The 93,047-nt window shown below is 70.7% G+C and carries 68 protein-coding genes and 1 pseudogene; 30 read left to right on the forward strand and 39 right to left on the reverse strand.

Annotated elements, in window-relative coordinates:
- Nucleotides 1-191 precede the first annotated feature (191 nt).
- The gene (locus tag ACWF79_RS10010; protein ID WP_453727572.1) at nucleotides 192-1,073 is read right to left on the reverse strand and encodes an ABC transporter permease; all 882 of its coding nucleotides are present in this window, start codon (nucleotides 1,071-1,073) and stop codon (nucleotides 192-194) included.
- Nucleotides 1,070-3,715 (reverse strand): alpha/beta fold hydrolase, encoded by a 2,646-nt coding sequence (locus ACWF79_RS10015; RefSeq protein WP_453727573.1) that lies wholly within the window; start codon nucleotides 3,713-3,715, stop codon nucleotides 1,070-1,072. The genes ACWF79_RS10010 and ACWF79_RS10015 overlap by 4 nt, the downstream gene beginning before the upstream one ends.
- Nucleotides 3,716-3,848: 133 nt before the next feature.
- On the opposite strand from ACWF79_RS10015, the gene ACWF79_RS10020 reads away from it, so the two are divergent.
- Together ACWF79_RS10020 and ACWF79_RS10025 are read left to right on the forward strand one after the other, a co-directional pair.
- Nucleotides 3,849-4,274, forward strand: coding sequence for a GNAT family N-acetyltransferase (locus ACWF79_RS10020; protein WP_453727574.1), 426 nt, complete (start codon nucleotides 3,849-3,851; stop codon nucleotides 4,272-4,274).
- 112 nt (nucleotides 4,275-4,386) lie between these two features.
- Nucleotides 4,387-5,568 carry a S8 family peptidase gene (locus ACWF79_RS10025; protein WP_453727575.1) on the forward strand — a complete coding sequence of 394 codons (1,182 nt, stop codon included), beginning with the start codon at nucleotides 4,387-4,389 and terminating at the stop codon, nucleotides 5,566-5,568.
- Here the strand turns inward: ACWF79_RS10025 and ACWF79_RS10030 are convergent.
- From ACWF79_RS10030 to iolC, 10 genes and pseudogenes are all read right to left on the reverse strand, one after another.
- Complete coding sequence (locus ACWF79_RS10030; protein WP_453727576.1) at nucleotides 5,565-6,164, reverse strand: DUF4291 domain-containing protein; 600 nt, start codon at nucleotides 6,162-6,164, stop codon at nucleotides 5,565-5,567. The two genes, ACWF79_RS10025 and ACWF79_RS10030, sit on opposite strands and share 4 nt — an antisense overlap.
- 52 nt (nucleotides 6,165-6,216) lie before the next feature.
- On the reverse strand, nucleotides 6,217-7,152 hold the full coding sequence (locus ACWF79_RS10035; RefSeq protein WP_453727577.1) for a DMT family transporter: 936 nt from the start codon (nucleotides 7,150-7,152) through the stop codon (nucleotides 6,217-6,219).
- On the reverse strand, nucleotides 7,136-8,134 hold the full coding sequence (locus tag ACWF79_RS10040) for a TauD/TfdA family dioxygenase (RefSeq protein ID WP_453727578.1): 999 nt from the start codon (nucleotides 8,132-8,134) through the stop codon (nucleotides 7,136-7,138). Before ACWF79_RS10040 ends, ACWF79_RS10035 begins: the two co-directional genes overlap by 17 nt.
- 17 nt (nucleotides 8,135-8,151) lie before the next feature.
- A pseudogene (locus tag ACWF79_RS10045) lies at nucleotides 8,152-8,892 on the reverse strand (SDR family NAD(P)-dependent oxidoreductase).
- Between the two features lie 29 nt (nucleotides 8,893-8,921).
- The gene (locus ACWF79_RS10050) at nucleotides 8,922-9,923 is read right to left on the reverse strand and encodes an isopenicillin N synthase family dioxygenase (protein WP_453727579.1); all 1,002 of its coding nucleotides are present in this window, start codon (nucleotides 9,921-9,923) and stop codon (nucleotides 8,922-8,924) included.
- Nucleotides 9,924-10,273: 350 nt separating this feature from the next.
- The gene (gene mmsA / locus ACWF79_RS10055; protein ID WP_453727580.1) at nucleotides 10,274-11,776 is read right to left on the reverse strand and encodes a CoA-acylating methylmalonate-semialdehyde dehydrogenase; all 1,503 of its coding nucleotides are present in this window, start codon (nucleotides 11,774-11,776) and stop codon (nucleotides 10,274-10,276) included.
- 11 nt (nucleotides 11,777-11,787) lie between these two features.
- Nucleotides 11,788-13,656, reverse strand: coding sequence for a 3D-(3,5/4)-trihydroxycyclohexane-1,2-dione acylhydrolase (decyclizing) (gene iolD / locus ACWF79_RS10060; RefSeq protein ID WP_453727581.1), 1,869 nt, complete (start codon nucleotides 13,654-13,656; stop codon nucleotides 11,788-11,790).
- 7 nt (nucleotides 13,657-13,663) lie between these two features.
- Complete coding sequence (iolB, locus tag ACWF79_RS10065; RefSeq protein ID WP_453727582.1) at nucleotides 13,664-14,470, reverse strand: 5-deoxy-glucuronate isomerase; 807 nt, start codon at nucleotides 14,468-14,470, stop codon at nucleotides 13,664-13,666.
- A complete protein-coding gene (locus ACWF79_RS10070; RefSeq protein ID WP_453727639.1) occupies nucleotides 14,467-15,408 on the reverse strand; it encodes a Cgl0159 family (beta/alpha)8-fold protein in 942 nt (313 codons plus the stop codon). Before ACWF79_RS10070 ends, iolB begins: the two co-directional genes overlap by 4 nt.
- A 302-nt stretch (nucleotides 15,409-15,710) precedes the next feature.
- Complete coding sequence (gene iolC / locus ACWF79_RS10075; RefSeq protein WP_453727640.1) at nucleotides 15,711-16,703, reverse strand: 5-dehydro-2-deoxygluconokinase; 993 nt, start codon at nucleotides 16,701-16,703, stop codon at nucleotides 15,711-15,713.
- 163 nt (nucleotides 16,704-16,866) lie between these two features.
- Between iolC and ACWF79_RS10080 the strand changes: the two genes are divergently transcribed.
- Nucleotides 16,867-17,775 carry a sugar phosphate isomerase/epimerase family protein gene (locus tag ACWF79_RS10080; RefSeq protein WP_453727583.1) on the forward strand — a complete coding sequence of 303 codons (909 nt, stop codon included), beginning with the start codon at nucleotides 16,867-16,869 and terminating at the stop codon, nucleotides 17,773-17,775.
- Nucleotides 17,776-18,108: 333 nt separating this feature from the next.
- A complete protein-coding gene (locus ACWF79_RS10085; RefSeq protein WP_453727584.1) occupies nucleotides 18,109-18,306 on the forward strand; it encodes a helix-turn-helix transcriptional regulator in 198 nt (65 codons plus the stop codon).
- Between the two features lie 5 nt (nucleotides 18,307-18,311).
- On the opposite strand, the gene ACWF79_RS10090 is transcribed toward ACWF79_RS10085, so the two are convergent.
- Complete coding sequence (locus ACWF79_RS10090; RefSeq protein ID WP_453727585.1) at nucleotides 18,312-20,561, reverse strand: MMPL family transporter; 2,250 nt, start codon at nucleotides 20,559-20,561, stop codon at nucleotides 18,312-18,314.
- A 162-nt stretch (nucleotides 20,562-20,723) separates the two neighbouring features.
- Here ACWF79_RS10090 and ACWF79_RS10095 point away from each other — a divergent pair, with 162 nt between their 5' ends.
- Nucleotides 20,724-21,389, forward strand: coding sequence for a TetR/AcrR family transcriptional regulator (locus ACWF79_RS10095; RefSeq protein WP_453727586.1), 666 nt, complete (start codon nucleotides 20,724-20,726; stop codon nucleotides 21,387-21,389).
- Here ACWF79_RS10095 and ACWF79_RS10100 read toward each other — a convergent pair.
- A complete protein-coding gene (locus tag ACWF79_RS10100; protein WP_453727587.1) occupies nucleotides 21,367-22,581 on the reverse strand; it encodes a cation:proton antiporter in 1,215 nt (404 codons plus the stop codon). The two genes, ACWF79_RS10095 and ACWF79_RS10100, sit on opposite strands and share 23 nt — an antisense overlap.
- A 148-nt stretch (nucleotides 22,582-22,729) precedes the next feature.
- On the opposite strand from ACWF79_RS10100, the gene ACWF79_RS10105 reads away from it, so the two are divergent.
- Entirely contained in the window at nucleotides 22,730-22,963 is a 234-nt protein-coding gene (locus tag ACWF79_RS10105; protein ID WP_453727588.1) for a heavy-metal-associated domain-containing protein, read from the forward strand.
- Nucleotides 22,964-23,037: 74 nt separating this feature from the next.
- A complete protein-coding gene (locus tag ACWF79_RS10110) occupies nucleotides 23,038-25,266 on the forward strand; it encodes a heavy metal translocating P-type ATPase (RefSeq protein WP_453727589.1) in 2,229 nt (742 codons plus the stop codon).
- 372 nt (nucleotides 25,267-25,638) lie between these two features.
- Here the strand turns inward: ACWF79_RS10110 and ACWF79_RS10115 are convergent, their stop codons facing one another.
- The 6 genes from ACWF79_RS10115 to ACWF79_RS10140 form a co-directional block, all read right to left on the reverse strand.
- A complete protein-coding gene (locus tag ACWF79_RS10115; RefSeq protein WP_453727590.1) occupies nucleotides 25,639-26,928 on the reverse strand; it encodes a citrate synthase in 1,290 nt (429 codons plus the stop codon).
- Nucleotides 26,929-27,119: 191 nt separating this feature from the next.
- Nucleotides 27,120-29,345 carry an SF1B family DNA helicase RecD2 gene (gene recD2, locus ACWF79_RS10120; RefSeq protein WP_453727591.1) on the reverse strand — a complete coding sequence of 742 codons (2,226 nt, stop codon included), beginning with the start codon at nucleotides 29,343-29,345 and terminating at the stop codon, nucleotides 27,120-27,122.
- Between the two features lie 69 nt (nucleotides 29,346-29,414).
- Complete coding sequence (locus tag ACWF79_RS10125) at nucleotides 29,415-30,878, reverse strand: membrane-associated oxidoreductase (RefSeq protein WP_453727592.1); 1,464 nt, start codon at nucleotides 30,876-30,878, stop codon at nucleotides 29,415-29,417.
- Between the two features lie 69 nt (nucleotides 30,879-30,947).
- Nucleotides 30,948-31,754: a sugar phosphate isomerase/epimerase family protein gene (locus ACWF79_RS10130; RefSeq protein ID WP_453727593.1), complete on the reverse strand. Its 807-nt coding sequence runs from the start codon at nucleotides 31,752-31,754 to the stop codon at nucleotides 30,948-30,950.
- On the reverse strand, nucleotides 31,751-32,914 hold the full coding sequence (locus tag ACWF79_RS10135) for a dihydrodipicolinate synthase family protein (protein ID WP_453727594.1): 1,164 nt from the start codon (nucleotides 32,912-32,914) through the stop codon (nucleotides 31,751-31,753). The genes ACWF79_RS10130 and ACWF79_RS10135 overlap by 4 nt, the downstream gene beginning before the upstream one ends.
- The gene (locus ACWF79_RS10140) at nucleotides 32,911-34,035 is read right to left on the reverse strand and encodes a Gfo/Idh/MocA family protein (protein ID WP_453727641.1); all 1,125 of its coding nucleotides are present in this window, start codon (nucleotides 34,033-34,035) and stop codon (nucleotides 32,911-32,913) included. Before ACWF79_RS10140 ends, ACWF79_RS10135 begins: the two co-directional genes overlap by 4 nt.
- 237 nt (nucleotides 34,036-34,272) lie before the next feature.
- On the opposite strand from ACWF79_RS10140, the gene ACWF79_RS10145 reads away from it, so the two are divergent.
- Nucleotides 34,273-35,319 carry a LacI family DNA-binding transcriptional regulator gene (locus tag ACWF79_RS10145; protein WP_453727595.1) on the forward strand — a complete coding sequence of 349 codons (1,047 nt, stop codon included), beginning with the start codon at nucleotides 34,273-34,275 and terminating at the stop codon, nucleotides 35,317-35,319.
- 30 nt (nucleotides 35,320-35,349) lie between these two features.
- On the opposite strand, the gene ACWF79_RS10150 is transcribed toward ACWF79_RS10145, so the two are convergent.
- Nucleotides 35,350-36,306: an EamA family transporter gene (locus tag ACWF79_RS10150; protein WP_453727596.1), complete on the reverse strand. Its 957-nt coding sequence runs from the start codon at nucleotides 36,304-36,306 to the stop codon at nucleotides 35,350-35,352.
- A gap of 113 nt (nucleotides 36,307-36,419) precedes the next feature.
- Here ACWF79_RS10150 and ACWF79_RS10155 point away from each other — a divergent pair, with 113 nt between their 5' ends.
- Entirely contained in the window at nucleotides 36,420-37,334 is a 915-nt protein-coding gene (locus tag ACWF79_RS10155; protein ID WP_453727597.1) for a LysR family transcriptional regulator, read from the forward strand.
- Between the two features lie 114 nt (nucleotides 37,335-37,448).
- Nucleotides 37,449-39,275, forward strand: a complete 1,827-nt coding sequence (locus ACWF79_RS10160; RefSeq protein ID WP_453727598.1) for a glycoside hydrolase family 3 protein — start codon at nucleotides 37,449-37,451, stop codon at nucleotides 39,273-39,275.
- Between the two features lie 56 nt (nucleotides 39,276-39,331).
- Here ACWF79_RS10160 and ACWF79_RS10165 read toward each other — a convergent pair whose 3' ends face one another.
- Nucleotides 39,332-40,783: an aminopeptidase gene (locus ACWF79_RS10165; RefSeq protein ID WP_453727599.1), complete on the reverse strand. Its 1,452-nt coding sequence runs from the start codon at nucleotides 40,781-40,783 to the stop codon at nucleotides 39,332-39,334.
- Nucleotides 40,784-40,929: 146 nt separating this feature from the next.
- On the opposite strand from ACWF79_RS10165, the gene ACWF79_RS10170 reads away from it, so the two are divergent.
- The gene (locus ACWF79_RS10170) at nucleotides 40,930-42,399 is read left to right on the forward strand and encodes a hypothetical protein (protein WP_453727600.1); all 1,470 of its coding nucleotides are present in this window, start codon (nucleotides 40,930-40,932) and stop codon (nucleotides 42,397-42,399) included.
- A 48-nt stretch (nucleotides 42,400-42,447) separates the two neighbouring features.
- Here the strand turns inward: ACWF79_RS10170 and ACWF79_RS10175 are convergent, their stop codons facing one another.
- Nucleotides 42,448-45,720 (reverse strand): VCBS repeat-containing protein, encoded by a 3,273-nt coding sequence (locus ACWF79_RS10175; RefSeq protein WP_453727601.1) that lies wholly within the window; start codon nucleotides 45,718-45,720, stop codon nucleotides 42,448-42,450.
- A gap of 559 nt (nucleotides 45,721-46,279) precedes the next feature.
- On the opposite strand from ACWF79_RS10175, the gene ACWF79_RS10180 reads away from it, so the two are divergent.
- Together ACWF79_RS10180 and ACWF79_RS10185 are read left to right on the forward strand one after the other, a co-directional pair.
- A complete protein-coding gene (locus tag ACWF79_RS10180) occupies nucleotides 46,280-53,758 on the forward strand; it encodes a ricin-type beta-trefoil lectin domain protein (RefSeq protein WP_453727602.1) in 7,479 nt (2,492 codons plus the stop codon).
- Nucleotides 53,706-54,125, forward strand: coding sequence for a hypothetical protein (locus ACWF79_RS10185; RefSeq protein WP_453727603.1), 420 nt, complete (start codon nucleotides 53,706-53,708; stop codon nucleotides 54,123-54,125). Before ACWF79_RS10180 ends, ACWF79_RS10185 begins: the two co-directional genes overlap by 53 nt.
- A 113-nt stretch (nucleotides 54,126-54,238) precedes the next feature.
- Here the strand turns inward: ACWF79_RS10185 and ACWF79_RS10190 are convergent, their stop codons facing one another.
- From ACWF79_RS10190 to ACWF79_RS10230, 9 genes are all read right to left on the reverse strand, one after another.
- Nucleotides 54,239-55,528, reverse strand: a complete 1,290-nt coding sequence (locus tag ACWF79_RS10190) for a tyrosine-type recombinase/integrase (RefSeq protein WP_453727604.1) — start codon at nucleotides 55,526-55,528, stop codon at nucleotides 54,239-54,241.
- Entirely contained in the window at nucleotides 55,528-55,710 is a 183-nt protein-coding gene (locus ACWF79_RS10195; RefSeq protein WP_453727605.1) for a helix-turn-helix domain-containing protein, read from the reverse strand. Before ACWF79_RS10195 ends, ACWF79_RS10190 begins: the two co-directional genes overlap by 1 nt.
- Nucleotides 55,703-56,035, reverse strand: coding sequence for a replication initiator (locus ACWF79_RS10200; protein ID WP_453727606.1), 333 nt, complete (start codon nucleotides 56,033-56,035; stop codon nucleotides 55,703-55,705). Before ACWF79_RS10200 ends, ACWF79_RS10195 begins: the two co-directional genes overlap by 8 nt.
- A 143-nt stretch (nucleotides 56,036-56,178) precedes the next feature.
- Nucleotides 56,179-56,376 carry a replication initiator gene (locus ACWF79_RS10205; protein ID WP_453727642.1) on the reverse strand — a complete coding sequence of 66 codons (198 nt, stop codon included), beginning with the start codon at nucleotides 56,374-56,376 and terminating at the stop codon, nucleotides 56,179-56,181.
- 284 nt (nucleotides 56,377-56,660) lie between these two features.
- Complete coding sequence (locus ACWF79_RS10210) at nucleotides 56,661-57,068, reverse strand: hypothetical protein (RefSeq protein ID WP_453727607.1); 408 nt, start codon at nucleotides 57,066-57,068, stop codon at nucleotides 56,661-56,663.
- Between the two features lie 67 nt (nucleotides 57,069-57,135).
- A complete protein-coding gene (locus ACWF79_RS10215) occupies nucleotides 57,136-60,861 on the reverse strand; it encodes an ABC transporter ATP-binding protein (protein ID WP_453727608.1) in 3,726 nt (1,241 codons plus the stop codon).
- A gap of 136 nt (nucleotides 60,862-60,997) precedes the next feature.
- Entirely contained in the window at nucleotides 60,998-62,680 is a 1,683-nt protein-coding gene (locus ACWF79_RS10220; protein WP_453727609.1) for a thiamine pyrophosphate-binding protein, read from the reverse strand.
- 159 nt (nucleotides 62,681-62,839) lie between these two features.
- Nucleotides 62,840-63,817: an agmatinase gene (gene speB, locus ACWF79_RS10225; RefSeq protein WP_453727610.1), complete on the reverse strand. Its 978-nt coding sequence runs from the start codon at nucleotides 63,815-63,817 to the stop codon at nucleotides 62,840-62,842.
- An 82-nt stretch (nucleotides 63,818-63,899) separates the two neighbouring features.
- Nucleotides 63,900-65,390, reverse strand: a complete 1,491-nt coding sequence (locus ACWF79_RS10230; protein ID WP_453727611.1) for a sodium:solute symporter — start codon at nucleotides 65,388-65,390, stop codon at nucleotides 63,900-63,902.
- A 185-nt stretch (nucleotides 65,391-65,575) separates the two neighbouring features.
- Between ACWF79_RS10230 and ACWF79_RS10235 the strand changes: the two genes are divergently transcribed.
- The gene (locus ACWF79_RS10235; RefSeq protein ID WP_453727612.1) at nucleotides 65,576-67,006 is read left to right on the forward strand and encodes a PucR family transcriptional regulator; all 1,431 of its coding nucleotides are present in this window, start codon (nucleotides 65,576-65,578) and stop codon (nucleotides 67,004-67,006) included.
- A 48-nt stretch (nucleotides 67,007-67,054) separates the two neighbouring features.
- Here ACWF79_RS10235 and ACWF79_RS10240 read toward each other — a convergent pair whose 3' ends face one another.
- A complete protein-coding gene (locus ACWF79_RS10240) occupies nucleotides 67,055-67,663 on the reverse strand; it encodes a hypothetical protein (RefSeq protein WP_453727613.1) in 609 nt (202 codons plus the stop codon).
- A gap of 164 nt (nucleotides 67,664-67,827) precedes the next feature.
- Between ACWF79_RS10240 and ACWF79_RS10245 the strand changes: the two genes are divergently transcribed.
- The 3 genes from ACWF79_RS10245 (at nucleotide 67,828) to ACWF79_RS10255 (ending at nucleotide 71,096) form a co-directional block, all read left to right on the forward strand.
- On the forward strand, nucleotides 67,828-68,961 hold the full coding sequence (locus ACWF79_RS10245) for a helix-turn-helix domain-containing protein (RefSeq protein ID WP_453727614.1): 1,134 nt from the start codon (nucleotides 67,828-67,830) through the stop codon (nucleotides 68,959-68,961).
- Nucleotides 68,962-69,077: 116 nt separating this feature from the next.
- Nucleotides 69,078-70,235, forward strand: a complete 1,158-nt coding sequence (locus ACWF79_RS10250) for an acyl-CoA dehydrogenase family protein (RefSeq protein ID WP_453727615.1) — start codon at nucleotides 69,078-69,080, stop codon at nucleotides 70,233-70,235.
- Nucleotides 70,236-71,096, forward strand: a complete 861-nt coding sequence (locus ACWF79_RS10255) for an acyl-CoA thioesterase (RefSeq protein WP_453727616.1) — start codon at nucleotides 70,236-70,238, stop codon at nucleotides 71,094-71,096.
- Between the two features lie 86 nt (nucleotides 71,097-71,182).
- Here the strand turns inward: ACWF79_RS10255 and ACWF79_RS10260 are convergent, their stop codons facing one another.
- A complete protein-coding gene (locus tag ACWF79_RS10260) occupies nucleotides 71,183-71,956 on the reverse strand; it encodes a phosphatase (RefSeq protein WP_453727617.1) in 774 nt (257 codons plus the stop codon).
- Between the two features lie 62 nt (nucleotides 71,957-72,018).
- Nucleotides 72,019-72,606 carry an SACE_7040 family transcriptional regulator gene (locus tag ACWF79_RS10265; protein WP_453727618.1) on the reverse strand — a complete coding sequence of 196 codons (588 nt, stop codon included), beginning with the start codon at nucleotides 72,604-72,606 and terminating at the stop codon, nucleotides 72,019-72,021.
- Between the two features lie 87 nt (nucleotides 72,607-72,693).
- Here ACWF79_RS10265 and ACWF79_RS10270 point away from each other — a divergent pair, with 87 nt between their 5' ends.
- The 4 genes from ACWF79_RS10270 to ACWF79_RS10285 are packed head-to-tail and all read left to right on the forward strand — an operon-like array spanning nucleotide 72,694 to nucleotide 78,453.
- Nucleotides 72,694-74,301: a carboxyl transferase domain-containing protein gene (locus ACWF79_RS10270; protein ID WP_453727619.1), complete on the forward strand. Its 1,608-nt coding sequence runs from the start codon at nucleotides 72,694-72,696 to the stop codon at nucleotides 74,299-74,301.
- An 8-nt stretch (nucleotides 74,302-74,309) separates the two neighbouring features.
- The gene (locus ACWF79_RS10275; RefSeq protein ID WP_453727620.1) at nucleotides 74,310-76,352 is read left to right on the forward strand and encodes an ATP-binding protein; all 2,043 of its coding nucleotides are present in this window, start codon (nucleotides 74,310-74,312) and stop codon (nucleotides 76,350-76,352) included.
- Nucleotides 76,349-77,284: a hydroxymethylglutaryl-CoA lyase gene (locus ACWF79_RS10280; RefSeq protein ID WP_453727621.1), complete on the forward strand. Its 936-nt coding sequence runs from the start codon at nucleotides 76,349-76,351 to the stop codon at nucleotides 77,282-77,284. The genes ACWF79_RS10275 and ACWF79_RS10280 overlap by 4 nt, the downstream gene beginning before the upstream one ends.
- Nucleotides 77,285-77,292: 8 nt before the next feature.
- The gene (locus tag ACWF79_RS10285) at nucleotides 77,293-78,453 is read left to right on the forward strand and encodes an acyl-CoA dehydrogenase family protein (RefSeq protein WP_453727622.1); all 1,161 of its coding nucleotides are present in this window, start codon (nucleotides 77,293-77,295) and stop codon (nucleotides 78,451-78,453) included.
- Here ACWF79_RS10285 and ACWF79_RS10290 read toward each other — a convergent pair.
- The 3 genes from ACWF79_RS10290 to ACWF79_RS10300 form a co-directional block, all read right to left on the reverse strand.
- Nucleotides 78,411-79,925, reverse strand: coding sequence for a hypothetical protein (locus ACWF79_RS10290; RefSeq protein ID WP_453727623.1), 1,515 nt, complete (start codon nucleotides 79,923-79,925; stop codon nucleotides 78,411-78,413). The genes ACWF79_RS10285 and ACWF79_RS10290 overlap by 43 nt on opposite strands.
- Before the next feature lie 109 nt (nucleotides 79,926-80,034).
- Complete coding sequence (locus tag ACWF79_RS10295) at nucleotides 80,035-80,313, reverse strand: DUF397 domain-containing protein (RefSeq protein WP_453727624.1); 279 nt, start codon at nucleotides 80,311-80,313, stop codon at nucleotides 80,035-80,037.
- Nucleotides 80,273-81,121 (reverse strand): helix-turn-helix domain-containing protein, encoded by an 849-nt coding sequence (locus ACWF79_RS10300; protein WP_453727625.1) that lies wholly within the window; start codon nucleotides 81,119-81,121, stop codon nucleotides 80,273-80,275. The genes ACWF79_RS10295 and ACWF79_RS10300 overlap by 41 nt, the downstream gene beginning before the upstream one ends.
- 84 nt (nucleotides 81,122-81,205) lie before the next feature.
- On the opposite strand from ACWF79_RS10300, the gene ACWF79_RS10305 reads away from it, so the two are divergent.
- The 7 genes from ACWF79_RS10305 (at nucleotide 81,206) to ACWF79_RS10335 (ending at nucleotide 88,849) form a co-directional block, all read left to right on the forward strand.
- The gene (locus ACWF79_RS10305) at nucleotides 81,206-81,646 is read left to right on the forward strand and encodes an ATP-binding protein (protein WP_453727626.1); all 441 of its coding nucleotides are present in this window, start codon (nucleotides 81,206-81,208) and stop codon (nucleotides 81,644-81,646) included.
- A gap of 68 nt (nucleotides 81,647-81,714) precedes the next feature.
- A complete protein-coding gene (locus ACWF79_RS10310) occupies nucleotides 81,715-82,773 on the forward strand; it encodes an ABC transporter substrate-binding protein (RefSeq protein ID WP_453727627.1) in 1,059 nt (352 codons plus the stop codon).
- A 3-nt stretch (nucleotides 82,774-82,776) separates the two neighbouring features.
- Nucleotides 82,777-83,640, forward strand: coding sequence for a siderophore-interacting protein (locus tag ACWF79_RS10315; protein ID WP_453727628.1), 864 nt, complete (start codon nucleotides 82,777-82,779; stop codon nucleotides 83,638-83,640).
- A gap of 152 nt (nucleotides 83,641-83,792) precedes the next feature.
- A complete protein-coding gene (locus ACWF79_RS10320; RefSeq protein WP_453727629.1) occupies nucleotides 83,793-85,262 on the forward strand; it encodes a pyridoxal phosphate-dependent decarboxylase family protein in 1,470 nt (489 codons plus the stop codon).
- Complete coding sequence (locus tag ACWF79_RS10325; RefSeq protein ID WP_453727630.1) at nucleotides 85,249-86,538, forward strand: lysine N(6)-hydroxylase/L-ornithine N(5)-oxygenase family protein; 1,290 nt, start codon at nucleotides 85,249-85,251, stop codon at nucleotides 86,536-86,538. The genes ACWF79_RS10320 and ACWF79_RS10325 overlap by 14 nt, the downstream gene beginning before the upstream one ends.
- A complete protein-coding gene (locus ACWF79_RS10330) occupies nucleotides 86,535-87,065 on the forward strand; it encodes a GNAT family N-acetyltransferase (RefSeq protein WP_453727631.1) in 531 nt (176 codons plus the stop codon). Before ACWF79_RS10325 ends, ACWF79_RS10330 begins: the two co-directional genes overlap by 4 nt.
- Nucleotides 87,062-88,849 (forward strand): IucA/IucC family protein, encoded by a 1,788-nt coding sequence (locus tag ACWF79_RS10335; protein WP_453727632.1) that lies wholly within the window; start codon nucleotides 87,062-87,064, stop codon nucleotides 88,847-88,849. The genes ACWF79_RS10330 and ACWF79_RS10335 overlap by 4 nt, the downstream gene beginning before the upstream one ends.
- 79 nt (nucleotides 88,850-88,928) lie before the next feature.
- Here ACWF79_RS10335 and ACWF79_RS10340 read toward each other — a convergent pair whose 3' ends face one another.
- Entirely contained in the window at nucleotides 88,929-90,557 is a 1,629-nt protein-coding gene (locus ACWF79_RS10340; protein ID WP_453727633.1) for a beta-N-acetylhexosaminidase, read from the reverse strand.
- A 192-nt stretch (nucleotides 90,558-90,749) separates the two neighbouring features.
- On the opposite strand from ACWF79_RS10340, the gene ACWF79_RS10345 reads away from it, so the two are divergent.
- Nucleotides 90,750-91,025 (forward strand): hypothetical protein, encoded by a 276-nt coding sequence (locus tag ACWF79_RS10345; protein ID WP_356599054.1) that lies wholly within the window; start codon nucleotides 90,750-90,752, stop codon nucleotides 91,023-91,025.
- Nucleotides 91,026-91,080: 55 nt separating this feature from the next.
- Entirely contained in the window at nucleotides 91,081-92,898 is a 1,818-nt protein-coding gene (gene glmS / locus ACWF79_RS10350) for a glutamine--fructose-6-phosphate transaminase (isomerizing) (RefSeq protein WP_453727634.1), read from the forward strand.
- Nucleotides 92,899-93,047: the final 149 nt, after the last annotated feature.

Raw genomic sequence — 93,047 nt, forward strand, 5'->3', positions numbered from 1 at the left:
GCCCCTCAACCCCCCCCGCGCGGCCCGGGCCCGCCCGGGCCTTGCGGGGGCCACCGACCCGCCCGGGCGGCGGCGTGGGTTGCCCCGCCGGGGCCCCCCGGGCCGGTTCCGGCGGGGGGGGCAAGGGGCCTCGAAGGGGGTGGCTGTGACGGATCCGCCGCGCGCGGCAGGGACGGAACCGCCGTGCGCGGCTACGACACGATGTCCTTGCGGGCGAAGCCCCGGAAGGCGAGCGCGAAGAGGACCACCGCGAAGGTCACCGAGATGGCGGTGCCCTTCACCATCCCGCCCCACTCCAGGTGCGGCTGGAGGGCGTCCACCCAGGCGTACTGCCAGTGCGCGGGCACGAAGTCGCGCCAGTCGCCGAGCGCCGTGACGGCGTCCAGGACGTTGCCGATGATCGTCAGACCGACCGCTCCACCGACGGCGCCGAGCGGGGCGTCGGTGCGCGTGGACAGCCAGAAAGCGAGGCCCGCCGTGACCAGTTGGGAGACGAAGATGAACGCGACGGCCAGCGCGAGCCGGGGCAGGGTCTCGTCGGCGGGCAGGGCGCCGCCGGTGGGCAGCTTCAGCGGCCCCCAGCCGTAGGCGAACGTGCCCGCGATCAGCGCCACCAGCGGCAGCAGCACCATCGCCGCCGCGCTGAAGCCGAGCGCCACCGCCAGCTTGGACCAGAGCAGCCGGCCCCGGGGCACAGGTGCCGCGAGGAGGTAGCGCAGTGAGGACCAGCTCGCCTCGGAGGCGACGGTGTCCCCGCAGAACAGAGCCACCGCCACCACGAGGAGGAAACCGGCCGAGACGAAGAGACAGGTCGCGGCGAAGTTCGCCGCCGACGCCGTCGCCGTGTCCATCAGCGTGATCCGGCCGTTGCCGCCGTCGCCGTCCTGCTCGCCGCCGATCGCGAAGGCGACGATCAGGATGAACGGCAGTGCGGCGAGCACCGCGCCCATGACCAGGGTGCGGCGCCGCTTCAGCTGCCGCACGGCCTCGACGCGCAGCGGCAGGGTGCGCCGCGCCCGGTAGCCGGGGGCGGTCTCCACGAGCTCCGCCGGTTCAGCGGTCGTCGTGCTCATGCGGATCCTCCTCCGATCAGGGTCAGGAACGCGTCCTCGAGGCGCCGGTGCGGTCCCACACCGGTCAGGGGCACGTCCAGGCGGACGAGTTCGCCGATCAGGGCCGTCGGGTCGGCGCCGTCGAGACGGACCAGGAGCCCGCCCTCGGTCCGTACCGCCGAGCCGATCCCGGGCAGCGCGCCGATCTTGTCCACGAGCGGGTCGGGGACGGGCTCCCCGAGCGTCACCAGCAGGGTGTCGCCCGCGCCGGTGATCTCGCCGACCGGCCCGGCCTGGACGAGCTGCCCGCGGTCCATCACCACGAGATGGGTGCAGGACTGCTCGACCTCCGAGAGGAGGTGGCTGGAGACCATGACGGTCCGGCCCTCGGCCGCGTACCGGATCATCACGTCCCGCATCTCGCGGATCTGTGGCGGGTCGAGGCCGTTGGTCGGCTCGTCCAGGATCAGCAGATCCGGCAGTCCGAGCATGGCCTGGGCGATGGCGAGCCGCTGCCGCATGCCCTGTGAGTACGTCCGTACGGCCCGGGCGAGGGCGTCGCCGAGGCCGGCGATCTGCAGGGCCTCCTCGATGTACGCGTCCTCGGCGGGGCGGCCGGTGGCCTTCCAGTACAGCTCCAGGTTGTCCCGCCCGGAGAGGTGCGGCAGGAAGCCCGCGCCCTCCACGAAGGCGCCCACCCGGGAGAGGACCGGGGCGCCCGGGCGGACGGCCTGCCCGAAGACCCGGATCTCCCCGTCGTCGGGCGTGATCAGGCCCATGAGCATGCGCAGGGTCGTGGTCTTTCCGGCGCCGTTCGGCCCGAGCAGGCCGAGGACCTGGCCCTGCTCGACCCGGAAGGAGAGATCCCGTACGGCATACCGGTCGGAGGACTTGGCGTACTTCTTCGTCAGGCCCGTGATCTGCAGGGGTACGACGGCGAGTTCGGGGTCCGGGGCGGGGGCCGCGGTCCGGCGCCGGGAGGTCAGCAGCAGCGCGGCGGCGATCAGCGCGCCCGCGAGCGGCAGGCCCCACACCCACCAGGGCAGCGCGGCCGCCTGGGTCGCCACGGCGGGCGCCGTCGGCACGGTCAGCGGGGACTCGACGGCGACGGTGTACGTGGCCGGGGCGGCCGGCGAGGCGTAGCCGAGGTCCGTGGCCGAGAGCACGAGCCGGAGCCGGTGACCGGCCTCGATCTCGTGGTCGATCGCGGGCAGCGTCAGCGCGACACTGCGGCCCTTGGCGGCGTCCTCGACACGGACCGGGGCGACGAGCTGCGCGGGCAGCACCTGTCGGCGCCCGTCCGGCCCGACGTCGTAGACCTTGGCGAAGAGGACGGCCGAGCCGTCCGGGCTGTCCGAGGTGACCTTGACGCGGACGGTCGGCGTGCCCGTGATCCGTACCGGCTCCGCCTGCGGCTTCGCGTCGAACCGCGCGTACTGGCCGGGGAAGTCGAGGGCGAGGCCGACGCCGAAGGAGGAGAGCTGGGAGAGCCCGCCGCCGATGCCGGGGACGGTGGAGATGGCGGGCGGGTTGGCCCCCGCGGGGTTGGCGAAGGACTGCGGACGGCCGCCGTCGAGGGCGACGGAGAGCGGGCCCCCCGCCAGCCCCGGGTAGCGGTCGGAGGTCGCCCCGCGCAGCTGCGCCTCGCCGTCGGAGGAGTTGACGCCGCCGGTGCGGGTGACGCGGAACGCGGGCCCGGTGTCGGCGTCCTTGTCCTGCTTCAGATGGCGGTCGAACCAGGCGCCGATCCGGGCCTCGACCCGGTCGGTCTCGCGGTCGCCGCCGTCGTGGCCGCCGGAGATCCAGTCGACGGCGACGGGCGCGCCGTTGGCGCCGATCGTCTTCGCCATGGCGTCGGCGTGCGTGAGCGGGAAGAGGGAGTCGCTCCGGCCCTGGACGATCAGGGTGGGGACCTTGATCCTGTCCCCGACGGCGGAGGGGCTGCGGGCTTCGAGGAGCGTACGGGCGGCGGCGTCGGGGGTCCCCGAGACGGCGACGCGCTCGTACATCCCGCACAGCTCGGCGGTGAAGCGCCCGCACCCGTCGGCGTTCCTGCCGCTGTCCGCTCCCGCGGAGAAGAAGATCCCGGCCCAGAGCTTCTTGAAGACGCCGTCGGGGAAGAGGGCGTCGGCGAGGTTCCAGTACGTGATCTGGGGGGCGATGGCGTCGACGCGGCTGTCGTACCCGGCGGCGAGGAGCGAGACCGCCCCGCCGTAGGAGGCGCCGGTGATGCCGACGCGCGGGTCTCCGGCCTTGTCGAGCTGGACCTCCGAGCGCTGGGCGAGCCAGTCGATGAGCCGCTGGACGTCCTTGACCTCGTGGGCGGGATCGTTGAGGCCGATCCGCCCGGTGGAGGCGCCGAAGCCGCGCGCCGACCAGGTCAGGACGGCGTAGCCGTCGCGGGCGAGTTGCTCGGCCTGGGCGCGGACGTCGTCCTTGGAGCCGCCGAAACCGTGCCCGAGCAGCACCGCGGGCCTGCGGTCGGAGGCGGCGCCGGAGGTGAAGTAGGAGGTGTCGATCCGCGCCCCGGGCATGTCGAGCAGCTGGTCCGCGCGGTGCACGGGCGGTGGTTCGTCGGAGGCGACGGCGGTCCAGGTACCGGCGCCCGCGAGCACGGCGAGGGCGGCCGTGACCGCGGCCCACCGGGGAAGTCGGAATGGCATGGTGTCGAGCGTAGGCGGGCCGTCCGTGCGTCTCGGCTGCCCGCGGGCGGAAATCGGCGGCCTCCTGGAGTCGTACGCCGTACCGTCCCGTACACCAGGCGCGGTATGCGCCGGCCGAGGCGAGGGGTCGTGGATGGAGATCAGGCGGGCGACGACGGTGTCCGAACTGCTGGCGGCGGAACACCTCTACGACGGTCCGCCGAGGGCCAGGTGGGCGGAGGCGTTCCTGGCGGCACCGGGGCACCTGATGCTGATCGCGTACGCGGAGGACGGGTTCCCGGCGGGGTTCGTGTCGGGGATCGAGATGCTCCACCCGGACAAGGGGGTGGAGCTGTGCCTGTACGAGCTGTCGGTGGACGAGGCGTACCGGCGGAGGGGCGTGGGGCGTGCGCTGACGGAGGCGCTGGTGGCTCAGGCGCGGGCGCGGGGCTGTTACGACGCGTGGGTCGGCGTGGATACGGACAACGAGGCCGCACTGCGGACGTACCGGTCGGCGGGGGCGCGGGACGAGGGTGAGTTCTCCATGCTGACCTGGGAGTTCGAGGTGAAGGACCGGTGAGGGGAGGCCCCACGCTCTTGTACGCCCCCTGCCGACACGAGACTCTGAGGCGCACCACCCGCCCGTACTTCCGGTAACACCCGGACAACGAGAGGTTCAGGTGCCCCACCACATGACCCGAATACCCCGCCGAGCCGTCGCGCTCGTGCCCGTCCTCGCGCTCGCCGCCGGCCTGCAGTTCGTGGCCTCCCCCACGGCCACCAGCGCGCCCGTCGTCGGAGATCTACGCCTCGCCCCGGCCTCCCTCGCCGTCGAGAACAGCTGGATCGTCGTCCTCAAGGACGGCACGACGCGCGCGTCGGACCTGGGCGTCACACCGAAGCACCAGTACAGCAAGGTCCTCCAGGGCTTCTCGACGAGCATGTCCCGGCAGAAGGCGGCCGAACTGGCGGCCGACCCGCGCGTGGCGTACGTCGAGCAGAACGCGACGGTACGCATGGCGGAGACGCAGCCGGGCGCGACCTGGGGCCTGGACCGCGTGGACCAGCGCAACCTGCCGCTGTCGACGACCTACACGTACAGCACGACCGCGTCGAACGTCACCTCGTACATCATCGACACCGGCATCCGCACCTCGCACAGCGAGTTCGGCGGCCGGGCGCGGGTCGGCACCGACACGGTGGGCGACGGCCAGAACGGCCAGGACTGCCAGGGTCACGGCACGCACGTCGCGGGTACGGTCGGCGGCGCGAAGTACGGCGTCGCCAAGGGCACGAAGCTGGTGGCGGTACGCGTGCTCAACTGCACCGGCTCCGGTACGACGGCCGGGGTCATCGCGGGCGTCGACTGGGTGACGGCCAACGCGGTCAAGCCGGCGGTCGCCAACATGAGCCTGGGCGGCGGCGTGAACACCTCGCTGGACAACGCGGTGAAGCGCTCGATCGCCTCGGGCGTCACGTACGCGGTCGCCGCCGGCAACGGCAACATCCTCGGCTGGCCCGCGAACGCCTGCAACTACTCCCCCGCGCGGGTCCCCGAGGCGATCACGGTCGGCGCGACGGACTCCGCCGACAAGCGGGCGTCGTTCTCCAACTACGGCACGTGCGTGGACCTCTTCGCGCCGGGCGTCTCGGTCACCTCGGCGTGGAAGGACAACGACACGGCGACGAGCACGATCTCGGGCACGTCGATGGCGACCCCGCACACGGCGGGCGTCGCGGCCCTCTACCTCGCGGCGAACCCGACGGCCACCCCGTCCCAGGTCAGCAAGGCCCTGACCGACAACGCCACCCCGAACAAGGTCCAGGACGCCCGCACCGGCTCCCCGAACCGGCTGCTGCACTCGCTCTTCTAGCCGACGAGATGCCCGAGGACGTCGGCCCCGGCCGGATACACCCGCTCCTCGGGCACCCTCTCCATCGCCCGGTCGATCAGCCCCTCGCGCACGAGCCCATGCACCTCGTGCGCGAGCGGCGTGACGTCCGTGATCCCCACGATCCACTCGTCGGCATACAACCGCGCCGCCTCCCCCGCGAGCCCGAGCTGCAGGGACCGGTACGGCAGCGCCTGGAGCCGCAGATCCCGCTCGGGATCCCACTGCACACGCGCGGGCGCCTGCCTCAACTCCCGCTTCCAGCCGGCCTGATCGGCATGGAACCCGGGCACGTAGTGCGACAGACACGCATTCCGCAGGGCCCACTCGAACCCCTCGCGCCGGATCTCCACGGCGAGCACGGTCTGCTGCCCCTCCTTCAGCCCCCACCCGCACCGGTACATCATCCAAAGAAACGACGGCTTGACCCACGTCATCCGCTCCCGCTTCCAGGCGGACGGAAACCGCCCCTCACGGACAGCCGGGAGGCCGATGGCGGGGTCGTAGGCCTGGTAGACGGTCACGGTCGTCTCGGTGTACAGGGCACGGATCTGGTACTTCGGCGGAACAACAGACATGGCCCCCAGGGTGCGCGAGCGCGCGCCCCGGGGGCCATCGAATTTCGCCGGCTCAGCCGGGCCGTTTCTCGTCGCGTGGCTTCTGGAACATCTTGCGCAGCATGTCCCGGGTGCTTTCGAGCATCGAGGCGAGGAAGATGACCGCGCCGCCGACGATCTGTGACAGGCTCAGGCCCTCGCGGTTGACGAGGCCGAACAGGCTCGCGAACACCAGGTCGAGATTGAAGATCACGGAGGTGCGCGCATTGCCGACGCGCCGCTGGAAGCGGGTCTGGAGATAGATCGCCAGGGCGGTCGACATGACGCCCATGAAGACGATCGCGATCCACACATTGGTGTGGGTCAGGGGCTCCAGGTCGCGCTGGAAGGGGAAGTAGAGCAGCGCGACGGTCCCGAAGAGGATCTGGTAGAAGCCCAGCGCCAGTCGGTCGACCTCTCCCGGACCCGAGGTCAGCTTCCCGATCAGGCAGATGGTCATGGCGATGGCGAAGGCGGCGGCCCCGCCCCACAGATAGCCGACGGACAGGTCGTCGAGATCCGGGCCGAGGACGATCAGCGCGCCGACGATACCGACGGCGACGGAGGCGAGATCCATCTTCGACGGCCGCCCCTGTCCGAGCAGCGGCATGACGAAGGGGATGAACGCGATGCTCATCGTCACGCAGAACGCGGTGCTCGCCGAGGAGAGGTAGTGCAGCGCGTAGCTCTGGCTGATGATGTTGAGCGCGCTGAACAGACCGATCACCAGGCCGCCGAGGACCGCCGTGCGGTTGGCCCGCAGGGCGACCGGAAGGGCGAACGGCAGGATCGCCACCGTGGCCACCAGCGAGCGTGCGAACGCGTACAGACCGGGGTCGACCACGGCCACGGCGTTGTGCGTCAGGGGGAAGCCGATACCCCAGATGAGCGGGATCGAGAAGATCGCCAGAAGGGCGACCCGATCGGTCTTCTTCTCGATGTCCGGCCCGCGTTCAGCGGTAGTCGACATACCCATAGAACATCCCCGGCTTGTAGTTCCAAGACACCGTTCGGTGCGTCTCCCCGAGCAGCATTTCCGCCCGACGCAGGTCGCGCGTCACCAGCAGCCGCTGCAGCCAGCGGTCGGTCCCGTCGTAGCGGGCCTTGAAGGCGGTCCTGCCGTGCACGGTCTTGAGGTTGTCGAGCAGCAGGATCTCTCCGGGACCGAGATCCACCTCGTACATCTGCTCGTGCAGGATCGCGCGGAGTCGGTCGAGCGCGGCCTGGGCCTCGGGATTGGTGCCGGCGATGTACTCGTCGTCGTACGCCATCATGGGCGACTCGGAGTTGCCGAACAGCACGCGGATCAGCGGGCCGTTGCCCCGCTCGGCGTCGCTGTTGCCGAAGTTGTAGTCCACGCTCGTGCGGAACTGGAACTCGCCGAGCGTGGCGATGTCCTCCGGCTCGAGCAGCGGCAGGATCTCGTCCACCCCGATCACGAGCGTCTTGGCGACGCCGGCCGGGTCTCTCCGTAGCCCGCTGAGCATCAGGTAGTCGGGCTGCAGCGGGTGGTAGATGTTCTCGTTGTGCAGATCGAGGACGACGGCCGAACTGTCCGAGGATATGTTCGCCTCGTTGTGCTTCGCCGGGCGCACGTTGTGGATCATCGCGCCGTTGCGTTCCTGGCTGTAGCTGAACGGCTCGCCCAGGAGCTTGCCGAGCATGATCAGCGTGAACTCGCTGTAGTAGGTGCCCTTGCCGTCCTCGATCTCCGACGTGGACTCCGTGGTGGGGATGAGATCGGGGTCGACCGGGGCGTTGCGTATGAGCAGTCGGCCGCCGGGAGCGCCGTTCCGCTTGAAGTCGAGCAGGGTGCGGATGTCCTCGTGGTCGAGTTCGGTGATCGCCTTCTCGGCGAACGTCGCCGTGCGCTCGAACTCGCGGTACGGGTTGCTCAGCTCCGCGTAGCGCCGGACCACGTCCGACCACGAGGAGATGTCGACGGTCGTCATGGGGGTGTCGGTACGTGTCACAGGGCTGCCCTCGCAGTCTCGCCGCCGTCGACGATGTAGTGCTGGCCGGTCATGAAACGCGCGTCGTCGGACGCCAGGAACGCCAGGAAGGCCGCGATCTCCGAGGGGTCGGCGTGCCGGCCCAGGGGGATGTTCGCGTTGACCTCGCGGAACATCTCCTCGGTGTACTCCGCCTCCTGCATCGGCGTCAGCACCGCGCCCGGGCAGAGCGCGAGGACGCGGATGTGCGGCGCGAGTTCGTCGGCCATCGTGCGGGAGAGCGCCAGGATCCCCGCCTTGGAGGCGTTGTAGTCCGCGTAGTGCGGGAAGGAGGCGAGCGCGTTGATCGAGGACATGTTCACGATCACGCCTTCGGTCATCCGCCGCACGGCCTCGCTCGCGACGTAGAAGACGCCGTTGAGGTTGGTGCCGATCACCTCGCGCCACTGGGCGGGCGTGATGGTGCGGAAACTCTCGTGCCGGACGCTGATGCCGGCGTTGTTGATCAGTACGTCGAGCCGGGGAAGGGTGCTGTCCAGTTCCCGGAAGGCTTCCGCCACCGCGACGTCGTCGGAGACGTCCACGGCGATCGCCGTCTCGATCCCGGGGATGACCGCCCGGGTCTTTTCGATCGCCTACTCATTGCGGTCGAAGATTGCGACGTGCGCGCCTTCTTCGACGAATCGTTGCACCGCGGCCTGGCCGATTCCGCTGGCTCCGCCGGTGACGAGGACGTTCTTTCCACGCAGTCCTTGCATGAAGGAGTTCTCCTGGGTGTCGAAGCCGGTCAGAGCTGCTCGAAGACGTTGCGGTCCGGGATCTCGAAGTCCACCGGCCACTGTCCGGAATCGACACGCTTCTTGATGTACGGAAAGTCTCGGTAGAGCTGGCCGAGCAGATGATGACCGACGACGATCCGTTCGTCGCTCTTTCCGAAGGCCGGCAGGACGCTCAGTTCGGTCTCGAAGTCGAGATTCATGAAGAACGGGAAGCTGTAGCGTTCCTCGCCGGTCGTGGCGACTCGGTGCAGAAGGGATTTCAGGCGTCCCCCGGTCAGGAATTCCAGCATGTCGCCGACCAGCACGAGCAGGGTGTTCTTGAAGACCGGCATGTCGCGCCACGAGCCGGTGGCGCGATCGTAGGCCAGGAGTCCGGGCGAGGTCTGGTGGATGAGCGTGAACAGCTCGTAGTCGGTGTGCGCGCCCATGGTGGTGTCGTCGCGCTGGACGAGGACGTCGTTGGCCAGGTAGTGGATCAGCCGCAGCTGCGAGGCCGGGCGCGTGATCCAGGGCTCGAAGTACTCCGTGTCCTGCTGGGCGGCGCGCGCCACCAGCTCCAGGATGTGACGGGAGATGCGGAAGTTGGCCTCGTAGTACGACTGGAGCGTCTTGGCCATGCCGTCGACGTCGTCGGGGTACCGGTTGGGCCCCACGAGCTCGAAGCCGAGGCTGCGGTCCGGCGGCAGCGGGTCGCAGTCGTAGCCGATGTCGAAGGCCTCGTACGCCCGGATGCTCTCGTCGCTGTACGCGCCCTTCTCGGTGACGGGGACGTAGCCGCGGTGGTTGTCCGAGTCGCCGATGTAGTGCCGCATCTTCGATTCCGTCGGAAGGTCGAAGAAATCGCGCGAGACGTGCTGAAGGTCCTTGAACAGCTGCGGCGATATGGCCTGGTCGAGATCGGTCAGATAGAAGTAGCTGTTCGCTGCCAGCGTTTCCAGGACCTGGTCGGGCCCTATGGCTCCGGAAAGGATGTCGTTGTAGCCGAGGACCGGAAATGAGTGAATCGCCATGCGTGGAATCCCCCTTGCTTCCGGACCGGTGCAGGCGGTTCCGGAAGCATCCGTGCTGATTCAGTGTGCGGTGGTCGATCTCTGAACGGTCGTTCATACGTGCACGGTCGTCGATCTTTCAGGTCGGTGCCGAGACCGTTTTGATGCGGCGACATTCTTGCCACGATCCCGAAGGCGCGTCAACGAGAATGGCCAAAAACGCGGAGAGCGATGTCCGATATCCGAACCGCGTGGCGCGATCATGTCCATGCCCGCGCGGGCCGCGCGCGGGGCCCGTTCGGATGCCGCCACACAGCAGGAAACCCCCGCCGGACAGAGCCGGCGGGGGTCGGGAGAGCGACGGGAGGGGGTCAGTGGTTGCGCGGGAAGCCCAGGTCCACGCCCGAGGGGGCCTCCGAGGGGTCGGGCCAGCGGGTGGTGACGACCTTGCCGCGGGTGTAGAAGTGGACGCCGTCGTTTCCGTAGATGTGGTGGTCGCCGAAGAGCGAGTCCTTCCAGCCACCGAAGGAGTGGTAGCCCACCGGCACCGGGATCGGCACGTTCACGCCAACCATGCCCGCCTGGATCTCCATCTGGAAGCGGCGGGCCGCGCCGCCGTCACGGGTGAAGATCGCGGTGCCGTTGCCGAACGGCGAGGCGTTGATGAGCGCCACCCCCTCCTCGTACGTCTCCGCGCGCAGCACGCACAGCACCGGGCCGAAGATCTCGTCCTGGTACGCCTTCGCCGTGGTCGGGACCTTGTCCAGCAGGGACAGGCCGATCCAGTGGCCGTCCTCGAAGCCGTCCACCGTGTAGCCGGTGCCGTCGAGGACGACCTCGCAGCCCTCGTCGGCCGCGCCCTTCACGTACGAGGCGACCTTGTCGCGGTGGACGGCCGTGATGAGCGGGCCCATCTCGGAGGTCGGGTCGTTGCCGGGACCGATCTTGATCTTCTCGGCGCGCTCGCGGATCTTCTCCACCAGCTCGTCGCCGATCGCGCCGACCGCGACGACCGCCGAGATCGCCATGCAGCGCTCACCGGCCGAGCCGTACGCCGCCGAGACGGCCGCGTCGGCCGCCGCGTCCAGGTCCGCGTCCGGCAGGACCAGCATGTGGTTCTTCGCGCCGCCCAGCGCCTGGACGCGCTTGCCGGCCGCCGAGGCCGTCGCGTGGATGTGACGCGCGATCGGGGTCGAGCCGACGAAGGAGATCGCCGAGACGTCCGGGTGCTCCAGGAGCCGGTCCACGGCCACCTTGTCGCCGTGGAGGACATTGAAGACGCCGTCCGGAAGGCCCGCCTCGGCGAGCAGTTCCGCGATCTTCAGCGACGGCGAGGGGTCCTTCTCGCTCGGCTTGAGGATGAAGGTGTTGCCGCACGCGATGGCGATCGGGAACATCCACATCGGCACCATGGCCGGGAAGTTGAACGGCGTGATGCCGGCGACGACGCCCACCGGCTGACGGATCGCGGCGACGTCGACCCGGTTCGAGACCTGCGTCGACAGCTCGCCCTTGAGCTGCGTGGTGATCCCGCACGCCAGGTCCACGATCTCCAGACCGCGGGCGACCTCGCCCAGCGCGTCCGAGTGCACCTTGCCGTGCTCGGCGGTGATCAGCTCGGCGATCGCGTCCCGGTTGGCGTCGAGCAGCGCGCGGAACTTGAAAAGGATCGTCGTGCGCTGCGCGAGGGACGCCGTGCCCCAGGTCTCGAACGCGGCCTTCGCGGCGGCCACCGCCGCGTCGACCTCCTCGACCGAGGCCAGCGCCACCTGCGTGGTCACGGCGCCGGTGGCCGGGTCGGTGACCGGGCCCCAGTTGCCCGACGTGCCCTCGACGGTCTTGCCACCGATCCAGTGGTGGACGGTCTTCGTCATTACGTGCTCCTTCAGAGATGGCGGCGTCGGGCGGTGACGTGCCGGTCGTACTCCTCCCGGGCCTTGACCGCCGACGGGCGGGTCGAGGTCTCGGCCACGGGCACATCCCACCATGCCTGGGCAGGGGGCGCGCCCGACACAGTGTCGGGCGTTTCGGTCTCCACATAGACACATGTGGGAACCGTCGACACCCGCGCGTCGGCGAGGGCTTCTCGCAGGTCACGTACGGTACGAGGGGTCAGGACCCGCATCCCGAGGGAGGCCGCGTTGGCCGCCAGGTCGACCGGGAGCGGCGCGCCGGTGAAGCCGCCGTCCCGGGCCCGGAAGCGGTACGCGGTGCCGAACCCCTCGCCGCCGACGGACTCGGAGAGCCCTCCGATGGAGGCGTACCCGTGGTTCTGCAGGATCACCACCTTGATGGGCAGCGCCTGCTGCACGGCGGTGACGATTTCGGTGGGATTCATCAGATACGTGCCGTCGCCCACCAGCGCCCAGACCGGTCGCTCGGGCGCGGCGAGCGCCACGCCGATCGCCGCCGGGATCTCGTAGCCCATGCAGGAGTACCCGTACTCGACGTGGTACTGGTCCGAGGACCGGGCCCGCCAGAGCTTGTGGAGGTCGCCCGGGAGCGAGCCGGCCGCGTTGATCAGGATGTCGCCGGCGTCGACCACAGTGTCGAGTGCGCCGAGGACCTGGGCCTGGGTGGGGCGGGCGCCTTCGTCCGGTGCGGCGTAGGCGGCGGTGACGCGGGCCTCCCAGCGGAGCTTCTCCTCCGCGTACTCGCGCACGTAGTGGTCGGCGACGTGGTGCTGCTCCAGCAGGGAGTGGAGCTGTTCCAGGCCCTCGCGGGCGTCGGCGACGAGCGGCAGCGCGGCCAGCTTGTGGCTGTCGAAGGCGGCGACGTTGAGGTTGACGAAGCGCACGTCCGGGTGGCCGAAGAGGGTCCCGGAGGCGGTGCTGAAGTCGCTCCAGCGGGTGCCGACCCCGATCACCACGTCGGCCGTGCGGGCCAGGTGGTCGGCGACGGCGGTGCCGGTGTGGCCGAGGCCGCCGACGTCCTGCGGGTGGTCGTGACGGAGCGAGCCCTTGCCCGCCTGGGTGGAGGCGACCGGGATGCCGGTCCGTGCGGCGAAGTCGGCGAGTGACTCCTCGGCTCCGCCGTACTTGACCCCGCCGCCCGCGACGATCAGCGGGCGGGCCGCCCGTTCGATCGCCGTGACCGCCGCGTCGAGTTCGTCCTCGTCCGGTGACGGTCGGCGCACCCGCCAGATCCGCTCGGCGAAGAACTCCTCCGGCCAGTCGTACGCCTCCGCCTGGACGTCCTGCGGCAGCGCGAGCGTGACGGCCCCGGTCTGCGCCGGGTCGGTGAGGACGCGCGCGGCGGCGAGCGCGGCCGGGATCAGCGCCTCCGGGCGGGTGATCCGGTCGAAGTACGCGGAGACCGGCCGCAGGCAGTCGTTGACCGACACGTCACCGGCGTACGGGACTTCGAGCTGCTGGAGGACGGGGTCGGCGGGGCGGGTGGCGAAGGTGTCGCCGGGCAGGAGCAGGACCGGGAGGCGGTTGATCGTGGCGAGCGCGGCGCCGGTGACGAGGTTGGTGGCGCCGGGACCGATCGAGGTCGTCACGGCGTGTGCGGAGAGCCGGTTGGACTGGCGCGCGTAGCCGACGGCGGCGTGCACCATGGCCTGTTCGTTACGGCCCTGGTGGTACGGCATGTCGTCGGCGTACTCGACGAGGGCCTGGCCGATCCCGGCGACGTTCCCGTGGCCGAAGATCCCCCAGGTCGCGGCGGTCAACCGGCGCCGGACGCCGTCGCGTTCGGTGTACTGCGCGGCGAGGAACCGTACCAGCGCCTGCGCGACGGTCAGAGTGATCACCTTGACCTCACCTGTATCCCTCCGTGTGGTCCGGGTGGAAGCAGATCTTCCACTCCCGGTCGGGTCCGGGGCCGGCCATCACGTTCAGGTAGTACATGTCGTGCGCCGGCTGCGCGATCGAGGGCCCGTGCCAGCCGTCGGGCACGAGGACGGCGTCGCCGGTGCGGACCTCGGCGAGGAGGTCGGCGCCGCCGGGCCGGGAGGGGGAGATCCGCTGGTAGCCGACTCCGTCGCCGGCGATCTCGTAGTAGTAGATCTCCTCCAGCTCGGACTCGACGCCGGGGCGGTGCTCGTCGTGCTTGTGCGGCGGGTAGGAGGACCAGTTCCCGCCGGGGGTGATCACCTCGACGGCGATCAGGCGGTCCGCCTCGAAGACACCCGCGGCGGCGAAGTTCCGCACCTGCCGGGCCTGGTTGCCGCTGCCGCGGGCCTCGACGGGTACCTCCGGCGCGGGGCCGTAGCGGGCGGGGAGTCGTCGCTCGCACTTCGCTCCTGCCAAAGCGAAGCGGCCTCCCGCACCGGAGGCGATCTGGACCCGTGCGTCGCGGGGCACGTAGGCGAAGTCGGTCACTCCGCCGAACACGCTCTCGCGGCCCAGGAGTTGAAGCGTCTGGCCGTCGATGTGCACCGTACAGCCGCCGGTGAGCGGAAGCACGATCCACTCGCTGTCCCCGGTGTCCAGGAGGTGGGTGGCTCCCGGACCGAGTGCGAGGACGCGCAGTGCGGAGTGCCCCCAGCCTGCCCGGTCGGGGTCGACGTGGAGCGTGTACGGCCCGTGGGAGGCGCTCCCGGCGGGCAGATGGAGATCGTTCACGCGTGCTTACTCCTTCCTACCGTCTCCCGGAGGAGGCGCGCAGCGGTATCGACGGCTTTGGCCACATCGCCGTCCTCGGGATAGAGCAGCGCGCGGCCGACGACGAGGCCCCGGACGGTGGGCAGCCGCAGCGCGCGGCGCCATTTCTCGTACGTGACGTCCTGCGCGTCCGGCCCCGGTCCGGGGTCTCCGCCGAGGAGGACGGTGGGCAGGGTGGTGGCGGCCAGGACACGGCCCATGTCCTCGGGTCGGTCGGTGACCGGGACCTTGAGCCAGGTGTAGGCGGAGGTGCCGCCGAGGCCGGAGGCGACGGCGAGGGAGGTGATGACGGCCTCGGCGGAGAGGTCGTTGCGGAGCCTGCCGTCGTGGTCGCGGTGGCAGAGGAAGGGCTCGATGAAGACGGGCAGCCGCGCGTCGGCCATCTCGTCCACGGCCCGGGCGGCGGCGTGGAGGGTGGCGAGCGAACCGGGGTCGTCGGGGTCGATCCGCAGCAGGAGTTTCCCGGCGTCGAGGCCGAGCCGGGCGAGGTCCTGGGGGCGGTGACCGGTGAAGCGGTCGTCCAGCTCGAAGGAGGCGCCGGCGAGACCGCCGCGGTTCATGGAGCCGACGGCGAGGCGGTCGTCGAGGGCGCCGAGCAGGAGAAGGTCGTCGAGGATGTCGGCGGAGGCGAGGACGCCGTCCACGCCGGGCCGGGAGAGCGCGAGCCGGAGCCGCCCGAGGAGGTCGGCGCGGTCGGCCATCGCGTACGGCCGGGCTCCGACGCCGAGGGCGCCTCGGGCGGGGTGGTCGGCGGCGACGATCAGCAGCCGGTCCCGCTCCTGGAACACCCGCCGCCTCCGCCGCCGCCCGGCCGCCTCGACCACGGCCTCGGGCCGCCGCGCCCGCACGTCGACGAGCCACTCGACGTCGACGGGTTCGAGGGCCGGGCCGACGGGCACGGCCGACGCGAACCGCCTCGGCGGCGCGGGGTGGGCGACACGACGGAGGGGGTCGGGGGTGGTGGGCGGTTGGGGGGCGGTGGGCGCCTCGGGGGCGTCCGAGGTGACGGGGGCTCCGGGGTTCGCCCCGATTCCGGCGAGGGTGCTCCCGGATCCGGCGGCTCCGCGAGGGGCGTCCGTGGCGGCTGCCTCCCTGCCCGCGGGCGGTGGTGGTTCCGCACGCGCGGGCGCGGGCGCCGGCTTCGGGCCGCTCGCGCGGCGGTGGGCCGCTCGGGTACGCCAGGAGTCGGCAGGGTGGTGGGTCATGGGGTGCGCTCCGGGAGCGTGCCGGGGCCGGGTGAGGCGGTGCCCGTGCCCGTGGGGGCGCTCGTGCCCGAACCCGTCGCGAGGGCCCGGTCGATCTCGTCGGCGTAGGGCATCGCCGGGGAGCAGGCGAGGCGGCCGGCCACGATGGCGCCCGCCGCGTTGGCCCGGCGCAGGGTGCGGTCCAGGTCCCAGCCGGCGAGCAGCCCGTCGCACAGCGCCCCGCCGAACGCGTCGCCCGCGCCGAGGCCGTTGACCACCTCGACCGGCAGGGGCGCTACCTCGGCGCTCAGCCCGTCGGCGGTCAGGGCGAGGACGCCCTTGGGGCCCTGCTTGACGACCGCGAGCCGCACCCCGGCCGCGAGCAGTGCGCGGGCCGCCGCGTACGGCTCGCGCTCCCCCGTCGCGACCTCGCACTCCTCCAGGTTCCCGACGGCGACGGTGGCCGTGCCCAGGGCCTCGCGGTAGAGCGGTCCCGCCTCGGCCGGGTCGGGCCAGAGAGCGGGCCGCCAGTCCAGGTCGAGGACGGTCAGCTCCGCACCGCCCCGTTCCCGCAGCGCGCCCAGCGTCGCCGCCCTGCTCGGCTCGACGCTCAGCCCCGTCCCGGTCACCCAGAACGCCCGCGCCGCCCGGATCGCCCCGAGGTCCAGCTCCTGCGGGCGGATCTCCAGGTCGGGCGCCCGGGGCTGCCGGTAGAAGTGGATCGGGAAGTCGTCGGGCGGGAAGATCTCGCAGAACGTGACCGGTGTCGGGTACGCCGTCACAGGCGTCACCCACCGGTCGTCGACCCCGAACCCGCGGAGCTCCTCGTGCAGATACTCCCCGAACGGGTCCGCCCCGGTCCGGCTCACCAGGGCCGTCCGCCGGCCGAGCCGGGCCGCCGCGACGGCGACGTTCGCGGGCGAGCCGCCCAGGAACTTCCCGAAGGTCTCGACGCGGGCGAGCGGAACGCCGACCTGGAGTGGGTAGAGGTCCACCCCGAGTCGCCCCATCGTGATCAGCTCGTACGGCTCCGGCTCCGCATCCACGCGCGCCACCTCTCACCTCGCCCCGCACCCAGGTCTAGCCGCCCGCCCCGAACGCTGTCAACGCTATGTCCTTACATTCGGACGAGCTCCTTGACGCGTCGTTCGGGGCGCGGTCAAGGTGGCTTCCATGACGAAGCCGTCGCCGCTGACCCGTATCCGTATCGGCTCCGCCCCTGACTCCTGGGGTGTCTGGTTTCCCGACGATCCCCACCAGGTCCCCTGGCAGCGCTTCCTCGACGAGGTCGCCGACGCCGGTTACGCGTGGATCGAGCTCGGCCCGTACGGCTATCTGCCCACCGACCCCGCGGTCCTGGCCGAGGAGACGGCGCGCCGTGGCCTGCGGGTCTCGGCGGGCACGGTCTTCACCGGGCTGCACCACGGCCCGGCCGTCTGGGAGAAGACCTGGGCCCATGTCGCCGACAACGCGGCGCTCGCCCAGGCGATGGGCGCCGAGCACCTGGTCGTCATCCCGTCCTTCTGGCGGGACGACAAGACGGGCGAGGTCCTGGAGGACCGCACGCTCACCCCTGAACAGTGGCGGAATCTCACCGGTCTGACCGAGCGCCTGGGACGCGAGGTCCAGGACCGCTTCGGACTGCGGATCGTCGTCCACCCGCACGCGGACACGCATGTCGACAGCGAGGAGAACGTGACCCGGTTCCTGGACGCGACCGATCCTGACCTGGTCTCCCTCTGCCTGGACACCGGGCACTACGCGTACTGCGGCGGCGACAGCGTCAAGCTGATCGAGACGTACGGCGAGCGCATCGGTTACCTCCATCTCAAGCAGGTCGACCCGGAGGTCCTCGCCGGGGTGGTCAAGGACGAGGTGCCGTTCGGCCCGGCCGTGGCCCGGGGCGTGATGTGCGAGCCGCCCTCGGGGGTGCCCGCCCTGGAGCCCGTCCTGGCGGCGGCGCAGGCGCTCGACGTGGAGCTCTTCGCCATAGTCGAGCAGGACATGTACCCGTGCGAGCCCGACAAGCCCTATCCGATCGCGGTCCGCACCCGCCGCTTCCTGCGCTCCTGCGGAGCCTAGGAACCGGAAGCGGAAGCGGAAGCGGAAGCGGGAACGGGAACCGGGAACGGGGCACCTGGAAGCCGGAATCAGGAATCCGGAACCCAGGACTCCCCGGAACGCCTCCCGCCACGCCGATGTGACCGTGCGCCACTTACGTCACATGCGTCCCCCTGTCGTCACAGATGTCTCCATTACGCGGGCTCTACGTCACAGCCGTACGACAGCCGCTCCCCTCCCGTTGGAGGAGGTCGTTGCAGGGGGCACAGGCTCAGTGATCGCCAGCGTCCGCCCCGCAGCTCCCCCGAACGGCACCCCCGCCGCCGCTGCGAGGCGCGCAGGGAGGTGCCACGCATGACGGACAGAAAGCTCTGGTCGTACAAGGACATCGCCGCACACATCAAGGTGCAGCCCGACACCGTCCGCTCCTACCGGAAGCACGGCCTCCTGCCGCCGCCCGACCATGTCGAGGCGGGTAAGCCCTACTGGTACGCGGACACGATCCGCTCCTGGGTGGCCAAACGTCCCGGCAACCGAAGTCGCCGGGACTGACCGCGTCACCCTCCGACGGGCGCCTTGTCCCGTTCGGCCGCCGGGGCCGGTGAGGGCGAGGGCGACGGCGCGCCCCCGCCCTCGCTTATCCCGAACCGGTCGTGGAAGCGCCGCAACGGCCCCGGCGCCCACCACGTCAGACGGCCGGTCAGCTTCATCACGGAGGGCACGAGCAGGCTGCGGACCACCATGGCGTCCATCAGCACGGCGAGTGCGACACCGAGGCCCAGCATCTTGGTGTTGGTCACACGGGAGGTGCCGATGGCCACCATGACGACGGCGAGGATCACGGCGGCGGCGGTGATGAGGCCGCCGGTGTGCCGCAGGCCGAAGCGGACGGCGTGGTCGTGGTCGCCCGTCTCGTCGTACTCCTCCTTGATCCGGGAGAGCAGGAACACGCCGTAGTCCATGGAGAGTCCGAAGGCGACGCAGAACATGAGCACCGGCAGGTTCGTCTCTATGTCGCCGGTCGGCGTGAACCCGAGCAGCCCGGAGAGGTGCCCGTCCTGGAAGACCCAGACGACCGCGCCGAACATCGCCGTCAGGCTGAGGGCGTTGAGGACGACGGCCTGGATCGGGATCACCACGCTGCCGGTCAGCAGGAAGACCAGGACCAGCGTGACGACGACGATGATCGCCAGCGCCCACGGCAGCCGGTCGGCTATGGCGTCCTTGGAGTCGACCAGGACCGCGGCCGCCCCAGTCACCGAGGTGTCGAACGGGGCGGGCGTGGCGCGCAGTTCGCCCACGACACTCTGGGCGGTCTCCCCGACGCCCTCGCCCTCCGGGACCACGGTGAAGTACGCGTGGCCTCCGGCGCCCGTGCCGGACGTCACCGGCCCGTCCACCCGGGCGACCCCGTCGAGTCCCTGGATCCGCTCGCGGTAGCCGGTGAGCGCCTCCGGGGTGGCGGCGCCCTCGGCGAGGACGGTGAGCCCGCCGCCGGGGCTGCCGGGGAAGCCGTCACGCAGTTCGTCCTGGACCACGCGGGACTCGGCGGTCGTGGGCAGCTGCCGGTCGTCGACCGTGCCGAAGTTCACGCCGAGGAAGGGCAGCCCGAGGAGGACCAGGCCGGTCGCCGTGGCCACGGCGAACACCGGCGCCCGCCGCATCACGACCCCCGCCGCCCGGGCCCACCCGGCCCCGGCCTCGGCGCCCTTGCTGCCGGGACCGGCCTCGGCTCCCCGGCGGCGGAAGAGGCGGCGCAGGTCGAGTGCGTTGACCCGCTCCCCGAGCAGCATCAGCGCGGCCGGCAGCAGGATCAGGGCGGCCGCCGCCGCGAGCAGCACCACCGCGATGCCCGCGTAGGCGAAGGAGCGCAGGAAGTACTGCGGGAAGACGAGCATCGCGGCGAGTGAGACGGCCACGGTCAGCGCCGAGAAGAGCACGGTCCGCCCGGCGGTCCGCAAGGTGGTGCCGATCGCCGTGCGGGGGTCGGCACCGCCGGCGAGCTCCTCGCGGAACCGCCGGACCACGAACAGGGCGTAGTCGATGGCGAGTCCGAGCCCGAGGGCGGTGGTGAGGTTCTGGGCGAAGACCGAGACGTCGGTGAACTCCGTGATGCCGCGCAGCACCGCGTTCGTCCCCAGGATGGCCACGATCCCGATCCCGAGCGGGAGCAGCGCGGCGATCGCGCTGCCGAAGACCATGACGAGCAGGACGAGCGTCACCGGCAGGGCGATGAGTTCGGCGCGCAGCAGGTCCTCCTGGATGACCGTCTGCATCTCGTGCTGCACGGCCAGCGGGCCGCCGACGGAGACCTCGACCGGCCCGTGCGTCCCCCGGTACTCCGGGGCGATCCGGTCCAGGACCTCACTGGCGGCCTTCTCGTCGCCCTCGACCCGGGCGGCGATCACGGCCTGCCGGCCGTCCTCGGAGCGCAGGGCCGGGGATCCTGTCCCCCAGTAGGAACCGATGCCGCTCACGCCCGGCTCGGCGTCGAGCCGCTCCGTGAGCCGGCGGGCCTCGGCGGCCACTGCGGGGTCGTCGACCCGGCCCTCGCGTGCGTCCACGAGCAGGAGCAGATTGGGCTGGGATGCGGGGAACTCCCGCTCCAGGACCTGCGTCGCGTACGTGGATTCGGCGTCCGGGTCCTCCCAGCCGCCGCTGCCCATCCGGTCGGCGACGCCCCCGCCCGCGAGGACGGCGAGTGCGGTGATCACGAGCGCGACCAGCAGAGACAGGCGCGGCCGGGCCGTCACGAACCGGGTCCACCCCCCACCCCGGGCGGGCGCTGAATTCTTGACTTCGGCCATGACGCGGTGTCCCCTTCACCTGACCCATGCGCTCGCTTCCCGGCAGGCCGCATGGGTCGACCATTGCCATAAACTGGCAAACACGAGCGACCGCTCGCGTTTCTCAAGAATGCGAGCGACCTCTCGTGTTTGTCAATCGCGTCGAGGAGGTTGTGGACAGCCATGTCCGAAGAACCCAGGCCGCGCCGCCGCCAGGCCCGTGGCGAGCTCCGCATCGCGCAGCTGCTCCAGGCCGCCACGAACGTCTTCTGCACCTCCGGGTACACCGCGGCCAGCACCAACGCGATCGCCCGCGAGGCGCACGTCTCGCCGGGCACGCTCTACCAGTACTTCCCCAACAAGGAAGCGATCGCCATCGAGCTCGGCGACCGTCTCCTGCACGAGATGCGCGAGGCCCACGGCCAGGCGTTCTCGCCGGAGAACCTGGCGCTGCCGCTGCCCGAGATGCTGGACGCCGTCGTCGACCCGATGATCGAGTTCAACTGCAAGAACCCGGTCTTCCTGGCCCTGATGCATGGTTCCGAGGTCCCCGGCCGGATCGCCGAGGAGCACGATGCCCTGCACGCCTCCCTGCTGGCGCGCATCAGCGACCTGCTGGGGCTCTACCTCCCGGACCTGCCGCAGGCGGAGCGTGCCCTCATCGCCGACATGACCTTCGCCGTCTTCAAGGGCGGCCTCGCCCTGGTGCTCGCGGCGCCCGAGGGGCCGGAGCGGGACGCCACCTCCGCCGAGTTGAAGAAGGTCCTCTTCCGCTACCTCGACCCGATCGTCGGCTCGGCGCTCGACGGATGCCCCGCACCCACCATCACCACGACTCCGAGCCCCTGACCGCCTCCTTCGGCAGCACCTTCTCGCCCGCACCCGCCCGGATCTTCAGCGCGACGAGCGGGAAGACGAGGACCGAGACCATCGCGGCTCCCACCAGCGCCGCCGCCTCGCCCGCGGACAGCGCCCGGTCGTCTACGCCGATGGTGGTGATCGCGACGACGAGCGGCAGGGCCGTGGACTCGTAGAGCACCAGCGCGCCTCGCTCCTTGCGCGTGAGGTCGCCGGGGGCCAGGAACCAGACCGGGCCGCCCCGCACCACCAGGAACAACAGCAGGAAGAGGGGCAGCAGGAGCAGCGTCCGGCCGCCGCCGAGGAGCGATTCCAGGTCGAACTCGATGCCGGTGACGACGAAGAAGACCGGCACCAGGAAGCCGAAGCCGACGGCCTCCACCCTCTCCAGGATCGCCGGCCCCGCCTCCGGCGCGGCGCCGGTCAGGACGAGCCGGGTGATCATCCCGGCGGCGAACGCGCCGAGCAGCACGTCGAGTCCGAGGGCCTGCGCGGCGCCCAGCATCAGCGCGAGCAGCAGGAAGACGAACCGGACCGCGAACTGGCCGCTGCTGTGCAGGGTCTTGCGGACGACCGTGGCGAACCACGGCGGCCTCGGCCGCAGCGCCCAGAACACCGCCCCCGCCGTCAGCGCCGCGAAAGCGGCGAGCAGAGCCGTCGACTCGGCCGCGCCTCGGCCGCTCAGCAGCAGCGCCATCGCGACGATCGGCCCGAACTCCCCGACCGCGCCGAAGGCCATCACCACCGAGCCGAACCGGCCGTGCAGATCGCCCGCGTCCCGCAGCACCGGCAGGACGGTGCCGAGCGCGGTGCTGGTGAGCGCCACGCCGATGAAGACGCCCTGATGGAACCCGTCGCCCAGCAGCATCCCGGCCCCGAGGCCGAGCGCCAGCGCGATCACCCACGCCCCCACCGACCGCTTGAGCGTGTCGCCGCGTACCTTCCCGAACTCGATCTCGTACCCCGCGAGGAAGATCAGCATCGCGAGCCCGAGCTCCGAGAGGCCGTCGATCAGGGCGTCCGGCCGGGCCCAGTCGAGCACGTCCGGGCCGATGAGGATGCCGAGCAGGATCTCGAAGATGACGAGCGGAACGGGCAGCCGGCGCCCCACCCCGTAGGCCAGCAGCGGCGCCAGGACGGCGATACCCATGATCAGGATGAGCGTGGTCCCCGAATGCGACATATCGGGTATCTACCATTCCTGGTGTCCCCTCGTCCGCGCGGCGCGATGGGTGGAGGACTGGAATTCATACCCCCTAGGGGTATACCCTGTGCTTCAGTACGACCCTGTACGACCCCGAACCAGCACGCCCCTCGAAGAGGAGACCGTCATGACCGCCGAGACGACGACCGAACTCACCACCGTGTACCAGGTCAAGGGAATGACCTGCGGACACTGCGAGGGCGCGGTCTCCAGCGAGATCTCCGAGATCGCCGGAGTCTCCTCCGTGAAGGCCGTGGCCTCCACCGGCCAGGTCACCGTGGTCTCCGAGGCCCCCCTCGACGAGGAGGCCGTCCGCGCCGCCGTCGACGAGGCCGGCTACGAGCTCGTCGGCCAGGCCTGAGGCCAGACTCCCGCACCACCCCCGCAGGGCCGTACCGTTACGCGGTACGGCCCTGCTCTCCTTTGGAACCGCACATGACTCCGAGCCCCGCGCCCACCACCCTGACGACCGAGCTCGTCATCGGCGGGATGACCTGCGCCTCCTGCGCGGCCCGCGTCGAGAAGAAGCTCAACCGGATGGAGGGCGTCACGGCGACCGTCAACTACGCGACGGAGAAGGCGCGGATCGCGCACCCGCCGGAGACGGACGTCGCCGATCTGATCGCGACGGTCGTGAAGACCGGCTACACCGCCGAGGAACCCGCGCCCCCGGCCCCCGAGCCGGCGGACACGGCGGGCGAGGCCGCCGACGAGGCGGACCCCGAGCTCGCCGCACTCCGCCGCCGGCTGACCGTCTCCGCCGTGCTCTCCGCTCCGGTCGTCCTGTTCGCCATGGTCCCGGCCCTCCAGTTCGACAACTGGCAGTGGCTCTCGCTGACCCTTGCCTCCCCGGTCGTCGTCTGGGGCGGACTGCCCTTCCACCGTGCCGCCTGGACCAATCTGCGGCACGGCGCGGCGACCATGGACACCCTCGTCTCCGTCGGCACGCTGGCCGCCTTCGGCTGGTCGCTGTGGGCCCTGTTCCTCGGCGACGCGGGCATGCCGGGCATGCGCCACGGCTTCGACCTCACCGTCGGCCGCGCCGACGCCTCCTCCGCGATCTATCTGGAGGTCGCCGCCGGAGTCACCACCTTCCTCCTCCTCGGCCGCTACCTGGAGGCCCGCGCCAAACGGAAGGCCGGCTCCGCGCTGCGCGCCCTGATGGAGCTCGGCGCCAAGGACGTGGCCGTCCTCAGGGGAGGCTCGGAGGTACGGATCCCGGTGGCCGAGCTGCGGGCCGGCGAGCGCTTCGTCGTCCGCCCCGGCGAGAAGATCGCCACCGACGGAACGGTCGTGGAGGGCGCCTCCGCCGTGGATGCGTCCCTGCTCACCGGCGAGTCCGTCCCGGTCGACGTGACGGCCGGCGACCCGGTCACCGGTGGCTGCCTCAACACCTCCGGACGGCTTGTCGTCGAGGCGACCCGGGTCGGCGCGGACACCCAGTTGGCCCGGATGGCCCAGCTGGTCGAGGACGCCCAGAACGGCAAGGCCGAGGTGCAGCGCCTCGCCGACCGGATCTCCGCCGTCTTCGTCCCCGTCGTGCTCTACATCGCCCTCGGCACGCTGCTGACCTGGCTTTTCGTGGTCGAGGACACCACCGGCGCGTTCACCGCCGCCGTCGCCGTACTGATCATCGCCTGCCCCTGCGCGCTCGGCCTCGCGACCCCGACCGCCCTCATGGTCGGCACCGGTCGCGGCGCGCAGCTCGGCATCCTGATCAAGGGCCCGGAGGTCCTGGAGTCCACCCGGCGCGTCGACACGGTCGTCCTCGACAAGACCGGCACGGTCACCACAGGCCGGATGCGGCTGACGAAGGTGTACGCGTACGAGGGGGTGGACGAGGCCGAGCTGCTGCGCCTCGCGGGCGCCCTGGAGCACGCCTCCGAGCACCCGGTGGCCCGCGCGGTCGCGGCGGGCGCCGCGGAGAAGCTCGGCGAGCTGCCCGTGCCCTCGTCCTTCGTGAACGTGCCCGGGCTCGGGGTGCGCGGCACGGTCGACGGACACGCCGTCCTGGTGGGCCGCCCGGCGCTCCTGGAGGCCGAGGGCGTCGAGGTGCCGGGGGTGCCGGAACCCGGGGCCGTGCAGGTCGCCTGGGACGGACGGGCGCGCGGGGCCCTCACGGTGGCCGACGCCGTGAAGGAGACCAGCGGGGAGGCGGTCACGCGGCTGCGGGCCCTGGGCCTGACGCCGGTCCTGCTGACCGGGGACGGTCGGGCGGTGGCGGAGACGGTGGCGGCGGAGGTCGGCATCGACGCGGACCGGGTCTTCGCGGAGGTTCTGCCGGAGGAGAAGGTCGAGGTCGTCCGCCGCCTCCAGGCGGAGGGCCGGACGGTCGCGATGGTCGGGGACGGCGTGAACGACGCGGCCGCGCTGGCCGCCGCCGACCTGGGCATCGCCCTGGGGACCGGCACGGACGCCGCGATCGAGGCGAGCGACCTGACGCTGGTCCGGGGCGACCTGCGGGTGGCGGCGGACGCGATCCGGCTCGCCCGCCGGACCCTGGCGACGATCAAGGGAAACCTGGGATGGGCCTTCGGATACAACGTGGCGACGCTGCCGTTGGCCGCGCTCGGCCTGCTGAACCCGATGATCGCCGGTCTGGCCATGGCCTTTTCGTCCGTCTTTGTCGTGACAAACAGCCTGCGACTTCGGCGCTTCACGTGAATTCACCTACACGTGACGCACAGGACCTTCACAAAGAGACCTAGATCACAGATATTTGGGGGTAACCATTCGGGCCGTTCGCGAGTCTAAGTGGGCGATGCCAAGAACGTCTTGGGGGACGTTCATGGGATGTCTTGGGGGACGTCCCATAGGCAAGCGTTGGCCGGGGCACGTGCACCGGGGAGCTTTGAGCGGCCCTCCCGTACGTACGTACCCCGGCAGACCGCGCAGACCCGCGTAGCTTCTGCTGAACCCGGCAGACGCCCGGCCCGGATCCCGTGGGGGGAATCCGCACCGGGGATATGGAAAGCGCCCCGCTCGTCGACCCGTGGGGGGATCGACGGCGGGGCGCTTTTCGTTACGCGTACTGCGTCAGCGGCCCTCGACCGGGACGAAGTCGCGGAGGACCTCGCCCGTGTAGATCTGGCGCGGGCGGCCGATGCGGGAGCCCGGCTCCTTGATCATCTCGTGCCACTGGGCGATCCAGCCCGGGAGGCGGCCGAGCGCGAAGAGCACGGTGAACATCTCGGTCGGGAAGCCCATCGCGCGGTAGATGAGGCCCGTGTAGAAGTCCACGTTCGGGTAGAGGTTGCGCGAGACGAAGTAGTCGTCGGAGAGCGCGTGCTCCTCCAGCTTGAGCGCGATGTCCAGCAGCTCGTCGGACTTGCCGAGCGCGGAGAGGACGTCGTGCGCCGCCGCCTTGATGATCTTGGCGCGCGGGTCGAAGGACTTGTACACCCGGTGGCCGAAGCCCATCAGGCGGACGCCGTCCTCCTTGTTCTTCACCTTGTTGATGAAGGAGTCGACATCGCCGCCGTTGGCCTGGATGCCTTCGAGCATCTCCAGGACCGACTGGTTGGCGCCACCGTGCAGCGGGCCCCAGAGGGCCGAGATGCCGGCGGAGATCGACGCGAACATGTTCGCCTGGCTGGAACCGACCAGACGGACGGTGGACGTCGAACAGTTCTGCTCGTGGTCCGCGTGCAGGATCAGCAGCTTGTCGAGCGCCGAGACCACGACCGGGTCCAGCTCGTACTCCTGGGCCGGGACCGAGAAGGTCATGCGCAGGAAGTTCTCGACGTACCCGAGGTCGTTGCGCGGGTAGACGAAGGGGTGGCCGATCGACTTCTTGTACGCGTACGCCGCGATCGTCGGCAGCTTGGCGAGCAGCCGGATCGTGGAGAGGTGGCGCTGCTTCTCGTCGAACGGGTTGTGGCTGTCCTGGTAGAAGGTGGACAGCGCGGAGACCACCGAGGAGAGCATCGCCATCGGGTGGGCGTCCCGGGGGAAACCGTCGAAGAAGCGCTTGACGTCCTCGTGCAGCAGCGTGTGCTGGGTGATCTCGTTCTTGAAGGCCGCGAGCTCGTCGACCTTGGGAAGCTCACCGTTGATCAGCAGGTACGCCACCTCCAGGAAGGTGGAGCGCTCCGCCAGCTGCTCGATGGGGTAGCCGCGGTACCGCAGAATGCCCTGCTCACCGTCGAGGTAGGTGATCGCGGATTTATAGGCGGCGGTGTTGCCGTATCCGCTGTCCAGGGTGACCAGACCGGTCTGGGCTCGGAGCTTCCCGATGTCGAAGCCCTTGTCGCCGACGGTGCTCTCGACCACCGGGTAGGTGTATTCACCGTCCGCGTACCGCAGTACTACAGAGTTGTCGCTCACGTCATCCCTCACCGACGTAGTGCCTCTTCTTCGAGGTGCCCTGACTGTCTCTACCATCCCCCATTTGGCTCAGGAGAGTGCACTCGGGGTCGACCATTGGGCCAATTGGCGGCACTCAGTGCCGCCAACCTGCTCATCTTGCCCCCTTCGCCCCGTTCGGGGAAGTCCGGGGTGGTCTTTCACACCGCCGCTCACCTGGCTGCCGCGAGCCGGTGCGCCAGGGCGGTGAAGCGTCTGCCTGCGGAAACCGTACGTACGGCCTGGGCGATCGCCTTGCGGGAGCCGACCAGGACCACGAGCTTCCTGGCACGGGTGACGGCCGTGTAGAGCAGGTTCCGCTGGAGCATCATCCAGGCGCTGTTGGTGACAGGGATCACGACCGCCGGGTACTCGCTGCCCTGCGAGCGGTGGATCGTGACGGCGTAGGCGTGGGCCAGCTCGTCCAGCTCGTCGAAGTCGTACGGCACCTCCTCGTCCTCGTCGGTCCGCACGGTCAGGCGCTGCTCAACGGTGTCGAGGGAGGTCACGACACCGACGGTGCCGTTGAAGACGCCGTTGGCACCCTTGTCGTAGTTGTTGCGGATCTGGGTGACCTTGTCGCCGACGCGGAAGACCCGGCCGCCGAACCGCTTCTCGGGAAGGTCGGGGCGGGCCGGTGTGACGGCCTGCTGGAGCAGTCCGTTGAGCGCGCCCGCGCCGGCCGGGCCCCGGTGCATGGGAGCGAGGACCTGCACGTCCCGGCGCGGGTCGAGGCCGAACTTGGCGGGAATTCGCCGTGCGGCGACCTCGACGGCGACCCGGGCGGCGTCCTCGGTCTCGTCCTCCGCGAAGAGGAAGAAGTCCGGCAGGCCGGTGGTGACGGGCGACTGGCCGGCGTTGATCCGGTGGGCGTTGGTGACGACGCCGGACTGCTGCGCCTGGCGGAAGACGCGGGTCAGCCGGACGGCCGGGACCGGGCTGTCCGGGGCGAGCAGATCGCCGAGCACCTCCCCCGCGCCGACCGACGGCAGCTGGTCCACGTCCCCCACGAGGAGGAGGTGGGCACCGGGTGCCACGGCCTTGACGAGCTTGTTGGCGAGGAGGAGATCCAGCATGGACGCCTCGTCCACGACGACCAGGTCGGCGTCGAGCGGGCGGTCCCGGTCGTAGGCCGCGTCGCCGCCCGGCTTCAGCTCCAGGAGGCGGTGGACGGTCGACGCCTCGGTGCCGGTCAGCTCGGCGAGGCGCTTGGCGGCCCGGCCGGTGGGCGCGGCGAGGACGACCTTGGCCCGCTTGGCCCGGGCCAGCTCCACGATGGAGCGGACCGTGAACGACTTCCCGCACCCGGGGCCGCCGGTGAGCACGGCGACCTTACGGGTGAGGGCGAGCCGCACGGCCTCCTCCTGCTCGGGCGCGAGCGAGGCGCCGGTGCGGTCGGCGAGCCAGGCGAGGGCCTTGTCCCAGGCGACGTCCTGGAAGGCCGGCATCCGGTCCTCGGGGGTCCGCAGCAGCCGTCCGACCTGCCCGGCCAGGGACAGCTCGGCGCGGTGGAACGGCACCAGGTACACGGCTGTGACCGGCTCGCCCTCGGGCCCGGGCACCGATTCCCGTACGACCCCTTCGGGATCGGCCGCCAGCTCGGCGAGGCACTCGATGACCAGGCCCGTGTCGACCTGGAGCAGCTTCACCGCGTCGGAGATGAGCCGCTCCTCGGGCAGGAAGCAGTGGCCCTGGTCGGTCGACTGGGACAGGGCGTACTGCAGCCCCGCCCTGACCCGGTCGGGGCTGTCGTGCGGGATGCCGACGGCCTGGGCGATCCGGTCGGCGGTGAGGAAGCCGATGCCCCAGACGTCGGCGGCGAGCCGGTAGGGCTGGTTGCGGACGACGGAGATCGAGGCGTCCGCGTACTTCTTGTAGATCCGCACGGCGATGGAGGTGGAGACGCCGACGCCCTGGAGGAAGACCATCACCTCCTTGATGGCCTTCTGCTCCTCCCAGGCGGCCGTGATGTTCTTCGTCCGCTTGGGGCCGAGGCCCGGCACCTCGATCAGGCGGGCGGGGGCCGCTTCGAGGATGTCGAGGGTGTCCAGGCCGAAGTGCGAGGTGATCCGGTCGGCGAAGACGGGCCCGATGCCCTTGATGAGCCCGGAGCCGAGGTAGCGGCGTATGCCCTGGATGGTGGCCGGGAGGACGGTCGTGTAGTTCTCGACCGTGAACTGCTTGCCGTACTGCGGATGGGAGCCCCAACGCCCCTCCATCCGCAGCGACTCACCCGGCTGGGCCCCGAGCAGCGCCCCGACGACCGTGAGGAGATCCCCGCCGCCGCGCCCGGTGTCGACGCGCGCGACCGTGTACCCGCTCTCCTCGTTGGCGTACGTGACCCGCTCCAGCACCCCTTCGACCACTGCCTGACCGTGACCCCGACCCTGGTTGGACATGCTCCGAAGGTAGCGAAGGGCTCGGACATCGGGTGGGGGTGTGCGGGTGCGCCTTCCCGCCGGGGGTGGTCACTGGCGGCTGACGGTTCGGGTCACGCCGGCGAAGACCGTCGTGGCCAGGATCCAGCCGGCGATGACGAGGGCGTAGGACAGCGTCTGGTACCAGCCCGTCGGGGCGAACGCCCCCTCCTGGCCGAAGGAGATCACCGGCAGGAGCAGGTCGAGGGTGAAGAACACCGGACTGAACTCGGGGGCTTCGGACGGCTTGAGCGGGCGCGGGGGGTGCAGGCCGTGGGCGAGCGAGCCCATGGCGAGCAGGGACAGGAGCCAGACCAGGGCGAGCAGGGGGCGGAAGCCGTAGCCGACCGTCGCCTCCTGGAGGTGGCCCCACACGCGGCCGGGCCAGGGCAGGGTCCGGCGGTGTCTGCGGAGCTTGGCGAGCTGGACGACGCGCGCCGCCTGGTCGTCGCCGACACGGACGTACGCGGCGGTCAACTGCTCGTAGCCGTGCGGGAGGTACCCCTCGCCGTCCTTGGCCAGCATCGGCAGGCGGCGTTCCGCGGGCTCGTGCGGGACGAGCGTGGTGTAGACGAGGCCGTTGAGGAGTACCTCGTCGGGAAGCATCTCCGGCTCCAGGAACAGCACCTCGAACTGGGCCCGGCGCAAGTTCAGCGTGCCTTCCATGGGCGGACCCTCGCGGAGCCAGAGCTCCCCCGCGGTGCAGCTGCCCGCACGCAGCGCCGTGTCGCCGGGGTTCGACATGTGCGCGTAGGACAGGTCGAGCCGCCCGGTGACGCGGGCGCCCCGCAGGCCGATCCAGCCCTGTGTCTGCACGCGCCGCAGGTGGAAGTCGCTTCCCACCACGAGCGTCTGCCCGTCGAGGGCGATGCCGCCCGGGTGGCTGAGCCGTGCGTCGTCGAGAGTGACCGATCCCTCGATCGAGGCGCCGGTGAGACGCACCTCCCCGTGCGCCCGCAGCCCGGGGGCCCACAGGTTGTCGCCGATGGTCGCGTACCCGAGCCGGAGCGCGGGCCACGCGGTGTCCGGCGGGGTGATCTCACAGCCGTCCATGAAGAGCGCGCCGGCGATCCGCGCCCCGCCGAGCCGCACCGGCCCGTGGAACCTGCACCCGGTGAGCTGCACCAGGCCCTCCACCTGCACCGTGGCGGCGGCAAGCCCGGGCAGGACGGAGCCGCTCAGGTCGAGGTGGCGCAGCCGGGAGTTGTACAGCAGAGGTACGTCCTCGAAGAAGCAGTCGTTCAGCCAGAGCGCGTGGTCGATCGTGCCGTACGAGAGATCGAGCACCCCGGTGATCCGCGCGCCCGACAGTTTGAGGGCGGGTATCTCCCCCTCCTCGACCGGGCCGTTGAGGAGCAGGGCCCGTAACACCTCGGCCCGGACGGTCCGCTCCGGGCCCCGGTCCGCGCCCCGCCCCATGTCCGCGTCGTCCGCCGCACGGAAGTCCACCGACGCGCCTTTGGGGAAGGCCTGCCACACCCGCAGTTCGGGAGGCGTAAGATCGTTTGTTTCCACCCGCCGGGACTTTGGCGTCACCCCCAGGATGTGTCAACTCCCTTGGGACGCACCGGTCACCGGCAGGCGTCATACCTCCAGGTATCTCGCCACCGTCTCCTCCAGGACCTCCACGCCGTCCCGGGCCCACAGCTCGTCGTTGAAGAGCTCCACCTCGATCGGGCCCGTGTAGCCGGCTGTCTCGACGAGCTCGCGCCACCGCCGCAGGTCGATCGTGCCGTCGCCGAGCTGGCCGCGACCGTTGAGGACGCCGGCCGGCAGGGGTGTGGTCCAGTCGGCCAGTTGGAAGGCGTGGATGCGGGCCGCCGCGCCCGCGCGGGCGACCGCCGCGGGGGCGCGGTCGTCCCACCAGATGTGGTACGTGTCCACGACCACGCCGACCTGTGCGGACGGGAAGCGCTCCGCGATCCCCAAGGCCTGGTCGAGGGTGGAGACCGCGCAGCGGTCCGCCGCGTACATGGGGTGCAGCGGTTCGATCGCGAGGCGGACGCCCCGCTCCCCCGCGTACGGGGCGAGTTCGGCGATGGCGTCGGTGATCCGGGCCCGGGCCGCCATGAGGTCGCGGCTGCCGGGGGCGAGGCCGCCCGAGACCAGGACCAGGGTGTCCGTGCCGAGGGTCGCCGCCTCGTCGATCGCCGCGCGGTTGTCGTCGAGCGAGTCCGCCGTCGTGAAGAAGCCGCCCCGACAGAGGGACGTCACCGTCAGGCCCGCGTCGCGTACGAGCTTCGCCGTCGCCTCCAGGCCGTACTCCGCGACCGGCTCCCGCCACAGGCCGACGCCCGGGACGCCGAGCCGTACGCAGGTGTCCACCAGCTCCGGCAGGGACAGCTGCTTCACGGTCATCTGGTTGATGCTGAACCGCGCAAGAGGGTTCATCGCTCGACTCCGTACACCGTCAGTAGGGATCGCATCCTCGACTCCGCCAACTCCGGGTCCGGGAAGAGGCCCAGCCCGTCGGCCAGTTCGTAGGCCCGCGCCAGGTGGGGCAGCGAGCGCGCCGACTGGAAGCCGCCGACCATCGTGAAGTGGTCCTGGTGGCCCGCCAGCCAGGCGAGGAGGACGACTCCCGTCTTGTAGAAGCGGGTCGGGGTCCGGAAGAGGTGGCGGGACAGCTCCACCGTCGGGTCGAGCAGTTCCCGGAAGCCCTTGACGTCGCCCGTGTCCAGGGTCCGTACCGCCTCCGCCGCCAGCGGCCCCAGCGGGTCGAAGATGCCGAGCAGCGCGTGGCTGAAGCCCTGCTCGTCGCCCGCGATCAGCTCCGGGTAGTGGAAGTCGTCGCCCGTGTAGCAGCGGACGCCCTCCGGCAGGCGGCGGCGCAGGTCGATCTCGCGCCCGGCGTCCAGGAGGGAGACCTTGATGCCGTCGACCTTGTCGGGGTGGGCCGCGATCACGTCGAGGAGGACGGAGGTGGCCGCGTCCAGGTCCGTGGAGCCCCAGTAACCGTCGAGCGCCGGGTCGAACATCGGCCCCAGCCAGTGCAGGATCACCGGCTCGCTCGCCTGGCGGAGGAGATGGCCGTACGTGTCGAGGTAGTCGTCCGGGTCCTCGGCGGCGGCCGCGAGGGCGCGCGACGCCATGAGGACGGCCTGGGAGCCGGTCTCCTCGACGAGCGCGAGCTGCTCCTCGTACGCCTCACGTACCGCCACCAGGTCGGCGGGTCCGGTCAGTTGATCCGTGCCGACGCCGCACGCGATGCGGCCGCCGACGGCCTTCGCCTCGGCCGCCGAGCGGCGGATCAGTTCGGCCGCGCCCGCCCAGTCCAGGCCCATCCCCCGCTGCGCGGTGTCCATGGCCTCCGCCACGCCCAGGCCGTGCGACCAGAGGTGGCGGCGGAAGGCGAGCGTGGCGTCCCAGTCGACGGCGGCCGGCCCGTCGGGGGTGGTGTCGGCGTACGGGTCGGCGACGACATGGGCGGCGGAGAAGACCGTACGGGAGGTCAGGGCGCCGCCCCCGGAGGCCGGGGTCGGCGCCGGGGTGCGGGGCGGGCGCGGGCTGTACTCGCGGAAGCCGCCGGACGCGTCGGGCAGGCGGATCACAGCATGACCTCCGGGACCTCCAGGCGCCGGCCCTCGGCCGAGGACCGCAGTCCCAGCTCGGCGAGCTGCACGCCGCGCGCACCCGCCAACAGGTCCCAGTGGTACGGCTCGTCGAGGACCACGTGGCGCAGGAACAGCTCCCACTGCGCCTTGAAGCCGTTGTCGAAGACGGCGTTGTCCGGGACCTCCTGCCACTGCCCCCGGAAGGGTTCGGTCGCCGGGATGTCCGGGTTCCAGACCGGCTTCGGGGTGGCCGAGCGGTGCTGGACGCGGCAGTTCCGGAGCCCCGCGACGGCCGATCCGTGCGTGCCGTCGACCTGGAACTCCACGAGCTCGTCGCGGTTGACCCGTACCGCCCAGGAGGAGTTGATCTGGGCGACCGCTCCGCCCTCCAGCTGGAAGATCCCGTACGCGGCATCGTCGGCGGTCGCCGGGTACGGCTTGCCCTGCTCGTCCCAGCGCTCCGGGACGTGCGTGGCGACGTGCGCGGTGACGCTCGTGACCCGGCCGAACAGCTCGTGGAGGACGTACTCCCAGTGCGGGAACATGTCCACGACGATCCCGCCGCCGTCCTCGGCGCGGTAGTTCCAGCTGGGGCGCTGGGCGTCCTGCCAGTCACCCTCGAAGACCCAGTAGCCGAACTCGCCGCGCACGGAGAGGATCCGGCCGAAGAAGCCGCCGTCGATCAGCCGCTTCAGCTTGAGCAGGCCCGGCAGGAAGAGCTTGTCCTGGACGACGCCGTGCTTGACGCCCTTGTCGGCGGCCAGCCGGGCCAGCTCCAGGGCGCCCGCCAGGTCACCGGCGGTGGGCTTCTCGGTGTAGACGTGCTTGCCCGCCGCGACGGCCTTGCGGATCGCCTCCGCGCGGGCGGAGGTGACCTGGGCGTCGAAGTAGATCTCCACGCTGTCGTCGGCGAGGACGGCGTCGAGGTCGGTGGACCACTCGGTGAGGCCGTGACGCTCGGCGAGCGCGCGCAGCGCGGACTCCCGGCGGCCGACGAGGACGGGCTCGGGCCAGAGGGTCGCGCCGTCGCCGAGGTCGAGGCCGCCCTGTTCGCGCAGGGCGAGGATCGAGCGGACGAGGTGCTGGCGGGTGCCCATGCGTCCGGTGACGCCGTTCATGGCGATACGGACAGTCCTGCGGCGTGTCACGAAGGTGCCTCCATCACGTACGGAACCTCAAACAGAAAGCGCTTTCTACGAACGGAGACGCTAGCCTGCCGACAACACACCGGACAAGGGGTCTGCCGGACTCTCCACGGCGTTCCCCGCCCGTCCGGAACACTGTCCGGAACACCGCCCGAATCACCCGAACCACCCGAATCACCTGACTCGCCCGACTCTTCCCGGAGGTACGCGATGACCGTCACGCTGTCGGATGTGGCCGCGCGTGCCCAGGTCTCCCCCGCCACCGTCTCCCGCGTCCTGAACGGCAACTACCCGGTCGCCGCCTCCACCAGGGAGCGGGTGCTGCGGGCGGTGGACGAGCTGGACTACGTCCTGAACGGGCCCGCGAGCTCGCTGGCGGCCGCCACGTCGGACCTGATCGGCGTCCTCGTCAACGACATCGCCGACCCCTTCTTCGGGATCATGGCGGGCGCGGCGCAGAACGCGATCGGCGAAGGGGGGTCGGGTCGGGCGGGCGGCGAGAAGCTGGCCGTCGTCTGCAACACGGGCGGCTCCCCGGAGCGCGAACTCACCTATCTCACGCTCCTGCAGCGGCAGCGCGCGGCCGCCGTCATCCTCACCGGAGGGTCCCTGGAGGATCCGGACCATGTGGCGGCGGTGTCGGCGAAGCTCGCGAAGCTGACGGACGCGGGGACGCGGATCGTGCTGTGCGGCCGGCCGCCGGTGGCGGGCGACGCGAGCGTCGCGGCGCTCACCTTCGACAACCGGGCGGGGGCGCGGCGGCTCACCGAGCACCTGCTCTCGCTCGGACACCGGCGGATCGGTTACGTGGCGGGGCCGGCGGACCGGACGACGACCCGGCACCGGCTGGAGGGCCACCGGGACGCGCTGGCGGCGGCGGGGCTGCCCGAGGGGCCGACGGTGCACGGCCCGTACGACCGGGGCTCCGGCTACGACGCGACGCTCGAACTGCTGCGCAGGGACCCCGCGCTGACGGCGATCCTCGCGGCCAACGACACCGTCGCGCTGGGCGCCTGCGCGGCGCTGCGGGACCAGGGCCTGCGGATACCCGAGGACGTCTCGGTCGCGGGCTTCGACGACCTGCCGTTCTCGATCGACGCGGCCCCGGCCCTGACGACCGTACGGCTCCCCCTCCACGAGGCGGGCGCACGGGCGGGCCGCCTCGCGGTCGGCACGGAGCAGCCCCCACCGGGCGGCGTGACGACGATCCCGGCGGAGCTGCTGGTACGCGCCTCGACGGCACGGCCTCGGGGGTAGGCGCCCCGCCGTCAGGCCCACCGCCTTCCGCTAGGGCCGCACCGGGGTCACCGCAGGGCCCGAGGCGGCCACCGGCGCCTCCTCCCCCGCCCGCCCGCCGCGCCCGTCGTCCCCGCGCCCGCTCCTTCGTCCCGCCAACGACGTCAGTGCCACGCCGCCCACCAGCAGTGCCGCCGCGCACCAGCGGAGTGGGGAGACGGACTCGTCGAGGAGGAGGACTGCCGAGGACATGCCGAAGACGGGGACCAGGAGGGAGAACGGGGCCACCGAGGACGCCGGGTGGCGGCGCAGTAGCCAACCCCAGGCGCCGAAGCCGAAGATGGTCGTGATCCAGGCGACGTAGACGATGACGCCCACCCCGGCCCAGTCCAGGCCCCGCAGCGCCGCGAGGTCCTGCTGCGGTCCTTCCAGGAGGAGGGAGAGGGCGAGCAGCGGCAGGACGGGCACGGTGCTGACCCACACCATGAAGTTGAGCGCGTCGGGCGGGGAGGCCTTGCGGGTCAGGACGTTGGAGACGCCCCAGCAGGCCGCCGCCGCCACGCACAGCGCGAAGCCGAGGAGCGCGCCCTCGGCGCCCCCGCCGCCCTCGTCGGCCGCCGCGACGCCGATGCCCGCGAGCGCCACCGCCATGCCCAGGGTCTTCACCCTCCCGGGCCGTTCGCCGAGCGCGACGAAGGCGAAGAGCGCCGTGAAGACGGCCTGGATCTGAAGGATCAGCGAGGAGAGCCCGGCCGGGGCGCCGAGGTCCATGCCCGTGAAGAGCAGCCCGAACTTGGCCACGCCCAGGACGAGTCCGACGCCGACGATCCACTTCCAGGCGACCCTCGGGCGGCCGACGAGGAACACGGCGGGCAGCGCGGCCGCGAGGAAGCGCAGGGCGTTGAAGAGCAGCGGCGGGAAGTGGTCGAGACCGATCTCGATGACGACGAAGTTGACTCCCCAGACGGCGGCGACGAGTGCGGCCAGGGCGATGTGTGCAGGGCGCATGAAGGAGAGCGTCACCCACCACGACCGTGTAGCACCAGCACGGATTCCTTCATGGTTGGATGAAGTAACACTTCATTCACGGAACGCTCCACGCTCCTGCGGAAGGTCCGTCCATGCTCGATCTCGGCCGCCTGCGCGCCCTCCACGCCGTCTCCGTCCACGGCTCCGTCGGCGCCGCGGCCGCCGCTCTCGGGTACACCCCCTCGGCCGTCTCCCAGCAGATCGCCAAGCTGGAGCGGGAGACCCGTACGACCCTGCTCGAACGCCGGGGCCGCGGGGTGCGGCTCACCGACGAGGCGCATCAACTGGCCGCCACCGCAGAGCAGTTGCTGTCGATCGTCGAGGAGGCGGAGGTACGGCTCGAAGAGCGGCGCGGGCTGCCCGCCGGGCGCCTGTCGATCGGCTGTTTCGCGAGCGCCGCGCGGGGCCTGATGCCGCGGGCCCTCGCCGACCTGGCGGTCCGTCACCCGACCCTGGACGCCCGCCTCACAGAGGTCGACCCGCACATCTCGATCGAGCTGGCGGCCCGCGGGGTGATCGACCTCGCCGTGGCCCATGACTGGGACATCTCGCCGATGCCGACCCCGCCCGGGCTCGAACAGGCGGTGATCGGCGACGACCTGTGCGACGTCCTCGTCCCGCGCGACCATCCGCTGGCGGCGCGGGAGTCGGTACGGCGGGAGGAGCTGGCGGACCAGCGGTGGATCACCCAGCCGCCGGGAACGGTCTGCCACGACTGGCTGATGCAGACCCTGCGGTCCACCGGCTACGAGCCGCACGTCGTCCACCAGGCGGAGGAGAACCACACCCAGGTCGCCCTGGTCGCGGCCGGCCTCGGGATCGCGATGGTGCCGCGGCTCGGGCGCGGAGCCTTGCCGCCCGAGGTGACCCCGGTCCGCCTCGACCCGGTGCCGAGGCGCCGGCTGCACGCGCTCTGGCGTACGGGGGCGGCCCGCAGGCCCGCGATCACCGAGACCGTCCGGACGCTCCAGGAACTCTGGCCCCAGGTGGCATCCGCGACGACCTGAGGACCCGATTCCTGCTCAGGTCCTTGACCTGGCAGTTACTTTCGGGCTATCCGTGGCTCCTTGGAAGTTTCCTTCACCCACTTCCCCATCCTGCACGGCCGGAAGGAGCATCAGTTGCACCACCGCGCCCCCTCCAGACGCACCCTTCTCACGGTGTCCGCCGCAGCCGCCGCTGCCGCCGTCACCGGCGTGAGCAGCCCCGCCCGGGCCACGGACGACCGCACCGGCGACCACGCGCTCGCACAGCTCATCTCCCGGATGTCGCTCGAGGAGAAGGTCGGCCAGCTCTTCGTCATGCGGGTGTACGGCCACTCCGCCACCGCCCCCGACCAGGCCGACATCGACCTGAACCTCAAGGAGATCGGCGTCCGCACCGCCGCCGAACTCGTCGAGAAGTACCACGTCGGCGGCGTCATCTACTTCTCCTGGGCGCACAACACCCGCGACCCGCACCAGATCGCCGAGCTGTCCAACGGCATCCAGCGGGCCTCCCTCGCCCAGCCCACCCCGATCCCCTCCCTCATCTCCACCGACCAGGAGCACGGCATCGTCTGCCGGGTCGGCGAGCCGGCCACCCTGGTCCCCGGCGCGATGGCGCTCGGCGCCGGAGGCTCCCGCTCCGACGCCCGCGAGGCCGCCCGGATCGCGGGCGCCGAACTGGCCGCCGTCGGCATCCGGCAGAACTACGCGCCGGTCGCCGACGTCAACGTCAACCCGGCCAACCCGGTCATCGGCGTGCGCTCCTTCGGCTCCGACCCGCAGGCCGTCGCCGGTCTGGTGTCGGCCCAGGTCAGGGGGTATCAGGAGGCCGGGGTCGCGGCGACCTCCAAGCACTTCCCCGGTCACGGCGACACCGCCGTCGACAGCCACTACGGCCTGCCAACCATCAGCCACACCCGGGAGCAGTGGGCGGAGCTGGACGCCCCGCCGTTCCGGTCCGCGATCGCCGCCGGCATCGACTCGATCATGACCGCGCACATCGTCGTCCCCGCGCTCGATCCGAGCGAGGACCCGGCGACCCTCTCCCGTCCGATCCTCACCGGCATCCTGCGCGAGCAGCTCGGCTACGACGGCGTGGTGGTGACGGACTCCCTCGGCATGGAGGGCGTACGGACCAAGTACGGCGACGAACGCGTGCCCGTCCTCGCGCTCAAGGCCGGCGTCGACCAGCTGCTCAACCCGCCGAACCTGGCCCTCGCCTGGAACGCGGTCCTCAAGGCGGTCCGGGACGGCGAACTGACCGAGGCCCGGCTCGACGAATCGATCCTGCGGATCCTGCGCCTCAAGGCCAGGCTGGGGCTCTTCCGCCGTCCGTACGTCACCGCCGACGGAGTGGACCGTACGGTCGGCACCCGGGGCCATCTCGCCCGGGCCGACCGGATCGCCGAGGGCACCACCACCCTGCTCCTCAACGAGGGCGGCTTCCTGCCGGTGAACCGCCGCAGCCACTCCACGGTGCTGGTCGTGGGCGCCGACCCGGCCTCCCCGTCGGGCACCACCGGGCCGCCGACCGCCACCCTGGCCGCCGAGTTCACCTCGCTCGGCTTCACCGCCACCGCGCTGTCCACCGGGATCACGCCGACGGCGGCGAGGATCGAGGAGGCGGTGGCGGCCGCCGCCGGCAAGGACCTGGTCGTCGTCGGCACGTACAACGTCTCGGCGACCAGCCCGCAGCGCACCCTCGTCGCCCGGCTCGTGGCGACCGGGGTGCCCGTGGTGACGGTCGCGATCCGCAACCCGTACGACATCGCCCAGCTCACCGGCCAGCGGGCCACGCTGGCCGCGTACTCCTGGACCGATGTCGAACTGAGGGCGGCGGTCCGGGTGATCGCCGGGCGGGCCCGGCCGCAGGGCCGGCTGCCCGTCCCCGTCCAGCGGGCGGACGATCCGAAGCGGGTGCTGTACCCGGTCGGCCACGGCCTGTCCTACCGGCGTACGTAACCATGCGTGGGCTGCGCCCGGCAGCTGTGCGGCCGGGCGCAGCCCACGGTCAGGAGCTACGGACGGATGCCGTGCTCCCGGTTGAGCTCGTCGTCCGCCGGCTTGTCGAGGCGGGCGTCGAAGCGGGCCAGCGGCTTGGCTGCCTCGGCCGTCGGGGCGGCGACCCCGGCCCAGGCGAGGATGCGGGCCGTGGCCTTGGTGCGCTCGGCCTCGACGAGACCGGCGACCTGGGCGCCGTGGTTGGCGCCGGGGGCCGTGAGGACGTAGCTGTCACGGGCGCCCTTGCCGAGGCGGAACGGCTCGGCTCCCCACGGGTCGTTGCCGCCGTAGACGAAGAGCATCTGGTTCGCGTTCTTGCGGACCCAGTTGTCGACGTCCCGCATGGCCGAGGGGTCGAACTTCGTCGGGATGTCCTTCGGCACGAAGTTCCGCGCCGGCTGGTAGCCGTAGCGGGACAGGCCGTCCAGGTGCGGCAGCTTGATGCTGGGCGAGCCCAGCTCGGTGGCCGCCTGGTAGTAGTACGGCGTGTACGGGTCGAGGCCCTGGTCGGTGTAGAAGGACCAGCCGGAGTACGCGTCGATCGTCTCGTAGACGGTGTCGTCGCTCGCGGTGGCCGCGTCCGGCACGTCGGCGCAGACGTCCTGGCCGTAGTACTGCCAGAAGCCCCAGACGAAGTCGAGGACGACCGCCTCGTACGCCTTGTCGAGGGAGCCGACGGTGTTGAAGGTGGCGCCCTCGCCCTCGGCCCACTCCTTGTACTTCTTCTGCAGCGGCTCGCGGCGGATCAGCGCCTCGCGCTGCATCGCGTTGAGCCGGTCGCGGCACTCCTTGGTGCCGACGTTCTCGAAGAACCGGTCGTAGGCCGAGTCCTCCTTGTTGTTGACGTCGTTCGGCGCCACGTAGGCGACGACGCCGTCCATGTCACGCGGGTAGAAGCGCTCGTAGTACGTCGCCGTCATCCCGCCCTTGGAGGCGCCGGTGGAGAGCCACTTCTTGCCGTAGATCTTCTTCAGCGCCGTGAAGATGCGGTGCTGGTCGCTCGCGGCCTGCCAGATGTCCAGCTTGGACCAGTCGGCGGGCTGCGGGCGGGACGGCGTGAAGAAGCGGTACTCCATGGAGACCTGGTTGCCGTCGATGATCCGGGTGGGCTCGCGGCGGCTGGGGTTGGTGCTCAGCCCGTAGCCGCTGGTGTGGAAGACGGTCGGCCGGTCGGTGTCCTTGTGGAGCAGCGAGAGCCGCTGCTTGAACGTGCCCTTCCAGGGACGGCTGTGGTCCACCGGCTGGGTGTACTCCAGGACGAAGAAGCGGTAGCCGGCGTACGGCTTCTCCTCGATGAGGCTCATCCCGGGGATCGCCAGGATGCGGTCCTTGATGTCCGTACCGACGGCGCTGTCCGCGACGGCGGTCGGACTGCCGGTGGCCGGCTCGGCGGCGGTAGCCGCACCACCCGCGCCGACGGTGCCTATGAGCACCGTGAGCGACATCAGCCATCTCAGCGACTTGCGCATTCACCCTCCCCTTGGTTCACAACGGTGTCCGCGAACCTAGCGGGATCAAGGTGGGTGCCGCCAGACCCAGTTACCCCTTACACAGACAGTTGTAACCGTCACCTAAGCTCCAAGGCCATGTGCATGGCCATACACAGGAGGACCGTATGACGAGGAGTCACAAGGTGAGGGCGATGGTGGCGCTCATGGCGACCATCGCCGCCTCACTGCTGGCGGGCACGCCCGCACGGGCCGCGGCCGACCCCGGTCTCGACCTGAACAACTTCGAGCTCCGTCCGCTCTCCAACAAGGCGGAGCTTCAGGGCCGGGTCGACAAGCTCAACGCCGACCTGCCCAACATCGGCGTGAACTCGCTCCTGAAGGAGGCGCAGACCAGCGGCCGTACGGGCAGGTGGAGCAGTAGCGTCTGCAATCCGGGCGCCACGGAAGCAACCGCTCCGGTCCCGACGGGCTTCGCCAGGAGCTTCTGCTTCGACGACGCCGACAACGGCGACACGCAGACCTCCGAGTGGTGGCCGCAGGGCGTCACCAGCGTCGCCGACGCCGACGAGGACCAGACCTGGGGCGAGCCCGAGACCGGATGGAACCCGGCGGACCACAAGCCCATGATGGTCACCTGGTACAACAAGGACGACTGGAACGGCGACAAGAAGCCGGACGACGTGGACGAGAGCGGGACGAACACCGAACGCAAGGGCGTCCGCGTCTCGTTCATCGACTCCAGCACCGGGAAGTACGCCCACGTCCTGCTGGTGTACCCGTTCATCAACGCCTCGGGCAACGCCAGTTACATGAGCGTGCGCACCTCGCAGCACTACTCGACGACGTCGAAGCAGTACGGTTCGCTGCACGCCGGCGGCATGGTCTGGTACGGCTACTACCTGTACGTGGCGGACACCAACCGCGGCTTCCGCGTCTTCGACCTGCGCAACATCATCGACCTCGGCGCCCTGCCCGCCGACAAGTGGGGCAAGTCCAAGACGGCGATCGGCCGGCAGGACGGCGTGTACAACGCCCACGGGTACCGCTACATCCTTCCGCAGAGCGACGGCTGGACGAACTCCGCCTGCGACACGGTCGAGCCGCCGCCGGGCACGCCGTGCGACATGCAGGACAGCGAGAAGACGTGCACGGCCACGGACGTCACGCCGAAGACCAGCTTCGCCAGCCTCGACCGCAGCTCGGCCGTGCGGCACGTCACCACGGGCGAATGGTGTGAGAAGGCACAGGTCACGGACGCGTACACGACCGGCCGGGTCATCCGTTGGCCGATGAACACCAGCGGCGGGACACCGGCGCTGAACGGCAACGGTTACTGGGCCGCGGACGCGGCCTACCGCATTCCCTTCCTCGCCTCGGAGAAGGACAACGGCGGGATCCAGGGAGCCGCGGTCATCAACGGCACGTACTACCTCAGCCAGAGCCGGGGCCATCTGAACGGCAGGGTGCTCGTCGCCCGGCCCGACACGAGCACCGGGCGCCTCGTCGAGACGTCCGCCCGCCGGACGTCCGCGATCGGCGTCGAGGACTACTCCGTCTGGCCGGGAGCGACGGACCGCCTCTGGACGGTCACCGAACACCCCGGGCAGCGGATGCTGTTCGCCATCACGCCGTAGGGGTGGCGAGGGGGCGGACCGAGTTGTCCGGTCCGCCCCCTCCTCTCGTCAACCGAGGGCGACGAGCCCGGTCCAGCCCCCTTCGCCGACCAAGGAGGCGGGCCCGTGCGCTGCCCGGCCGCCGAGGTAGAACCGGAGGGTGCCGTCGGCCATGACGGCCCACAGGTCGGGAATGCCGTCACCAGATGCGTCGGCGGTCCCCTGGATCATCGGGATGCTCGTCCGGGTCCAGCCGCCCTGGCCGTACACGATGTCCTGCCCGGCCCCGGAGGCAGCGGCAGAGGCGAGGGATCCGAGGTCGACGCCTCCGGTGGCCGCCGGCTTGCCCTGGCGGAGGAGGAGGCCGCGGGTGGTGTCGTCGGTCCGGCGCAGGAGGTCGGCGACGCCGTCGCCGGAGTAGTCGGCGAGGCCGACGATGTCGCTGGTGGACCACCCGCCGCCGAAGAGCCGCGCCTCGGTGAAGGCGGCTCCGGTGTACCCGGTGAAGGCCCACAGCTGGTCCCCGGCCTTGGCCATGGCATCCGCCAGCCCGTCGCCTGTGATGTCGCCCGTGGCGACGATCTGGGTGAGGGTGGCGGGGGCGGGTGCGTTCGGCGGGAGCAGGATCTCCACCCGGTCGGTGGTGTCGAAGCTGCCGTAGCCGTCGCCGGGGAAGACGTACAGCTTGCCGTCGGGCAGCCGCGCCATGAGGTCGTTGACACCGTCGCCTGGGAACCAGTCACCGTGGTGGCTGAGCAGCGCCGGGCCGCTCGTGCCCGCCCAGTAGCCGTCGCCGAGGATGCCCTTGTCGTCGAGACCGGCCGGCATATGGATGCCGACGTCGCCGCGCGGGGATGCGGCGTAGTGCCGCAGATTGCCGGACCCGTCGATGGCGAGCAGGTCGGGAGCCCCGTCGCCGCTGAGGTCGCCTGCGGGGTCGGGCGTCTTGCGGGGCTTGACGTAGAAGATGTACTTCATCGGCGCCGCGGAACGGTTGCCCGCGTTGTCGACCGACCAGACGAACAGGACGTTGACGCCTGCGACGGGCGGGGTGAGGGTCTTCTTGACCGGGGCGCCCTTGGTGGTGGCCAGAGCGGGGTTGGCCGTGTGGTTGGGGGCGTTGAAGGCGTACTCGTACTTGACGACGCTCTCGTCCGGCGTGCCGCTGCCGGTCTCGGCGGCGAAGGTGAACTCTCCGGCCGTGCCGAAGTCCACGGTGCTCCACCGGTCGTAGTTCTCCCCGGGTTCGGGGAACGGTGTGGAGGTGACCTTCGGGCTGCTGGGCGCGGTCTGATCGACCGTGAACTGGCAGAAGGCGGTGCTTCCGGCGGGGCCCTGGGCCGAGACGCCGCCTTCGGTGTCGGTCGTCCAGGCGGTCCACGAGTACGTCTTGCCGCTGACGAACTTCCCCCAGGCGAGCGGCACGCTGATCGTCCCGTTGCTGGCGGGCTCGAAGGCCTGGTTCACGACGGGGGTGCCGGGGGTGTCGTTGCGCCAGACCTTGAGGTGGACGTACTCCAGGTCGCCGTCGACGTCGACGCCGGTGACGCGGAAGGTGATGTCGCTCTTGCCGATGGCTACGTAGGGGGAGTTGATGTCGCACATCCCGCCGGGGACGGTCGACATGCCCACCTGGAGCGGCTCGTTGGGGGCGTGGTTGTAGACGGTCTCGATGTACGGCGAGTTCTCGCCGTTGGCGATGATCTTCTTCCAGTAGGTGGTGTCGCCCTCGTTGGCGGCGCGCAGTCCGATGCCGATGAGTGACCACTGCTTGGTGGCGGCTTCCTGGGCGGCGGACTTGATGTTGGTGCCCACCCACTTGTCCGGGCAGGTGACCGCCTCGTAGCCGTGGCCGTTCGTCTGACTGCCGAGGAGGCGGCCCCAGATATTGGGGGAGTTCTGATTTGCCCAGTTGGTGGAGGGAGTGATGGTGCTGGTGAGGTAGACGTCGTACTGGCGCGACGCGCAGCCCCAGGAGTACGTCTGCAGGACACGCAAGTACGAGGACTTGATGACGGCGCCGTGCAGCTTCGTGCCGTGCTCGAAGGTGAAGACGGACCGGGACAGGCCCTGGGTCGTCGCCTCGTAGCCGATGCGGGATTCGTTGCTGCCGTCGTTGAAGTTCTGGCCGTTGTAGAAGCTCGAATTCGGGTGCTTCGCGTAGAGCAGTGTCCAGTCGTTCTTGTGCCCCTTGAAGGAGGGGTCGATGAAGACGGGGTAGACCGTGTCCGGGTCGGTGAGGTCCTTGGGGCTTACGGCCAACTGGAGCACACCGTCCGGAGCGAGCGTGCCGCCGAGAACGCTGTCATGACTTCCGGGCTGCGGGCCCGCGAGCCCGGGCAGCCCCAGGGCCGTGCCCGCGACCGACGGGTCGGGGGCAGGGGTCGGCTCGCCCTCCGTCTGCCGGACTGCGCCCGCCGAGTCCCAGAGGTAGGGAGTCGGCGCCGCGGCGATCTCCTCGCCCGCAGGGTTCAGGGCACTGACCACATGGGAGTCCGGGTTCAGCCGGAAGGTGAGGGTGGGCGAGGAGAGCCGGTAGTCCAAGTCCTTCAGCAGCGGATCGTCCGCCGCCTCGCGGGAGTGGACGATCAGGACGTGGGAGTAGCCGCCGTCGCGAGCGGTGAGCAGGAGGTCGATCCCGGGACGTACGTTCTCGTAGAGGGCCCGGGGGCCTGCGACGACCGGCGCGGGCAGCGGGCCGGGCCAGCTGACGACGAGGTCGTGCCCGTCGACGGTCAGCCGTACGAGTTCGCTCCAGGTGCGCTCGTCGGCGGGCGCCGCCGGTGCGCCGGGCGCGGCGACAGGAAGGGAGCGCTGCACGGAACGAGATGCTCGATCGGCCCGGCTCGCCCCGTCGTTGCCTGCGCTGAAGAGCATCGGATCGTTCACCGCGGCGGGCGCGTAGCCGCCCTTCACCTTCCGGAGCGTGGTGTCGATCTTCTTCCACTCACCGTCGACCTTGGCACGGATCGTGTCGCTGTTCGTACGCGTGCGCAGGAAGCCGTCAGGCTGGGCCCAGGTGGTGGAGTTCGCGGTGCGCTCAGCGGTCGCCTCGACGTCCTTGCCGGTGCGCTTCGCCTCGCGGAGCGCGGCGGAGGCGTCGAGCGTCTTCGGGGCGCTGGTGTCGGGGCGGGCCTCCGGGCCGGACTCCGGCTCGCTCCCGGACAGGTGGACGGCTAGGGGGAGAGCCACGGCGACGGCGAGCACCGCGGCCAACGCGGCGTACCGGCGGCGAGTCCACCGGGTCAGCTTCCCGCCGGGCGCGGGCACGGATACCGAGCCGGCCTGGTTCTCCGGAGACGAGGCGCTTGCGTTGTCGTCCGGGTCCGTCGAGGCGTCCATAAGTCCCTTCCCCCCTTGGGCAGATGGATGCCGCGCCGCATCGATGGCGCGTTGCCCTTGGAATTCCTGCTGCGCGCACACGAGCGCCAGCAGAGCATGGCCCATCTCCACGTTTTCGTCACTCCGTGCCCGCACGCGCAGTAAGGGGCCGAGAAGGAACCGAAGTCGGCCCCCGGGAGTCTTTCTTGGTGGCGTACGGCCAACACAGGAGTGCAACTCCCGGCGAATCGGGGCGAATACGCCTTACCTTCGGACCGGTTTGCCGGTATCCAGATGATTCGCCGACTCCACGGAGAACGATCTTGGTCGAGGCAATAGCTTCTCGGTGAATCTTTCATTCTCATATAGCCGACATTCGCCCGTAATTCGCGTGATCAATGTCACCGGACAAGCCTCTGGTGTGGATTTTCTGCGGTGACCGCCTCCACAATCCTGTGAATATTTGCTGGTTGCTCCGCGCGGTCGGCTCGTCCCGGCCGCGGCGGAAGTGGGGGGTCTCATGTCCTGGTCCGGTTCGGGCCGTCCGTTCCGTGCGTCCCGTCACGGAAGGGTGCGCGCCATGCGCCGCGCCGGCGTTGTCCTCTCGGCGCTGGTGGCCATGTCCCTGCTGCCCACGCAGGCTCTGGCGGCTCCTCCGCCGGACGACCCCGAGTCGCACAGCGTCGAGCTGCCCGACCTGCAGCAGACCGAGAAGGCCCCCGAGGACGCGGCGAAGACCGAGGAGCTGACCAGCTGGTCGGGCAACCCGGTCGACCCGCCGGAGGAGTTCAACCCGAACCCGGGCGAGGTCATCCCGCCTGCGGCCGACGCGGGGTCCGTGGATCTCACCCAGGCGGCGGGTGCACTCGTCCCCGTCGAGGACCTGCCCGTGAAGATCGGTCAGGCGACGGCGACCGAGGGCGAACCGGCCCCGCCCGCCCCTACGGGTACCTGGAACGTCGAGGTGGAGGCGCGTACGGCGACCGAAGCCGCGGACCTCGACGGCGCGATCATCACCGTCACCCCGCCGCCGACCGGTTCGACCCCGCTCGACGTCCAGCTCGACTACGGCACGTTCGAGGACCTGTACGGCACCGAGTGGGCATCCCGGCTCCAGTTCGTTCAGTTGCCGGAGTGCTTCCTGACCACTCCCGAGCTGGAAGAGTGCTCCGTCCCGGTGGACGTCCCGAGCGTCAACGACGCGGAGACGGACACCGTGCGGGCCACCATCGACCCCGCGGCCGGTCAGGCACAGGGACTCTCCACCCAGGCCGGCGGCGGCACCACCGTCCTGGCCGCCACGGACTCGGGCTCGGGTGCGGGCGGCAACTACCGGGCCAGCTCCCTCTCCCCGTCCGGGTCCTGGACGGCCGGAGGCAGCGGCGGCGGCTTCTCCTGGACGTACCCCCTCGGCGTCCCGGCGCCACCGGCGGGCCCCGCACCGAAGATCAACCTCTCGTACTCGTCCCAGGCTGTCGACGGCAGGACCTCCGTCGCCAACGGTCAGGCGTCCTGGGTCGGGGACGGCTGGGGCTACCACCCGGGCTTCGTCGAGCGCCGCTACCGCACATGTTCCGACGACCGCAAGAACAGCCCCGGCACCCCTAACAACACAAGCTCCACCGACAAGGACAAGGCGGACCTGTGCTGGGCCAGTGACAACCTCGTCCTGTCCCTCGGCGGCAGCACGACCGAGCTGGTGCGCAACGACGCCGACGGCAGGTGGGTGTCCGCCTCCGGCGACGGTACGAAGGTCGAGTACCTGGCGAAGGACGGCAATCCGAAGGGAGAGCAGACCGGCACGTACGCGGGCGAGTACTGGCGGGCCACCACCCCCGACGGCACCCGCTACGTCTTCGGCCGTGACGGTGTCGCCGCCGACCAGCCCTCCGTCACCGACTCCGTCCTCACGGTCCCGGTCGCCGGCAACCACGCGGGCGAGCCGTGCCACCAGGCTTCGTACGCTGCCTCCCTCTGCACCCAGGCATGGCGCTGGAACCTCGACCACGTCGAGGACGTCCACGGCAACGCCATGACCATCGACTGGAAGTCGGAGCTCAACCACTACGCCCAGAACGGCAAGTACACCGCCGCGAAGGCGTACGAGCGGGACGGCTACCCCACGCAGATCCTCTACGGGCTGCGCAGCGACAACCTCAGTGGCGCGCCGGCTGGCAAGGTCGTGTTCAGGACCGAGCAGAGGTGCATCAAGGAGGGCACGACCGCCTGCAGCGACGCCGAGTTCGAGTCGAAGAACTACGCGGACAAGCAGCCCTGGTGGGACACTCCCTCGACGCTGTACTGCAAGGCGGGTCAGGCCAAGTGCTATGTCTCGGCACCGACGTTCTGGAGCCGGGTCAGGCTGACCACGATCGAGACGTACGGCCAGCGCACCCCGGGATCCACCGCGCTCTCGCTCGTCGACTCGTGGAGCCTCAAGCACTCCTTCCCCAAGCAGCGCACCGACACCCACCCGCCGCTGTGGCTGGAATCCATCTCCCGGACCGGATACGGCACCAAGAAGGACAGCGAAGGCAATCCGATCGGCGAGCCGATGCCGGAGGTCTCGTTCCTCCCCAACGTCCTCGACATGCCGAACCGCGTCAGAACGAGCGCGACGGACCACACCCCCGACTTCGACCGGCTGCGTGTCGAGACGATCCGTACCGAAACCGGTGGCGAGATCTACGTCGACTACTCCGCACCGTGCCCGGTAGGCGCCAACCATCCCGCACCGGACACCAACAACACGCTCTGCTTCCCCGTCCACTGGTCCCCGGACCCCGAGGTGGAGAAGCCGAAGACCGAGTGGTTCAACAAGTACGTCGTCGACCGCGTCGTCGAGAAGGACCGGGCCACCCGGCAGCCCGATGTCGTGACCACCTACACCTACGCGGGAGCGGGCTGGGCCAAGGACACCGACGAGTTCTCCAAGGCCGAGCTGCGCACCTTCAACCAGTGGCGTGGCCACGAGCAGGTCACCGTCACGCGCGGTGAGACGGCGAACAGCGGCACGCCCAAGGCGACGGAGCAGTCCAAGACCGTCACCCGCTACTTCCGTGGCCTGTCCGGTGACGCCGGCCGGGCAGCGATCACCCTCAAGGACTCCGAAGGCAAGCTGACCCTGGCTGAGGACCTGCCCGCCTACCAGGGCCGGGTCGCCGAATCCATCACCTACACCAAGGCAGGGACCGGGGGCACCGTCCACGCCCGCGAGCTGTCCTGGCCATACGCCAAGGAGACCGCCACCCGCGTACGGGGCGATGGTCTGCCCGCACTCAAGGCGTACCGGACGGGTACGGTCCGGACCGACAAGATCCAGTCGCTGGGCGGAACGGCCACCCGTACCGTCCGGACCGAGACCGACCACGACGACACGTACGGCCTCCCCGTCAGGGTGTACACGTACGTGGTCGCGCCGGACGGCACCACCAAGTCCGACGAGACCTGCACGTCGACGACGTACGTCCACAACACCGGCGCACACCTCATCGGCCTGCCGCACCACGTCGCGAGCGTGACCGGAACCTGCCAGGTGGCGGGCCCCTCGCCCGACCGGATCATCTCCCAGACCCGCACCTCCTACGACGCCCTCAACGCCTTCGGCGCCACCCCGACCAAGGGACTGCCCCGCCAGGTCGACACCATCGACGGTGACGGTGCCGGTTGGATCACGTCAGCTCGCACGGAGTACGACGCCCTGGGGCGTGCGACGAGGGTGCAGGATGCCAAGAACAACTCCACGACGACCGAGTACCTGCCCCTGACCGGCCCGGCGTTCCAAGTGAAGACCACCAACGCCAAGGGCCACACCGCGACCACCACCGTCGACCCGGCCCGCGGCTCCGTCCTGTCCGCGACCGACACGAACGACCGTACGACGACGAGCGAGTACGACGAGCTCGGACGTGTCACGGCCGTCTGGTCCCCCTCCCGCAAGGCACCGGCTCCGGCGTCCGTCCGGTTCGACTACCAGCTCGGCCACAACAAGGTTCCGGCGGTCACCACCAGGACGCTGCGTGACAACGGCACGTACGCCTCTTCCGTCGCCCTCTACGACGGCATGCTGCGCCCACGCCAGAACCAGAGCGACGCCCACGGCCCCGGCCGGGTCATCACCGACACCCTGTACAACGCGAACGGCGCCGTGAGCGAGGCGAAGAGCGCCTACCTCGCGCCGGGCGACCCGGTCGCCGAGGTCTTCGTCCCGCAGACCGTCTTCGAGGTTCCGCACTCGACGGAAACTGCGTACGACGGACTGGGCCGCCCGGTGCGGGTCACCACGATGAAGAACGACGACCCGCAGCACACGGCCGTCAACCAGTACGGCCCCGACTGGACGCTGACCCGCACCGGCATGTCGGCGGACGGCACCGCCCCGCTGGCCGGCAGCCGCTCCGCCCGGACAGCGACGGACGCCTTCGGCCGTACGACCGAGATCCGGCACTACACGACGACCAACCTGACCGGCCCGGAACCGGCCGCCGTCACCACGTCGTACTCCTACGACCCGCGCGGCAAGCTCGCGCAGGTCACCGACGCCAACGGCAACGCCTGGACGTACACGTACGACGCCCGCGGGCGGTTGACCGCGTCCACCGACCCCGACATGGGCCGCTCGACGTTCGGCTACGACGAACTCGACCGCCAGGTCTGGTCGAAGGACACCCTGGAACGCGCCCGTTACACGCTCTACGACGAACTGGGCCGCGCGACCGGGCTGCGCGACGACTCGGCCACCGGTCCGCTCGTCACGTCCTGGACGTACGACACGCTTCCTGGTGCCAAGGGGCAGCCTGTCGCGACGATCCACCACGAGCAGGGCGGGACGTACACCAGCGAGGTCACGGGCTACGACACCGAGTACCGGCCCACCGGCACCAAGATCACCATCCCGGACACCGCGGAGACGAAGGGCCTGGCCGGAACGTACGCCTACGGCTACACGTACACCCCGACCGGCAAGCTCCGGACGACGGACCTGCCCGCCACCCCTGCGGGCCTCGCCGCCGAGAAGCTGATCACCCGGTACGACGAGGAGGGCGCCCCCATCACCACCTCGGGCGCCGCCTGGTACACCTCGGGCACGGTCTACAGCCCCTTCGGTGAGGTGCTGCGCACCACCTCCGGACAGGCGCCGCTGCGGGTATGGACCAACCACCTGTACGACGAGTTCACCGGGCGGCTGCAGGAGACGCAGAGCCACCGGGAAGCGACGGTCCCCAACTCGCATATCTCCACCCGGACATACGGCTACGACACCGTCGGCAACGTCACGTCCATCGCCGACAAGCAGCCCGAGGGCACGGATCAGCAGTGCTTCTCGTACGACCCGATGGGCCGCATGGTCCACGCCTGGACCGGCCAGGCCGGCTGCCCGGCCGGGTCGACGACGCAAGGCGCCGGCCCTGACCGCATCCAGGTCACGGCCGGGATCGGCGGGGGCGGGTACTGGCACTCGTACGCCTTCGACGCCATAGGCAACCGTACGAAGATGACGGTCCACGACCCGGTCAACGGTGACCTGGACGACGTCTTCACGTACACGTACGGCAAGACGGACACCAACAACGGCACGCAGGCACCGGAGCTGGTGCAGCCGCACACGCTGACCCGGGTCGACGGCAGCGTCAAGGAGCAGGGGTCGTCCGTCGTCTCCCTGTCCACCTACACCTCCGACCCGGCCGGCAACACCACTCAGCGCATGGTCGGCGGCGACACGCAGACCCTCAACTGGGACCGCCGGAACAGGGTCACCTCGGTCAGCGGCTTCGGCAACGGCTCGGGCGCTTTGAAGAGCACCTCCGGAAAATGCCTCGACGTCCAGGGCGGGCTCACCGCCGACGGCACCCCGATCCAGCTCTACACGTGCAACGGCACCGGGGCGCAGCGGTGGAACACGAACGGCGAGACGCTCAAGGTGCTGGGCAAGTGCGCCACGGCCGTCGGCACGAAGCTGCTCGTCCAGACATGCGTCGCCGGCGACGAGCGCCAGAGGTTCATCGACCGCCCGGACGACGACTCCCTCCACAACCCGCAGACGAACACCTGCGTCGACGTCCCGAACGCGGATTACAGCGACGGCAAGGACGTCCAGCTCGTCGCCTGTGACCAGCAGAACCCGCAGAAGTGGCAGCCGGGCGACGAGACGCGCTACATCTACGACGCCGCCGGCAACCGCCTGATCGAGAACACGGCGACAACGCGAACGCTCTACCTGCCGGACGCCCGCGTCACCGTGTCCACGACCGGCGGGGCCCTCAGCGCCGAGCGTTACTACACCCACGCGGGCGCACCGACCACGGTCCGCACGACCGCCGGTTCAGCGAGCTCCGCCAAGCTGTCGGTCCTCCTCTCGGACCACCAGGGCACCTCGACAACGGCAGTCGACCAGTCCACAGGCCAGCCCCTGACCCGCCGCGCCTTCGACCCCTACGGCAACCCGCGCGGCACGACGAACCCGACGGCCACGGACAACTGGCCGGGCCGCCAGACCTTCGTCGGCACAGGCGTCAACGACCCGACGACAGGCCTGACGCACATCGGCGCCCGGGAGTACGACCCGACAACGGGCCGCTTCCTGTCGACGGACCCGATCATGGACCTGACGGACCCGTTGCAGATGAACGGGTACACGTACGCCAACGGCAGCCCGGTCACTGGATCCGATCCCACCGGCCTTTTCTGCGATGGATGCAGTGCCAACAAAGACAACAGTGCGTGGGAAGACCACGGACCTGGCTGCACCACCGAGGGGTGCTACGACACCGGAGGCGGACTACTTTCCAACACTGGCGGCGGACCAACCGCAGGGGACGACAGCGGCGCAACCCCGACTGTTGTGATTACAACGGACGGCGACAACTTTTTTGTCGAGGGGATTCGAGTTCCGTCACAAGATGAGCTGCGCCGTACGGGTTTTGGCGCTAGCACCTACCAAGAATCCGTAGAGCGATGGTCGGTGCAAAAATGCCAACGCCAGGATTCGGGCAAGATCCAGGCTTTTTGCGCATCTGCCAACTCGATGGGGTGGCTCGGCAAGACCGGTGACATTCTGGAGGTCCTCGGTATTCGCGATGGCATCAAATGTGCCACCCAGGCGGATATAGGCGCTTGCGCATGGGTGGCAGCCGATGTCGTCATAACAATGGCCACCATGGGTGCAGGTAAGGGGGTCACAACAGGGGCGAGGACAGCGAAGGGGGCCGTCAGCCAAGGGGACGACGTTGGAAAGTTGCTAGCCCACTGCCTGGGGACGAGGAACAGTTTCGCAGTCGGAACCAAGGTTCTTATGGCGGACGGCACGACAAAGGATATTAAAAAAGTCGAGGCTGGCGACAAGATTCTCGCCACGGATCCCGAATCAGGCGAAACGGCGGAAAGAATAGTCAGCGCTGTCATCTTCACAAAGGATGACAAGAGCTACGTCGACCTCACTGTCGCCGCGGTGGACGGCGCGGGGGTCCTCACTGCAACCGCTCACCACCCCTTCTGGTCCGAATCCGAGAAGGCATGGCTCGACGCCGGCGATCTCAAGCCCGGCATGACCCTCCGCACAGACACTGGCGCCACGGTTGCCGTAGAGGCCGTACGCGGGTACCGCGCAGACCAGGACACCTACGACCTGACTGTGGAATACCTGCACACGTACTATGTGCTTGCCGGGGCTACGCCGGTCCTAGTTCACAACAGCAATGCAGGGGATGACCCTCGCTCCTTCTCGAACTTGATACCGGAGGATACGCCTGAGTGGTTCAAGCCGATCGCTCCTGGCACCGTTCTGTCCCGTTCAGGTAACTATGCATACGTAGTAACAGGGGATGGTGAGCTAGTTATCGGGAAGCGTACGGCTGGCCATGTGAGCCTCGCTCAGGGCCGGGACGTGCTGGCTGCCGGAGAGTTCAAGACAAAGGGTGGTCAAGTCGTGTACCTCGATAACAAATCTGGCCATTATCAGCCTTACGGGGCCCACGCTCAAAAGGCGGCAGTGGATGCTTTCAACGGGAATGGACTTGGTGCTGATGGGAAGTACATCGAGGCATGGCGGCCCAGCTGCTGATCCGGTCGCAGAGTTCATGCAGGCCGTCCAGGGAGTCCTTGCCACTGCAGAAGAGACCATTGGCACCGAGGAGCTGGAGCCGGGTCTGGAGCGTGCGCTCGCGATCATTCAGAGGAACCCCGAATCAAGGGGGCGATTCGAAAGCCAGATGATTGCTCTGATCGACTCCCCTGAGGAAGGTGTTGTCGAAATGGTCTCTTTCCTGATGCATGAGCTGCGCTGGGAAGTCGTCCGAGATGCGGTCAGGGAAAGGATCGGTCATCCCAGAGGGAACGTCAGCAATATTCGTCTCTACGAGGCCATGTTGGACTCCTTCTCTGACTCCTGGCGCGACCGTGATCTTTATGCGAGATTCGCTGGGTCGTGAGGTCGTAGCCTTGCAGCATTCGAGCGGATGATCGCAAGCACAAAGTCGAAGCCCCGTCAGGCGTGTCCTGGCGGGGCTTCTGCGACGGGTGACGGCAGTAGTTGACGGCAGCGTCAGCGGACGGGGTTGGTGCGGGGTGGTGGCTCGTCGCTGTGGCCGTTGGCCGTCTCGGTGGTCTCAGGGCTGCCGAGCGTGGTGCTGAGGACGTCGATGGCGTCTCGTTGGAGGCAGAGTCGGACGTGGGCGTAGACGGTGGCGGTGACGCCGATGTGGGCATGGCCCAAAAGTTCCTTGATTACGACGAGTTCGACGCCCTGTTCCAGGAGCAGGGTGGCGGTGGAGTGACGGAGGTCGTGGAAGCGGATGCGGCGGAGTCTGGCCCGGTCGAGGAAGCTACGGAAGCGACGGGCGAGGTTGGCAGGGTCGAGAGGTCCACCGGTCGGCGTGGTGAAGACCAGGCCACTGCCCTTCCAGTCCGAGCCGACAGCCTGGCGCTCCATGTCCTGCCGCTCCTTGTGTTCCTTGAGGGAATGGAGGCATTCGGTCGGGAGGGCGATGCAGCGTTCGGATGCCCGGGTCTTGGTGGGCAGGTGGGTGAGGCCGCCGGTGCGGGTGCGCTGGAGCGATCGCCGGATGCTGGCTGTTCCGGCGTTGAGGTCGAGGTCTTCCCAGCGGAGGCCGAGGAGTTCGCCTTTGCGGAGGCCGGTGCGCAGGGCGAGTTCGTACAGGGCGTGGAGCCGGTCGGTGCGGGCCGCGCCGAGGAACTGACGGGCCTCTGCCGCGGTGAGGGGATGGAAGCGTCTGGGCTGGTGCGCGGTGGTCTTGACGTTGCGGGCGACGTTGCGGGGCAGCTCGTCTTCGCGGACGGCATGTTGCAGCGCCGACTTGAGCACCGAATGCACGTAGATCACGGTCGAGGGAGACAGCCGCTTCTGGCAGCACTCGCCGATGGCGCAGCACGCCTCCCGCTCGGTGTCCAGGCCCTGGGCGCAGCATTGGCAGGTCGTGCGGAGCCGGTCGAGGAAGGTGCGGACGTCCTTGGCGGTGAGGCGCGCGACCTTCTTGGTGCCGAGTCCGGGGATGAGGTGGAGGCGGACGCAGGCCGCGTAGCGGGTGTGGGTGTTCTCCCGAAGCCGGTGGACGGCGACGCTGCCGAGCCAGTAGGTGAGGTAGTCGCCGACGATGCTGTCGGCGGTGGCGACGGGCAGTCCGCGGTTGCTGTCGGCGATCTTCTCGGCGAGCTTGTCGGCCGCATTCTTGCGGGTGGTGCCGTAGACGCGGACGCGTTTGCGGGTGCCGTTGGCGGCGAGGACGTAGCCGGCGGCTTCCCCGCGGCCGTCCTTGCGCTGGTAGATGGTGCCTTCGCCGTTGGCGCGGGCCTTCTTGCGCTTGGGGGCGGTCATCAGGCGGCCTCTTCCAGGTGGCGCTGGACGTAGTCAACGAAGGCGCGGGCGGGGATGCGGCGGGCGCGGCCGATGGTCAGCGAGGCCAGGCGCCGGGTACGTAGGAGGTCGTAGAGGGCCGAGCGGCCGATCTTGAGCCGGGCCATGACCTCGGGGACGGTGAGGAGTTCGTCGTCACGCACGAGTAGCTACCTCCTGTTCGCTCGTCGGGCCGCCGTGGATGAGTGCGGCGAGGCGTTCGAGGTCGGGGGTGAGGCCGGTGCCGTCATAGGCCCAGTGGGCGAGGACGAGGGTGGTCGGTGAGGGCGGAGGGGTGTGTCGGCGGTGCCAGGCGGCGCGGGCGGCCCGGAGGGCGCCGAGGGTGGTGGAGTAGGCGCGGGTCTTGGTGGAGAAGTGGCCGCGGAAGCCGAGTACGTGGGCCCACTTGCGCAGGTTCAGGTGCTTGAGGTCCTCGCGTACGCCGAGGGCCCAGGCAGTGCGCTTCATGCGGGCTGCGTGCTCGGGCACGGACTCGAACCAGAGGTCGGTGATCCTCTTCAGCCGGTGGTCGAGGGTGGCGGTCGCGGCTTCGTGCCCTTGGTGGCGTACTGGGCGACGTATCCGGCGACCTTGCCCTCTGTGATCGTGGTCCCGCCCTGGAAGGCGGAGGATCAGATGACCCTGGTGTCGATCTGCTCGCCGAAGGCGAAGGAGCGAGCGCTGCCGTTGACCTCGGGCCCGTCGATGTGCGCGCCGTTGGCCGCGATCCGGATGGCGTCGGCCAGAAGTTCGGGTGTGGCCCATGCCGGTGGTGTGGTGTAGGGGCCTGCGGGGCCGTCGAGGCGGATCGCGGCGTGGAGGTGGATCAGTACGCGCTGCTGCTACTCGGCGATCTGGCTGAGGAGAACCGCAGGACCGCGCCGGCGGCCTTCTGGATCGCGCGGAGCTGGGCGTCGAGCTCCCGGCACCCGTAGGTGGTGAAGCGGGGCCAGAGCGGGGAGATGTGGGGCGTTGAAATACCGTGCACTCAGTGGGCCGGGCCACGTCCAAGCCGTCGCCCATGTGCGCGGCCTCGGCCTTGCCGCGCGATCAGTCGGGCCGTAAGTCTGCGCCCACCTGCGTGGTCATGGCGTTCCGCAGCGCGATCCACGCGTCAGCACAGCACCCAGCCCGTCGACACGCTGCGTCCCGCGATCGAACCGGTCGCGCGGACGCAGCGGTTGAGGGCGTGGACGGTGACCGGGCCCGCCTGGCGGGTGTAGCGGCCGCTGTCGACGGCGGGGTGGCCGCCCCGGGGCTGCAGGGAGACGGACATCGCGCGGCGCGCACCGGGGCTCTTGGCGACGGTGAGGGCGCAGACGTACTGGCGGCTGCGGTAGAGCCGCAGCTCGCCGGTGGGGAAGGCGACGGTCTTGCTGGGCCGGCCCACGCAGAGCGAGGCGGCGTCGGCGCTCGCCACTCCGGGCCCGGCGAGGGCCAGGGAGCCGACGGTGAGCAGAACCGCCAGCAGATACCCGAGCAGCCGCGTACCGCGCGCGATCACGCCGATCCCACCGAACACCTGGATCCCCTCCCGACTCCGTACCGTACATGCGTACGACGCAGGAGACGTCCGCGCGGTTGCCTCCTCAGATCGCCGTCGCGGGCTCCTCCTCGCCGATGAACGCGCGCCACAGCTCCGCGTACCGGCCGCCCCTGGCGAGGAGCTCGTCGTGGGTACCGTCCTCGGCGACGCGGCCCTGGGCCATGAGGATCACCCGGTCCGCGCGGGCGGCCGTCGTCAGGCGGTGCGCCACGACCAAGGTCGTGCGGCGGCCGGCGAGGCGGTCGGTGGCCTGGTTGACCTGGGCCTCGGTGGCGAGGTCGAGCGCGGCGGTGGCCTCGTCGAGGAGCAGCACGTCGGGGTCGACGAGCTCGGCGCGGGCGAGGGCGATCAGCTGGCGCTGGCCGGCGGAGAGGTTACGGCCGCGCTCGGCGACCTCGTGGAGGTAGCCGCCGTCCAGGGTCGCGATCATGTCGTGCGCGCCGACCGCGCGGGCCGCCGCCTCGACCTCGGCGTCGGTCGCGTCGGGGCGGCCGTAGGCGATGGCGTCGCGGACCGTCCCGGCGAAGAGGTACGCCTCCTGCGGGACGACACCGAGCCGGTGGCGGTAGGAGGTGAGGTCCAGCTCCCTGAGGTCGGTGCCGTCGGCGGTGACGCGGCCGGAGGTCGGGTCGTAGAACCGGGCGACGAGCTTGACCAGGGTGGACTTCCCGGCGCCGGTCTCGCCGACGAAGGCGACGGTCTGCCCGGCGGGGATCCGCAGGTCGATGCCGGTGAGCGCCTCTTCGGGTTCGTCGGCGGACCCGTAGGCGAACGAGACGTCCTCGAAGGCGATCTCGCCGCGCAGCGACAGGACCTCGCGCGGGGAGTCGGCCGCGGCGGTGGACGTCGGCTCCTGGAGCAGCTCCTGCATGCGCTTGAGGGAGACGGTGGCCTGCTGGTAGCCGTCGAAGACCTGGGAGAGCTGCTGGACGGGCGCGAAGAAGAGGTCGATGTAGAGGAGATACGCGACCAGGGCACCCGTGGTCAGCGTGCCGGCCTCGATCCGGTTCGCGCCGACGATCATCACGGCGGCGGCGGCCACGGAGGACAGCAGCGTGACGAAGGGGAAGTAGATCGAGATCAGCCACTGGCCGCGGACGCGGGCCTCGCGGTACTCGGCGCTGCGGGCGGCGAACTGGGCGGAGCCGGAACGCTCGCGGCGGAAGGCCTGGACGATACGGAGGCCGGAGACCGACTCCTGGAGGTCGGCGTTGACGACGCTGATCCGATCGCGCGCCAGCTCGTACGCCTTCACGCTGGAGCGGCGGAAGAAGTACGTGGCGACGGCGAGGACCGGGAGCGTCGCGAAGACGACCAGGGCGAGCTGGAGGTCGAGGACGAGCAGCGCGCCCATGATCCCGAAGAAGGTCGTGAGGGAGACGAACGCGGTGACGAGACCGGTCTGGAGGAACGTGGACAGGGCGTCCACGTCCGTCGTCATCCGGGTCATGATCCGGCCGGTCAGCTCGCGCTCGTAGTAGTCGAGGCCGAGCCGCTGGAGCTGGGCGAAAATCTTCAGGCGCAGGGCGTAGAGGACGCGTTCGCCGGTGCGGCCGGTCATCTTGATCTCGGCGGTCTGGGCGAACCACTGCACGACGACGGTGAGCAGGGCGAACGCGGAGGCGGCCCAGACCGCGCCCAGGGCGAGCTTGTTCACGCCGTCGTCGATGCCGTGCCGGATCAGGACCGGCAGCAGCAGGCCCATGCCGGCGTCGACGGCGACGAGGCCGAGGCTGAGGAGGAGCGCGGCGCCGAAGCCGCGCAGCAGGCGGCGCAGTCCGTACGACTCCTCGGGGGTGACCGCGCGGGCCTCGTCGACGTCGGGCGTGTCGGTGGCGGGCGGCAGCGCCTCGACGGCGGCGAGGAGTTCGGGGGTGGCTCCGGGCGCCTGGGACTCCTCGGCCGGGGTCTCCTCCCGTACCCAGAGGGTCGGGGTGATGCCGCGCTCGGCGTCGAACTCGGCGTCGAGCTCGGCCCGCAGGGTGCGGTCCTCGGGCAGCTCGACGGGGACGGTGTGGCCGGGCGAGACGCCGCCGAGCTCGTCGGGGTCGGTGAGGAGCCGCCGGTAGAGCGGGGAGCGGCGCTCCAGCTCCTCGTGGGTGCCGATGTCGGAGAGCTGGCCGTCGTCGAGGACGGCGATCCGGTCGGCGAGGCCGAGGGTGGAGCGGCGGTGGGCGATGAGGAGCGTGGTGCGGCCGGCCATCACGGAGGCGAGCGCCTCGTGGATCTCGTGCTCCACGCGCGCGTCGACGGCGGAGGTGGCGTCGTCGAGGAGGAGCAGCCGGGGGTCGGTGAGGATCGCGCGGGCGAGGGCGATGCGCTGGCGCTGTCCGCCGGAGAGGGTGAGGCCGTGCTCGCCGACCTTGGTGTCGTAGCCGTCGGGCAGCTCGGCGATGAAACGGTCCGCCTGGGCGGCGCGGGCGGCGGTCTCGATCTGCTCCTGGGTGGCTTCCGGATGGCCGTACGCGATGTTGGCGCGGACGGTGTCGGAGAACAGGAAGCTGTCCTCGGGGACGAGCCCGATGGCGGCGCGCAGGGAGTCCTGGGTGAGCTCCCGGACGTCGTGGCCGCCGACGAGGACGGCGCCGTGGTCGACGTCGTAGAAGCGCGGCAGGAGCAGGGAGACGGTGGACTTGCCGCTGCCGGAGGCGCCGACGACGGCGACGGTCTCGCCGGCCCGGATCTCCAGGGAGAACCCGTCGAGGACGGGCCGCCCGTCCTGGTAGGCGAAGCTCACGTCGTCGAACTCGACGGTGGCCTCGGCGTCCGCGGGCAGCTCCTTCGTGCCGTCCTGGATGACCGGCTCGGTGTCGATGAGCTCCAGGACGCGGTCGACGCCGGCGCGGGCCTGCTGGGCGACGGTGAGCACCATGGCGAGCATGCGGACGGGGCCGACGAGGGAGGCGAGGTAGGCGGAGAAGGCGACGAACGTGCCGAGGGTGATCTGACCGCGGGTGGCGAGCCAGCCGCCGAGGGCGAGGACGGCGACCTGGCCGAGGGCCGGGACGGCCTGGAGGGCGGGGGTGTAGCGGGCGTTGAGCCGGATGGTGCGCAGCCGGCCGGCGAAGAGCTTGCGGCTGGCGTCGCGGATCTTCCCGGTCTCCTGCTCCTCCTGCCCGAAGCCCTTGACGACGCGGACGCCGGTCACGGAACCGTCGACGACCCCGGCGACGGTGGCGGCCTGGGCCTGGGCGTACCAGGTGGCCGGGTGGAGGCGGGTGCGGCTGCGCTTGGCGATGAACCAGAGGGCGGGGGCGACGGCGAGGGCGACGAGGGTGAGAGGGAGGGAGAGCCAGGCCATGACGGCCAGCGAGATCAGGAAGAGCAGGACGTTCCCGATCGTCATCGGGAGCATGAAGAGCAGGCCCTGGATGAGCTGGAGGTCGCTGGTGGCGCGGCCGACGACCTGCCCGGTGGACAGCTCGTCCTGGCGGCGGCCGTCGAGCCGGGTGATGGTGCCGTACATCTCGGTACGCAGGTCGTGCTGGACGTCGAGGGCGAGCCGGCCGCCGTAGTAGCGGCGGATGTACGTGAGCCCGTAGACGAGGACGGCGGCCCCGATGAGCAGCCCGGTCCAGACGGAGAGTGATCGGGTCTTCGCGCCGATGACGTCGTCGATGATCACCTTGGTGATGAGCGGCACGAGCGCGAGGACGGCCATCCCGGCGAGGGAGGACCCGAGGGCAAGCACGACGTTGACCTTGTACCGCCAGGCATACCCGGCGAGCCTGCGCGCCCACCCCTGCTCTTTACGCCCCGCCGCGGCCACGTGGTGCCTCCCGTTCGTCCTGCTCTACCGGAAGGCTCCAACGCGGGTGGCGTGCGTTTTCATCCCCCCGCAACAATCTGCGCGCCGAAACCGGTCGCTGGTCCTAGGACCGGCGACCGGGCGGCCACGCCGTCACTCAGAGGTGCGTCGGCTCGAACATGCGCAGGAGGGCCGGGAGGATCACGACCGAGGGGCCCGGGGTCGCGAGGGACTTGGCGAGGTCCGTCGTCAGGGACTCCGGGGTCGTGCGCAGGGCCGGGACGCCGAAGGACTCCGCGAGGGCCACGAAGTCCGGGCGGGCCAGTTCGGTGGCCGTGGCCTCGCCGAAGGCGTCCGTCATGTACTCGCGCAGGATGCCGTAGCCGCCGTCGTCGACGATCAGCCACGTCACGTTCGAGCCGTACTGCTTCGCCGTCGCCAGCTCCGCGATCGAGTACATCGCGCCGCCGTCGCCCGAGACCGCGAGGACCGGGCGGGTCGGGTCGGCCGCCGCGGCGCCGAGGGCGGCGGGGAAGCCGTAGCCGAGACCGCCGGCGCCCTGGGCCGAGTGCATCGTGTTCGGGTGGCGCGCGTCGAAGGCCGACCACGCCCAGTACGCCAGGATCGTCATGTCCCAGAAGCTCGGCGAGTCGTCCGGCAGCGCCTCCCGCACGGACGCCACGATCCGCTGCTCCAGGCCGAGGTCCTGCGCCGCGATCCGGTCCCTGACCTTTGTCAGGACGGCCTTCACCCGCTCCGGGGCCGTCGGGTCCTGCCGTACCTCCACCGTCTCCAGGAGCGCCTGGAGCGCCAGACGCGCGTCCGCGTGGATGCCGAGCGCGGGGTGGTTGGACTCCAGCTTGCCCGCGTCCGCCTCGATCTGGATCACCCGGCCGCGCGGGGCGAACGTGTGGTAATTCGACGACAGCTCGCCGAGCCCCGAGCCGACGACCAGCAGGACGTCCGCGTCCTCCAGGAACTCGGTGGTGTGCCGGTCCTCCAGCCAGGACTGGAGCGAGAGCGGGTGCTCCCACGGGAACGCGCCCTTGCCGCCGAAGGTGGTGACCACGGGCGCCGCGATCCGCTCGGCGAGCGCGCGCAGCTTGCCCGACGCGTCGGAGCGGACGACCCCGCCGCCCGCGATGATCGCGGGCCGCTCGGCGTTCGCCAGCAGGTGCGCCGCCACCGCCGTCAGCTCGGGGCGGGGGACGACCTCCTCGGGCGTCGCGTCCATCGCCGTGACGACCGGCAGCGTCGTCCCGGCCAGGAGCACGTCCTGAGGGATCTCGACCCAGACCGGGCCGTGCGGTGCGGTCAGCGCCGACTCCCAGGCCGCCGCGATCGCGGACGGGATCTGGGACTGCGTACGGACCGTGTGCACGGACTTCACGATGTCCCGGAAGGACGCCTGCTGGTCGCGCAGCTCGTGCAGGTACCCGTGCCGCCCGCCGCCGAGCCCCGCCACCGGGACCTGGCTGCCGATCGCGAGGACCGGCGCGGAGGCGGCCGCCGCCTCCTGGAGCGCGGCCAGCGACATCAGGGCGCCGGGGCCGGTGGAGAGGAGCAGCGGGGCCGCCTCGCCGGTCATCCGGCCGTACGCGTCCGCCGCGAAGCCCGCGTTGTTCTCGACGCGCAGGCCGACGTACGTGAGCGAGGAGCGGCGCAGCGCGTCGAACATGCCGAGCGCGTGCTGGCCGGGGAGCCCGAAGACGGTGGTCGCGCCGAGTCCGCTGAGGGTCTCGACGACGAGGTCACCGCCGGTCCGCCCGGGGGGCGGGTTGAGCGCGGCGGCCGTCTGCGCGGCGGTGGGGCGCAGGACGAGGTCGTGGTCGTGGGTCATGGACGGGTCCCCTCGGGCGTGGCTCGGTAGGTCGGGTGCGGGCCGGTGGTCGGGTTTGTGCCCACCCGTTCCGCCCTGCGGAACGATTGCCCACAAACCCGACGCGGCAGCGGCCGGGCGCGGCGCGCTGCCCGTGGCACGCGCCGCCCCCCGGCGGCGCTACTGCGCGTCGCGGGCCGCCGCGATCTGGCGGCTCATGATCGTCGTCAGTTCGTACGCCGTGTGCGAGGCCGCGACCGCCGTGATCTCCGCGTGGTCGTAGGCGGGGGCCACCTCCACGACGTCCGCGGAGACCAGGTTGCAGGAGGACAGGCCGCGCAGGATCTCCAGGAGCTCGCGCGAGGTCATGCCGCCCGCCTCCGGGGTGCCGGTGCCGGGGGCGTGCGCCGGGTCGAGGCAGTCGATGTCGATGGAGATGTACAGCGGGCGGTCGCCGATGCGCTGGCGCAGCTGGTCGGCGACCTCGTCGGCGCCGCGGCGGTAGATGTCCGCCGAGGTGACGATGCCGAAGCCCATCTTCTCGTCGTCGGTCAGGTCCTGCTTGCCGTACAGCGGGCCGCGCGTACCGACGTGCGACAGGGCGGAGGTGTCGAGGATGCCCTCCTCGACGGCGCGGCGGAACGGGGTGCCGTGGGTGTACTCGGCGCCGAAGTACGTGTCCCAGGTGTCGAGGTGCGCGTCGAAGTGGAGCAGCGCGACCGGGCCGTGCTTCTTGGCGACGGAGCGCAGCAGCGGCAGCGCGACGGTGTGGTCGCCGCCGAGGGTCATCATGCGGGCGCCGGTGGCGAGCAGGTCGTCGGCGGCGGCCTCGATCGTCTCGACGGCCTCGTTGATGTTGAACGGGTTGGCCGCGATGTCACCGGCGTCGGCGACCTGCGCCAGGGCGAACGGCGAGGCGTCCTGCGCCGGGTTGTAGGGGCGCAGGAGGCGGGAGGCCTCGCGGATGGCGTTGCCGCCGAAGCGGGCGCCGGGGCGGTAGGAGACGCCGCTGTCGAAGGGGATGCCGACCACGGCGACGTCGGTGGTGCCGACCTCGTCGAGTCGCGGCAGCCGGGCGAACGTCGCGGGACCGGCGTACCGCGGGATGCGGGACGAGTCGGTCGGGCCGCGGAAGGCGTTCTGGTCGCTGCTGCTCATGGTCGGGTCCTCCTGGGTGTGTCGGTGGTGTCCGGTCGGGGCCCGAGGGTCGTCTCGGGCCCCGGCCGGGAGTCTGGTGCCGTCAGCCGGTCGTCGGCGCCGGCACGGTCTCCGGCGCCTTCGGGTCGGCGTCGGCGTCCGTTTCGGGGGTGTCCTGGCCCGCCAGCCGGGCACGCCAGTGGGCGAGCACGGCGGCGTCCGTCGGGCGGGTCGCCAGGGAAACGATCACATACGCGGCGAGCGAGGCCAACAAACCATAGTAAACAGGCTCATTTGCCAAGATTCCGTAAGCCCACATCAGGCCAATCACGGAGAGGCCGCCGACGGTGACCGCGGCAAGCGCGCCCTGGACCGTGCCGCGGCGCCACAGCAGGCCGCCGAGGATCGGCACGAGCAGGCCGCCGACCAGCAGGTTGTAGGCGACGGTCAGCGCCTGGACGACGTCGTTGAGGGCGACGGCGACGAGAATCGTGGCGATGCCCATGAGGAGGATGAAGAGACGGTTCCCCTTCACCTCGTCGTGCTCCTCGCCGTCCCGCTTCGCCGGCCCCCGCAGCCTCTGCCAGATGTCGTTGTTGGCGACGGTGGCGCACGCGATCAGCGCGCCGGAGGAGGTGGACATCACGGCGGCGAGCGCGGCGGCGAGGACCAGGCCCCGCACGCCCATGGGCAGTTCGTCCTTGACGATGGTCGCGAAGGCGTCGTCGGCGCTGGGCAGCTTGGGGTAGAGGACCTTGGCGGCGGTGCCGATGACCGCGCCGGCCAGGGCGTAGACGAGACAGTACGTACCGGCGACCGTGCCGCCCCACTTGGCGACCTTGTCGGTCCGCGCGGTGAACACCCGCTGCCAGATGTCCTGGCCGATGAGCATGCCGAAGGTGTAGATCAGCACGTACGTGAAGATCGTCTCGCCGCCGATGCCGAGCGGCGCGAAGTACTCGGTCGGCAGCTGGGCCTTCATCTCGGCGAAGCCGCCCGCCTTGATGACGGCGATCGGCAGCAGCAGGATCAGCACGCCGACGGTCTTCACCACGAACTGCACCATGTCGGTGAGCGTGATGGACCACATGCCGCCGAGCGTCGAGTACGCGACGACGATGGCGCCGCCCAGGACGATCGCGGCGGTGCGCGGCATGTCGAAGAGGACGTCGAAGATCGTGGCGTACGCGATGGTCGAGGTGACCGCGAGCATCAGCGTGTACGCCCACATGACCACGCCCGAGATGACGCCGGCCTTGCCGCCGTAGCGCAGGTCGAGCATCTCGGAGACGGTGTAGACCTTCAGCCGCGCGATCCGCGCGGAGAAGAAGACGGAGAGGGCGAGCAGACCGAGACCGATGGTGAAGACCATCCACGCGCCGGAGAGGCCGTACTTGTAGCCGAGTCCCACACCACCGATGGTGGAGGCGCCGCCGAGGACGATGGCGGCCATGGTCCCGGAGTACATCCAGGGACCGAGCCGACGACCCGCGACCAGGAACTCGCTCTTGGACCTGGCGCGGCGCATGCCCCACCAGCCCATCGCGAGCATGCCGGCCAAGTACAGGACGATCACTGTGTAGTCGACGGCCATGGGGCCCTCCCTCGTTCGTTCCGGTGGCGTGTCGTGCGGGGAAGTGACTCCAGTGACTGATCGCGAGGACATCCGCCCGTACCCGCGGCCGCTGGATGGCACGAGGCTAGGTGGCCGGAAAGCGACGATGAAGCGTAAGTTTCATCCACTGCCAACCGGGTGCGATGTACGAAAGGTCCATAGCGATGCCCGCCCAGGAACCCACATCGACACCACCGGCCCCACCGGTCTCCCTGGCCGCCCTGCTGAGCCGGAAGGACCTCGGGCTGCGGCTGCTGGCCGGCCCGGCCGACGCCGCCGTCCACTGGGTGCACACCTCCGAGATGGCCGACCCGTACCCGTACCTGCTCGGCGGCGAGCTGCTGATGACGGCGGGCGTGCAGCTCACCCGGCCGGCGCACTACGTCGAGCGGGTCGTGGAGGCGGGGGCGGCGGCGCTCGGCTTCGGTGTCACCCCGGTCTACGACACGGTGCCCGCGGCCCTGGTCGCGGCGTGCGAGCAGCACGGGCTGCCGCTGCTCGAAGTGCCCCCGCACACCCCGTTCACGGCGGTGGCCCGGGCGGTCTGGCGGCTGATGGCGGAGGCCCGCCACCGGGAGCTGCGGCGGGTGACCGAGGCCCAGCAGTCGCTGGCGGCGGCCGCGGCCCGGCCGGCGCCGGTCCCGGCGGTCCTCGGGGCGCTGGCCTCACGGCTCGGCGGGCGCGCGGTGCTCTACACGGCGGACGGCACGCCGTACGCGGCGGCGGGGCGTGAGCTGCCGGGCACGGTGTCCCGGGCGCTCATGGAGCTGGCGGGGGTGGTGGGCCCCCGGCCCGGCGGCCCGGCCACGGCGAGCGGCGAGGGCGACGGGCTGCGGCTCGCCGCGTACGCGCTGGGCGGCGGCGAGGGGCTGACTCTTGGGGTCGCGACGGAGAGCCGGGAGCCCGGGGACCACACGATCGCGGGCGTCGCGGTCGTCCTGCTCTCGCTCCTCACGGCCCCGCATCGGGGGGCGGACGTCTCGGCCCGCGACGCGGCCCTGGTCCGCCTCCTCCTGGGCGCCAGGCCCGAGGAGGCCACCCGGGCCCTCGGCCCGGGCCCCTGGACCGTCGTCCACGCCCGGGGCGGCGACGGCACGCCGTTCGCGGCCCCGAGCCTGGCGGAGGCGCTCGGGACGCCGCTGCTCGAAGCGCCCGAGACCGGGCCCGTACGGCTCCTGGTCCCCGCCTCCTCGCCCGTCACCGCCCAGCCCGGCTGGACCCTCGGGGTCGCCGCCCCCGTCGAGGCGAGCGACCTGCCGGTCGGCGACGCCCAGGCCGCGCGGGCCCTGCGCCGGGCCGAGGCCGGCCGCACCGACCTCGTACGCCACCGGCCCGCCGGGTTCGGCGGGCTGATGGACGAAGCGGAGGCCGCCGCGTACGCCCGGACCCTGCTCGCCCCCATCGGGGAGCCGCTGACGGAGACGCTGCGCACCTGGCTCTCGCTGCACGGCAACTGGGACCGTACGGCCGTCGCCCTGGACATCCACCGCAACACCGTCCGCCAGCGCATCGCCCGCTGCGCCACGCTCCTGGCCATGGACCTGGACGACGTGGACGTACGGATGGAGCTGTGGTTCGCCCTCGGCCGGCTGTGACGGGCCGAGGGCGGAACCGTCCTGCGGTCAGGGCTCAGGACTCAGAGCTCAGGGCCAGAGCTTGTTCACGGCGGTCTTCGTCGTTGCCTTGAAGGCCTCCACGGGAGCGTCCTTCAGGTCGCCCATCTGACCCCACCGGACGAAGGTGACGGTCCGGCCGTCACGGCCCACCGAGAAGAGGTGGATGTCGGTGATGCCGATCTGCGGGTCGGCGGTGTCCAGGCTGTAGACCCAGGCGCCCTCCTCGACGGCGACCTTGCCGTGGGAGGCGCTGACGGCCTTCAGGCCCGGGTTCTGCTGCTCCAGCAGGGGCCCGCAGCCGGCGAGGGCCTTGCGGAGGGTGTCGACCAGCTTCACGGCGTCGGCCTCGGTGCGGGCGACGGTGGTGATCTGGACGCCGTTGGTGTCGAGCTCGGTGGAGAACTCGCGGTAGCGGCTGTTCTGCGCCGGGATCTTGTACGGGGCACAGAGGGCGCCGCCGTTCTCCGGGACGCCGGTGAAGACCTGCGTGGCGGTCCACGGCGTCGACGACGGCGGCATCTGGGACGCGGCGAGGAAAGCGGGCTGGGCGGCGGCCTGCGCCGGGGCCGTGGCGAGGGCCGCGAGGCCCAGGGCCGCAGCGGCGGCGGTGGCGAGTGCGGTACGGAACTTGTTCATGGTGGTGGATCCCCCGTCGGGTCGTTCGGTCAGTGCTCCACCAGCGTCGGGGCCGGCGCCCGCCGCCTGCAACGGCGACGCGCCCACCATCCGTCCCGGAACCATTCCACCCCCACTGACGTGCAAGGACGTGAAGGGTGGGACGCAGGGTCGAGGGGGATGGAATGCCGAAGGACGCCGCTGTCGACGAGTTCGCGCGGCTCATGCGCACGCTGAAGGCGCGGGACGGGAGGAGTTACGAGGCGCTGGGCCGGCGCCTGAGCGTCAGCGCGTCCACCCTCCACCGCTACTGCTCGGGCGCGACCGTCCCGGAGGAGTTCGCCGTGGTCGACCGCCTCGCCGTGCTGTGCGGGGCGGACGAGGGGGAGCGGCGGGACCTGGAGGGGGCCTGGACCCGCGCGGACGGCGCCCGCCGCCCTCCGGCGCCGGAACCCGGCGCTGAGCCGAAGCCGGCTCCGGAGGTGAAGCCGGCTCCGAAGCCCGCATCGGCCCCGCAGGCGCCGCCCGAGCCCGAGCTGGAACCACCCGTGCACACGCGCGTGCCGGGCCTCCCGTCCGAGTGGCGCAGGCGCCGGTGGGGGTGGATGGGCGTGGTCGGCGGGGCGGTGGCGGTCGCGGGGATGGTGACGCTCGGAGCCGTACTGCTGCCCGGGAAGACCCGGGAGCGGGCCACCGAACCACCGGCGCCGCTGACGTGGACGGTCGCCTCGCACATCTGGAAGAACGGGTGCGGGCACTCCTACCTCGTGGAGCGGACGCCCCCTCCCCCGCCGGAGGCGGCCGACGCGCGGAGCTGGGCGACGACGCAGGGGGCCGTGCACGGCGGGGAGACGCTGGTGCGCGTGTCGGTGCAGGGGAAGGGTGCGGCGGCTGTGGTCCTCCAGGCGCTGCACGTGCGGGTGGTGGAGCGGGCCGCGCCGCTGCCATGGGCGGCGTACCGGATGGACGACGGGTGCGGCGGGGCGGTGACGCCGCGCCGTTTCGAGGTGGACCTGGACCGGCCGCGGCCCGTGGCGCGGGCGTTGGACGGGTACGACGCCTCAGGGGAGGAGGGCCGGACGCTCCCGGCCGTCTCCTTCCCGTACGCGGTCAGCGCCGCCGAACCGGAGGAGCTGTTGATCGACGCCCGGACGGCCGGCTGCGACTGCCGCTGGTACCTGGAGTTGGAGTGGAGCGGCGCGGGCCGTTCCGGCACGGTCCGGATCGACGACGGCGGCCGTCCGTTCCGTACGAGCGCGCTCAAGGGACCGGTGTACGCGTACGACACCGTGGGCCGCCGCTGGACCACCGCGCCCTGACCCGACGTGATGTGGGCAACCCTGGGCGCTCAGCCCTGGACAGCGATAAGAACCGATGGGTAACTTGACTGAGCAAGCGCTTAGACTTATGTCCAGGACTCCGAAGGAGGCGGCTCGTGCGCCGTACCGTATTCAACGAGGACCACGAGGCGTTCCGGGAGACCATCCGCGCCTTCATCGAGGCCGAGGTCGTCCCCGTCTACGACGAGTGGTTCGCCGCGGGCCAGGCGCCGCGCGAGTTCTACGAGAAGCTCGGCGAGCTGGGCATCTTCGGCATCAACGTCCCCGAGGAGTTCGGCGGCGCGGGCCTGGACACCCACAAGTTCGAGGCCGTCCTCTACGAGGAGACCTCGCGCGCGGGCGTGCAGTTCGGCGGCTCCGGCGTGCACGTGCTGCTCGCCCTGCCGTACATCAAGATGCTCGCCACCGACGAGCAGAAGAAGCGCTACCTCTCGAAGTTCGTCACCGGCGAGGAGATGTGGGCGCTGGCGATGACCGAGCCGGGCACCGGCTCCGACGTCGCGGGCATGAAGACCACCGCCAAGCTCTCCGAGGACGGCACGCACTACGTCCTCAACGGCGCCAAGACCTTCATCACCGGTGGCGTCCACGCCGACCGCGTGATCGTCTGCGCCCGTACGTCCGCCCCGACGGCCGAGGACCGCCGCTTCGGCATCTCCCTCTTCGCCGTGGACACCAAGTCCGAGGGCTACTCCATCGGCCGCAAGCTGGACAAGCTCGGCCTGCGCACCTCCGACACCGCCGAGCTGGCGTTCGTCGACGTGAAGGTGCCGGTCGAGGACCTCCTCGGCGAGGAGGGCAAGGGCTTCTACTACCTCGGCCACAACCTGGCCTCCGAGCGCTGGGGCATCGCCTTCGGCGCCTACGCGCAGGCCAAGGCCGCCGTCCGCTTCGCCCAGCAGTACGTCACGGACCGCACGGTCTTCGGCAAGCCGGTCGCGCACTTCCAGAACACCAAGTTCGAACTGGCCGCCTGCCAGGCCGAGGTGGACGCGGCCGAGGCCGTCGCCGACCGCGCCCTGGAGGCCCTGGACGCGGGCGAGCTGACCCCGGCCGAGGCCGCGAGCGCCAAGCTCTTCTGCAGCGAGGTCGCGCACCGCGTCATCGACCGCTGCCTCCAGCTCCACGGCGGCTACGGCTACATGAACGAGTACCCGATCGCGCGCCTGTACGCCGACAACCGCGTCAACCGCATCTACGGCGGCACCAGCGAGATCATGAAGTCGATCATCGCGAAGTCGATGGGTCTGTAAGTGCCCGAGGCGCTCGACTCCCTGCTCGATCTGCTCGACCTGGAGCAGATCGAGCAGGACTTCTTCCGGGGCGAGTCCCGCTCCGCGCTCGTCCCCCGCGTCTTCGGCGGCCAGGTGGCCGCCCAGGCGCTGGTGGCGGCGGGGCGGACCGTCCCCGGCGACCGTCTCGCGCACTCCCTGCACGCGTACTTCCTGCGTGCGGGGGACCCGGGCGCGCCGATCGTGTACACGGTCGACCGGATCCGCGACGGCCGCTCCTTCACCACCCGGCGGGTCGTCGCCGTCCAGCACGGGCAGCCGATCTTCCACCTCTCCGCGTCCTTCCAGACGTACGAGGAGGGGCTGGAGCACCAGTACGTGATGCCCGCCGCGCCGGACCCGGAGTCCCTGCCGACGGCCGCCGAGATGCTGCCCCGGCACCTCCCGGCGGACGTCGCCGCACGGCTCGTCGAGGCGCGGGCGGCGGTGGACCTGCGGTACGTCGACACGCCGCCCTGGGGCTCGGTCGGTGAGCCGCGCGAGCCGCGCTCGCAGGTCTGGTTCCGCACGAACGGCAAGCTGGCGGACGACCCGCTGCTGCACGTCTGCCTGGCGACGTACGTCTCCGACATGACGCTGCTCGACTCGGTGCTGCTCGCCCACGGGCGGGGCGGCTGGGCGGTCGGGGACGTCGTCGGGGCGTCGCTGGACCACGCCATGTGGTTCCACCGTCCGTTCCGGGCCGACGAATGGCTGCTGTACGACCAGGAGTCGCCGTCCGCCTCGGGCGGGCGGGGCCTGGGCCAGGCCCGCATCTACACGCAGGACGGGCAGCTGGCGATCTCCGTCATCCAGGAAGGTGTCGTCCGCGTCCCGCGCTGACGACCCGACGGCCCGTCGCACATGACCGCCCCCTGCGAGCCGTCGCCGCCGCCCGGCGGGACGACCGCCCGCGGCGGGGCCGGGGGTCAGCCGAGGCCCGACGCGTCCAGCAGGTAGTCGGTGAGGGGCTCGTAGAAGCGGGGGTCCAGGACGTGGTCGTCCAGGGGGATCGTGACCTGCATCGTGCCCTCGGCCTCGCCGATGAAGAGCGCCGGGTCGTTGCAGTCGGCGTAGCCGACGGAGTCGATCCCGCGCTGGCCCGCGCGGCCCGCCCAGCCGTGGTCGGCGACGACGAGGTCCGGCCGGCCGTCCTCGCCGAGCGCGTCCAGGATCGCGTTCATGGGCTCCGGCGAATGGGTGTGCCAGAGCGTCGCGCCCCGCTCGAAGACGGCCACGTCCGCGAACTGCACGACGTACCCCTCGTCGGCGGTGAGCCCGCCGGGGATCCGTACGATGTCGCAGCCCTGGGCCCGTAGCGCGGCGGCGACCCGGCTGTGGGCGTCGATCAGCGAGCCCGGGTGCCCGGTCGCGAAGAGCACCCGCTGCTTCCCCGCGGCGGCCTTGCGCAGCCGGGCGGCCGCCCGGTCGAGGGCGTCGACGGTCAGCTCGGGGTCGATGGTGTCCTGCCCGGTGCGGTGGGCGGGGTCGTCGTTCACCCCGCACCGCTCGGCCATCACGGCGAGCACGTCCTGCTCGTCGGTCCACCGGTCCCCGAGCTCCAGGCCGAGCCAGTAGTGCCGGTCGCCGTTGGCGAGCTTGCGGTAGTGGGAGAGGTTGTTGTCGCGCGGCGTGGCGACGTCTCCCGCGATCCGGGTCCGTACGAGGTGCTCGACAAGGGCGGGGCGACTGAGTATCGGCATGGTGCTCATTCTGCCGGGCCGCCGGGGCGGCGGCGGCCCGTTTCCACCCCGTGGACCGGAGGCTACGCCTCCGCCAGCGCTTGGAACGCTCCGTGCGCCAGACGCCTGAGCAGCTCCTCCATGGCCCCGCGTCCCAACGCGGCGAGGTGCGGTGTCGAGTTCAGCAGGCCGAAGACGGCGTGCACGGCGGCCCGCGCCTCGGACTCGCCGGCCGCCGGGTACAGCTCCCGTACGACCGTCACCCACAGCTCCACGTACTGCCGCTGCAGCTGACGGACCCGCTTGCGGTCCTCGTCCTTGAGCCGGTCCAGCTCCCGGTCGTGCAGGGTGATCAGCGGCCGGTCGTCGAGCGCGAAGTCGATGTGCCCGTCGATGAGCGCCCCGAGCAGCGCCCGCGGATCGTCGGCGGCGTCGCCCACCCGCAGTCGGCCACCGTCCAGGAGGCGCTCGCTGATCCCGACGAGCAGCTCCGCGAGCATCGCGTCCTTGCCCGGGAAGTGGCGGTAGAGCCCGGGGCCGCTGATGCCGACCGCGGCCCCTATCTCGTCGACGCCCACGCCGTGGAAACCGCGCTCGGCGAAGAGGCGAGCGGCCTCCTTGAGGATCTGCTCGCGTCGCGTGGGGGCGTCGGTCCTGGCGGTGGTGGTCATGGAATCGATTCTAGACAATGGGGTTAGCGGTCGTTAACCTGAACGACATACGTTAACGCTCATTAACCGAGCAAGGGAGCTCGAGGGATGCAGCAGGCACCTGTGCTGACGAGCGCGGCAGATCCCGCGTCGGCGGCCTGGCAGGCCAACGAGGCGGCGCACGAGGAGCTGACGGCCACGCTCCGCGCCAAGCTCGCCGCGGTCGCGCTCGGCGGCGGCGAGAAGGCCCGCGCCCGGCACACCGCGCGGGGCAAGCTGCTGCCGCGCGACCGCGTGGACACGCTCCTGGACCCGGGTTCCCCGTTCCTGGAGCTCGCGCCGCTCGCCGCGAACGGCATGTACGGCGACGCGGCCCCGGCCGCCGGGGTCATCGCGGGCATCGGCCGGGTCAGTGGACGCGAGTGCGTGATCGTCGCCAACGACGCGACCGTCAAGGGCGGCACGTACTACCCGATGACGGTGAAGAAGCACCTGCGGGCCCAGGAGGTGGCGCTGGAGAATCGTCTCCCCTGCCTCTACCTGGTGGACTCCGGCGGCGCGTTCCTGCCGATGCAGGACGAGGTCTTCCCGGACCGGGAGCACTTCGGCCGGATCTTCTACAACCAGGCACGGATGTCCGGCGCGGGCATCCCGCAGATCGCCGCCGTCCTCGGCTCGTGCACGGCCGGTGGCGCGTACGTCCCGGCGATGAGCGACGAGGCCGTGATCGTACGGAACCAGGGCACGATCTTCCTCGGCGGACCGCCGCTGGTGAAGGCCGCGACCGGCGAGGTCGTCACGGCGGAGGAGCTGGGCGGCGGCGAGGTGCACTCCCGTACGTCCGGAGTCACCGACCACCTCGCCGAGGACGACGCGCACGCCCTCCGGATCGTCCGCAACATCGTCGCGACGCTCCCCGCGCGCGGGGCCCTGCCCTGGTCGGTGGAGCCCGTCGAGGAGCCGAAGGTCGACCCGGCGGGGCTCTACGGCGCGGTGCCGGTGGACTCCCGCACCCCGTACGACGTCCGTGAGGTCATCGCGCGGATCGTGGACGCCTCCCGCTTCCAGGAGTTCAAGGCGGAGTACGGGCAGACGCTGGTCACCGGCTTCGCCCGGATCCACGGCCACCCGGTGGGGATCGTCGCCAACAACGGCATCCTGTTCTCCGAATCCGCCCAGAAGGGCGCGCACTTCATCGAGCTGTGCGACCAGCGCGGCATCCCGCTCCTCTTCCTCCAGAACATCTCCGGCTTCATGGTCGGCAAGGACTACGAGGCCGGCGGCATCGCCAAGCACGGCGCCAAGATGGTCACGGCGGTGGCGACCACGCGCGTGCCGAAGCTGACGGTGGTCGTCGGCGGCTCGTACGGCGCGGGCAACTACTCGATGTGCGGCCGGGCGTACTCCCCGCGCTTCCTGTGGATGTGGCCCAACGCCAAGATCTCGGTCATGGGCGGCGAGCAGGCGGCGTCCGTCCTCGCGACCGTCAAGCGGGACCAGCTCGGCGACGAGTGGAGCGCGGAGGACGAGGAGGCCTTCAAGGCCCCGATCCGCGCGCAGTACGAGACCCAGGGCAACGCCTACTACGCGAGCGCCCGCCTCTGGGACGACGGGGTCATCGACCCGATGGAGACCCGCCAGGTGGTGGGCCTCGCCCTGACGGCCTGTGCCAACGCGCCCCTGGGTGACCCCCAGTTCGGCGTCTTCCGGATGTGAGGGAGTCCATGTTCGACACAGTGCTCGTCGCCAACCGCGGCGAGATCGCGGTCCGCGTCATCCGCACCCTTCGCGCGCTCGGCGTCCGCTCGGTGGCGGTGTACAGCGACGCGGACGCGGAGGCCCGTCACGTACGGGAGGCGGACACGGCGGTACGGATCGGACCGCCACCGGCCTCGGAGAGCTACCTCTCGGTCGAGGCGCTCCTCGACGCGGCCCGCCGCACGGGCGCGCAGGCGGTGCACCCCGGCTACGGCTTCCTCGCGGAGAACGCCGGCTTCGCGCAGGCGTGCGAAGAGGCGGGCCTGACCTTCATCGGCCCGCCGGCCTCGGCGATCTCCCTGATGGGCGACAAGATCCGGGCGAAGGAGACGGTGAAGGCCGCGGGCGTCCCGGTGGTACCGGGCGCGGCGGACCCGGACATCGTGGACGCGGCCCGGGAGTTGGGCGCACCGGTCCTGCTGAAGCCCTCGGCGGGCGGCGGCGGAAAGGGCATGCGTCTTGTCCGCGACCTGTCGACGCTGGAGGACGAGATCGCGGCGGCCCGCCGCGAGGCCCGTTCCTCGTTCGGCGACGACACGCTCCTGGTGGAGCGGTGGATCGACCGCCCCCGGCACATCGAGATCCAGGTCCTGGCGGACGGCCATGGCAACGTGGTGCACCTGGGCGAGCGCGAGTGCTCGCTCCAGCGCCGCCACCAGAAGATCATCGAAGAGGCCCCGAGCGTCCTGCTGACCCCGGAGATCCGGGCGTCGATGGGCGCGGCGGCGGTCGAGGCGGCCCGCTCGTGCGGCTATGTGGGCGCGGGCACGGTCGAGTTCATCGTGCCGGGCGTGGACCCCTCCTCGTACTACTTCATGGAGATGAACACCCGCCTCCAGGTGGAGCACCCGGTCACCGAGCTCATCACGGGCATCGACCTGGTCGAGTGGCAACTCCGGGTGGCGGCCGGCGAGAAGCTGGCCTTCGCCCAGTCGGACGTCCGCCTGGACGGCTGGGCCATCGAGGCCCGCATCTGCGCGGAGGACCCCTCGCGGGGCTTCCTCCCGTCGGGCGGCACGGTCCTGTCCCTGCGCGAGCCGTCGGGCGACGGCGTCCGCACGGACTCGGGCCTGACCGAGGGCACGGAGGTCGGCAGCCTCTACGACCCGATGCTCTCGAAGGTCATCGTCCACGCGAAGGACCGCCCCACGGCCCTCCGCCGCCTCCGCGCGGCCCTCGCGGACACGGTCACCCTGGGCGTCCAGACGAACGCGGGCTTCCTGCGGAGACTGCTGGCGCACGAGTCGGTGGTCGCGGGTGACTTGGACACGGGCTTGGTGGAGCGGGACGCGGACGGCCTGGTGGAGGGCTCGGTCCCGCCGGAGGTCTACGCGGCGGCGGCGCTGCTGCGGCAGTTCCCCCACCCCGCCCCTTCCCGCAGCGCCGATCAGCGGCTCCGCCGCGGGTCTGCCGAGGGCTGGGGGGATCCCTTCGACGCGCGCTCCGGCTGGCGCCTGGGCGGCCAACCGGCCTGGACCCCGCACCACTTCCGCGTCCCGGGCCACGACCCGGTGACGGCCCGCGTGCGCGGCACGGCCGGGACGGCGGAGCTTCTGCTCGGCGACGCGCCCGCGGCGGAGCCGCCGATCGGTACTGCGGGAAGGGGCGCGGTCGGGGAGGTCACCGCCGACCACGTGACCGTTCACCTCGACGGGGTCGTCCACCACTTCCACCTCGCCCCCTCCCCGGAGGGGCTGTGGCTCGGACGGGACGGGGACTCCTGGCACCTTCAGGACCACGACCCCGTCGCCGCCGCCCTCACCGGCGCCCGGCACGGCGGGGCCGACACGCTCGCCGCGCCCATGCCGGGGACCGTCACGGTCGTCAAGGTCGCGGTCGGGGACCAGGTCGAGGCCGGGCAGAGCCTGCTCGTCGTCGAGGCCATGAAGATGGAGCACGTCATCTCCGCCCCGCACGCCGGCACCGTCACCGAGCTGGACGTCACCCCCGGCTCCACCGTCGCCATGGACCAGATCCTCGCCGTGGTGGCCCCCAGGGAGGAATCATGACCACGGGCCTGCCCATGCGCGTGCCCGCCCCCGGGCTCCCCGCCCGGGTCCGGATCCACGAGGTCGGGCCGCGCGACGGGCTCCAGAACGAGAAGACCGTCGTCCCGACCGCCACGAAGGCCGAGTTCGTCCGCAGGCTCGCCGCCGCCGGGCTCTCCACCGTGGAGGCGACCAGCTTCGTCCACCCCAAGTGGGTGCCCCAGCTGGCCGACGCCGAAGACCTGTTCCCGCTCCTCAAGGACGTGCGGGCGCGCCTTCCTGTCCTCGTGCCGAACGAGCGCGGCCTCGACCGCGCCCTCGCCCTCGGCGCGCGCGAGGTCGCCGTCTTCGCCTCGGCCACCGAGTCCTTCGCGAAGGCCAACCTCAACCGGACCGTCGACGAGGCCCTCGCCATGTTCGAGCCCGTCGTCACCCGGGCCATAGAGCAGGGCCTGCGCATCCGCGGCTACCTCTCCATGTGCTTCGGCGACCCCTGGGAGGGCCCGGTCCCCGTCGAGCAGGTCGTCCGCGTCACCAAGGCCCTCGCCGACATGGGCTGCGACGAACTGAGCCTCGGCGACACCATCGGAGTGGCCACCCCGGGCCACGTCACCCACCTGCTCCAGAGCCTGAACGACGCCGGCGTACCCACATCCCGCCTGGCCGTCCACTTCCACGACACCTACGGCCAGGCCCTCTCCAACACCCTCGCCGCCCTCCAGCACGGCGTCACCACCGTCGACGCCTCCGCCGGCGGCCTCGGCGGCTGCCCGTACGCCAAGAGCGCCACCGGCAACCTCGCCACCGAGGACCTCGTGTGGATGCTCGACGGCCTCGGCATCGAGACCGGGGTCGATCTGGCCGCCCTCACCGCCACCAGCGCGTGGATGGCCGAACAACTGGGCCGACCGAGCCCGTCCCGTACCGTCCGCGCCCTCTCCCACAAGGAGTGACGTCACCCATGTCCCTCGACCACCGGCTCTCCGAAGAGCACGAGGAACTCCGCCGCACCGTGGAGGAGTTCGCGCACGACGTCGTCGCCCCGAAGATCGGCGACTACTACGAGCGCCACGAGTTCCCGTACGAGATCGTCCGCGAGATGGGCCGCATGGGCCTCTTCGGCCTGCCCTTCCCGGAGGAGTACGGCGGCATGGGCGGCGACTACCTCGCCCTCGGCATCGCGCTCGAAGAGCTCGCCCGCGTCGACTCCTCCGTGGCCATCACCCTGGAGGCCGGTGTCTCGCTCGGCGCGATGCCCGTCTACCGCTTCGGCACCGAGGAGCAGAAGCAGGAGTGGCTCCCCCGGATGTGCTCGGGCGAGATCCTGGGCGCCTTCGGCCTGACCGAGCCCGGCGCGGGCAGCGACGCCGGCGGCACCCGCACCACCGCCGTCCGCGACGGCGACGACTGGGTCATCAACGGCTCGAAGTGCTTCATCACGAACTCCGGTACGGACATCACGGGCCTGGTCACCGTCACCGCCGTCACCGGCCGCAAGCCTGACGGCCGCCCCCTGATCTCCTCGATCATCGTCCCCTCGGGCACCCCGGGCTTCACGGTCGCCGCGCCCTACTCCAAGGTCGGCTGGAACGCCTCGGACACCCGCGAACTGTCCTTCGACAACGTCCGCGTGCCCGCCGAGAACCTGCTCGGTGACGAAGGCCGGGGCTACGCCCAGTTCCTCCGCATCCTCGACGAGGGCCGGATCGCCATCTCGGCCCTCGCGACCGGCCTTGCCCAGGGCTGTGTGGACGAGTCCGTGAAGTACGCGAAGGAACGTCACGCCTTCGGCCGCCCGATCGGCGACAACCAGGCCATCCAGTTCAAGATCGCCGACATGGAGATGCGGGCCCACATGGCCCGCATCGGCTGGCGCGACGCCGCCTCGCGCCTCGTCCTCGGCGAGCCGTTCAAGAAGGAGGCGGCGCTGGCGAAGCTGTACTCCTCCACCGTCGCGGTCGACAACGCCCGCGAGGCGACCCAGATCCACGGCGGCTACGGCTTCATGAACGAGTACCCCGTGGCCCGCATGTGGCGCGACTCCAAGATCCTGGAGATCGGCGAGGGCACGAGCGAGGTTCAGCGCATGCTGATCGCCCGCGAGCTGGGCCTCTCCGCCTGACCGACGCCCGCCACCCCTCCCGGGGTGGCGGGCCCACTCACGTAGGCGTCGTACCGCTCCCACCCCCGCGCCGCCGGCAACGGCACAACCCGCCACCCCCGCACATAGGACGGCGGCGCGGCCCCGGCAGGCACGACAACGGCGACCGGCATCCGCCGCGCGGCCGAGACGATGCCCCCCACCGTGATGCTCGCGTCGTGCCCGCGCGTCTGACGGCTGGAACACCCCGCGTAATAGCCGACCATCACGTACTCAAGCCCACTGACCAGACAGGGCGGCCGCACACCGGCATCATGCAAGGCCGCCGCGATCCCAGTGAACTGCTCCCGCACGGACCGGCTGTTGCTCACGGCCCGGTCAAGCACGGCGTACTGCACCGCCAGATGCCCGACCAGACAGACACCGACGACCGCCGCCCGCCAGCGGACCCCGACCAGGCACCGCACGCCCTCCCCCACGGCCAGAGCCAGCAGCGCATAGGCAGGCAGCAGAAAACGGGGAGCGGCATAGCCCACGGTCAAGAGATACGGCCCGGCCATCGACACGGCAGTGACGGTCGCGAGCAGCACAGGAACGCCCCGCCCGCCCCGGAACGCGGCTACGACCCCCACAACCACCACCACGGGCAGCAACAGCCACCACACCGCCGTGACGGGGTGCTCCCACGCCACGTCGCAGGGCCGGCACAGGGTACGCCCGGCCAGCGCCCGGACATGGTCGTCCACGGACAGATACCAGCCCAGGTGGCCCTGGATCTCCCCGGCCCGCCGCAACCGCGCGGCGAGACCCCCGTAACGCGCGTACGCCTCGACAACCCACGGCACGGCCCCGAGGACCGCACCGCCCACCACAGCCACCCCACCCCGGACGCTCATCACCACAGCGGCCACGCAGAGCGGCAGAGCGAGCCAGACCCCGTCCCCGGGCCGGAAGAGCATCACCCCGGCCACGACACCCCCGAGCCCCAGGACCGCCGCGCGCCCTCCCCGCACCACCCGCACAAACAACCCCACCGCCGCGAGCGCCCCGAACGCACACCACAGATTGGGCATCACACGCGGCCCGTAGAAGAGCGTGACCCACAACCCGGCGAACAGAGCACCCCCCACGGTCAGCACCGACACAGGCAGAATCCCCCGCCAGACCCGCAGCGCCCCCCACAGTCCCACCCCGGACAGCACAGCGAGGTAGACACGGATCGCGCTGGTGGAGCCGGTGAAGACAGCAACCGGCGCGACAAGGTACGACACACCCCGAGCCCGAGGCGCGCTGAAGAACGCCGGCGGGGCGTTACCCCCCACCTGGCTCACATAGACGGCCTCGTCCCACCCCAGCCCGGCCCCAGGCACGACCAGAACCAGCTGAACAAGGCTGAAAACCACGGCGAGCCCCACCAACCAGTACGCCCGGTCGGCGACGGCCGCGCGGACGTGCGAATCGGAGGAATCGGCAGCGGTGTCGACGGTGATCACCCCGCCCACCCTGCGACGCCCCCGCACCCTTATCGGCGCGGCGCGCCGCAAGGCCCGCCTCCGTCGCCTCGTCAGGAGTAGCGCCGACCCCCGAGGGCCCTGTGCCAGGTCAGCCGAAGAGCCCCTCGGCCGTGGCGGTCACGAACGCGGTGAACGCGGCGGGGCTCGCCAGGAAGACGGGGCCCTCGGGGTTCTTGGAGTCCCGAACGGCGACGTGGGCGGTGAGGTCGGCGACCTCGATGCACTCGCCGCCGGTGTCGCCGCTGTAGGAGGACTTGCGCCACGTGGCGGTGCCGAGTGGGGCGCACTCGATGCAGTCGCCGCCAGTGTCGCCGCTGTACGAGGACTTACGCCAGCGTGCGCCCGTCAGGTTCTGGTTGGTCCCCATAGTGTTCCTCCATGACGAGGGCGATCAGTGCTGTCGAGTCCTCCACGGAGAGGGCGGAGGCCCTCAGGTGATCGTAACGGAGTGAACCTTCCCTGAAAGCGGCCGGATTGGCCGTCATGTGGCCTTGGACGAAGTCCTCCGTGTAGACGATGTCCGGGTCATCCTCGAACCGCAGCAGGTTGAACGATCCCATCAGTCCCGCATGCGCCCCGGCCTCGAACGGCAAGACCTGGATCTTGACCCACTCCCGTTCCTGCATGGCCAACAGGTGGGCGAGTTGGTTCCGCATGAGCGCACGTCCGCCGATCTCCTGGCGCAGCACCGCCTCGCTCATCACCAGCCAGACCAACGGCGCGGTCTCCCGGTCCAGGATGCGCTGGCGCTCCATACGCGCGGCGACCTTGGTGTCGAGGTCGTCCACAGTCCGCGCACCGAGCACCGCCCTCGCGTACCCGTCCGTCTGGAGCAAGCCGTAGACCACCTGCGCCTGATACGTCGAGATGTAAGCCGCCTTCGCCTCCATCTCCGCATACGGCTGGAACCAGCTGGGCAACTGGCTCTTCAGAACCAACCCCACCAACCGCGAGAACAACCCGCCCGTCATCAGCGCCGCGTCCAGCCGCTCCGAGAACTCGCGCGTGGGGACCTTCTTCGCCGTCTCTATCTGGCCGATCAGCGACGCCGTGCAGTAGACGATGTCGCCCAACTGCTGCTGGTTCAGCCCCGCCTCCTCCCTCAACCGGCGGAGTTCCGAGCCGTAATAGTCCAGCGGCGAGGCACTCGGATCCAGACTGCGGATGTTGACCACGACGAGGTCACCCCCAAGCTCACGCATCACTGCGTTCGTTTCGCTCCGTAGCCGAGCGTAACCACGCCGCCGCACGCTGGTGGCATGAATCACGCAACTGACCTCTATCCGGCGGAACTTCGAAACAGCTACCGCATGGGCTTCACCGCCGGTGAGCACTCCGCCGGTCACATGCGCCGCATCCTCCGCATGTTCCTCAGCCGTTGGGACCTCGCCCACCTCACCGACGCCGCCGAACTCGCGCTCACCGAACTCGTCGCCAACGTCGTACGGCACGTCCCGGGGCGGCGCTGCACCGTACTGATCCTGCGCGAGCCGCACGCCCTCCGGGTGGAGGTTTCCGACGCAACCCCCGGGCCCCTGTACGCCAAGACGGCCGACCCGCTCGCCGAGAGCGGACGGGGACTCACCCTCGTGGAAGCCGTGACAGACCGCTGGGGCGTGGAGCCGTCCACCGACGGCAAAACGGTCTGGTTCGAGTGCAACTGCCCACTACCCGGAACCCACCCCTCCAGATTCACCTGAGGTTAGGCTAACCTACCTTCGACTTGCCCGGCCTTCCCGGCACGCACCGAACCGAAAGCGACCCCGCCATGCCCAGCAACGCCCGAGCCACCTCCCTCACCCGTCGCGGTCTCCTCGCCGCAGGCGGAGCCCTCGGGCTCGGCGCCGCGCTCGCCGCCTGCGGCACCAAGGACGCCAACACCAAGGACGGCGGCTCGTCCGCGAAGGGCTCCGAGAAGTCCGGTCCCTGGAAGTTCACCGACGACCGTGGCACCGCCGTCGAGGTGAAGTCCACGCCGAAGAACATCGTCGCCTTCACCGGTATGGCCGCCGCCCTCAAGGACTTCGGCATCGAGGTCAAGGGCGTCTTCGGCCCGACGACGGTCAAGGACCCGAAGACGGGCGAGGTGAAGCCGGACGTCCAGGCGGGCGACCTCGACATCGCCAAGGTCAAGGTCATCGGCAACGTCTGGGGCGAGTTCAAGATCGAGGAGTACCTCAAGCTCAACCCGGACCTCCTCATCACGGACATGTGGGAGAAGAACGACCTCTGGTACGTCCCGGCCGAGCAGAAGGACAAGATCCTCAAGATCGCCCCGAGCGTCGCCCTGTGGGCCTCCGACAAGTCCATGCCGGCCGTGCTCCAGCGCCACGTCGACCTCGCCGCCTCCCTCGGCGCCGATGTGAAGACCAAGCAGATCCAGGACGACAAGGCCCGCTTCGAGGCCGCCGCCGAGCGCGTCCGGCAGGCCGCCAAGGGCAAGAAGGACATCAAGGTCCTGATCGGCTCCGGCTCCCCCGACCTGTTCTACGTCTCCACCCCGGCCCGGCCGACCGACACGCTCTACTTCAAGGAGCTGGGCGTCAACATCGTCACGCCCACCAAGCTCGACCAGGGCGGCTGGTTCGAGGGCCTGAGCTGGGAGAACGTCGGGAAGTACGAGGCCGACATCATCATGCTCGACAACCGCACCTCCGCCCTCCAGCCCGAGGCGCTCAAGGCCAAGCCGACCTGGGCCGCACTGCCCGCCGTCAAGGCCGGTCAGGTCATCCCGCGCGTGACCGAGCCGATCTACTCGTACGCCAAGTGCGCCCCGCTCCTCGAGGACCTGGCCAAGGCGCTGGAGAACGCGAAGAAGGTTTCCTGACCCATGACGAACGCCGAGACCGCCCCGTTCCAGTTCTTCTGCCTCCAGGTCGACCGGACGAGGCGGCTCGGCCCGTCCCTGGTCCGCGTGACCTTCACCGGCGACGACCTGAAGGCCTTCGCCTCCGGCGGGCGCGACCAGTCGCTCTCCCTCTTCCTGCCGCACCCCGGCCAGCCGGGGCCCGTCCTGCCGCCGCTGGACGACCCGGACATGTACGCGATCCTGGGCGCCTGGCGCGCGATGCCGGACGACGAGCGCGCGGTGATGCGCTCGTACACCGTCCGGGAGCAGCGCACCGAGCCGCGTCCCGAGGTCGACATCGACTTCGCGCTGCACGAGGATGGCGGCCCCGCCTGCCGCTGGGCCCAGCAGGCCAAGCCCGGTGACAAGGTCGTCGTTCTCGGCCCGGCGGTCGCCGAGAACACCGGCGTCCGCTTCCAGCTCCCGCCCGACGCCGACTCCGTCGTCATCTGGGCGGACGAGACGGCCCTGCCGGCCGCCTCCGCGATCCTGGAGTGGCTCCCGGCCGGGATCCGGGCGCAGGTCTACCTCGAAGTCCCGTTCTCCGGCGACCGGGCCGAGCTGACCACCCAGGCCGACGCCACCCTCACCTGGCTCGTACGGGAGGAGGGCGCGCCGTCGGCCCTGGACGCGGTACGCGCGGCCGACCTTCCCGGATCGTCCCCGTACGTCTGGATCGCGGGCGAGTCCGGTTCGGTGAAGGAACTGCGCCGCCACTTCGTACGCGATCGCGAACTCGACCGCAGGCGCGTCACGTTCGTGGGGTACTGGCGCAAGGGGCTTTCCGAGGACGCCCTCCGTGAGACATCTGACGAAACGCCAGATGAGACGTCGGAAGGGGTGTGACCCACACCCTCCCGCAGCACGCGAAGGACCCCTCACCCTCCCTGGGTGGGGGGTCCTTTGCGTCGCAAACTTAGGTTAGGCTAACCTCACTTTCGTACCGCCCTCCCCACCCTTCACTTCTCCCCCATCTCCCCGTCCGGAGGACCATCCCCATGCGCTCGCACCTGCTCAACGACGCCACGGCGGAGAGCTACCGGCGCTCCGTCACCGAAGGAGTCGAGCGGGTGGCGAACAAACTCGCCACGACGCGCCGCCCGTTCACCGGTGTCACCCCCGCCGAGCTGGCCCCCACCATCGACGCCGTCGACCTCGACAAGCCGCTCGGCGACTCCTCCGCCGCCCTCGACGAGCTGGAGAGCGTCTACCTCCGCGACGCGGTGTACTTCCACCACCCCCGCTACCTGGGCCACCTCAACTGCCCGGTCGTGATCCCCGCCGTCCTCGGCGAGGCCGTCCTCTCGGCGGTCAACTCCTCGCTCGACACCTGGGACCAGAGCGCCGGCGGCACGCTCATCGAGCGCAAGCTCATCGACTGGACCACCAGCCGCATCGGCTTCGGCGGCCCGTCCACCGACGGCCAGTCCCCCGCCGACGGCGTCTTCACCAGCGGCGGTTCGCAGTCCAACCTCCAGGCCCTGCTCCTCGCCCGACAGGAGGCGAAGACCACGGACCTCTCCAAGCTCCGCGTCTTCACCTCCGACTGCAGCCACTTCAGCGTCCAGAAGTCCGCCGGTCTCCTCGGCCTCGGCCCCGACGCCGTCGTCTCCATACCCGTCGACCGGACGCGGCGCATGCAGTCCGTCGTCCTCGCCGCCGAGCTGGAGGCCTGCCGCGCCGAGGGCCTGACCCCGATGGCGATCGTCGCCACCGCCGGCACCACCGACTTCGGCTCCATCGACCCGCTGCACGAGATCGCCGCCCTGGCCGACGAGTACGGCGCGTGGATGCACGTCGACGCCGCCTACGGCTGCGGACTGCTCGCCTCCCCCACCCGCCGCCACCTCCTGGACGGCATCGAGCGGGCCGACTCCGTCACCGTCGACTTCCACAAGTCCTTCTTCCAGCCGGTGAGCTCCTCCGCCCTCCTGGTCCGGGACGGGGCCACCCTGCGCCACGCCACGTACCACGCGGACTACCTCAACCCGCGCCAGTCGGCCCGGACGGTCGCCGAGCAGATCCCCAACCAGGTCGACAAGTCGCTCCAGACCACCCGCCGCTTCGACGCGCTCAAGCTCTGGATGACCCTGCGCGTGATGGGCGCCGACGGCGTCGGCGAACTCTTCGACGAGGTCTGCGACCTGGCCCGGGCCGGTTTCGACCTGCTCGCCGCCGACCCGCGCTACGACGTGGTCGTCGAGCCGCAGCTGTCCACGCTCGTCTACCGCTACATCCCCGAGGCCGTCACCTCGCCCGCCGAGATCGACCGCGCCAACCTCTACGCCCGCAAGGCGCTCTTCGCCTCCGGCGAGGCCGTCGTCGCCGGGACGAAGGTCGACGGCCGCCAGTACCTCAAGTTCACCTTGCTCAACCCCGAGACGACCGTGGCCGACATCGCCGCCGTCCTCGATCTGATCGCCGGCCACGCCGAGCAGTACCTGGGAGAGACCCTTGTCCACGCCTGATACGAGCACCACGACCACGTACGACTTCATCGGCATCGGTCTCGGTCCGTTCAACCTCGGTCTCGCCTGCCTGACCGAGCCGATCGACGAGCTGAACGGCCTCTTCCTGGAGTCCAAGCCGGACTTCGAGTGGCACTCCGGGATGTTCCTGGAGGGCTCCCACCTCCAGACCCCGTTCATGTCGGACCTCGTCACGCTCGCCGACCCGACCTCGCCGTACTCCTTCCTCAGCTATCTGAAGGAGAAGAAGCGGCTCTACTCCTTCTACATCCGCGAGAACTTCTACCCGCTGCGCACGGAGTACAACGACTACTGCCGCTGGGCCGCCGACCAGCTCCGCAGCATCTGCTTCTCCACCACCGTCGCCTCCGTCTCCTACGACGAGGCCGGCGAGGAGTACGTCGTGGCGACCGAGGGCGGCGAGACGTTCCGCGCCCGCCGGCTCGTGCTGGGCACCGGCACGCCTCCGTACGTCCCCGACTCCTGCCAGGGCCTCGGCGGCGACATGATCCACAACTCCCGCTACGTCCCCAACAAGGCGGAGCTGCAGAAGAAGAAGTCCATCACCCTGGTCGGCAGCGGCCAGAGCGCGGCGGAGATCTACTACGACCTCCTCTCCGAGATCGACGTCCACGGCTACCGGCTGAACTGGGTGACCCGCTCCCCGCGCTTCTTCCCGCTGGAGTACACCAAGCTGACGCTGGAGATGACCTCGCCGGAGTACGTGGACTACTTCCACGCGCTGCCCGAGCAGACCCGCTACCGCCTGGAGAACCAGCAGAAGAACCTCTTCAAGGGCATCGACGGCGAGCTGATCGACGCCATCTTCGACCTGCTCTACCAGAAGAACCTGGCCGGACCGGTCCCCACTCGCCTGCTGACCAACTCGGCCCTGCACTCCGCCGCGTACGACGACACCAGCGGTACGTACACGCTCGGCTTCCACCAGGAGGAGCAGGAGAAGGAGTTCACGCTGGAGACCGAGGGCCTGATTCTCGCGACCGGCTACAAGTACGCCGTCCCCGCGTTCCTGGAGCCGGTCCGCGACCGGCTCCGCTGGGACTCCCAGGGCCGCTTCGACGTGGCCCGCAACTACTCCATCGACACCACGGGGCGCGGCGTCTTCCTGCAGAACGCGAGCGTCCACACCCACTCCATCACCTCGCCCGACCTGGGCATGGGTGCGTACCGCAACGCGTACATCATCGGAGCGATGCTGGGCCGCGAGTACTACCCCGTCGAGAAGACCATCGCGTTCCAGGAGTTCGCCGTATGAGCATCCGCTTCCGCCCCCTCGACCCCCTCGCGGACGCCGAGCTGATCCACGCCTGGGTCACGCACCCCAAGGCCGCCTTCTGGATGATGCAGGACGCGAAACTGCAGGACGTCGAGCGCGAGTACATGGCGTTCGCCGCCAACCCGCACCACCAGGCGTACATCGGCCTGGTGGACGAGCAGCCCGCGATCCTCATGGAGCGGTACGACCCCTCCCAGCTGGAGCTGGTCGGCCTGTACGAGCCGCAGCCGGGCGACGTCGGCATGCACTTCCTCGTCGCGCCCACCGACACCCCCGTCCACGGCTTCACCCGCCGGGTCATCACCGCCGTGATGCGCGAGCTGTTCGACGACCCGGCGACCGAGCGGGTCGTCGTCGAGCCGGACGTGGCCAACAAGGCCGTCCACGCGCTCAACGAGGCCGTCGGCTTCGTGCCCGAGCGTGAGATCCAGAAGCCGGAGAAGAAGGCGCTGCTGTCCTTCTGCACCCGCGCCCAGTTCGAGGCCGCCGTGGGAGCGAGCATATGAAGAGTCCGCACGTGAACCCCGTGGCCCACCTCACCCCCGCCCGCTGGGCCGACGCCAACCGCGCGCTGATCCGCAAGGGCCTCGCCGAGTTCGCCCACGAGCGCCTCCTCAACCCGCAGGAGCTGGGAGAGAGCCGCTACCGGGTCCTCAGCGACGACGGCACGGTCGAGTACCGCTTCACCGCCGACCGGTACGCGCTCGACCACTGGCAGGTCGACGCCGAGTCGATCAGCCGCCACCGCGGCGACCAGCACCTCCCGCTGGACGCGCTCCAGTTCGTCACCGAGCTGCGCGGCGCGCTCGGTCTGAGCGACGAGGTCCTGCCGGTCTACCTGGAGGAGATCTCCTCCACCCTGTCCGGTACGGCCTACAAGGCGACCAAGCCGCCCGTGACCGCCGCCGAGCTGGCCCGCGCGGACTTCCAGGCGATCGAGACCGGGATGACCGAGGGCCACCCCTGCTTCGTCGCCAACAACGGCCGGCTCGGCTTCGGCATCGACGAGTACCACGCGTACGCCCCCGAGGCCGCCGCCCCGATCCGCCTCGTCTGGCTGGCCGCGCGGCGCGACCGCGCCACCTTCTCGGCCTGCGCGGACATCGAGTACGAGAGCTTCGTCCGCGCCGAGCTGGGCGACCGCGCGGTCGACGGCTTCGCCGCGACCCTCGCCGAGCAGGGCCTGGACCTGGCCGACTACCTGCTGATGCCGGTCCACCCCTGGCAGTGGTGGAACAAGCTGTCCGTCACCTTCGCCGCCGAGGTCGCGCAGCAGCGCCTGGTGTACCTGGGCGAGGGCGACGACGCGTACCTGGCGCAGCAGTCGATCCGTACCTTCTTCAACACCTCCGACCCCGCCAAGCACTACGTGAAGACGGCGATCTCCGTCCTCAACATGGGCTTCATGCGCGGGCTCTCGGCGGCGTACATGGAGGCGACCCCGGCGATCAACGACTGGCTGGCCGGGCTGATCGACGCCGACTCCGTCTTCAAGGAGGCCCGTTTCTCGATCATCCGCGAGCGGGCGGCGGTCGGCTACCGGCACCTGGAGTACGAGGCGGCCACCGACCGCTACTCCCCGTACCGCAAGATGCTCGCCGCGCTCTGGCGCGAGTCGCCGGTGGCGTCGCTCGCGCCGGGCGAGCGGCTCGCGACGATGGCCTCGCTGCTCCATGTCGACCACGCGGGCGCGTCGTTCGCCGCCGCCCTGATCAGGGACTCGGGCCTGGAGCCGACGGAGTGGCTGCGCGGATACCTCGACGCGTACCTGCTGCCGCTGCTGCACAGCTTCTACGCGTACGACCTGGTCTACATGCCGCACGGCGAGAACGTGATCCTGGTCCTCGACGAGCAGGGCGCGGTGGTCCGGGCGGTGTTCAAGGACATCGCCGAGGAGATCTGCGTGATGGACCCGACGGCGGTGCTGCCGCCGGCGGTGGAGCGGATCCGGGCCGACGTCCCCGAGGACATGAAGCTGCTGTCGATCTTCACGGACGTCTTCGACTGCTTCTTCCGCTTCTTCGCGGCGACGCTGGCGGCGGAGGGCACGCTCACGGAGGACGCCTTCTGGCGGACGGTCGCGGAGTGCGTGCGCGCGTACCAGGAGTCGAAGCCGGAGCTGGCGGAGAAGTTCGAGCGTTACGACATGTTCGCGGAGACCTTCGCGCTCTCCGCGCTCAACCGCCTCCAGCTGCGGAACAACAGGCAGATGGTGGACCTCTCGGACCCGTCGGCGGCGCTCCAGCTGGTCGGCGACCTGGTGAACCCGATCGCACGTTTCGCGTCATGATCGCGCGGTTCACGGCATGAACGGGCGGGCGCCCCCGGAGTACGGTCCTCCGGGGGCGCCCGTCATTTCCTCGGTGTCTTCACCGCGCCGCGGGCCACGGCACCTGCGCCGACCGGTAGTAGTCGATCCCGAGCGCCTCGAAGCGCGGCCCCTGCGCGGCGAGCCGCGTCCGGTACGTCGCCCAGTCGTGCGTGGCCGCCGGGGACCAGCCCAGTTCGGCCACGCCCGGCAGGCGCGGGAAGGCCATCTGGTCGATGTGCTCGTTCTCGGAGATGGTCTCCGTCCACAGTGGCGCCTCGACGCCCTTGACGGCCTCGGAGGGCGCGCCGGGGAGGTAGGCGGCCGGGTCCCAGTCGTAGGAGCGCTGGACCTCGACGTAGCCGGCCCAGGCGAGGCCGAGCCTGGTGTCCTTGTCGTACTTCATGTCGAGGTAGACCCGGTCGGCCGGCGACAGGATCAGTCCGGTGCCGTTCCGCGCGGCCGCGGCGACCTGTTCCTTCTCCGCCGCGCTCGTGCGGTCGAGGCCCCAGTACTGGGCGAGCGCGCCCTTGGCGGGCGTGGCGGCGGTGAGCTGGTGCCAGCCGATGACGGTCTTGCCGTACTTGGCGACGACCGGCTGGACCTTCTCCATGAAGGCCACGTAGTCCTCGTCGCTGGTGGAGTGCGCCTCGTCACCGCCGATGTGGAGGTACTTCCCGGGGGTGAGCTCCGCGACCTCGCGGATGACGTCGTCCACGAAGTCGTACGTGATGGCCTTCGGCACACACAGGGAGCTGAAGCCGACGGCGGTGCCGGTGTAGAGCGGCGGGGCGACGCCGTCGCAGTTCAGCTCGGCGTACGAGGCGAGGGCGGCGTTGGTGTGGCCGGGCAGGTCGATCTCGGGGACGACCTCCTGGTGGCGGGAGGCCGCGTACCGCACGATCTCCTTGTACTCGTCCTTCGTGTAGTAGCCGCCGGGGCCGCCGCCGACCTGGGTGGAGCCGCCGTAGGTGGTGAGCCGGGGCCAGGAGTCGACGGCGATGCGCCAGCCCTGGTCGTCGGAGAGGTGCAGGTGCAGCTTGTTGATCTTGTAGAGGGCGATCTGGTCGATGTACCGCTTGACCTGCTCGACGGTGAGGAAGTGGCGGGAGACGTCGAGCATCGCGCCGCGGTAGGCGTAGCGCGGGGTGTCGGTGATGGTGCCGCCGGCGACCTTCCAGGGCCCGGGGTGGACGGTCTTCTTCTCGACGGCGGCCGGGAGCTGCTGGCGCAGGGTCTGCACACCGCGGAAGAGCCCGGCGGGCCGGTGGGCCGTGAGGGTGATGCCGGTGGGTCCGGACTGCAGGCGGTAGCCCTCGTCGCCGAGCGCCTTCTCCCCGCCGCTGAGGCGGAGCCGGATGCCGCCGCGCGCGTCGTCCTCGTCGACGACCCACAGGGGATGGCCGGTGGACGGGCGCAGGATCCCGGCGAGGTACTCCGCGACGGCTCGGGCGTCGCGGGAGTTCTCGTCGATCCGGATGTGGGTGGCGGCGTTGATCGTGTACGGCTGGCCGGCCGGGGTCACGGAGGCCGGGACGGGGACGATCTGGCCGAGCGGACGGGTGGTGGTGTCGACGCCTCCGGCGTCGGCGGCGGGGGAGGCGGGGGCGGCTCCGACGCAGGAGATCCCGGCCGCCGTAAGGAGCAGCAGGGCGCCGAGCACGCGGGGAAGCGTTCTGCGCTGTCTCACAGACTTGGTCCCTTTCGATGGGCTTCGCGGCTGTGGGTATGCGTATCCGAACAGTCACCATGCGTACCGTGGACCACTTACACGGTCAAGGTGTAGACCAATTTCGCCCCCAGGGCCGCGATCATGAAGTCATCTGCCCGGATTCGGGCAGGATTCTTGCGAAGTCCCGGGGGTACCCCTCAGTATTCACAGGTGCTCGATCGCCGCCCGTCGCATGACGACCTCATCGACCACCTGGTGCGCAGCACCGCGCTTCAGCGCGGTGAGGCCGCCCGGGTGGTGCTCGACGTGCTGGCGTACTTCGACGAGTCGACCGAGGACTACGTCCGTCGCCGCCACCGGGAGCTTCAGTCCGGGGGCGCCGTGAACGCCGAGATCTTCGAACGCATCGCGGCCGAGCTGCCGCACCGCGCCGTGGCGCCACCGGAGCTCTCGCTCCGGCAGCTACGCCGCATCGTCTACGGCTGAGCCAAGACGGCGTCACGACGGAGCACGTTCACCAACCTGGAGGGGTAAGACCTTTATGTGCGGAATTGTCGGTTACATCGGAAAGCGCGACGTGGCCCCGCTGCTGCTGGAAGGCCTGCAGCGGCTGGAGTACCGGGGGTACGACTCCGCCGGCATCGTCATCACCAGCCCGAAGGCCACCGGCCTGAAGATGGTCAAGGCCAAGGGCCGGGTCCGTGACCTGGAAGCCCGCGTGCCCAAGCGCTTCACCGGCACCACCGGCATCGCCCACACCCGCTGGGCCACCCACGGCGCGCCGAGCGACATCAACTCGCACCCGCACCTGGACCCCGAGAACAAGGTCGCGGTCGTCCACAACGGCATCGTGGACAACGCCCAGGAGCTCCGCGCCAAGCTGGAGGCCGACGGCGTCGTCTTCGCCTCCGAGACGGACACCGAGGTCATCACCCACCTCATCGCCCGCTCCCAGGCCACCACCCTGGAGGAGAAGGTCCGCGAGGCGCTCAAGGTCATCGAGGGCACCTACGGCATCGCCGTCATGCACGCCGAGTTCAACGACCGCATCGTGGTGGCCCGCAACGGCTCCCCGGTCGTCCTCGGCATCGGCGAGAAGGAGATGTTCGTCGCCTCCGACGTCGCCGCCCTGATCGCCCACACCCGCCAGGTCGTCACCCTCGACGACGGCGAGATGGCCACCCTCAAGGCCGACGACTTCCGCACCTACACGACCTCGGGCGCGACCACCACCGCGACCCCCGAGACCGTGGAGTGGGAGGCCGCCTCCTACGACATGGGCGGCCACGACACGTACATGCACAAGGAGATCTCCGAGCAGCCCGACGCGGTCGACCGCGTGCTGCGCGGCCGGATCGACGACCGGTTCTCCACCGTCCACCTGGGCGGCCTGAACCTGGACGCCCGCGAGGCCCGCTCCATCCGCCGGATCAAGATCCTCGGCTGCGGCACCTCGTACCACGCCGGCCTCATCGGCGCCGGGCTCATCGAGTCCATGGCCCGCATCCCCGCCGACGCCGAGCCGGCCTCGGAGTTCCGCTACCGCAACCCGGTCGTGGACCCCGACACCCTCTACATCGCCGTCTCCCAGTCCGGTGAGACCTACGACGTGCTCGCCGCCGTGCAGGAGCTGAAGCGCAAGGGCGCCCGCGTCATCGGCGTCGTCAACGTGGTCGGCTCGGCCATCGCCCGCGAGGCCGACGGCGGCGTGTACGTGCACGCCGGCCCGGAGGTCTGCGTCGTCTCCACCAAGTGCTTCACCAACACGGTGACCGCCTTCGCCCTGATCGCCCTGCACCTGGGCCGCATCCGCGACCTGTCGGTGACCGACGGCAAGCGGATCATCGAGGGCCTGCGCAAGCTGCCCGGCCAGATCAGCGAGATCCTCGAGACCGAGGACGAGATCAAGAAGATCGCCGAGGCGTACGCGGGCGCCCAGTCGATGATGTTCATCGGGCGCGTGCGGGGCTACCCCGTCGCCCTGGAGGCCTCCCTGAAGCTCAAGGAGATCTCCTACATCCACGCCGAGGCGTACCCGGCCTCCGAGCTGAAGCACGGTCCGCTCGCGCTGATCGAGCCGGCGCTGCCGACGGTCGCAATCGTCCCCGACGACGACCTGCTGGAGAAGAACCGCGCCGCCCTGGAGGAGATCAAGGCCCGCAGCGGCCGCATCCTCGCGGTCGCGCACCAGCCGCAGGCGAAGGCCGACCACACCATCGTCGTGCCGAAGAACGAGGACGAGCTGGACCCGATCCTGATGGGCATCCCGCTCCAGCTCCTCGCCTACCACACGGCGCTCGCCATGGGCCGCGACATCGACAAGCCGCGCAACCTGGCCAAGTCCGTCACGGTCGAGTAGCAGCCTCAGGCCGCCTCCGGGCCTGTCACCCGGAGCGCGAGCTCTCGACCACGGCCGGGAAAGCCCGTCCGCCCACATTCCGGACCTGTCCCCGGAGGGCGGCCGCCCGGCCGGACACACGAGCGGTCCCCGCGCACCTCACCGGTGCG

The organism is Streptomyces sp. NPDC054975 (genome assembly GCF_053609105.1).

Excerpts from the sequence above, each read along its gene's own strand:
- ACWF79_RS10010 (WP_453727572.1), bottom strand. The coding sequence starts at position 1,073 with ATGAGCACGACGACCGCTGAACCGGCGGAGCTCGTGGAGACCGCCCCC.
- ACWF79_RS10015 (WP_453727573.1), bottom strand. The coding sequence starts at position 3,715 with ATGCCATTCCGACTTCCCCGGTGGGCCGCGGTCACGGCCGCCCTCGCC.
- ACWF79_RS10020 (WP_453727574.1), top strand. The coding sequence starts at position 3,849 with ATGGAGATCAGGCGGGCGACGACGGTGTCCGAACTGCTGGCGGCGGAA.
- ACWF79_RS10025 (WP_453727575.1), top strand. The coding sequence starts at position 4,387 with ATGACCCGAATACCCCGCCGAGCCGTCGCGCTCGTGCCCGTCCTCGCG.
- ACWF79_RS10030 (WP_453727576.1), bottom strand. The coding sequence starts at position 6,164 with ATGTCTGTTGTTCCGCCGAAGTACCAGATCCGTGCCCTGTACACCGAG.
- ACWF79_RS10035 (WP_453727577.1), bottom strand. The coding sequence starts at position 7,152 with ATGTCGACTACCGCTGAACGCGGGCCGGACATCGAGAAGAAGACCGAT.
- ACWF79_RS10040 (WP_453727578.1), bottom strand. The coding sequence starts at position 8,134 with ATGACGACCGTCGACATCTCCTCGTGGTCGGACGTGGTCCGGCGCTAC.
- ACWF79_RS10050 (WP_453727579.1), bottom strand. The coding sequence starts at position 9,923 with ATGGCGATTCACTCATTTCCGGTCCTCGGCTACAACGACATCCTTTCC.
- mmsA (WP_453727580.1), bottom strand. The coding sequence starts at position 11,776 with ATGACGAAGACCGTCCACCACTGGATCGGTGGCAAGACCGTCGAGGGC.
- iolC (WP_453727640.1), bottom strand. The coding sequence starts at position 16,703 with ATGGGGCGACTCGGGGTGGACCTCTACCCACTCCAGGTCGGCGTTCCG.
- ACWF79_RS10080 (WP_453727583.1), top strand. The coding sequence starts at position 16,867 with ATGACGAAGCCGTCGCCGCTGACCCGTATCCGTATCGGCTCCGCCCCT.
- ACWF79_RS10085 (WP_453727584.1), top strand. The coding sequence starts at position 18,109 with ATGACGGACAGAAAGCTCTGGTCGTACAAGGACATCGCCGCACACATC.
- ACWF79_RS10090 (WP_453727585.1), bottom strand. The coding sequence starts at position 20,561 with ATGGCCGAAGTCAAGAATTCAGCGCCCGCCCGGGGTGGGGGGTGGACC.
- ACWF79_RS10095 (WP_453727586.1), top strand. The coding sequence starts at position 20,724 with ATGTCCGAAGAACCCAGGCCGCGCCGCCGCCAGGCCCGTGGCGAGCTC.
- ACWF79_RS10100 (WP_453727587.1), bottom strand. The coding sequence starts at position 22,581 with ATGTCGCATTCGGGGACCACGCTCATCCTGATCATGGGTATCGCCGTC.
- ACWF79_RS10105 (WP_453727588.1), top strand. The coding sequence starts at position 22,730 with ATGACCGCCGAGACGACGACCGAACTCACCACCGTGTACCAGGTCAAG.
- ACWF79_RS10110 (WP_453727589.1), top strand. The coding sequence starts at position 23,038 with ATGACTCCGAGCCCCGCGCCCACCACCCTGACGACCGAGCTCGTCATC.
- recD2 (WP_453727591.1), bottom strand. The coding sequence starts at position 29,345 with ATGTCCAACCAGGGTCGGGGTCACGGTCAGGCAGTGGTCGAAGGGGTG.
- ACWF79_RS10130 (WP_453727593.1), bottom strand. The coding sequence starts at position 31,754 with ATGAACCCTCTTGCGCGGTTCAGCATCAACCAGATGACCGTGAAGCAG.
- ACWF79_RS10140 (WP_453727641.1), bottom strand. The coding sequence starts at position 34,035 with ATGAACGGCGTCACCGGACGCATGGGCACCCGCCAGCACCTCGTCCGC.
- ACWF79_RS10145 (WP_453727595.1), top strand. The coding sequence starts at position 34,273 with ATGACCGTCACGCTGTCGGATGTGGCCGCGCGTGCCCAGGTCTCCCCC.
- ACWF79_RS10150 (WP_453727596.1), bottom strand. The coding sequence starts at position 36,306 with ATGCGCCCTGCACACATCGCCCTGGCCGCACTCGTCGCCGCCGTCTGG.
- ACWF79_RS10155 (WP_453727597.1), top strand. The coding sequence starts at position 36,420 with ATGCTCGATCTCGGCCGCCTGCGCGCCCTCCACGCCGTCTCCGTCCAC.
- ACWF79_RS10165 (WP_453727599.1), bottom strand. The coding sequence starts at position 40,783 with ATGCGCAAGTCGCTGAGATGGCTGATGTCGCTCACGGTGCTCATAGGC.
- ACWF79_RS10170 (WP_453727600.1), top strand. The coding sequence starts at position 40,930 with ATGACGAGGAGTCACAAGGTGAGGGCGATGGTGGCGCTCATGGCGACC.
- ACWF79_RS10175 (WP_453727601.1), bottom strand. The coding sequence starts at position 45,720 with ATGGACGCCTCGACGGACCCGGACGACAACGCAAGCGCCTCGTCTCCG.
- ACWF79_RS10180 (WP_453727602.1), top strand. The coding sequence starts at position 46,280 with ATGCGCCGCGCCGGCGTTGTCCTCTCGGCGCTGGTGGCCATGTCCCTG.
- ACWF79_RS10185 (WP_453727603.1), top strand. The coding sequence starts at position 53,706 with ATGGACTTGGTGCTGATGGGAAGTACATCGAGGCATGGCGGCCCAGCT.
- ACWF79_RS10190 (WP_453727604.1), bottom strand. The coding sequence starts at position 55,528 with ATGACCGCCCCCAAGCGCAAGAAGGCCCGCGCCAACGGCGAAGGCACC.
- ACWF79_RS10220 (WP_453727609.1), bottom strand. The coding sequence starts at position 62,680 with ATGACCCACGACCACGACCTCGTCCTGCGCCCCACCGCCGCGCAGACG.
- speB (WP_453727610.1), bottom strand. The coding sequence starts at position 63,817 with ATGAGCAGCAGCGACCAGAACGCCTTCCGCGGCCCGACCGACTCGTCC.
- ACWF79_RS10230 (WP_453727611.1), bottom strand. The coding sequence starts at position 65,390 with ATGGCCGTCGACTACACAGTGATCGTCCTGTACTTGGCCGGCATGCTC.
- ACWF79_RS10235 (WP_453727612.1), top strand. The coding sequence starts at position 65,576 with ATGCCCGCCCAGGAACCCACATCGACACCACCGGCCCCACCGGTCTCC.
- ACWF79_RS10240 (WP_453727613.1), bottom strand. The coding sequence starts at position 67,663 with ATGAACAAGTTCCGTACCGCACTCGCCACCGCCGCCGCTGCGGCCCTG.
- ACWF79_RS10245 (WP_453727614.1), top strand. The coding sequence starts at position 67,828 with ATGCCGAAGGACGCCGCTGTCGACGAGTTCGCGCGGCTCATGCGCACG.
- ACWF79_RS10260 (WP_453727617.1), bottom strand. The coding sequence starts at position 71,956 with ATGCCGATACTCAGTCGCCCCGCCCTTGTCGAGCACCTCGTACGGACC.
- ACWF79_RS10265 (WP_453727618.1), bottom strand. The coding sequence starts at position 72,606 with ATGACCACCACCGCCAGGACCGACGCCCCCACGCGACGCGAGCAGATC.
- ACWF79_RS10270 (WP_453727619.1), top strand. The coding sequence starts at position 72,694 with ATGCAGCAGGCACCTGTGCTGACGAGCGCGGCAGATCCCGCGTCGGCG.
- ACWF79_RS10275 (WP_453727620.1), top strand. The coding sequence starts at position 74,310 with ATGTTCGACACAGTGCTCGTCGCCAACCGCGGCGAGATCGCGGTCCGC.
- ACWF79_RS10280 (WP_453727621.1), top strand. The coding sequence starts at position 76,349 with ATGACCACGGGCCTGCCCATGCGCGTGCCCGCCCCCGGGCTCCCCGCC.
- ACWF79_RS10285 (WP_453727622.1), top strand. The coding sequence starts at position 77,293 with ATGTCCCTCGACCACCGGCTCTCCGAAGAGCACGAGGAACTCCGCCGC.
- ACWF79_RS10295 (WP_453727624.1), bottom strand. The coding sequence starts at position 80,313 with ATGGGGACCAACCAGAACCTGACGGGCGCACGCTGGCGTAAGTCCTCG.
- ACWF79_RS10305 (WP_453727626.1), top strand. The coding sequence starts at position 81,206 with ATGAATCACGCAACTGACCTCTATCCGGCGGAACTTCGAAACAGCTAC.
- ACWF79_RS10310 (WP_453727627.1), top strand. The coding sequence starts at position 81,715 with ATGCCCAGCAACGCCCGAGCCACCTCCCTCACCCGTCGCGGTCTCCTC.
- ACWF79_RS10315 (WP_453727628.1), top strand. The coding sequence starts at position 82,777 with ATGACGAACGCCGAGACCGCCCCGTTCCAGTTCTTCTGCCTCCAGGTC.
- ACWF79_RS10320 (WP_453727629.1), top strand. The coding sequence starts at position 83,793 with ATGCGCTCGCACCTGCTCAACGACGCCACGGCGGAGAGCTACCGGCGC.
- ACWF79_RS10330 (WP_453727631.1), top strand. The coding sequence starts at position 86,535 with ATGAGCATCCGCTTCCGCCCCCTCGACCCCCTCGCGGACGCCGAGCTG.
- ACWF79_RS10335 (WP_453727632.1), top strand. The coding sequence starts at position 87,062 with ATGAAGAGTCCGCACGTGAACCCCGTGGCCCACCTCACCCCCGCCCGC.
- glmS (WP_453727634.1), top strand. The coding sequence starts at position 91,081 with ATGTGCGGAATTGTCGGTTACATCGGAAAGCGCGACGTGGCCCCGCTG.